Annotated in this window: 103 protein-coding genes and 2 riboswitches (2 of these 105 cut by a window edge); of the genes, 36 read left to right on the top strand and 67 right to left on the bottom strand. The window is 71.3% G+C overall.

Annotated features, from left to right (window positions below; translation table 11 throughout):
• On the top strand, positions 1 to 1322 hold the 3' portion of the coding sequence (locus ACYBSK_RS07915) for an alkaline phosphatase D family protein (protein WP_460245606.1). 322 nt of this gene lie to the left of the window's left edge; 1322 of the gene's 1644 nt are visible here — the last part of the coding sequence; its start codon lies beyond the left edge, outside the window; it ends in the stop codon at positions 1320 to 1322.
• Positions 1323 to 1327: 5 nt separating this feature from the next.
• Here ACYBSK_RS07915 and ACYBSK_RS07910 read toward each other — a convergent pair whose 3' ends face one another.
• Positions 1328 to 1897, bottom strand: a complete 570-nt coding sequence (locus ACYBSK_RS07910) for a dienelactone hydrolase family protein (protein WP_457476156.1) — start codon at positions 1895 to 1897, stop codon at positions 1328 to 1330.
• Positions 1898 to 1959: 62 nt separating this feature from the next.
• Here ACYBSK_RS07910 and ACYBSK_RS07905 point away from each other — a divergent pair, with 62 nt between their 5' ends.
• Entirely contained in the window at positions 1960 to 3066 is a 1107-nt protein-coding gene (locus ACYBSK_RS07905; RefSeq protein WP_457476155.1) for a mechanosensitive ion channel family protein, read from the top strand.
• Between the two features lie 6 nt (positions 3067 to 3072).
• On the opposite strand, the gene ACYBSK_RS07900 is transcribed toward ACYBSK_RS07905, so the two are convergent.
• The 6 genes from ACYBSK_RS07900 to ACYBSK_RS07875 form a co-directional block, all read right to left on the bottom strand.
• Positions 3073 to 3819 (bottom strand): SDR family NAD(P)-dependent oxidoreductase, encoded by a 747-nt coding sequence (locus tag ACYBSK_RS07900; protein ID WP_460245605.1) that lies wholly within the window; start codon positions 3817 to 3819, stop codon positions 3073 to 3075.
• A gap of 66 nt (positions 3820 to 3885) precedes the next feature.
• Positions 3886 to 5472, bottom strand: coding sequence for a Na+/H+ antiporter (locus tag ACYBSK_RS07895; protein WP_457476153.1), 1587 nt, complete (start codon positions 5470 to 5472; stop codon positions 3886 to 3888).
• A gap of 135 nt (positions 5473 to 5607) precedes the next feature.
• Positions 5608 to 6087 carry a GNAT family N-acetyltransferase gene (locus tag ACYBSK_RS07890; protein ID WP_457476152.1) on the bottom strand — a complete coding sequence of 160 codons (480 nt, stop codon included), beginning with the start codon at positions 6085 to 6087 and terminating at the stop codon, positions 5608 to 5610.
• Positions 6084 to 7025 (bottom strand): RluA family pseudouridine synthase, encoded by a 942-nt coding sequence (locus tag ACYBSK_RS07885; RefSeq protein WP_457476151.1) that lies wholly within the window; start codon positions 7023 to 7025, stop codon positions 6084 to 6086. The genes ACYBSK_RS07890 and ACYBSK_RS07885 overlap by 4 nt, the downstream gene beginning before the upstream one ends.
• Before the next feature lie 72 nt (positions 7026 to 7097).
• Positions 7098 to 7682 (bottom strand): signal peptidase II, encoded by a 585-nt coding sequence (lspA, locus tag ACYBSK_RS07880; protein ID WP_457476150.1) that lies wholly within the window; start codon positions 7680 to 7682, stop codon positions 7098 to 7100.
• Between the two features lie 109 nt (positions 7683 to 7791).
• Positions 7792 to 8580, bottom strand: coding sequence for a TraR/DksA family transcriptional regulator (locus ACYBSK_RS07875; RefSeq protein WP_460245604.1), 789 nt, complete (start codon positions 8578 to 8580; stop codon positions 7792 to 7794).
• 13 nt (positions 8581 to 8593) lie between these two features.
• Here ACYBSK_RS07875 and ACYBSK_RS07870 point away from each other — a divergent pair, with 13 nt between their 5' ends.
• Positions 8594 to 9154, top strand: coding sequence for a hypothetical protein (locus ACYBSK_RS07870; protein ID WP_460245603.1), 561 nt, complete (start codon positions 8594 to 8596; stop codon positions 9152 to 9154).
• Positions 9155 to 9804: 650 nt separating this feature from the next.
• A complete protein-coding gene (ileS, locus tag ACYBSK_RS07865; protein ID WP_460245602.1) occupies positions 9805 to 12951 on the top strand; it encodes an isoleucine--tRNA ligase in 3147 nt (1048 codons plus the stop codon).
• A 266-nt stretch (positions 12952 to 13217) separates the two neighbouring features.
• Here ileS and ACYBSK_RS07860 read toward each other — a convergent pair whose 3' ends face one another.
• The 16 genes from ACYBSK_RS07860 to rsmH form a co-directional block, all read right to left on the bottom strand.
• Positions 13218 to 14369 (bottom strand): DivIVA domain-containing protein, encoded by a 1152-nt coding sequence (locus ACYBSK_RS07860; RefSeq protein WP_457476146.1) that lies wholly within the window; start codon positions 14367 to 14369, stop codon positions 13218 to 13220.
• Positions 14370 to 14424: 55 nt separating this feature from the next.
• Positions 14425 to 14709 (bottom strand): YggT family protein, encoded by a 285-nt coding sequence (locus tag ACYBSK_RS07855; protein WP_385769862.1) that lies wholly within the window; start codon positions 14707 to 14709, stop codon positions 14425 to 14427.
• A 74-nt stretch (positions 14710 to 14783) separates the two neighbouring features.
• Complete coding sequence (locus tag ACYBSK_RS07850; protein ID WP_385769864.1) at positions 14784 to 15428, bottom strand: cell division protein SepF; 645 nt, start codon at positions 15426 to 15428, stop codon at positions 14784 to 14786.
• Between the two features lie 127 nt (positions 15429 to 15555).
• Positions 15556 to 16293 (bottom strand): YggS family pyridoxal phosphate-dependent enzyme, encoded by a 738-nt coding sequence (locus ACYBSK_RS07845; protein ID WP_457476145.1) that lies wholly within the window; start codon positions 16291 to 16293, stop codon positions 15556 to 15558.
• A gap of 6 nt (positions 16294 to 16299) precedes the next feature.
• Positions 16300 to 17040, bottom strand: a complete 741-nt coding sequence (gene pgeF, locus ACYBSK_RS07840) for a peptidoglycan editing factor PgeF (protein WP_460245601.1) — start codon at positions 17038 to 17040, stop codon at positions 16300 to 16302.
• Between the two features lie 51 nt (positions 17041 to 17091).
• Positions 17092 to 18336 carry a cell division protein FtsZ gene (gene ftsZ, locus ACYBSK_RS07835; RefSeq protein WP_457476143.1) on the bottom strand — a complete coding sequence of 415 codons (1245 nt, stop codon included), beginning with the start codon at positions 18334 to 18336 and terminating at the stop codon, positions 17092 to 17094.
• Between the two features lie 298 nt (positions 18337 to 18634).
• Positions 18635 to 19429 carry a cell division protein FtsQ/DivIB gene (locus ACYBSK_RS07830; RefSeq protein WP_460245600.1) on the bottom strand — a complete coding sequence of 265 codons (795 nt, stop codon included), beginning with the start codon at positions 19427 to 19429 and terminating at the stop codon, positions 18635 to 18637.
• Positions 19430 to 19459: 30 nt separating this feature from the next.
• Positions 19460 to 20548 carry an undecaprenyldiphospho-muramoylpentapeptide beta-N-acetylglucosaminyltransferase gene (gene murG / locus ACYBSK_RS07825; protein ID WP_457476141.1) on the bottom strand — a complete coding sequence of 363 codons (1089 nt, stop codon included), beginning with the start codon at positions 20546 to 20548 and terminating at the stop codon, positions 19460 to 19462.
• A gap of 6 nt (positions 20549 to 20554) precedes the next feature.
• A complete protein-coding gene (gene ftsW / locus ACYBSK_RS07820; protein ID WP_457476140.1) occupies positions 20555 to 21883 on the bottom strand; it encodes a putative lipid II flippase FtsW in 1329 nt (442 codons plus the stop codon).
• A 93-nt stretch (positions 21884 to 21976) separates the two neighbouring features.
• Positions 21977 to 23416 (bottom strand): UDP-N-acetylmuramoyl-L-alanine--D-glutamate ligase, encoded by a 1440-nt coding sequence (gene murD, locus ACYBSK_RS07815; RefSeq protein WP_460245599.1) that lies wholly within the window; start codon positions 23414 to 23416, stop codon positions 21977 to 21979.
• The gene (gene mraY, locus ACYBSK_RS07810; protein WP_385769881.1) at positions 23398 to 24471 is read right to left on the bottom strand and encodes a phospho-N-acetylmuramoyl-pentapeptide-transferase; all 1074 of its coding nucleotides are present in this window, start codon (positions 24469 to 24471) and stop codon (positions 23398 to 23400) included. Before mraY ends, murD begins: the two co-directional genes overlap by 19 nt.
• A complete protein-coding gene (locus tag ACYBSK_RS07805) occupies positions 24468 to 25871 on the bottom strand; it encodes a UDP-N-acetylmuramoyl-tripeptide--D-alanyl-D-alanine ligase (protein WP_460245598.1) in 1404 nt (467 codons plus the stop codon). The genes mraY and ACYBSK_RS07805 overlap by 4 nt, the downstream gene beginning before the upstream one ends.
• Positions 25872 to 25875: 4 nt before the next feature.
• Positions 25876 to 27423 (bottom strand): UDP-N-acetylmuramoyl-L-alanyl-D-glutamate--2,6-diaminopimelate ligase, encoded by a 1548-nt coding sequence (locus tag ACYBSK_RS07800; protein WP_460245597.1) that lies wholly within the window; start codon positions 27421 to 27423, stop codon positions 25876 to 25878.
• Between the two features lie 149 nt (positions 27424 to 27572).
• Entirely contained in the window at positions 27573 to 29591 is a 2019-nt protein-coding gene (locus tag ACYBSK_RS07795; RefSeq protein WP_460245596.1) for a peptidoglycan D,D-transpeptidase FtsI family protein, read from the bottom strand.
• A 4-nt stretch (positions 29592 to 29595) separates the two neighbouring features.
• A complete protein-coding gene (locus ACYBSK_RS07790) occupies positions 29596 to 30102 on the bottom strand; it encodes a septum formation initiator family protein (protein WP_460245595.1) in 507 nt (168 codons plus the stop codon).
• 36 nt (positions 30103 to 30138) lie between these two features.
• Entirely contained in the window at positions 30139 to 31071 is a 933-nt protein-coding gene (gene rsmH, locus ACYBSK_RS07785) for a 16S rRNA (cytosine(1402)-N(4))-methyltransferase RsmH (protein WP_460245594.1), read from the bottom strand.
• A gap of 592 nt (positions 31072 to 31663) precedes the next feature.
• Here rsmH and ACYBSK_RS07780 point away from each other — a divergent pair.
• From ACYBSK_RS07780 to ACYBSK_RS07770, 3 genes are read left to right on the top strand one after another with little or no spacing between them, the layout of a single operon-like run.
• Positions 31664 to 32707 carry an AAA family ATPase gene (locus tag ACYBSK_RS07780; protein WP_457476133.1) on the top strand — a complete coding sequence of 348 codons (1044 nt, stop codon included), beginning with the start codon at positions 31664 to 31666 and terminating at the stop codon, positions 32705 to 32707.
• The gene (locus ACYBSK_RS07775; RefSeq protein WP_457476132.1) at positions 32707 to 34122 is read left to right on the top strand and encodes a DUF58 domain-containing protein; all 1416 of its coding nucleotides are present in this window, start codon (positions 32707 to 32709) and stop codon (positions 34120 to 34122) included. The genes ACYBSK_RS07780 and ACYBSK_RS07775 overlap by 1 nt, the downstream gene beginning before the upstream one ends.
• Entirely contained in the window at positions 34119 to 36524 is a 2406-nt protein-coding gene (locus ACYBSK_RS07770) for a transglutaminase TgpA family protein (RefSeq protein WP_460245593.1), read from the top strand. Before ACYBSK_RS07775 ends, ACYBSK_RS07770 begins: the two co-directional genes overlap by 4 nt.
• A 128-nt stretch (positions 36525 to 36652) precedes the next feature.
• Here ACYBSK_RS07770 and ACYBSK_RS07765 read toward each other — a convergent pair whose 3' ends face one another.
• From ACYBSK_RS07765 to ACYBSK_RS07755, 3 genes are all read right to left on the bottom strand, one after another.
• Entirely contained in the window at positions 36653 to 37063 is a 411-nt protein-coding gene (locus ACYBSK_RS07765; RefSeq protein ID WP_457476130.1) for a DUF3040 domain-containing protein, read from the bottom strand.
• Positions 37064 to 37337: 274 nt separating this feature from the next.
• Positions 37338 to 38141 carry a methyltransferase gene (locus ACYBSK_RS07760; RefSeq protein WP_457476129.1) on the bottom strand — a complete coding sequence of 268 codons (804 nt, stop codon included), beginning with the start codon at positions 38139 to 38141 and terminating at the stop codon, positions 37338 to 37340.
• A gap of 141 nt (positions 38142 to 38282) precedes the next feature.
• Positions 38283 to 38846, bottom strand: coding sequence for an SAV_6107 family HEPN domain-containing protein (locus ACYBSK_RS07755; RefSeq protein WP_457476128.1), 564 nt, complete (start codon positions 38844 to 38846; stop codon positions 38283 to 38285).
• A gap of 162 nt (positions 38847 to 39008) precedes the next feature.
• Between ACYBSK_RS07755 and ACYBSK_RS07750 the strand changes: the two genes are divergently transcribed.
• From ACYBSK_RS07750 to ACYBSK_RS07735, 4 genes are all read left to right on the top strand, one after another.
• Positions 39009 to 39806 (top strand): ATP-binding cassette domain-containing protein, encoded by a 798-nt coding sequence (locus ACYBSK_RS07750; RefSeq protein ID WP_460245592.1) that lies wholly within the window; start codon positions 39009 to 39011, stop codon positions 39804 to 39806.
• Positions 39778 to 41862, top strand: a complete 2085-nt coding sequence (locus tag ACYBSK_RS07745) for a YhgE/Pip family protein (RefSeq protein WP_460245591.1) — start codon at positions 39778 to 39780, stop codon at positions 41860 to 41862. Before ACYBSK_RS07750 ends, ACYBSK_RS07745 begins: the two co-directional genes overlap by 29 nt.
• Positions 41863 to 41897: 35 nt before the next feature.
• Positions 41898 to 42524 (top strand): TetR/AcrR family transcriptional regulator, encoded by a 627-nt coding sequence (locus ACYBSK_RS07740; protein ID WP_460245590.1) that lies wholly within the window; start codon positions 41898 to 41900, stop codon positions 42522 to 42524.
• A gap of 425 nt (positions 42525 to 42949) precedes the next feature.
• A complete protein-coding gene (locus tag ACYBSK_RS07735; protein ID WP_460245589.1) occupies positions 42950 to 44446 on the top strand; it encodes a phytoene desaturase family protein in 1497 nt (498 codons plus the stop codon).
• A gap of 41 nt (positions 44447 to 44487) precedes the next feature.
• On the opposite strand, the gene ACYBSK_RS07730 is transcribed toward ACYBSK_RS07735, so the two are convergent.
• The 6 genes from ACYBSK_RS07730 to ACYBSK_RS07705 all read right to left on the bottom strand — a co-directional run bounded on the left by ACYBSK_RS07730 (position 44488) and on the right by ACYBSK_RS07705 (position 49288).
• Positions 44488 to 45351 (bottom strand): hypothetical protein, encoded by an 864-nt coding sequence (locus ACYBSK_RS07730; protein WP_457476123.1) that lies wholly within the window; start codon positions 45349 to 45351, stop codon positions 44488 to 44490.
• 45 nt (positions 45352 to 45396) lie between these two features.
• Positions 45397 to 46317 carry a methylenetetrahydrofolate reductase [NAD(P)H] gene (gene metF / locus ACYBSK_RS07725; protein WP_460245588.1) on the bottom strand — a complete coding sequence of 307 codons (921 nt, stop codon included), beginning with the start codon at positions 46315 to 46317 and terminating at the stop codon, positions 45397 to 45399.
• Positions 46318 to 46399: 82 nt separating this feature from the next.
• The gene (gene thiE, locus ACYBSK_RS07720; RefSeq protein ID WP_460245587.1) at positions 46400 to 47047 is read right to left on the bottom strand and encodes a thiamine phosphate synthase; all 648 of its coding nucleotides are present in this window, start codon (positions 47045 to 47047) and stop codon (positions 46400 to 46402) included.
• A gap of 81 nt (positions 47048 to 47128) precedes the next feature.
• Positions 47129 to 47494 (bottom strand): Rv2175c family DNA-binding protein, encoded by a 366-nt coding sequence (locus ACYBSK_RS07715; protein WP_457476120.1) that lies wholly within the window; start codon positions 47492 to 47494, stop codon positions 47129 to 47131.
• Positions 47495 to 47604: 110 nt separating this feature from the next.
• Positions 47605 to 48837 carry an NAD(P)/FAD-dependent oxidoreductase gene (locus ACYBSK_RS07710; RefSeq protein WP_457476119.1) on the bottom strand — a complete coding sequence of 411 codons (1233 nt, stop codon included), beginning with the start codon at positions 48835 to 48837 and terminating at the stop codon, positions 47605 to 47607.
• A 109-nt stretch (positions 48838 to 48946) separates the two neighbouring features.
• Positions 48947 to 49288: a hypothetical protein gene (locus ACYBSK_RS07705; protein ID WP_460245586.1), complete on the bottom strand. Its 342-nt coding sequence runs from the start codon at positions 49286 to 49288 to the stop codon at positions 48947 to 48949.
• Between the two features lie 52 nt (positions 49289 to 49340).
• A riboswitch (TPP riboswitch) is annotated at positions 49341 to 49454 on the top strand.
• On the opposite strand from ACYBSK_RS07705, the gene thiO reads away from it, so the two are divergent.
• The 5 genes from thiO to ACYBSK_RS07680 all read left to right on the top strand — a co-directional run bounded on the left by thiO (position 49452) and on the right by ACYBSK_RS07680 (position 54858).
• Positions 49452 to 50639 (top strand): glycine oxidase ThiO, encoded by a 1188-nt coding sequence (gene thiO, locus ACYBSK_RS07700; protein WP_460245585.1) that lies wholly within the window; start codon positions 49452 to 49454, stop codon positions 50637 to 50639. (Overlaps the previous riboswitch by 3 nt.)
• Entirely contained in the window at positions 50636 to 50836 is a 201-nt protein-coding gene (thiS, locus tag ACYBSK_RS07695) for a sulfur carrier protein ThiS (protein WP_457476116.1), read from the top strand. Before thiO ends, thiS begins: the two co-directional genes overlap by 4 nt.
• A gap of 6 nt (positions 50837 to 50842) precedes the next feature.
• Positions 50843 to 51640, top strand: a complete 798-nt coding sequence (locus ACYBSK_RS07690; protein WP_460245584.1) for a thiazole synthase — start codon at positions 50843 to 50845, stop codon at positions 51638 to 51640.
• 173 nt (positions 51641 to 51813) lie between these two features.
• The gene (gene pknB, locus ACYBSK_RS07685) at positions 51814 to 53772 is read left to right on the top strand and encodes a Stk1 family PASTA domain-containing Ser/Thr kinase (RefSeq protein WP_457476114.1); all 1959 of its coding nucleotides are present in this window, start codon (positions 51814 to 51816) and stop codon (positions 53770 to 53772) included.
• Positions 53773 to 54006: 234 nt separating this feature from the next.
• Complete coding sequence (locus ACYBSK_RS07680; protein WP_460246975.1) at positions 54007 to 54858, top strand: deoxyribonuclease IV; 852 nt, start codon at positions 54007 to 54009, stop codon at positions 54856 to 54858.
• 10 nt (positions 54859 to 54868) lie between these two features.
• Here ACYBSK_RS07680 and ACYBSK_RS07675 read toward each other — a convergent pair whose 3' ends face one another.
• A complete protein-coding gene (locus ACYBSK_RS07675) occupies positions 54869 to 55501 on the bottom strand; it encodes a sulfite oxidase-like oxidoreductase (RefSeq protein WP_457476113.1) in 633 nt (210 codons plus the stop codon).
• A gap of 175 nt (positions 55502 to 55676) precedes the next feature.
• On the opposite strand from ACYBSK_RS07675, the gene bfr reads away from it, so the two are divergent.
• Positions 55677 to 56156, top strand: a complete 480-nt coding sequence (gene bfr / locus ACYBSK_RS07670; RefSeq protein ID WP_457476112.1) for a bacterioferritin — start codon at positions 55677 to 55679, stop codon at positions 56154 to 56156.
• Here bfr and ACYBSK_RS07665 read toward each other — a convergent pair.
• Positions 56153 to 56407, bottom strand: a complete 255-nt coding sequence (locus ACYBSK_RS07665) for a (2Fe-2S)-binding protein (protein ID WP_457476111.1) — start codon at positions 56405 to 56407, stop codon at positions 56153 to 56155. The genes bfr and ACYBSK_RS07665 overlap by 4 nt on opposite strands.
• Positions 56408 to 56572: 165 nt before the next feature.
• Entirely contained in the window at positions 56573 to 57925 is a 1353-nt protein-coding gene (locus ACYBSK_RS07660) for a class II 3-deoxy-7-phosphoheptulonate synthase (RefSeq protein ID WP_457476110.1), read from the bottom strand.
• Positions 57926 to 58225: 300 nt separating this feature from the next.
• On the opposite strand from ACYBSK_RS07660, the gene ACYBSK_RS07655 reads away from it, so the two are divergent.
• Positions 58226 to 60118 (top strand): anthranilate synthase family protein, encoded by a 1893-nt coding sequence (locus tag ACYBSK_RS07655; protein WP_460245583.1) that lies wholly within the window; start codon positions 58226 to 58228, stop codon positions 60116 to 60118.
• Here the strand turns inward: ACYBSK_RS07655 and ACYBSK_RS07650 are convergent.
• From ACYBSK_RS07650 to ACYBSK_RS07630, 5 genes are all read right to left on the bottom strand, one after another.
• A complete protein-coding gene (locus tag ACYBSK_RS07650) occupies positions 60055 to 61065 on the bottom strand; it encodes a 2-hydroxyacid dehydrogenase (RefSeq protein WP_457476108.1) in 1011 nt (336 codons plus the stop codon). The two genes, ACYBSK_RS07655 and ACYBSK_RS07650, sit on opposite strands and share 64 nt — an antisense overlap.
• A gap of 71 nt (positions 61066 to 61136) precedes the next feature.
• On the bottom strand, positions 61137 to 62165 hold the full coding sequence (locus tag ACYBSK_RS07645; protein WP_457476107.1) for a 6-phosphofructokinase: 1029 nt from the start codon (positions 62163 to 62165) through the stop codon (positions 61137 to 61139).
• Positions 62166 to 62218: 53 nt separating this feature from the next.
• Complete coding sequence (locus ACYBSK_RS07640; protein WP_457476106.1) at positions 62219 to 62896, bottom strand: response regulator; 678 nt, start codon at positions 62894 to 62896, stop codon at positions 62219 to 62221.
• A gap of 44 nt (positions 62897 to 62940) precedes the next feature.
• The gene (macS, locus tag ACYBSK_RS07635) at positions 62941 to 64185 is read right to left on the bottom strand and encodes a MacS family sensor histidine kinase (protein ID WP_457476105.1); all 1245 of its coding nucleotides are present in this window, start codon (positions 64183 to 64185) and stop codon (positions 62941 to 62943) included.
• Positions 64186 to 64228: 43 nt separating this feature from the next.
• Positions 64229 to 65014 (bottom strand): lysophospholipid acyltransferase family protein, encoded by a 786-nt coding sequence (locus ACYBSK_RS07630; RefSeq protein WP_457476104.1) that lies wholly within the window; start codon positions 65012 to 65014, stop codon positions 64229 to 64231.
• Positions 65015 to 65279: 265 nt separating this feature from the next.
• On the opposite strand from ACYBSK_RS07630, the gene ACYBSK_RS07625 reads away from it, so the two are divergent.
• The 4 genes from ACYBSK_RS07625 to ACYBSK_RS07610 all read left to right on the top strand — a co-directional run bounded on the left by ACYBSK_RS07625 (position 65280) and on the right by ACYBSK_RS07610 (position 68567).
• The gene (locus tag ACYBSK_RS07625; RefSeq protein WP_457476103.1) at positions 65280 to 66098 is read left to right on the top strand and encodes an alpha/beta hydrolase; all 819 of its coding nucleotides are present in this window, start codon (positions 65280 to 65282) and stop codon (positions 66096 to 66098) included.
• Positions 66025 to 66804, top strand: coding sequence for a hypothetical protein (locus tag ACYBSK_RS07620; RefSeq protein WP_457476102.1), 780 nt, complete (start codon positions 66025 to 66027; stop codon positions 66802 to 66804). Before ACYBSK_RS07625 ends, ACYBSK_RS07620 begins: the two co-directional genes overlap by 74 nt.
• A gap of 154 nt (positions 66805 to 66958) precedes the next feature.
• Positions 66959 to 67573, top strand: coding sequence for an RNA polymerase sigma factor (locus ACYBSK_RS07615; protein ID WP_460245582.1), 615 nt, complete (start codon positions 66959 to 66961; stop codon positions 67571 to 67573).
• Complete coding sequence (locus tag ACYBSK_RS07610) at positions 67566 to 68567, top strand: CU044_5270 family protein (RefSeq protein WP_460245581.1); 1002 nt, start codon at positions 67566 to 67568, stop codon at positions 68565 to 68567. The genes ACYBSK_RS07615 and ACYBSK_RS07610 overlap by 8 nt, the downstream gene beginning before the upstream one ends.
• On the opposite strand, the gene ACYBSK_RS07605 is transcribed toward ACYBSK_RS07610, so the two are convergent.
• The 6 genes from ACYBSK_RS07605 to ACYBSK_RS07580 all read right to left on the bottom strand — a co-directional run bounded on the left by ACYBSK_RS07605 (position 68564) and on the right by ACYBSK_RS07580 (position 73675).
• On the bottom strand, positions 68564 to 69325 hold the full coding sequence (locus tag ACYBSK_RS07605) for an endonuclease/exonuclease/phosphatase family protein (protein ID WP_457476099.1): 762 nt from the start codon (positions 69323 to 69325) through the stop codon (positions 68564 to 68566). The two genes, ACYBSK_RS07610 and ACYBSK_RS07605, sit on opposite strands and share 4 nt — an antisense overlap.
• Positions 69326 to 69392: 67 nt before the next feature.
• Positions 69393 to 70346, bottom strand: coding sequence for an ROK family glucokinase (locus ACYBSK_RS07600; protein ID WP_457476098.1), 954 nt, complete (start codon positions 70344 to 70346; stop codon positions 69393 to 69395).
• Positions 70347 to 70571: 225 nt separating this feature from the next.
• Positions 70572 to 71027, bottom strand: a complete 456-nt coding sequence (locus ACYBSK_RS07595; protein WP_457476097.1) for a DUF5304 domain-containing protein — start codon at positions 71025 to 71027, stop codon at positions 70572 to 70574.
• Between the two features lie 68 nt (positions 71028 to 71095).
• Complete coding sequence (locus ACYBSK_RS07590) at positions 71096 to 72196, bottom strand: ArsA family ATPase (RefSeq protein ID WP_460245580.1); 1101 nt, start codon at positions 72194 to 72196, stop codon at positions 71096 to 71098.
• A gap of 187 nt (positions 72197 to 72383) precedes the next feature.
• Complete coding sequence (locus ACYBSK_RS07585) at positions 72384 to 72821, bottom strand: SRPBCC family protein (protein ID WP_457476095.1); 438 nt, start codon at positions 72819 to 72821, stop codon at positions 72384 to 72386.
• 92 nt (positions 72822 to 72913) lie between these two features.
• Entirely contained in the window at positions 72914 to 73675 is a 762-nt protein-coding gene (locus ACYBSK_RS07580; RefSeq protein ID WP_457476094.1) for a metallophosphoesterase family protein, read from the bottom strand.
• A 313-nt stretch (positions 73676 to 73988) separates the two neighbouring features.
• Here ACYBSK_RS07580 and ACYBSK_RS07575 point away from each other — a divergent pair, with 313 nt between their 5' ends.
• Entirely contained in the window at positions 73989 to 75785 is a 1797-nt protein-coding gene (locus tag ACYBSK_RS07575; protein ID WP_460245579.1) for an AMP-dependent synthetase/ligase, read from the top strand.
• Between the two features lie 146 nt (positions 75786 to 75931).
• On the opposite strand, the gene ACYBSK_RS07570 is transcribed toward ACYBSK_RS07575, so the two are convergent.
• Entirely contained in the window at positions 75932 to 77083 is a 1152-nt protein-coding gene (locus ACYBSK_RS07570) for a glycosyltransferase family 4 protein (protein ID WP_457476092.1), read from the bottom strand.
• A gap of 91 nt (positions 77084 to 77174) precedes the next feature.
• Here ACYBSK_RS07570 and ACYBSK_RS07565 point away from each other — a divergent pair, with 91 nt between their 5' ends.
• Complete coding sequence (locus ACYBSK_RS07565; RefSeq protein WP_460245578.1) at positions 77175 to 78416, top strand: glycosyltransferase 87 family protein; 1242 nt, start codon at positions 77175 to 77177, stop codon at positions 78414 to 78416.
• Positions 78417 to 78418: 2 nt separating this feature from the next.
• On the opposite strand, the gene ACYBSK_RS07560 is transcribed toward ACYBSK_RS07565, so the two are convergent.
• From ACYBSK_RS07560 to ACYBSK_RS07540, 5 genes are all read right to left on the bottom strand, one after another.
• Positions 78419 to 79624 carry a hypothetical protein gene (locus ACYBSK_RS07560; RefSeq protein ID WP_460245577.1) on the bottom strand — a complete coding sequence of 402 codons (1206 nt, stop codon included), beginning with the start codon at positions 79622 to 79624 and terminating at the stop codon, positions 78419 to 78421.
• Between the two features lie 35 nt (positions 79625 to 79659).
• Positions 79660 to 80685: a C40 family peptidase gene (locus tag ACYBSK_RS07555; RefSeq protein WP_460245576.1), complete on the bottom strand. Its 1026-nt coding sequence runs from the start codon at positions 80683 to 80685 to the stop codon at positions 79660 to 79662.
• A 244-nt stretch (positions 80686 to 80929) separates the two neighbouring features.
• Positions 80930 to 81955, bottom strand: coding sequence for a C40 family peptidase (locus tag ACYBSK_RS07550; protein ID WP_457476088.1), 1026 nt, complete (start codon positions 81953 to 81955; stop codon positions 80930 to 80932).
• A gap of 313 nt (positions 81956 to 82268) precedes the next feature.
• Complete coding sequence (locus tag ACYBSK_RS07545; protein ID WP_460245575.1) at positions 82269 to 83627, bottom strand: NYN domain-containing protein; 1359 nt, start codon at positions 83625 to 83627, stop codon at positions 82269 to 82271.
• Between the two features lie 33 nt (positions 83628 to 83660).
• Entirely contained in the window at positions 83661 to 83900 is a 240-nt protein-coding gene (locus ACYBSK_RS07540; protein WP_009309707.1) for a hypothetical protein, read from the bottom strand.
• A 118-nt stretch (positions 83901 to 84018) separates the two neighbouring features.
• On the opposite strand from ACYBSK_RS07540, the gene ACYBSK_RS07535 reads away from it, so the two are divergent.
• The 7 genes from ACYBSK_RS07535 to ACYBSK_RS07505 all read left to right on the top strand — a co-directional run bounded on the left by ACYBSK_RS07535 (position 84019) and on the right by ACYBSK_RS07505 (position 90300).
• Entirely contained in the window at positions 84019 to 84762 is a 744-nt protein-coding gene (locus tag ACYBSK_RS07535) for a rhomboid family intramembrane serine protease (protein ID WP_460245574.1), read from the top strand.
• On the top strand, positions 84759 to 85040 hold the full coding sequence (locus ACYBSK_RS07530) for an Lrp/AsnC family transcriptional regulator (protein WP_457476085.1): 282 nt from the start codon (positions 84759 to 84761) through the stop codon (positions 85038 to 85040). Before ACYBSK_RS07535 ends, ACYBSK_RS07530 begins: the two co-directional genes overlap by 4 nt.
• An 81-nt stretch (positions 85041 to 85121) precedes the next feature.
• Positions 85122 to 85427, top strand: coding sequence for a small secreted hydrophilic protein (locus tag ACYBSK_RS07525; protein WP_460245573.1), 306 nt, complete (start codon positions 85122 to 85124; stop codon positions 85425 to 85427).
• Positions 85330 to 86871, top strand: a complete 1542-nt coding sequence (locus tag ACYBSK_RS07520) for a sensor histidine kinase (RefSeq protein ID WP_460245572.1) — start codon at positions 85330 to 85332, stop codon at positions 86869 to 86871. Before ACYBSK_RS07525 ends, ACYBSK_RS07520 begins: the two co-directional genes overlap by 98 nt.
• Positions 86868 to 87530 (top strand): response regulator transcription factor, encoded by a 663-nt coding sequence (locus tag ACYBSK_RS07515; RefSeq protein WP_457476082.1) that lies wholly within the window; start codon positions 86868 to 86870, stop codon positions 87528 to 87530. Before ACYBSK_RS07520 ends, ACYBSK_RS07515 begins: the two co-directional genes overlap by 4 nt.
• A 125-nt stretch (positions 87531 to 87655) precedes the next feature.
• Positions 87656 to 89068 (top strand): SLC13 family permease, encoded by a 1413-nt coding sequence (locus ACYBSK_RS07510; RefSeq protein WP_460245571.1) that lies wholly within the window; start codon positions 87656 to 87658, stop codon positions 89066 to 89068.
• A 20-nt stretch (positions 89069 to 89088) separates the two neighbouring features.
• Positions 89089 to 90300 (top strand): glycerate kinase family protein, encoded by a 1212-nt coding sequence (locus ACYBSK_RS07505; protein WP_460245570.1) that lies wholly within the window; start codon positions 89089 to 89091, stop codon positions 90298 to 90300.
• Here ACYBSK_RS07505 and ACYBSK_RS07500 read toward each other — a convergent pair.
• The 6 genes from ACYBSK_RS07500 to ctaE all read right to left on the bottom strand — a co-directional run bounded on the left by ACYBSK_RS07500 (position 90252) and on the right by ctaE (position 97428).
• On the bottom strand, positions 90252 to 91625 hold the full coding sequence (locus ACYBSK_RS07500) for an aminotransferase class V-fold PLP-dependent enzyme (RefSeq protein WP_460245569.1): 1374 nt from the start codon (positions 91623 to 91625) through the stop codon (positions 90252 to 90254). The genes ACYBSK_RS07505 and ACYBSK_RS07500 overlap by 49 nt on opposite strands.
• A 176-nt stretch (positions 91626 to 91801) precedes the next feature.
• Positions 91802 to 91935, bottom strand: a riboswitch (SAM riboswitch).
• Positions 91936 to 92022: 87 nt separating this feature from the next.
• Positions 92023 to 93087: an anthranilate phosphoribosyltransferase gene (trpD, locus tag ACYBSK_RS07495; RefSeq protein ID WP_460245568.1), complete on the bottom strand. Its 1065-nt coding sequence runs from the start codon at positions 93085 to 93087 to the stop codon at positions 92023 to 92025.
• Between the two features lie 134 nt (positions 93088 to 93221).
• Positions 93222 to 94859, bottom strand: a complete 1638-nt coding sequence (gene qcrB / locus ACYBSK_RS07490; RefSeq protein WP_457476077.1) for a cytochrome bc1 complex cytochrome b subunit — start codon at positions 94857 to 94859, stop codon at positions 93222 to 93224.
• Positions 94856 to 95920 (bottom strand): cytochrome bc1 complex Rieske iron-sulfur subunit, encoded by a 1065-nt coding sequence (qcrA, locus tag ACYBSK_RS07485; RefSeq protein ID WP_457476076.1) that lies wholly within the window; start codon positions 95918 to 95920, stop codon positions 94856 to 94858. Before qcrA ends, qcrB begins: the two co-directional genes overlap by 4 nt.
• Positions 95917 to 96726 carry a cytochrome bc1 complex diheme cytochrome c subunit gene (gene qcrC / locus ACYBSK_RS07480; protein WP_457476075.1) on the bottom strand — a complete coding sequence of 270 codons (810 nt, stop codon included), beginning with the start codon at positions 96724 to 96726 and terminating at the stop codon, positions 95917 to 95919. The genes qcrA and qcrC overlap by 4 nt, the downstream gene beginning before the upstream one ends.
• Before the next feature lie 81 nt (positions 96727 to 96807).
• Entirely contained in the window at positions 96808 to 97428 is a 621-nt protein-coding gene (gene ctaE / locus ACYBSK_RS07475) for an aa3-type cytochrome oxidase subunit III (RefSeq protein ID WP_457476074.1), read from the bottom strand.
• Between the two features lie 196 nt (positions 97429 to 97624).
• Here ctaE and ACYBSK_RS07470 point away from each other — a divergent pair, with 196 nt between their 5' ends.
• A complete protein-coding gene (locus ACYBSK_RS07470; RefSeq protein ID WP_306321338.1) occupies positions 97625 to 98026 on the top strand; it encodes a DNA-binding transcriptional response regulator in 402 nt (133 codons plus the stop codon).
• An 82-nt stretch (positions 98027 to 98108) separates the two neighbouring features.
• Here the strand turns inward: ACYBSK_RS07470 and ACYBSK_RS07465 are convergent, their stop codons facing one another.
• The 4 genes from ACYBSK_RS07465 to ctaC form a co-directional block, all read right to left on the bottom strand.
• Complete coding sequence (locus ACYBSK_RS07465; RefSeq protein ID WP_457476073.1) at positions 98109 to 99365, bottom strand: L,D-transpeptidase; 1257 nt, start codon at positions 99363 to 99365, stop codon at positions 98109 to 98111.
• Between the two features lie 144 nt (positions 99366 to 99509).
• Complete coding sequence (locus ACYBSK_RS07460; protein ID WP_457476072.1) at positions 99510 to 99908, bottom strand: cytochrome c oxidase subunit 4; 399 nt, start codon at positions 99906 to 99908, stop codon at positions 99510 to 99512.
• Positions 99905 to 101635, bottom strand: coding sequence for an aa3-type cytochrome oxidase subunit I (gene ctaD, locus ACYBSK_RS07455; protein WP_457476071.1), 1731 nt, complete (start codon positions 101633 to 101635; stop codon positions 99905 to 99907). Before ctaD ends, ACYBSK_RS07460 begins: the two co-directional genes overlap by 4 nt.
• Complete coding sequence (gene ctaC, locus ACYBSK_RS07450) at positions 101632 to 102591, bottom strand: aa3-type cytochrome oxidase subunit II (protein WP_457476070.1); 960 nt, start codon at positions 102589 to 102591, stop codon at positions 101632 to 101634. The genes ctaD and ctaC overlap by 4 nt, the downstream gene beginning before the upstream one ends.
• Before the next feature lie 396 nt (positions 102592 to 102987).
• On the opposite strand from ctaC, the gene ACYBSK_RS07445 reads away from it, so the two are divergent.
• Positions 102988 to 104367, top strand: coding sequence for an aminotransferase class V-fold PLP-dependent enzyme (locus ACYBSK_RS07445; RefSeq protein ID WP_460245567.1), 1380 nt, complete (start codon positions 102988 to 102990; stop codon positions 104365 to 104367).
• Positions 104368 to 104465: 98 nt separating this feature from the next.
• Here ACYBSK_RS07445 and ACYBSK_RS07440 read toward each other — a convergent pair whose 3' ends face one another.
• Entirely contained in the window at positions 104466 to 105440 is a 975-nt protein-coding gene (locus ACYBSK_RS07440) for a carbohydrate kinase family protein (protein ID WP_460245566.1), read from the bottom strand.
• A gap of 134 nt (positions 105441 to 105574) precedes the next feature.
• On the opposite strand from ACYBSK_RS07440, the gene ACYBSK_RS07435 reads away from it, so the two are divergent.
• Both ACYBSK_RS07435 and ACYBSK_RS07430 read left to right on the top strand, forming a co-directional pair.
• Positions 105575 to 105784: a hypothetical protein gene (locus tag ACYBSK_RS07435; RefSeq protein WP_457476067.1), complete on the top strand. Its 210-nt coding sequence runs from the start codon at positions 105575 to 105577 to the stop codon at positions 105782 to 105784.
• Positions 105785 to 105868: 84 nt separating this feature from the next.
• Positions 105869 to 107365: a hypothetical protein gene (locus ACYBSK_RS07430; RefSeq protein ID WP_460245565.1), complete on the top strand. Its 1497-nt coding sequence runs from the start codon at positions 105869 to 105871 to the stop codon at positions 107363 to 107365.
• A 70-nt stretch (positions 107366 to 107435) separates the two neighbouring features.
• Here ACYBSK_RS07430 and ACYBSK_RS07425 read toward each other — a convergent pair whose 3' ends face one another.
• Positions 107436 to 107792 carry a HesB/IscA family protein gene (locus ACYBSK_RS07425; protein ID WP_306321347.1) on the bottom strand — a complete coding sequence of 119 codons (357 nt, stop codon included), beginning with the start codon at positions 107790 to 107792 and terminating at the stop codon, positions 107436 to 107438.
• A gap of 239 nt (positions 107793 to 108031) precedes the next feature.
• Between ACYBSK_RS07425 and nadA the strand changes: the two genes are divergently transcribed.
• On the top strand, positions 108032 to 109237 hold the full coding sequence (gene nadA / locus ACYBSK_RS07420; protein WP_457476065.1) for a quinolinate synthase NadA: 1206 nt from the start codon (positions 108032 to 108034) through the stop codon (positions 109235 to 109237).
• A gap of 199 nt (positions 109238 to 109436) precedes the next feature.
• Here the strand turns inward: nadA and ACYBSK_RS07415 are convergent, their stop codons facing one another.
• The 3 genes from ACYBSK_RS07415 to ACYBSK_RS07405 all read right to left on the bottom strand — a co-directional run.
• Positions 109437 to 112565, bottom strand: a complete 3129-nt coding sequence (locus ACYBSK_RS07415; protein WP_460245564.1) for an efflux RND transporter permease subunit — start codon at positions 112563 to 112565, stop codon at positions 109437 to 109439.
• Positions 112566 to 112757: 192 nt separating this feature from the next.
• Complete coding sequence (locus ACYBSK_RS07410) at positions 112758 to 113459, bottom strand: response regulator (protein WP_457476063.1); 702 nt, start codon at positions 113457 to 113459, stop codon at positions 112758 to 112760.
• On the bottom strand, positions 113456 to 113750 hold the 3' portion of the coding sequence (locus ACYBSK_RS07405; protein ID WP_460245563.1) for a sensor histidine kinase. 983 nt of this gene lie beyond the right edge of the window; only the last 295 of its 1278 coding nucleotides appear in the window; its start codon lies off the right edge, out of view — the gene reads right to left on this strand; the stop codon is at positions 113456 to 113458. Before ACYBSK_RS07405 ends, ACYBSK_RS07410 begins: the two co-directional genes overlap by 4 nt.

Raw genomic sequence — 113750 nt, 5'->3', positions numbered from 1 at the left:
ACACCGTCAAGGCCGACGTAAGGGGCCTGCGCCAAGAGACCACCTATTACTTCCGCTTCTCCGTGGGCGTCACCCACTCCCCCGTGGGCCGCACCCGCACGACCCCGGCCGCCGACGCCTCCCCCGCGGGTCTGCGCTTCGGCGTCGTCTCCTGCTCCAACTGGGAGGCCGGCTACTTCTCCGCGTACCGGCACCTGGCGGCCCGCGGCGACCTGGACGCGGTCCTGCACCTCGGCGACTACCTCTACGAGTACGGGACCGGCGAGTACCCGACCGCCGAGTACACGGTCCGGCAGCACCGGCCGGCCCACGAGATCGTCTCGCTCGCCGACTACCGCACCCGGCACGGCCAGACCAAGACCGACGCCGACGTGCAGGCGATGCAGGCCGCGCACCCGCTCATCGCCATCTGGGACGACCACGAGTTCGCCAACGACGCCTGGTCGGGCGGTGCCGAGAACCACACGCCGGGCACCGAGGGCGACTGGGCGGCGCGCCGGCAGGCCGCGAAGCAGGCGTACTTCGAATGGATGCCGGTCCGTCCGTCCACCGCGGGCACCGTCTTCCGCCGCCTGCGCTTCGGCGCGCTGGCCGACCTGCACCTGCTCGACCTGCGCTCGTTCCGCTCCGAGCAGTCGAGCATCGGCAACGGGGCCGTCGACTCCCCGGACCGCACGATCACGGGCCGCGCCCAGCTGGACTGGCTGAAGGCGGGCCTCGCCGGTTCCGACGCGCGCTGGAAGCTGGTCGGCACCTCGGTGATGATCTCGCCGGTCGCCTTCGGTTCGCTGCCCGCACATCTCCTCGGCCCGCTCGCCGAGTTGCTCGGGCTGCCCAAGGAGGGCCTGGCGATCAACGTCGACCAGTGGGACGGCTACACGCACGACCGCGCCGAGCTGATCTCCCACCTGCGCGAGCACGCCGTGCGCGACACCGTCTTCCTGACCGGCGACATCCACATGGCGTGGGCCAACGACGTACCGGTCAAGGCCGCGACGTACCCGCTGTCGCCCTCCGCCGCGACGGAGTTCGTGGTCACGTCGGTGACCTCCGACAACCTGGACGACATCCTGCACGTCGCCCCGGACACGCTCTCCACGGTCGCCGAGGGCGCCGTCAAGGCGGCCAACCGGCACGTGCGCTGGCTGGACATGGACCACCACGGGTACGGCGTCCTCGACGTCACCGCCGAGCGGGCGCAGATGGACTTCTACGTGATCTCCGACCGGACGGACGCGCGCGCCACGTCCGCCTGGAAGCGCTCGTACCGCACGCGCACCGGCACCCAGAAGGTCGAGCGGGTGGACGCCCCCGTCGCGTAGGACGCCTACAGGGTTTCGAGGAAGCCGAGCGCCACCCGCCAGGTGGCCTCGGCGGCCTCCTCGTCGTAGTCCGGCAGGTCGGGGTCGGTGTACAGGTGGCCCGCCCCGGCGTACCGGTAGACCTCCACGTCGGCCCCCGCGCGGCCCATCTGGAGGTACCAGGCGGTCAGCCAGTCGTCGGTCTCGAACGGGTCGGGCTCGGCGACGTGCAGCTGCACCGGGAGCTCGTCCACGGCGACGCCCTCCGCGATGTCGGACGTGCCGTGCAGGAGCAGCAGCCCCTTCGCCTTGTCGTCGCCGAGCGCGAGGGTCTGCGCGGTCGCGGCGCCGAACGAGAACCCGGCGTAGACGAGACCGCGGTCCGAGTACGGGGCGGCCGCCAGGACGGCGCGCTTGAGCAGCTCGTCCTTGCCGAGCTCGTCCTTGAAGGCCATGCCTTCCTCGACGCTGTCGAAGGTGCGCCCGTCGAAGAGATCGGGGGCCCACACCTCGTGCCCGGCGGCGCGCAGCCGGTCGGCGGCGGCCACCACGGCGGGCCGCAATCCGAACGCCGAATGGAAAAGCATGATGTTCATGCGCTCCATGGTGCCAGGAACCCCGCAGGTTAGACGTGCCCGATCCCGGTTACCGTCGTGGCATGGAGAACGTACTGCGTCCGCTGATCGTCATTGGCGGCTCGGTCGTGCTCACGCTGCTCGTGGGGTGGGCCGTCGACCGATTGCTGCAACGCACCGATCAGCGCCACCACGAGACCCCGCTGTGGGGGCTGCTGCGCCGCTGCCGGCTGCCTCTCCAGCTCGTCCTGTGCGCGGCCATGCTGCGCGGCTCGTACGACCAGACAGGGGTCGTCCAGGACCACTACCGCGGGCTGGGAGAAACGCTCAGCCTGGTCCTGATCGGCGCCACCGCCTGGCTCGCCGTGCGGATCTCGTCCGCCATAGTCGAGTCGTCCTACGCCCGCTACGCCACCGCCCAGCGCGACCCGGCCCGGGTCCGCCGCGTGCGCACCCAGGTCACCCTGATCCAGCGCGTCGTCATCGCGATCGTCGGTGTGGTCGCGGTGGCCGCGATGCTCCTGACGTTCCCGGCCTTCAGGGCGGCCGGGGCCTCGCTGCTCGCCTCGGCCGGCATCCTGGGCATCGTCGCCGGTGTCGCCGCCCAGTCCACGCTCGGAAACCTTTTCGCGGGCCTTCAGATCGCGTTCGGCGACATGGTGCGGATCGGCGACACCGTCGTCGTGGACGGCGAGTGGGGCACGGTCGAGGAGATCACCCTGACCTTCCTCGCCGTGCGCACCTGGGACGAGCGCCGCATCACGATGCCCGTGTCGTACTTCACGTCGAAGCCGTTCGAGAACTGGTCGCGCGGCGGCTCCCAGATGACCGGCACCGTCTTCTTCCACCTCGACCACAGCGCGCCCGTGCCGGAGATGCGCGAGAAGCTGCACGACGTGCTGCGCGAGTGCGCCGCCTGGGACGGCCGCGACTGGGGCCTGGCCGTGACCGACACCACGCCCAGCACCCTTCAGGTCCGCGCCCTGGTCACGGCCAAGGACGCGGACGACATCTGGACGGTGCGCGTCACGGTCCGCGAGCAGCTGGTGCGCTGGCTGACCGACTTCCACCCGTACGCGCTGCCGCGGATCAACACGGCGACGGCGCTGCTCGCCCCGGACGAGCTGGACTCCCTTCCGGAGCACGTGCTCAGCCGGGACGGCCGCGCTCCCCGTACGGGCCGGGGCTGAGGCGGCTCAACGCCCCGGCAGCTCCCCGCCGTTGACCTGGATGATCTGGCCGGTGACATGGCTGCCGCCGGGCGAGGCCAGCCACAGCACGGTGGCCGCGATGTCCTCGGGCGTCCCGGCCCGGCCGGTCGGGATGGCGTCGACCCGGCGCCGGTACTGCTCCTCGGGCATCGACGGCCCGAAGAACTCGGTGTCCTCGATGTAGCCGGGCGCCACCGTGTTCACGGTGATGCCCCGCGGACCGAGCGCCTTGGCGAGGTCGTACGTGTACGGGTGCAGGGCCGCCTTCGACGCGCCGTAGGAGCCCTGGCCCGAGCCGCGCAGGGCGGCGATGGATGACAGGAACACGACCCGGCCGCCCGGCGAGGCGAGGTGCTCGCGCAGCGCCTCGGTCAGCAGGACCGACGTGAGCGTGTTGGTGCGGAAGTCGGCGTTCCAGGTGTGGGCGACGGCCTCCAGCGGATCGTCCGCCTCCGGCGCCGGGTGCAGCCGGGCGCCGAGCCCGCCGGCGCTGTGCACCATCACGTCGACCGTGCCCTCGAACGCCTCGAGCGCGAAGTCGGCGGCGCCGCGCGCGCCTTCGACGGTGCTGAGGTCGGCCGGGTACTTCAGGGCTCCGGGCACATCGGCCTTCTCCAGGACCTCGATGCGCCGCCCGACCAGCAGCACCCGGTCCCCTTCCTCGACGAAGGCCTTGGCCGCCGCGAGCCCGATTCCCGTACCGCCTCCGGTGATCATCACATTGCGTGCCATGCACACGAGCCTAGGACGTCGAGTGCGCTCCAGGCACGGGCGCCACGGAGGCCCGGCCGTCCGCTCTCAGCGCAGACTGCGCACGTCCAGTTTCCTGAGCACCCGGTCGACGACCTCGGGGTCCGACCCGGGTTCGCTGCGGGCCGAGAGGACCTCGTGGCGGGCCGCCGACATCATCTCCGACTGGATCCGGCGGATCCGCTTGATCCGGGCGACCCGCTTGGCCTGCTTCTCGCGCCGCTCGTCCGCGCCCATCTCCGGGTTGATGCGCAGACCGATGTCGTAGGCGCGGCGCAGCATCTGCTCCTGCACCTCCTCCGGCAGCTCCTCGACCTCCTCGATCTCCTTGAGCCGCCGCTTGGCCGCCTTCGCGGCGCGCAGCGCGAGCTGCTTCTCGTACTCCCGCTCGACGACGTTGTCGCTGCGCACGCCGAGCTTCTTCACCAGCCACGGCAGGCTGAGGCCCTGGAGCACGAGGGTCGCCATGATCACCCCGAACGCGAGGAAGACGATCTCGTCCCGGTCCGGGAAGGGCGAACCGTCGTCCATGGTCAGCGGGATGGCGAGGGCCAGCGCCACCGAGGCCACACCGCGCATTCCGGCCCACCACATGACGACCGTCTCGCGCCAGCTCACCGGGATGTCCTCGTCGACGTCGCGCCGCAGATGCATCCGCCGGGTCACCCATGTCATCGGCAGCAGCCACAACAGCCGTACGACGATGACGACGGCGACGACCGCGCCCGCCCAGCCCAGCATCTCGCCCCAGCGGCCCTGCGCGGTGCGCACGACGTTGTGCACCTCCAGGCCGATGAGACCGAACGCGACGCCCGTGACGAGGGTGTCCACGACGTCCCAGAAGGCCCGCCCGGTGAGCCGGGTCAGCACGTCGTCGGCGTCGAAGGCGTGCTCGGCCAGGAACATCGCCGTGGTCAGGACCGCGAGCACACCCGAGCCCTTGAGCTCCTCGGCGAGGACGTACGAGGCGTAGGGGATCAGGAGCGTGAGGCCGATCTGGAGGGTGGCGTCGCCGAGATAGCCGATGAGCTTGTTGGCGATCCAGCCGAGCGCCCAGCCGACCGCGACGGCGACGACCGCGGACAGGACGAGTTCCAGCGCGGCGTGCGGCAGCGAGAAGGTGCCGCTGACGGCGGCGGCGATGGCGACATGGTAGAGCACGATGGCGGTCACGTCGTTGAACAGGCCCTCGCCCTCCAGGATCGACACCATGCGCCGGGGCAGGCCGAGTTGGCCCGCGACGGCGGTCGCGGCGACCGGGTCGGGCGGCGCCACCAGCGCGCCGAGCGCGACGGCCGCGGCGACCGGCAGGCCCGGCACGATGGCGTCGGCGACGAAGGCGACGGCGGCCGTGGTGACGAAGACCAGGGCGACGGCGAGCAGGAAGATCGGCCGTTTGTTGGCCGCGAACTGGCGCCAGGACGTGCGGTGCACGGCCGCGTAGAGCAGCGGTGGCAGCACCAGCGGCAGGATCAGGTCCGGATTGATGTCGACGTTCGGCACCGCCTGGATCAGCGCCAGGGCGATGCCGAGCAGCGTCATCAGGACGGGGGACGGCAGGCCGAGCCGGTCTCCGAGCGGGACGGTGAGCACGGCCCCGAGCAACAGCACGAACAGCAGGGCCAATTGATCCACCGGGGACTCCGACCAGACTCGACGATCATGTACGTTCCGGCCTCAAGGGTGCCACGCACGTCAGATCAAATCGCCTTATTCGGAGCCGAACCGGGCGCGACGGGACTCTTCGGCCGAAGACGCCCGCCGGAACGCTCAGCCGAGCGGCTTGCGCATCGCGCGGTGGTCGATGCCCGCGTCGAGGAACTCCGGACCGTACGCGACGTAGCCGAGCCGCTCGTAGAAGCCCAGCGCGTGCGTCTGCGCGTGCAGGTCCACGGCGGCGAGTCCGCGCGCGCGGGCCGCGTCCTCGATGGCCCGCACCAGCGCGGCGCCGACACCGAGACCGCGCGCCGCCTTCGTGACGGCGAGCCGCCCGAGAGCGCCGACGTCCGCCGCCCCGCCGTTCTTGGCCGCGGCGGCCTCGCCCGTGAGCAGCCGCCCGGTGCCGAGCGGCTCGCCGTCCGCGCGGACGGCGAGGACGTGCACGGCTCCGGCGTCGTACGCGTCGTACTCCAGGTCCTCGGGGACGCCCTGCTCGGCGACGAAGACCTCCTTGCGGACGGCGAAACAGGCCTGCCGGTCCAGGTCCGACTCGGCCACACGGGTCACGTACGCGGGTTCGGCGGCGGTCATGAGCTCTCCGCCCGGACCCGGTCGAGCGCCGTCTGGAGGTCCTCGGGGTACGCGCTCTCGAACTCGACCCACCGGCCGTCCGCCGGGTGCTCGAAGCCGAGCCGCACCGCGTGCAGCCACTGCCGGGTGAGCCCGAGCCGCTTCGCGAGCGTGGGGTCCGCGCCGTACGTCAGGTCGCCCACGCACGGGTGCCGGTGCGCGGACATGTGGACGCGGATCTGGTGGGTGCGGCCCGTCTCCAGCTTGATGTCGAGGAGCGAGGCGGCACGGAAGGCCTCGATGAGGTCGTAGTGCGTGACGGAGGGCTTGCCCTCGGCGGTCACGGCCCACTTGTAGTCGTGGTTCGGGTGGCGCCCGATCGGGGCGTCGATGGTGCCGCTCATCGGGTCGGGGTGGCCCTGCACCAGCGCGTTGTACCGCTTGTCCGGGACGCGCTCCTTGAACTGGCGCTTCAGCGACGTGTACGCCCGCTCCGACTTGGCGACGACCATGAGGCCGGACGTGCCCACGTCGAGCCGGTGCACGATGCCCTGGCGCTCGGCCGCACCGGACGTGGAGATCCGGTACCCGGCGGCGGCGAGGCCACCGATCACCGTGGTGCCGGTCCAGCCGGGGCTGGGGTGGGCGGCGACCCCCACGGGCTTCATGATCACGACGATGTCGTCGTCGTCGTGCACGATCTCCATGCCCTCGACGGGCTCGGCGACGATCTGCACGGGAGCGGGCGCCTGCGGCATCTCCACTTCCATCCAGGCGCCGCCGTGCACCCGCTCGGACTTGCCCACGACCGAGCCGTCGACCGAGACCTTCCCGGCGGCGGCGAGCTCGGCGGCCTTGGTGCGGGAGAAGCCGAACATGCGGGAGATGGCGGCGTCGACGCGCTCGCCCTCCAGGCCGTCGGGAACGGGCAGGGTGCGGATCTCGGGAATCGTGCTCACCCGTCGAGTATGCAGGAGCCCACCGACACTCCCGCACCCCAGGCCCCGGCGGCCCGCCCCTGCCGGGGTCCGTCAGTCCTTGTGGACGGTCCCGTCCGGGTCGATGCCGCGGAAGGACAGCAGCACGATCAGGATGCCGCCGCACACGATCGCCGAGTCGGCGAGGTTGAAGACCGGGTAGTGCTTCGGCGCGATGAAGTCCACCACGGCGCCCTCGAAGACGCCCGGCGCCCGGAAGATCCGGTCCGTGAGGTTGCCGAGCGCTCCGCCGAGCAGCAGGCCGAGGGCGATGGCCCAGGGCGTGCTGTAGAGCTTCCTGGCGAGGCGCGCGATCACGACGATCACGCCGACCGCGATCAGGGTGAAGATGATCGTGAAGGCCTCGCCGATGCCCCAGGCGGCGCCTGGGTTCCTGATCACTTCGAGCTGGAGCCAGTCACCGATGATGTGGATCGAGTCCCGGTGCTCCAGCTTCGCCACCACGATCAGCTTGCTGACCAGGTCCAGGGCGTACGCGAGTGCCGCCACGGCGAACAGGGCGGCGATCCGCCGCCTGCCCTTGGGCCGCTCCTGGACCTGCTCGTCGGCCTGCTCCGGCTGGGCTGCCCCCGCATCCGGGGAATCCGGCGTACCGATGATGCGCTCCGCCTCTGCCACGTGAGTCCCTCAACCTAGTACCTGACTGAGGACGAGAGTACGGCACGCGCGCGTGGCGCCCCATGGGCCGGTGCCGGGCGCCGCCGCCGGGCGCGGGATCGGCGCCCGCTCAGTAACGGCGCTCCTGCTTCTGCTTGCACTCCACACAGAGCGTCGCCCGCGGGAACGCCTGCATGCGCGCCTTCCCGATCGGGTTCCCGCAGTTCTCGCAGAGCCCGTACGTGCCGGCGTCGAGCCGCTCCAGGGCGCGCTCGGTCTGGAGCAGCATCTCGCGCGCGTTGGCGGCCAGCGCCATCTCGTGCTCGCGCGTGATGTTCTTGGTGCCCGTGTCGGCGTCGTCGTCACCGGCTCCGTCCCCGGAGTCCCGCATCAGGCCCGCGAGGCCCTCCTCGGCGGCGGAGATCTCGCTCCCGAGCCGCAGCACCTCGCTCTGCAGCTCGGCGCGCGCCTCCTCGGCCTCCTCCGGGGTCCATGGATCCTCGCCCGGACGGACGGCCAGCTCACCGGGCTCGGCGGTGCCGCGCGCCTTGGGGACCGCGCCCGGCTTCTTGGTCGCCGTGGCCGTGCCCTGAGTCTTCTTCGCAACCACTGTCGTGGCTCCCGTCGTCTTCGCGGCCTCGGCCGCGCCGTCGGCCGCGGAGGCGACCGTCTTCTTCGCACCCTTGCGCCCGCCCGTCCGGCCGACGCCGTCCCCCTCCTCGTACACCCCGTCCCCGCCGGCCCCACGCGCACCGGCCTTCTCCTTGCCCCCGGCCGCCTCCGAGACCACGCCTCCCCCGGCCGCCGCCTTGCCCGCAGCCGCCTTGCTCCCGGCCGCCTTCTTGGTGGCGCTCTTCGTAGAGGCCGCCTTCTTGGCGGCACGCTTAGCGGGCGCCGCTTCGGTGCCAGCACCCTTCACCGGCGCCGCTTCGGTGCCAGCACTCTTCGCCGGCGCCGCTTCGGTGGCGGCTTCCTTCGAAGCCGCCGCCCCGGAGTCGGCGTTTTTCGCAGACGCCGTCCCGGTGGCAGCCCTCTTCGAAGCCGCACTCTTCGAAGCCGCACTCTTCGCAGCCGCGCGCTTCGTGCCCGCGCTCTTCGTAGCCGCGCTCTTGGAAGCCGCGCTTCCGGAAGCCCCGGCCTTCTCCGGAGCCGCACCCGCAGACGCGGACGCCGCACCCGCGGACGCCGCCCCACCCGCGCCCTTCGCAGCCGCACTCTTGGAAGCCCCCGCCGAACCGCTCGTCTCCTTGCGGGCCGACGCGTGCGACCCGGCGGCCGACTTCTTCTTGCCGGTGGGCGTCTCCTTCGACGCCGACGCGTGCCCCGGCTTCGCCGAAGCCGAAGCCGACGCGGAAGCCGACGCGGAAGCCGACGCGGAGGCGGACGCGGAGGCCGACCCCGACTTCGACGCGGACGCCTTCGCTCCGGCCGCGCCCTCACCGGCACCGCCGGAGGCCGCCGCGCCCGTGGATCTGCTGGACGCCGACTGCTGAACGGCGGTCTTTTTCGCCACCATGGCCGCGGCCCCTTCACAATTTGTGATCTTGCTCGCGAATCGTGCTGGGACGATAAATCGACTCCAGGCCCGCGGCAACGGGGCACACCACCGGATCGGACCCCTCACGAAGACCGCGCGACCGCCACGCGACGAACCTGCAAGCGTTGTGCCCAGCTCCCCGCCCGGTAATCCGCCGGTCGCCCGTCCGGCCCCGACCCCCGCCACGACCGGCCGGGATCGGACACCCGGCGTATGGCCATTCGGGTCACCCGGCGCACCCGCACCGCGCCCTCCCCGGCCCCCGCGAAAACCGGTCGGCCGCGCCTTCCCCGGCGCCGTACACTGGGCGGAGCGAAAAGCGTGGATGGGGCCGAGTAGCGACGTACGCAGCCAAGAGCGAACCGGGGACGGTGGAAGCCCGGCGGCGAGCGCGACGCGAAGATCACCCCGGAGCCGCCGGAAGAACACCGCAGCGCACAGCCCGCGGCCAGTAGACCCGGCATCGCGACCCCAATGAGGGGGCTCACCGGAGCGCACCACGCCCCGGCGGGCCAAGGAGGGTGGTACCGCGGGAGCGCGCCGCACACGGCGCGAAAGCCTCTCGTCCCTCCGACGGAAGAAGGCAGATCCGCCGGAGGAAGACTGATGACGCAGTACCGCCAGGTGCCCGCCCAGGTCGACCTGCCCGCCCTCGAGCACGCGGTGCTCGACTTCTGGGACGAGCAGAAGATCTTCGCCAAGACCCTGGAGCAGTCCGAGGGGCGCCCCGAGTGGGTGTTCTACGAGGGCCCGCCCACGGCCAACGGCATGCCGGGCGCCCACCACATCGAGGCCCGCGTCTTCAAGGACGTGTTCCCCCGCTTCCGCACCATGCGCGGCTACCACGTGGCCCGCAAGGCCGGCTGGGACTGCCACGGCCTCCCGGTGGAGCTGGCGGTCGAGAAGGAGCTCGGCTTCAGCGGCAAGAAGGACATCGAGGCGTACGGCATCGCCGAGTTCAACGCCAAGTGCCGCGAGTCCGTGACCCGGCACACCGACGCCTTCTCCGACCTGACGACCCGCATGGGCTACTGGGTCGACCTCGACGACGCGTACCGGACGATGAACCCGGAGTACGTCGACTCGGTCTGGTGGTCGCTGAAGGAGATCTTCAACAAGGGCCTCCTGGTCCAGGACCACCGCGTCGCCCCCTGGTGCCCGCGCTGCGGCACGGGCCTGTCGGACCACGAGCTGGCGCAGGGCTACGAGACGGTCGTGGACCCCTCGGTCTATGTCCGTTTCCCCCTCACCTCCGGTCCGCTGGCGGGCCAGGCGTCGCTCCTGATCTGGACGACGACCCCGTGGACCCTGGTGTCGAACACGGCGGTCGCCGCGCACCCGGACGTGACCTACGTCGTCGCGACGAACGGCGAGGAGAAGCTCGTCGTCGCCGAGCCGCTCGTCGAGAAGGCGCTCGGCGAGGGCTGGGAGACGACCGGCGAGTCCTTCACCGGCGCCGAGATGGAGCGTTGGAAGTACCAACGTCCGTTCGAGCTCGTGGAGTTCCCGGCCGACGCGGCCGAGGCGCACTACGTCGTCAACGCCGAGTACGTGACGACCGAGGACGGTACGGGTCTGGTCCACCAGTCCCCCGCCTTCGGTGAGGACGACCTCAAGGTCTGCCGTTCGTACGGCATGCCGGTCGTGAACCCGGTGCTGCCCGACGGCACGTTCGGCCCCGAGGTCCCGATGGTCGGCGGCGTCTTCTTCAAGAAGGCGGACGAACAGCTCACCGAGGACCTCCAGAACCGCGGTCTGCTCTTCAAGCACATCCCGTACGAGCACAGCTACCCGCACTGCTGGCGCTGCCACACCGCGCTGCTCTACTACGCGCAGCCGTCCTGGTACATCCGCACCACGGCCGTCAAGGACCGCCTCCTCCAGGAGAACGAGAAGACCAACTGGTTCCCGGAGACCGTCAAGCACGGCCGCTTCGGCGACTGGCTGAGCAACAACATCGACTGGGCGCTGTCCCGCAACCGCTACTGGGGCACCCCGCTGCCGATCTGGCGCTGTGAGGAGAACCACCTCACCTGCGTCGGCTCCCGCGCGGAGCTGGGCGAGCTGACCGGCTCCGACCAGTCGTCCCTGGACCCGCACCGCCCGTACATCGACGACGTCACGTTCACCTGCACCCACGAGGGCTGCTCCCTCGAAGCGGTGCGCGTGCCGGAGGTCATCGACGCCTGGTACGACTCGGGCTCGATGCCGTTCGCGCAGTGGGGCTACCCGTACAAGAACAAGGAACTGTTCGAGTCCCGCTACCCGGCGCAGTTCATCTCCGAGGCCATCGACCAGACGCGCGGCTGGTTCTACACGCTGATGGCGGTCGGCACGCTGGTCTTCGACAAGTCGTCGTACGAGAACGTGGTCTGCCTCGGCCACATCCTCGCCGAGGACGGCCGCAAGATGTCCAAGCACCTGGGCAACACGCTGGACCCGATCCCGCTCATGGACCGGCACGGCGCGGACGCGGTGCGCTGGTTCATGGCGGCCGGCGGCTCCCCGTGGGCGGCCCGCCGCGTCGGCCACGGCACCATCCAGGAGGTCGTCCGCAAGACGCTCCTCACGTACTGGAACACGGTCGCCTTCCAGGCCCTGTACGCCCGTACGTCCGGGTGGGCGCCGAGCGAGGCGGACCCGGCCCCGGCCGACCGCACGGTCCTGGACCGCTGGCTGCTGTCCGAGCTGCACCAGCTCACGGCCGAGGTCACCCAGGCCCTTGAGGCGTACGACACCCAGCGCGCCGGCAAGCTCCTCTCGGCCTTCGTCGACGACCTGTCGAACTGGTACGTGCGCCGCTCGCGCCGCCGCTTCTGGCAGGGCGACAAGGCCGCGCTGCGCACCCTGCACGACGTGGTGGTGACCGTCACGCAGCTGATGGCGCCGCTCACGCCGTTCATCACGGAGCGTGTCTGGCAGGACCTGGTCGTCCCGGTCACCGCGGACGTCCCCGAGTCGGTCCACCTGTCGTCGTGGCCCGAGGCCGACACCTCGGCGATCGACCCGGAGCTGTCGACGCAGATGGCGCTGGTGCGCCGCCTCGTCGAGCTGGGCCGCGCCACGCGCGCGGAGTCGGGCGTCAAGACCCGCCAGCCGCTCTCGCGCGCGCTGGTCGCGGCGACGGGCTTCGCCGGTCTCTCCCCCGAGCTCCAGGCCCAGATCACGGAGGAGCTGAACGTCTCCTCCCTGGCCTCGCTCTCGGAGGTCGGCGGCAACCTGGTGGACACCACCGCCAAGGCGAACTTCCGGGCGCTCGGCAAGCGGTTCGGCAAGCGGGTCCAGGACGTGGCGAAGGCGGTCGCGAACGCGGACGCCGCGGCGCTCTCCCTGGCCCTGCGCGAGGGCACCGCGTTCGTGGAGGTCGACGGCGAGAAGATCGACCTCGCCCCGGACGAGGTCATCATCACGGAGACCCCGCGCGAGGGCTGGTCCGTCGCCTCGGACTCCGGTGCGACGGTCGCCCTCGACCTGGAGCTCACGGAGGAGCTGCGGCAGGCGGGCCTGGCCCGTGACGCGATCCGCCTGATCCAGGAGGCCCGCAAGAACAGCGGCCTGGACGTGGCGGACCGGATCGCGCTGCGGTGGACGTCCACGGATCCGGCGGTGATCTCGGCGCTGACCGAGCACGCGGGGCTGATCTCGGACGAGGTCCTGGCGACGGACTTCGCCCAGGGCGAGCCGGAGCCCGGCTACGGCTCCGCCTTCACAGACGAGGGCCTGAACCTCACGTTCAGCCTCCGCAAGGTGTAACGCCTCACGGGGTTGCGCCCCGGGGGCTCCGCCCCCGGACCCCCTTGCCCTCAATCGCCGGGCGGGCTTGATTGATCAAGCCCGCCCGGCGCACATCCAGCCCCTCCGGCGATTGAGGAGCGGGGTCCGGGGCGGAGCCCCGCGACCGACGGGGAACGGCCGACCGCAACGGAAAAGGCCTTGGCCCGGATCGCAGAAACGATCCGGGCCAAGGCCTGAATGAATGCCGACGCCCAGTCCTACCGGGCGCTACACACGCGCGCCGCTCAGTTGTCGTCCTCGTCGATGAGGAACCCACGCATCGGCGACGGCGCCTGCCCCATCGGGGACGGACCCTGCGGCCGCACCGGAGCCATCGGCTGCGTCATCGCGGGCGACATCTGCTGCTGGCCACCGCCGTAGGACGGTCCACCGCTCTGCGGGTTGCCACCCATCGACTGGTTGCCACCGTAGGACGGCGCACCCGCACCGGCCGGAGCCATCGACGGCGCCGGGGACGGCGGCAGCGAGGCGGTCGCCGGCGTACGCGGCGGGGCCAGCGAGTCGTCGGCCTGGGTCTCCAGCTGGCGCAGCTGCGACTCCAGGTAGGACTTCAGACGCGTGCGGTACTCGCGCTCGAAGCCGCGCAGGTCCTCGACCTTGCGCTCCAGCGTGGCGCGGGCGGACTCCAGGGAGCCCATCGCGACGCGGTGCTTCTCCTGCGCGTCCCGCTCCAGGGCGTCGGCCTTGGCACGGGCGTCACGCTCAAGACCCTCGGCACGGCTGCGCGCCTCGCCGACGATCTTGTTCGCCTCGGAGCGGGCCTCGGCGATCGCCTGGTCGGCGGTCTGCTGGGCCAGCGAGAGGACACGGGCGGCGCTGTCGCCACCGGGACCCTGACCGGGCTGCGGCAGCTGCGGGCCGCCGTGGCCGCCCATGGGGCCGCCCATCGGGCCACCCAGCTGCGGCTGCTGGCCCATCGGACCCTGACCCATCGGGCCGGGACCCTGCGGTCCACCCTGCGGGCCGTGTCCACCAGGACCGGCCGGCAGCTGCGGGGCACCGCTCGGCAGCTGGGGCGGACCGCCCATGGGGCCGCCCATCTGCTGCTGCGGCGGGCCCGATATACCGGCGGGCACCGGGGCGCCGGGGCCTCGCATGCCCTGCGGGGGACCCTGCTGGTCCTGGGGGCCCTCGGGCCCGCCGGGCCCACCCGGGCCGCCGGGGCCCTTGCGCATGCCGCCCTGCTGCTGGTTCTGAGCAGCGGCGCGGGTGGCTGCGGCGAGTTTCGCGCGCAGGTCCTCGTTCTCTCGAAGAAGACGAGTCAGTTCGGCTTCGACCTCATCGAGGAAGGCATCGACCTCGTCCTCGTCATAGCCTTCTCGGAGGCGGACGGTCGTGAACTGCTTGTTCCGCACGTCCTCGGGGGTCAACGGCATCTCTTCACCTCAACGTTGTCGTCGGCATTCGGCAAGACCGTAGTTGACATCGTGCTCACAGCCGGCTCACGACGGAGATCAGGATGTAGACGATGATCATCAGTACGAAGAAGGACAGGTCGAGCGCCACGCCCCCGAGACGCAGCGGCGGAATGAACCGCCGCAGAAGCTTGAGCGGTGGATCAGTGACAGTGTAGGTGGCCTCAAGGACCACCACCATCGCCTTGCCGGGTTGCCACGAGCGGGCGAACTGGAAGACGTAGTCCATGACCAGCCGGAAGATCAGCACGATGAGGAAGCACATCAGCGCGATGTAGACCACATCAAAAAACACGCCCATGTCGGCGGTTCCCTCTCCCCTGTGTCTCGTGCCTCGTGACTAGTTGGTTGCTAGCCGTCGAACTTTGCTGCGTCTCAGCTCTGGTTGAAGAACCCGCCCTCTGCGATACGGGCCTTGTCCTCCGCCGTGACATCGACGTTAGCAGGCGACAACAGGAACACCTTCTGTGTCACCCGCTCGATGCTTCCGTGAAGACCGAACACAAGACCGGCGGCAAAGTCGACAAGTCGCTTCGCGTCGGTGTCGTCCATCTCCGTCAGATTCATGATCACCGGAGTGCCCTCACGGAAGTGTTCCCCGATGGTACGGGCCTCGTTGTAGGTCCGGGGGTGCAAAGTGGTGATGCGGTAGGGCTCCCGCTCGGACACGACCTTGGGCATGATCACCGGTGCGTTCTTCTCCAGGCTCTGACGTTCAGGTGTGATGGATGCCACGGGGGCGATTCGTGCCGGACGTCCGGATTCAGCGGCGAGCGAAGCAGGTTGGCGCACCGGTTCACGCTGCGCCGGGGGCTGCACTACTCTGACCGATTCCTCCACATCCGTGGCGGCATGGGAGCTGTGTGACTGATGCGACGGCTCGTGCCGTCGACGGTCACGCTCGGGCTCCGGGTCGAGTTCGGGCTCGAAGTCGTCATCGGGGTCGAATCCCCGGCCGTCGTACCCATCGTCCTCCACGAGGCCGAGGTAGACCGCCATCTTGCGCATCGCGCCGGCCATTCTCTGAGTCCTCCGCTCTGTGGTGGATCGGCTGACGTCAACCAAAGGTGCCCGCGATCCACGTGGCCTCCTCGCCCATCAGCGAGAATGACCATATTTTCTGCTGTGGTCCGACTTCTTCGCGACGTTACCCGAGCCGGGGTCGGACTCCGAGGACCGCGGTACCGACGCGCACATGTGTCGCTCCGGCCGCCACGGCCTGCTCAAGGTCCGAACTCATCCCTGCCGAGACCATGTTCGCAGCCGGATGGGCCGCGCGCAGGGCAGTCGACAAATCCATGAGCCGTTCGAACGCCGCCTGTTGCCGCCCCGCGTAGTCCCCGGTGAGCGGCGCTACGGTCATCAGACCGTCGAGCCGCAAGCCCGGAGCCTCGGCCACCCGCGCGGCCAACTCCTCCACTCCGCCGGGGCCGACACCCCCGCGCTCTCCCCGGCCGTCGCCTGCTCGGCTGTCCGCGTCGAGCGCGACCTGGATCAGACAACCCAGTTCGCGTTCGGCCCGCACGGCTTCCTTGGAGAGCGCCGTGACGAGCCTGCCCCGGTCCACGGACTGGACCAGATCGGCGTAACCCGCCACGGAACGGACCTTGTTGGTCTGCAACTGACCGACAAAGTGCCAGGTGAGCGGCAGATCCGAGCATTCCGCGGCCTTGGGCGCCGCGTCCTGGTCCCGGTTCTCCGCCACGTGCCGTACCCCGAGCCCGGACAGGATCCGTACGTCGCTGGCGGGGTAGGTCTTGGTGACCACGATGAGCGTCACGTCGTCCCGCTTGCGCCCGGCCGCCGCACAGGCCGCGGCGATACGTTCCTCCACCGCGGCCAGGTTCGCGGCGAGCTCCGCCGCACGGTCCTGAAGGTTCGTCATGTCGTCTCAGTCCAGCCAGACATAGCCGGCGAGTCGGCCCGTGGCCTTGTCGCGGCGGTACGAGAAGTGATCGTGGGATTCGAGGGTGCACACCGGCGACTGCTCCCGGTCACGCACCCCGAGCCGGTCCAGCTGCGCGTGCACACCGGCGGTCACATCGACGGCCGGGGTGCCCCAGCTGGTCTCGGCGTACGCGGCCGGCTCCACCGCCGCGACCTCGGCCCGCATCCGCTCCGGCACCTCGTAACAGCGCCCGCAGACCGCGGGCCCCGTGCGGGCGATGATCCGGGACGGCTCCGCCCCGCGCGCCACCATCGCCTCGACCGCGGCCGGCACCACCCCGGCGACCATGCCGGGGCGCCCCGCGTGCGCGGCGGCGACGACCCCGGCGACCGGGTCGGCGAGGAGGACAGGGGTGCAGTCGGCGGTCAGCACGGCGAGGGCGAGCCCGCGCCGGGCGGTGACGAGGGCGTCGACGCACGGAATGTCGGCTTCGGCGGGCCAGGGCCCGTCCACCACCGCCACGTCGGGGCCGTGCACCTGGTTCATCCACACGACACGGGAGGCGTCGAGGCCGAGAGCCGCCGCCGCCAGTTCCCGATTGCGCAGAACGGCTTCGGGGTCGTCACCGACCGCGCCGCCGAGGTTGAGCTCCTCGTACGGAGCGGCGCTCACTCCGCCCCACCGGTCGGTGAAGGCGAAATGCGCGCCACTCGTAGAAGACACAGTGTGCTGTTGTCCTGTCACTTCGGTGATCCGACCTGCTCCACGATCACGATCACGCCCGGGTTCCCGTGATCACTTCAGGAAGTCCGGCACGTCCAGCTCCTCGGCCTGGCTGTCCGGGTAGGACGGCCGGGGAACCTGCGGCGGGCTGGCCGGGGCCGCGGGGGCCTCGTTCACCGGAGTGGGCGCCTCGGCCGGCGGGACCGGGGTCGTCTGCGGCTGGGAGTCCTCGCGCTGGGTGACGCTGCCGAGGTTGCCGAAGGACGGACGCGCGGGCTCGGGGGCCGGCGTCGAGGGCCGCGCGGGAGTCGCCGGCTCCTCCCTCTTGACCGTCGACGAACCGACCACGTTGTCCCGCTTGTTCGGCGGCTGCCCGCCGTCGAAGCCGGCCGCGATGACGGTGACGCGCACCTCGTCGCCGAGCGCGTCGTCGATGACGGCGCCGAAGATGATGTTCGCCTCGGGGTGGGCCGCCTCACTGACCAGCTGCGCGGCCTCGTTGATCTCGAAGAGACCGAGGTCTGAGCCACCGGAGATGGAGAGCAGCACGCCACGGGCGCCGTCGATGGACGCCTCCAGGAGCGGCGAGGAGATCGCCATCTCGGCGGCGGCCACCGCGCGGTCGTCGCCGCGGGCGGAGCCGATGCCCATGAGGGCCGAACCCGCCTCGGACATCACGGACTTCACGTCCGCGAAGTCGAGGTTGATGAGACCCGGGGTGGTGATGAGGTCGGTGATGCCCTGGACACCGGAGAGCAGGACCTGGTCCGCCGACTTGAACGCGTCGAGGACGGAGACCTGCCGGTCCGAGATGGACAGGAGCCGGTCGTTCGGGATGACGATGAGGGTGTCGACCTCTTCGCGGAGTTCGGCGATGCCGTCCTCCGCCTGGTTGGCCCGGCGTCGACCCTCGAAGGTGAACGGCCGGGTGACCACACCGATCGTGAGGGCGCCGAGCGAGCGCGCGATGTTGGCCACGACGGGTGCGCCGCCGGTGCCGGTGCCGCCACCTTCACCGGCGGTGACGAAGACCATGTCGGCCCCCTTGAGGACCTCCTCGATCTCCTCGCGGTGGTCCTCGGCCGCCTTGCGTCCGACGCCCGGATTGGCTCCGGCGCCGAGTCCGCGGGTGAGTTCACGGCCGACGTCGAGCTTGACGTCCGCGTCGCTCATCAACAGGGCTTGCGCATCGGTGTTGATGGCGATGAACTCGACGCCCTTGAGACCGACCTCGATCATCCGGTTGATGGCATTGACACCACCGCCGCCGACACCGATGACTTTGATGACTGCGAGGTAGTTCTGCGGTGCTGCCACGTCGAAGGCCTCTCGCCTCGAGTTACGTGTCGCCGCCTCGCGTTCTACGGTGCGACGACTGATGCCGAATTGGGGCGGTCCGGACTACTAGTTGACTACTAGTCGACTGCCGACCCGAACCCTAACGCTGAAGTTTAGGGTTACCAGTGTGTCTGTTTCCTGGACTCTTCCGAACCTGACACTAAGTCGACAAGTGGCGCACGTTCAACGAACACGCCGAACCTCCCGTTTTTCTTTTCACCCTATGTGATCAGCCGTGTCGTTGCCCAACCAGGGTGCTGGCCTGCATCGATACGCGTCAACTCCCGGACGCGGCAGGGGCCGTGGGAACGCTCACGTCCAAGTGCCTGGCCTCGGGGGCGGCTTTCATGAGAGCCGTGAGAGTTCGCGCCTTCGTGTCACCCTGCTCGCCGCTCCCCCACGAGACGGTCCGCCCGCCGGTCAGCTCCAGCGAGATGTCGTCGTAGGAACGGACCTTGACGATCCGGGCGTCCCGCGCGACCGGCTTCGGCAGTTGCCCCGCGACCCGCACCGCTTCCCGGACGAGCCGGTCGGGGGCGAAGCGCCGCAGGCTCGCCTCGGCACCCTTCTGATCCGGCGTCAATTCGAGGCGGGGAACGCCCTTGAGGGGCTTGTCGACCGTGGCGAAACGGACGCCTTCCCGGTCGACTTCGACGAACTTGTCTGAATTTCTGCCGTCTTCGACAATCAGGACCGGCTTGCGTTCCGTGACTTTCAACCCGATTCCGTGCGGCCATGAACGGACCACATCAACCACGTCAATTCGGGGCAATTTCCGGCGCAGCCGGTCCTCAATGGCGTCCGTGTCCACGGAAATGAGCGGGGCGCCGACCGGGACGGCGGCGGCGTCCCGCACCTGAGCAGGCGTCAGGACCCGGGTTCCCGAGGGTTTGACGCGCTCGACGCGCAGCCACGGCGAGCCGTAGAGCAGCCAGGTGCCGCCGGCGCCGAGCAGGACGAGCAGCACCCCGCTCACGACAAGGGTGCGCATGCTCGGCATGCGCACCCAGCGTGGGGCGGGGGGCGGCTCGGACGTCTCTTGTTCGCGATCCTCTGCGGTGAGTCCGGCCACGATCCCCTGCCCTTGCATTTCGTCGACTCGCTAACGACGCGAGTTGATCGCCTCGTACACCATCCCGACGAGCAGGTCGTCGGCGTCCCTGCGGCCGAACTCGGAGGCCGCGCGGGACATCTCGTACAACCGGTGCGGATCGGCGAGCACGGGCAGCACGTTGGCCTGGACCCACTCGGGGGTCAGTTCCGCGTCGTCGACCAGCAGGCCGCCGCCGGCCTTGACCACCGGCTGGGCGTTCAGCCGCTGTTCGCCGTTGCCGATGGGCAGCGGGACGTACGCGGCCGGAAGCCCGACGGCGGAGAGTTCGGCGACGGTCATCGCGCCCGCGCGGCAGAGCATCATGTCGGCCGCGGCGTACGCGAGGTCCATCCGGTCCACGTACGGTACCGGGATGTACGGGGGCATCCCCGGCATCTGCTGGACCTGCGGCAGTTCGTTCTTCGGGCCGACCACGTGCAGCACCTGAATGCCGGACTGCTGGAGCAGGGGGGCGACCCGGGTGACGACCTCGTTCAGGTGGCGCGCGCCCTGGGAGCCGCCGGAGACGAGCAGCGTCGGCAGGTTCGGGTCGAGCCCGAACGCGGCGCGCGCCTCGGGCCGGGTCTGCGCCCGGTCGAGCATCGCGATGGTGCGGCGCAGCGGGATGCCGATGTAGCGGGAGCCGCGCAGCTTGCTGTCGGGCGAGGAGACCGCGACCTGCGCCGCGTACCGCGAACCGATCTTGTTGGCGAGGCCGGGCCGCGCGTTGGCCTCGTGCACCACGATCGGCACGCCGAGCCGCTTGGCCGCGAGGTAGCCGGGCAGCGCCACGTATCCGCCGAAACCGACGACCGCGTCCGCCTTGGTGCGCTCCAGGATCTGCTCGGCCGCCTTGATGGTGCCGCGCAGCCGGCCGGGAACGGTGATCAGCTCGGGCGTGGGCTTGCGCGGCAGCGGTACGGCGGGGATCAGCGCCAGGTCGTAGCCGCGCTCCGGTACGAGACGGGTCTCAAGGCCGCGTTCCGTGCCCAGGGCCGTGATGCCCACGGTCGGGTCCTGCCTGCGCAGGGCGTCCGCGAGGGCGAGCGCCGGCTCGATGTGGCCGGCGGTCCCCCCACCGGCGAGTACGACATGCACCGAAATTCACCGCTCTCTGGACGTACGCGCCGCGGCGCGCCGTCGCATCGTGTTCCATCTCATCCCCCGGCCACCCGTACTCTGCCGCATGGCGAGGGCCGCCCGAGCCGCCGGTTCGTCCCGCGCGAACGCGATCAGCAACCCCACGGCGAACATGGTCGGAAGCAGCGCGGACCCCCCGTACGAGAACAGCGGGAGCGGGACTCCGGCGATCGGCAGCAGACCGAGCACCGCACCGATGTTGACCACGGCCTGGGCCGTGATCCACGTCGTCACGCCTCCCGCGGCGTATCTCACGAAGGGGTCCTCCGTGCGTCCGGCCACGCGAATACCCGCATAGCCTAGAGCCGCGAACAGCGCGAGCACCGACAGCGTCCCCGCCAGGCCCAGTTCCTCACCGGTGATGGCAAAGATGAAGTCGGTGTGCGCTTCGGGAAGTTGACCCCATTTTTCCACACTCGCCCCGAGACCGGAACCGAAGAGTCCGCCGGAGGCCAGCGCGTAGATCCCGTGCAGTCCCTGCCAGCACATGTCGCCGGGTCCCGCGTCGGAGCTGCCCAGGCAGGCGAGGCGCGCCATCCGGTTCGGGCTGGTCTTGATGAGGAGCAGACCGATCGCGGCGGCCACCGACAGCACCCCGACGAACAGCCGCGTCGGCGCTCCGGCCGTCCACAGCAGGCCGAAGAGGATGGCCGTCAGCAGGATCGCGGTGCCCATGTCGCCGCCGAGCATGATCAGCCCGAGCAGCATGAAGGCCACCGGAACGAGCGGCACCAGCATGTGCTTCCACTGGGTCAGCAGCCGCTTGTCGTGTTTGCGCGCCAGCAGGTCGGCGCCCCACAGGATCAGCGCCAGCTTCCCGAACTCGCTGGGCTGGAGCATGAAGGGGCCGCCGAGCGAGATCCAGTTCTGGTTGCCGTTGATCGACACTCCTATGCCGGGCACCTGCACCAGCACCATCAGGAAGACGCTGCCCGCGAGTATCGGGTAGGCGAGCGCCCGGTGCAGTTTCACCGGCATCCGCGTGGCGATCAGCAGCAGGATGCCGCCGAGCACGGCCGCGACGAACTGCTTCTTGAAGAAGTACGAGCTGGACAGGCCCATCTGGAGGGCCGTGATCATCGACGCCGAGTAGACCATGATCAGGCCGAGCACCGTGATGAGCAGCGCGGCCCCGATGATCAGGTAGTACGCGGTGAGCGGCCGGTCCCAGGCGCGCTTGGCCTGCGCGTACAGGGTGCGCAGGGGGTTGACGCGGGCCCGGTAGACCCTGCTGGTCCTCCGGGGCGGTGCGGTGGGGCGCCTGGTCGTGCGGGGAGGACTGCTACCGGCCATGACCGTCCCCCACCGATGAGCCGTACGTCTGCGCTGCCACGTTCCCCTCCCGAAGGGTGCCCGGCGCGTCGCCCGGCACCCTGTCGAGCCCCGTCAGACGCTGGTGGCGCCGAGTTCGCGGACCGCTTCCGCGAACGCCTCGCCACGCTTGTTGTAGTTGGTGAACATGTCCATCGACGCGCAGGCCGGGGCCATCAGCACGGTGTCCCCTTCGCGGGCGAGCCGCGCGGCCTCCCGGACCGCCGCCGACATCGCCCCAGTGTCGGTCCGGTCGAGGTCGACGACCGGGACTTCCGGGGCGTGTCGCTCCAGGGCTTCGCGGATCAGCGCGCGGTCGGCGCCGATCAGGACGACGCCGCGCAGCCGCTCGGCCGCGCCGGCCACCAGCTCGTCGAAGGTCGCGCCCTTGGCGAGGCCGCCGGCGATCCACACGATGGACTCGTACGCGGCCAACGACGCCTGTGTGGCGTGGGTGTTGGTCGCCTTGGAGTCGTCCACGTACGCGACACCGGCCACGTCGGCGACGTGTTCGATGCGGTGGGCGTCGGGGCGGAAGTTGCGCAGGCCGTCGCGGACGGCCTGCGGCTCGACGCCGTAGGCGCGGGCGAGGGCGGCCGCGGCGAGGGCGTTGGCGATGTTGTGCGGGGCCGGCGGGTTGACGTCGGTGACCTCGGCGAGCTCCTGCGCGTTCTTCTGCCGGTTCTCGACGAAGGCGCGGTCGACCAGGATGCCGTCCACGACGCCGAGTTCGGAGGGGCCCGGGGTGCCGAGGGTGAAGCCGATGGCGCGGCAGCCCTCCTCGACGTCGGCCTCGACGACCAGGTCCTCGGTCGCCTTGTCGGCGACGTTGTAGACGCACGCGACCTGGTTGCCCTCGTAGATGCGGCCCTTGTCGGCGGCGTACGCCTTCATGGAGCCGTGCCAGTCGAGGTGGTCGGGCGCGAGGTTCAGGACGGCGCCGGAGTGGGCGCGCAGCGAGGGCGCCCAGTGCAGCTGGTACGAGGACAGCTCGACGGCGAACACGTCGTAGGCGTCGTCGCCTTCGAGGACGACGTCGATGATCGGCGTACCGATGTTGCCGACGGCGGCCGTGCGCAGGCCCGCCGCCTCCAGGATCGACGCGAGCATCTGCGTCGTCGTGGTCTTGCCGTTGGTGCCGGTGATCGCGAGCCAGGGCGCGGCGTTCGGGCCGCGCAGCCGCCAGGCGATCTCGACGTCGCCGACGACGTCGACACCGGCGGCCGCGGCCTCCGCGAAGAGCGGCGAGGAGGGCTTCCAGCCGGGCGAGGTGACGACGAGTTCGGTGCCTTCGGGCAGCGTGGAGGAGTCACCGAGCTGGACGGAGATCCCCTCTTCTTTAAGAGGAGCCGCTTTTTCGCGGTGCGCCTCGCTGTCGCCGCCGTCCACGACGGTCACCGACGCGCCGAAGCCGGCCAGGGCGCGGGCGGCACTGATGCCGCTCACGCCGAGACCGGCGACGGTGATGTTCATGCCCTGCCACAGGGAAGGGGTCGTCACTTCTTGGCTGCCCATCCTGCGTAGAAGAGGCCGAGTCCGACGATCACGCACATGCCCTGGATGATCCAGAACCGGACCACCACAAGGACTTCGGACCACCCCTTGAGTTCGAAGTGGTGCTGCAGTGGCGCCATGCGGAAGACGCGCTTGCCGGTCATGCGGAACGAGCCGACCTGGATGACGACGGACATCGTGATGAGCACGAACAGGCCGCCGAGCAGGGCCAGCAGGAGCTCGGTGCGGGAGCAGATCGCGAGACCGGCGAGGGCGCCACCGAGGGCCAGCGAGCCGGTGTCACCCATGAAGATCTTGGCGGGCGAGGTGTTCCACCACAGGAAGCCGAAACAGGCGCCCATGAGGGCCGATGCGACGACCGCCAGGTCGAGTGGGTCTCTGACCTCGAAACAGGCGCCCGGGTTGGTGAGCGTCTGCGCGTTGGCGCAGGACTCCTGGAACTGCCAGACACCGATGAACGTGTACGCGCCGAAGACCATCACGGAGGCGCCGGTGGCGAGGCCGTCGAGGCCGTCCGTCAGGTTCACGCCGTTCGACATCGCCAGAATCATGAACAGCGCCCAGACCACGAACAGGACCGGGCCGATCGACCACCCGAAGTCCTCCACGAAGGAGAGCTTGGTGGACGCCGGAGTGTTGCCTCTGACGTCGGCGAACTGGAGGGAGATCACCGCGAAGGCGATACCGACGATCAGCTGCCCGGCCATTTTCGCCTTGGCCCGCAGACCCAGGGAACGCCGCTTGACGATCTTGATGTAGTCGTCGAGGAAGCCGACCAGGCCCATGCCCGCCATCAGGCCGAGCACCAGCAGACCCGAAAGGGTGGGCGCGGCACCGGTGATGAGCTTGCTCAGGAAGTACGCGATGAGGGTCGCCAGAATGAAGGCGATACCACCCATGGTCGGCGTACCGCGCTTGCTGTGGTGCTCGCGCGGGCCGTCGTCACGGATGAACTGGCCGTAGCCCTTGCGCGCAAGGAGCTTGATCAGCAGTGGCGTTCCGGCAAGCGTCAGGAAGAGACCGATGACGCCCGCGAACAGGATCTGCTTCATCATCGGGCATCAACTCCGCCCCGCACGTCCGCGAGCAGCGCCTGTGCCACGCTCTCCAGGCCCACCGACCTGGATGCCTTCACGAGCACGACGTCTCCCGGGCGCAGCTCGCTGCGCAGCAGGTCGATCGCCGCCTGTGCGTCGGACACGTGCACCGACTCCTCACCCCACGAACCCTCGTTATAGGCGCCCAGCTGCAACCAGGACGCTTCCCTGCCCCCGACTGCAACGAGCTTGCTGACGTTGAGCCGGACGGCGAGCCGTCCGACGGCGTCGTGCTCGGTCAGCACCTCGTCGCCCAGCTCGGCCATCTGCCCGAGCACCGCCCACGTGCGACGTCCCTTGCCCATGGCCACCAAGGCGCGGAGAGCCGCGCGCATGGACTCGGGGTTCGCGTTGTAGGCGTCGTTGACGATCGTGACGCCGTCCGGGCGCTCGGTGACCTCCATGCGCCAGCGGGACAGGTTGCCCGCCTCGGAGAGCGCGAGGGCGATCTCCTCCACGGACATGCCAAGGTCATGGGCGACGGCGGCCGCGGCGAGCGCGTTCGACACGTGGTGCTCACCGTACAGGCGCAAGGTCACTTCGCTGCACCCGGAGGGTGTGTGCAGGCTGAAGGAGGGCTGTCCGTTCTCCGTGAGCCGGACATTCGCGGCACGTACGTCGGCGGATTCGGCCTCTCCGAAGAAGAGCACCTTCGCCTGCGTACGGGAGGCCATGGCGCGCACCAGGGGGTCGTCCGCGTTGAGGATCGCGGTGCCGTCGGCGGGCAGCGCCTCCACCAACTCGCCCTTGGCCTGGGCGATCTGCTCGCGGCCGCCGAACTCGCCGATGTGCGCGGAGCCGACGTTCAGCACGACGCCGATCCGCGGGGGCGTCAGGCCCGTCAGGTACTTGATGTGGCCGATGCCGCGGGCGCCCATCTCCAGGACGAGGAACTGCGTCTCGTCGGTGGCGGTGAGCGCGGTCAGCGGCAGGCCGATCTCGTTGTTGAGCGAGCCGGGCGTGAAGACCGTGTCGGCCTTGCGGCGCAGGACCTGGGCGATCAGGTCCTTGGTGCTGGTCTTGCCGGCCGAACCGGTGAGACCCACCAGCGTCGCGCCGAGCCGTGCCACCACGTGCCGGGCGAGTGCGCCGAGCGCGGCCTGGACGTCGTCGACGACGATCGCGGGGACGCCGACCGGGCGCGCCGCCAGGACGGCGACGGCTCCCTTGTCGACGACCTCGCGCGCGTAGTCGTGTCCGTCGACCCGCTCGCCCACGAAGGCGGCGAACAGGCTGCCGGACTCGACCTTGCGCGAGTCGATGACGACCGGCCCGGTGACCTGGACCTGCGGATCCGGTATGTCGTACGTCTGCCCGCCGACGACTGAGGCGATCTCGGCGAGGGAGAGGGCGATCACAACTTCATCCCTGGGTTTTCTGGTGGTCGACGGTGGCTGCGGAGGCCTCGATGGCCGCGCGGAGCACCTGGCGGTCGTCGAACGGACGGACCACACCGGCGATGTCCTGGCCCTGCTCGTGGCCCTTGCCCGCGACGAGCACCGTGTCGCCGGGCTCGGCGCGCGCCACGGCGGCGGAGATGGCCGCGGCGCGGTCCTCGAACACGGCGACGTCGCCCCGCTCGTGGGCCGGCACGTCGGCGGCTCCGGTGAGCATCGTGGCGAGGATCGCGAGGGGGTCCTCGGAGCGGGGGTTGTCGGAGGTGAGGATGGCCGTGTCGGCGAACCGCGCGGCGGCGGCGCCCATCGGCATCCGCTTGGTCTTGTCGCGGTCGCCGCCGCAGCCGAGCACGATGTGCAGCTTGTTCTCGGTGACCTTGCGCAGGGCCCGCAGCACGGACTCCACGGCGTCGGTCTTGTGCGCGTAGTCGACGACGGCGAGGTACTTCTGGCCGGCCTCGACGCGCTCCAGGCGGCCGGGCACGCCGGGCACGGCGGCGACGCCGTCGGCCGCGGTCTGCGGGTCGATCCCGGCGACGGCGAGGGTGACGATCGCGGCGAGGGTGTTCGCGACGTTGAAGGGGCCCGGCAGCGGCGCCTCGGCGGTGATCCGCTCGCCCTTGGGGCCGACGACGGTCAACGTCGAGCCCAGCTGGCCGACTTCGACGTCCTCGGCGCGCCAGTCGGCGTCGGGGTGGCCCTCGGCGGAGAAGGTGACGACGGGGACCTCGGACTCGTCGATGAGCCGACGCCCGTACTCGTCGTCGTAGTTCACGACGCCCTGCTTGCTGCGGGCCCGCGTGAACAGCTGCGCCTTCGCCTGGAAGTAGTCCTCCATGTCCCGGTGGAACTCCATGTGCTCCGGGCTCAGGTTGTTGAAGACCGCGACGTCGAAGACGCAGCCGTCGACCCGGCCGAGCACGAGGGCATGGCTGGAGACCTCCATGGCGACGGCGTCGGTGCCGCGCTCGCGCATGACGGCGAACAGCGCCTGGAGATCGGTGGCTTCGGGGGTGGTCCGCTCGGACTTGATCCGCTCGTCGCCGATCCGCATCTCGACGGTGCCGATGAGACCGGTGCTGCGCACGGTCTTCAGCCCGCCCTCGATGAGGTACGCGGTGGTGGTCTTGCCCGAGGTACCGGTGATGCCGATCTGGAGCAGGTCCTTGCCGGGGTGGCCGTAGATCGTGGCGGCCAGCTCGCCCATGCGGCTGCGCGGGTTCTCCACGACGAGCGGCACGAGACCGGCCTCGGTGACGCGCTCGGCGCCCGCCGGGTCGGTGAGCGCCGCGACGGCGCCGAGCGAGGCGGCCTGCGCGGCGAAGTCGGCGCCGTGGGCGCGGGCTCCGGGCAGTGCCGCGTACAGGTCGCCGGGGCGCACCGCACGGGAGTCGTGGGTGATTCCGGTGACCTCTGCTGCGGCCTGGGGCGCGGTCACTCCCAGTTGATCGGCGAGTTCCGCGAGGGGGGTGGCGGAGACCTCGACCGGTCGCGGCGGCCCGGGGTATGTCACGGGTGCGCCCTTCTGGGTGGTTTGGGACTGATCAGCGTGTGGCACGGCGTGAGCGTACCGGGCCCACCCCCCGGCGGGCGAAGCGAGGGGCGTGGCGTGGGGCGGTTCCCTGGATCGGGGGTGATGGCTGTCACGGAGATCACCGCCGGTTATGGCTGGAACGTGACGGGCAGCCGGGCCGGCTTCTCGCCCGTGGGCGGGGTCTGGAGGGTCTTCAGCGCGAACTCCATGACCTGCTTGTAGATCGGGCCACAGATCTGGCCGCCGAAATAGCTGCCTTTCGTGGCGTTCTGGATGGCGCAGTAGACGGTGACGCGCGGCTTGTCGGCGGGCGCGAACCCGGCGAACGACGACGTATACCCCTTGTAGCGGCCGGTGGCCGGATCCACGCGGTTGGCCGTACCCGTCTTACCGGCGACGCGGTAGCCGGGGATGCGGGCCTTCGTACCGGTGCCCTCTTCGTCGTCGACCACGGACTCCAGCATCTGCGCGACCGTCCGGGCGGTCTTCTTGCTGACGACGCGGGTCTCCTTGGGCTTCGGCGCGGGCGTGAACCGGCCGTCGGGGCCCTTGGTGCCGCGGACGAGGGTCGGCTCGACGCGGACGCCGTCGTTGGCGATGGTCGAGTACACGGAGGCGGCCTGCATCGCGTTGATCGAGAAGCCCTGGCCGAACGGGATCGTGTACTGCTGCGAGGTGGACCACTTGTCGGAGGCCGCGAGGATGCCGGACGTCTCACCGGGGAAGCCGAGGCCGCTCTCCTTGCCGATGCCGAACTTGCGCAGGTACGAGTAGAGCGAGGTGTTGGCCTCCTGCTGCGTTTTGCCGAGCTGGCCCGTCGCGAGGATGGTGCCGATGTTGCTGGACTTGGCGAGCACGCCGTTGAGCGTGAGGTGCCAGGTCGGGTGGTCGACGTCGTCCTGGAAGAGCCGGTCGCCGCGGTGCAGCCGGTTGGGCACGGTGACGTGGGTACCGGGCGTGGCCGCGTTCTCCTCCAGTACGGCCGCCATCGACATCACCTTGGCGGTGGAGCCGGGCTCGTACGCGTCCTGGAGCGCGGCGTTGCCGAGGGCCTCCGCCTTGGCGTCGGAGAGGTCGTTGGGGTCGAAGCCGGGCGCGTTGGCCATGGCCAGGACCTCGCCGGTCTTCGTGTCCTGCACTATCACGTAGCCGCGGTCGGCCTGCGACTTCTTGACCTGCTCGTCGATGGCGTTCTGCGCCGCCCACTGGATGTCGCGGTCGATGGTCAGCTCGACGTCCGAGCCGGGGACCGCGGGCTGCTCGGTGCTGCCGGCGGTCGGCACCTGGCGGCCGCCGGACTGGGCGTAGCGGATCTTGCCGGCCTTGCCCGCGAGTTCCTTGTTGAGCTGCTGCTCGACGCCGCCGCCGCCCTTGCCGTCGGCGTTGACCCAGCCGAGGACGCCCGCGGCGAGGTCGCCGTTGGGGTAGACGCGCTTGCTGCTGGGGTCGGCGACCACGCCGGAGAGCACGCTCGCCTCGCGGCCCTGTTCGTTCGCCTTCTCGTTCAGCGTGGTCCTGAGGTCCTTGATCTGCTTCCAGACCTGCGGCGTCTGTCGCGGGGCGAGCCGCACGTACCGGGTGTTCTTCGTCTTCAGCTTCTTGGTCAGCTCCGCCGCGTCGACCTCCAGGATCGGCGACAGCAGCGCCGCGGCCTGTTCGGGCGCGTCATTGACCTTGGTGGCCTTCTTGGTGAACAGCGTCGGGTCGGCGGTGATGTCGTACGCGTCCACGCTCGCGGCGAGTTCGACGCCGCCGCGGTCCGTGATGCCGCCGCGCTCGGCGGCGATGGAGTGGCTGACGTATCGGTTCAGCTCGGCCTTCGCGGCATACGCGCTGGCGTCGACGCCCTGCACCTGGAGGAGGCGCACGACGAAGATCAGCAGGACCATCGTGAGGCCCAGGCTGACCATGCGCAGGCGCGGCCGGGGGCTGCCGAGGCGCAGCGGAGTGGAGGCCTTCGGCTTCGGCCGGGGCCTGGGCGCCGCCGGGCGGCGGGTGGCCTGACGCGGGGCCTGGCGGCCCTTGGCGGCCTGCTTCGGCGCGGGCCGGCCGGCGGACTTGGCGGCGGGCTTGGGGCCCGGCCGACCGGAGCGCGCGGGGCGCGCGGGTCCGGGCACCCGTCGGCGCGGGGGCTCCCTGTCGGTCATGGCGTCACCTGCCGGAGCTCGAAGGGGAGGGCTGCGCCGGGGAGTTCGAAGGCGCGGCCCCGGACGGATCGGCGGAGGGCGTCGCTCCGGTGGGCGTCGGCTCCGCGGGCGGGGCGGCGGGCGGCGCGGCGGCCGGGCTCGGCATGCCCTTGACGGTGCCGTCGGGGTCGAGGAAGACCGGGTCGCCGCCGGGCACCATGCCCAGCTCGCGGGCGCGGCGCAGGAGGGCGTCGGGCGCCGAGTAGGCGTCGACTTCGCGCTGGAGCTGCTGCTCGTCGTCGGTCAGCTCGGTGGTCTGCTTCTTGAGCTTGGTGAGCTGGAACGAGCCCTCGTTGAGCGAGGAGTTCAGCATCAGGAGCGTGATGAGCCCGCCGCCGAGGAGCAGCACGACGAGGAGGACGAACGGAGTGCGTGCGGCCTGTGTGCCGCCGGACGGACCGAGCGGAAGGAACCGCGCGAGGCGGGCGACCCCGCCGCGCAGCGCACCTTTCGAGCCACTGCTGGCGCTCACGACCACCCCTCCACGCGCGCGTACGTCACTGGGTCCTCATCCCTCGACATCCTCGCGGATGCGCTGCGCACCCCGCAGCCGTGCCGGGGCGGCCCGGCGGTTCTCGGCTACCTCTTCCTCGGTGGGAAGTTCGGCACCGCGCGTGAGCAGCTTGAGCCGGGGCTGGTACTGCTCGGGGACGATCGGCAGACCGGGCGGCGCCGTGTTGCTGGCTCCGGCCGCGAACACCTGCTTGACCAGGCGGTCTTCGAGCGAGTGGTACGACAGGACCGCGATCCGGCCGCCGACCGCGAGCGACTTCACCGCTCCCGGAACGGCCCGCTCCAGCACGCTCAGCTCGCCGTTGACCTCGATGCGCAGGGCCTGGAAGGTGCGCTTGGCCGGGTTGCCGCCGGTGCGCTTGGCGGCCTGCGGCAGGGAGTCCCGGATCAGCTCGACGAGCCGGGCGCTGTTGCTGAACGGCTCCTTCTCGCGCTCGCGCACGATGGCCGAAACAATGCGCTTGGCCTGCTTCTCCTCGCCGTACTGGCGAAGGATCCGCACCAGTTCGCCCGGCGGGTACGTGTTGAGCACCTCGGCGGCGCTCATCCCGGTCGTCTGGTCCATGCGCATGTCGAGCGGCGCGTCCTGCGCGTACGCGAAGCCGCGGTCGGCCTCGTCGAGCTGCATGGAGGAGACGCCGAGGTCGAAGAGGACGCCCTGCACCTTGGGGATGCCCAACCGGTCGAGGACCTCGGGCAGTTCGTCGTAGACGGCGTGCACCAGGGTGGCCCGATCGCCGAAGGGCTCCAGGCGCTCACCGGAGAGGCGCAGCGCCTCCTTGTCGCGGTCGAGCGCCACGAGGCGGCACGAGGGGAACGTGGAGAGCAGCGCCTCGCTGTGCCCGCCGAGGCCGAGCGTGCAGTCGACGACGACCGCACCCGGCTGGGCCAGCGCCGGAGCCAACATGTCCAAGCATCGCTGGAGCATGACCGGAACGTGTCGCTGGCTCAAGGGTCCCTCTCAGGTCCGGCGTGCGGGGCGTACGCACCACCGGGTCCCCGCCCGCTCGTGAAGGGGAAGGTCCGTCGGCGCCGGGGAAGTGACGCCGGCCGACCGGAGCGGGAGGAGGCCGAGCCGTACGTACGCGCCGCGCACGCGGGGAGCGTTCCGACGGCGCCCTGGGGCGGTGCCGGGATCTCCGTGTTGCATCGTTGCGTGGTTGTCTGGGGTCGGCGTCACTTTAGTCCACCGTGCCCCCCGGTCAATCAACCGGTCGATCAACGCGGGGGCGCGTCGCGCCGCGGCGTGGTCCTCGTCCACCACTGCGGCTGCGGGAGGTCGTCCCCGCCCGACCGCCGGCGGTCGGCCCCGGTCGGCCTTTCTCCCAAAAGCCCGTAAGACCTGACATATCGCTGCCAGTTGTCCACAGGCGAGTGACACGAACCGGTAACGCCAACAAGAATGCGTGTGTGACAACCGCACGAGCGGCGAACATCTCGTGCGCGTCGTCCGTGTATCGGGGTGGGCCGGTTCGCGCTGTGGAGCGTCGGCCCGGCAAGTACGGGCCGAGGAGGGCTGGGTGACGACCTATGACGATCGAGCGAGCCTCACAGATCTGACCACCACCGCAGAACGCGTGCGCGGGTCGGTGGAGGGCGTGATCGAGGGCAAGCCGGAGGTCGTACGGCTCTCGCTGACCGTACTGCTCGCCGAGGGGCACCTGCTCATCGAGGACGTGCCGGGCGTCGGCAAGACGATGCTGGCGAAGGCGCTCGCGCGGTCCATCGACTGCTCGGTGCGCCGCATCCAGTTCACGCCCGACCTGCTGCCCTCGGACATCACCGGGGTGTCCATCTGGGACCAGCAGCGGCGGGACTTCGAGTTCAAGCCGGGCGCGATCTTCGCGCAGATCGTGATCGGGGACGAGATCAACCGCGCGTCCCCGAAGACACAGTCCGCGCTCCTGGAGTCCCTGGAGGAGCGCCAGGTCACCATCGACGGCAAGACCTACGAGCTGCCCAGCCCGTTCATGGTGGTGGCCACCCAGAACCCGGTCGAGATGGAGGGCACCTACCCGCTGCCCGAGGCCCAGCGCGACCGCTTCATGGCCCGCGTCTCCATCGGCTATCCGAGCCCGGAGGCCGAGTTGCAGATGCTGGACGTGCACGGCGGCGTGAGCCCCCTGGACGACCTCCAGCCGGTGGCGCACGCGCACGAGATCGTGAAGCTCATCGACGCCGTGCGCACGGTCCACGTCGCCGACGCCGTACGGCGCTACGCGGTGGACCTGGTCGCCGCCACGCGCAGCCACCCCGACCTCAGACTCGGCGCCTCACCGCGCGCGACGCTGCACCTGCTGCGCGCGGCCAAGGCGTCGGCGGCCCTCAGCGGCCGCGAGTACGCGCTGCCCGACGACGTGCAGGCGCTGGCCGTGGCCGTCCTGGCGCACCGTCTGCTGCCCACCGCGCAGGCCCAGCTGAACCGGCGCACCGCCGAGCAGGTCGTCGTCGACATCCTCCAGCGCACCCCGGTCCCGGCCGCCGAGCCCCGCGCCGCGCAGCCCTTCGACTCGACGACGCCCCCGCTGTACGGCCAGCAGCCGCCCGGTCCGCGGAGGCTGTGATGGCGGCGGGGGGACAGGCAGGGGCGTACGTGCGGGATTCCGGGTTCCCGGAGGGCGACGCGGGCAAGAACGTCGGCGACAAGAGCGGCGTGCGCACCGCCCTCGCGGGACTCACCACGCGGGGCCGCTCGTTCCTGGCCGCCGGCATCGCGGCGGGCATCTGCGCGTACGTCCTGGGGCAGAGCGATCTGCTGCGGGTCGGGCTGCTGCTCGCGGTGCTGCCGCTGGTGTGCGCGGGCGTGCTGTACCGCACCCGGTACCGGGTCGCGGGCAGCCGCCGACTCTCCCCCGCGCGCGTGCCCGCGGGTTCCGAGGCCCGCGTGCATCTGCGCATGGACAACATCTCCCGCCTCCCGACCGGCCTGCTGATGCTCCAGGACCGGGTGCCGTACGTGCTCGGGCCGCGGCCCCGGTTCGTGCTCGACCGGGTCGAGGCGGGCGGCCGCCGCGAGGTGTCCTACCGGGTCCGCTCCGACCTGCGCGGCCGCTATCCGCTGGGCCCGCTGCAACTGCGCCTGACGGACCCCTTCGGCATGTGCGAACTGACCCGGTCCTTCTCCACGTACGACAGCCTGACGGTGATCCCGCGCGTGACGGCGCTGCCGCCGGTGCGGCTCACGGGTGAGGCCAAGGGGTACGGGGACGGGCGGCAGCGCTCGCTGGCGCTGGCCGGCGAGGACGACGTGATCCCGCGCGGCTACCGGTACGGGGACGATCTGCGCCGCGTGCACTGGCGCTCCACCGCCCGCTACGGCGAGCTGATGGTGCGCCGCGAGGAGCAGCCGCAGCGCTCCCGCTGCACGGTCCTGCTCGACACCCGGGCTCCCGCCTTCCAGGGCGCGGGCCCCGACTCGGCCTTCGAGTGGGCGGTGTCCGGCACCGCCTCCGTCCTGGTCCACATGCTCGAACGCGGCTTCTCGGTGCGGCTGTTGACGGACACGGGCAACGCGGTGCCGGGCGAGGGCACCGACGGCTTCGCGGGCGCGAGCCAGGAGTCGGCGGACGCGGCGGGCCTGATGATGGACACGCTCGCCGTCGTCGACCACTCCGACAGCGGAACGCTCTCGTCCGCGTACGACGTGCTGCGCGGCGGCAACGAGGGGCTGCTGGTCGCCTTCCTCGGCGACCTGGACGAGGAACAGGCCTCCGTCGTCGCCAAGATGCGCCGCCGCAGCGGTGGCGCGCTCGCCTTCCTGCTGGACAGCGGCTCCTGGACCGAGGGCCCCGGGGCGCCGGTCTCGGAGCGCTGCGCCGAGCGGCTGCACATGCTCCAGGAGGCCGGGTGGACGGCGGTGGCCGTGCCGCACGGCGCGTCCCTGGAGGAGCTGTGGCGGCAGGCGGACCGGGAGCGCACGGGGCTGTCCGCGCCGGGCGGGGCCCCGCATTCTCCGCACACCTCAGGGGGTTGGTCATGAGCGGCGGTGCCCGCCTGTCGATCAGCGCGACGCTGGCCACGTTCCTGGCCGGCTGCTCGCTGCTGCCGCTGGTCGACCGGTCCACCTGGCTGATCCAGGCCGCGATCCTGCTGGTCGTGCAGGCGGCGGTGGGCGCGCTCGCCCGCCGGATACCGCTCGCCCGGCCGCTGACGATCGCGGCGCAGGCCCTGGTGTCGCTGCTGCTGCTCACCCTCGTCTTCGCGCGCGAGCAGGCGATCGTCGCGGTCCTGCCGGGCCCCGACGTCTTCCAGCACTTCGGCGCGCTGCTCCAGGCGGGTGGCGAGGACGTCGGCCGGTACGCGATTCCGGCACCGCTGTCCGACGGCATCCGGCTGATGCTGGTCGGCGGGGCGCTGGTGATCGGGCTGATGGTGGACGCGCTCGCGGTGACGTTCCGCAGCGCGGCCCCCGCCGGTCTGCCGCTGCTCGCCCTGTACTCGGTCGCCGCCGGGCTCTCCCGGGGCGGCACGGACTGGCTGTGGTTCCTGCTCGCGGCCGGCGGCTACCTGCTGTTGCTGCTCGCCGAGGGCCGTGACCGGCTCTCCCAGTGGGGCCGGGTGTTCGGGGGCGCCGGGCCCGTGCCCGGTGGGGCCACGCCCGTGCGGGAGAGCGGGCAGGGGGCCCTCGCCCCGGTGCGCACCGGCCGCCGCATCGGCGTCGTCGCCCTGGGGATCGCCGTGGTGGTGCCGCTCGCCCTGCCCGCCCTGGACGGCGGGATCCTCGGCCCCTCCGGCAGCGGTGTGGGCACGGGGTCCGGGGGCGGCGGCACGATCTCCGCGGTCAACCCGCTGGTCTCGCTGCAGAACAGCCTGAACCAGCCGGAGGACCGGGAGGTCATGTCGTACCGGACGAACACGGACCAGACGTCCGACATGTATCTGCGGATCGTGTCGCTCGACGAGTTCGACGGCACGACCTGGCGGCCCTCGGTGCGCAGCATCAGCGACGTGCCGTCCACGCTGCCGGACCCGCCGGGCCTGCGCGCCGACGTGCGCAGGAGCGAGGTGCGCACGACGATCTCGGCGGCCGACTGGTACGCGCAGGACTGGCTGCCCATGCCCTACCCGGCGACGAAGGTGGGGATCGACGGGCGCTGGCGGTTCGAGCAGGTCGGCCGGACGCTGGTCGGCGACCACGGGCAGACCACGCGCGGCAAGACGTACACCGTCGACAGCCTGGTGGTGGAGCCGACGCCGCAGCAGCTCGCCGCCGCGGGGGCCCCGCCGAGCGATCTGCTCCGCGAGTTCACCAAGGTGCCCGCCTCGCTGCCGGACGTGGTGCGCACGACCGCGCTGGAGGTCACCGACGGCGCGTCGAACGACTACGAGCGCGCGGTGAAGCTCCAGGACTACTTCGCGGTCAACGGCGGCTTCACGTACAACACGGAGGTGCGGGCGGGGAGCGGTTCGGCGGCCATCGCCCGGTTCCTGAAGCAGAAGGAGGGCTTCTGCGTCCACTTCTCCTTCTCGATGGCCGCCATGGCGCGCACGCTCGGCATCCCGGCCCGGGTCGCGGTCGGCTTCACGCCGGGCGTGCCCGCGGGTGAGGGGACGTACTCGGTGGGCCTGCGCGACGCGCACGCGTGGCCGGAGCTGTACTTCGAGGGCGTCGGCTGGACCCGCTTCGAGCCCACGCCGAACCGCGGCACGGCCCCCGACTACACGGTGGAGAACAGCCCCGACGGCAGCACCAGCAACCCGGTGGCGCCCAGCGAGTCGGCCTCGGCGACGCCCTCGGCCCCCGAGCCCTCGACGTCGGAGAGCTGCTCGGTGGCCCAGCGCAAGGAGGGCGCCTGCGGCAACACCGCGCCGGCGACCGTCGGGGCCTCGCCGGACGACGGGCCGCCGTTCGGCACGATCGCCCTGGTGTCACTGATCGCCCTGCTGGTCGTCGTGGTGCCGCTGCTGCCGATGCTGTGGCGCAGGCGGGTACGGGCGCTGAGGCTCGGTTCGGCGGGCCGGACGGATGAGGCCGCCGCCGACCGGACGCTCGCCGCGTGGCGCGAGGTCACGGACACGGCGTGGGACCACGGGATCGCGCCGGACGACTCGCAGACCCCGCGGAAGGCGGCGGCCCGCATCGTCCGGATCGGCGAGCTCGAACCGGAGGCGGCCGACGGCGTGCACCGGGTGGCGGCGGCGGTGGAGCAGGTCCTGTACGCGCCGCGGCCCCGGCCGGCCTCGGGTCTGGGCGAGGACGTCCGGCGCCTGTACGACGGGCTGCACGCGACGTCGAGCCGGTCGACGCGGCTGCGGGCGACGTTCGCGCCCCGCTCGGCCGTCCGGGTGGCGTGGGCGGCGTCGCGGCGCTGGGAGTCGTTCACGCTGGGGCTGCGCGGCAGGTTCGTCCGGCTGACGCGGCCGACCCGGCAGGAAGGCTAGCGGGCGGGCCGCACGGGAAAGCCGTTCAGGGAAGCCGCACGGGAAACGCTGCCGATTACGCACAAAGGGTGACCGCACGACGCGGTCACCCTTTGTGCATGTCTGTTGGCGGCGGGGCTGCCTGCGGCTCAGCGGCCGCCCTGCTCGTCCCGGCGACGCTGCCAGCGCTGCTCGATGCGGTCCATCATGGAGCGCTTCTGCTTGCCCTGCCGTTTCGCCGCTGGGGCGCCTCCTGGTACGGCTCCGGCGGCAGGCTGCTCCCCTGGCTTGGGAGCCTTGCGCCATCCGGTGACCGCGAGCACCGCACATCCCAGCATGACGAGGAATCCCACCACGCTGATCCAGATCTGCTGCGCGACCATTCCTGCCATGAGGAGCGCGATACCCACCAGGAAGCCCACGACTGCCTGGTAGACCCGACGTCGGGTGTATGTACGCAGCCCGCTTCCCTCAAGCGCTGTCGCGAACTTGGGATCTTCGGCGTACAGCGCTCGCTCCATCTGCTCGAGCATGCGCTGCTCGTGCTCCGAGAGCGGCACGGAGTCCTCCTCATCGTGCGGTCGCCGGGGCGACCGGGGGTCCCCTTCAGGATAGGCAGGGAATCGCCCCCGTGAAACCCGCCCCTCTACGCCAACTTCGCCATTGCCGACCGTGACACGGCGCTTCGACTCATGGAGCGTCATGCCCCAGCGGCCGACCCGTCATGCCGGACGGTCACCTCAGATCATACGGCGCCGAGCGTCCGATCGGGGGGCCTGTGGCGTACTCCATCCCTCGCTGCGCCGCTGATCAGCGGCAGCGGCCGGCCACCGGTCAGGCCACTTCCGTCACTCGCTTCTCTCCGAGCACGTGCAGCTGCGTGGCCACGGAGTGGAACGCGGGCAGTTCCGCGGCGGCCGCCTCCAGCTTCAGCAGCTCCTGGAGCGCGCTCGGTTCGGTGTCCACGAGGACGCCGGGGACCAGGTCCGCGAAGACCCGCACACCGTGCACGGCGCCGACGTCCACCCCGGCCCCGGAGAGCAGTTCGGTGAGCTGCTCGGCGGTGAAGCGGCGCGGCACCGGGTCGCCCTCGCCCCAGCGGCCCGCCGGGTCGTCCAGCGCCTGCCGGGCCTCCTTGAAGTGGCCGGCGAGGGCCCGCGCGATGACGGCGCCGCCCAGGCCCGCGGCGAGCAGGCTGAGCACGCCGCCGGAGCGCAGCGCGCCCACCACGTTGCGCACGCCTTCCGTCGGCTCCTCCACGTACTCGAGGACGCCGTGGCACAGAACCGCGTCGTAGCCGTCGCGCTCGACGACGTCGAACAGGCCGGAGACGTCGCCCTGGACGCCGCGCACCCGGTCGGCGACGCCGGCCTCGGCGGCCCTGCGCTCCAGCGCGAACAGCGCGTTGGGGCTCGGGTCGACGACGGTGACGCGGTGGCCCAGCTGGGCGACCGGCACCGCGAAGTTGCCACTGCCGCCCCCGGTGTCGAGGACGTCCAGGACCTCGCCGCCCGCCGTCTTGGCCCGCTGGTCGAGCGCGGCCTTGAGGACGTCCCAGACCACGGCGGTACGGAGGGAGGCGCGGGGCCGCGAGGAGTCGGAGCGCGGTGACGAGGTTCGAGGCTGGTGGTCCGACACGGCAGGTGACTCCTCGGGGCGGCTCCGACCGGCGGCGGAGCATGTACTGGTTCGGGCGCCTCCACCCTAATGGGCGCGGCCCGGAGCCCACGCCAACCGTGCGCGCCGCCCCTTGCCTGCCCGGCCCCCTCGGTCACGCGGCTACCCGGCGTCGGGGACGCCCGGTGGCGCCGCGCGCTCGTCGCCCTCGTGCCGGGGCTGCGGCAGCACCGGCTGGAGCACGAGCATGCGCTCGACGAGGCGCAGGAACATCGCCACGTCCCGCACCAGGTCGTCGGCGTCTCGGGCGGTGGCCGCGCCGCGGATGCCCGCTTCCGCGCGGGCGCGCTTGGTGGCGCCGGAGGCGAAGAGGGCGCCCCACTCCGTCAGTTCGGGGGCTATCTCGGGGAGCACTTCCCAGGCGCTTCGGATCTTGGCGCGGCGCTTGGGTGTGGACTCGGGCCGGCCTCGGGCCGCGAGCACCGCGGCGGCGGTGCGCAGGGCGGCGAGGTGGGCCGTGGCGTACCGCTCGTTGGCCGTTTCGAGCACGGACGCCTCGTCGAGTCCGGCGCGGGCCTGGGCGAGCAGGTCGAGGGCGGCGGGCGGGGCGCCGGTCCGGCGGAGCACCGGGTGGACGTCGCTCGCCGGTCCGGTCGATGAGGGGGCAGGGCCGGTGGCGGCACGGCGGCGTGCGGCAGCTGCGGTGGATGCCTTGTGTCCAGCCATGACGAACCTCCTGTCGTCTGTGTGACGGCGCTGTGGCCGTATGTGCCCATCGTGGGGTACGCCACTGACAATCGGCTCTGACCAGGCATTTTGCTTCGACAGGGAGTTCGGGCTAGCTTTTGCACTGACCAGTCAGTTCAAATAGGTGCCCAGGGGGGACCCATGGACGGCCCGGACCACGGGACGACGCATGCGGCGGAGCACGAGGCGCACGGCGGTGCCTCCATCGCCGCCACGGACTTCGGCCTCAAGGGCCCCAGGGGCTGGGCCTTCCGCGGTGTCGGCCTCGACGCGGCGGCCGGTTCGCTCGTCGCCGTCGAGGGCCCGTCCGGCAGCGGTCGCACCTGCCTGCTGCTCGCCCTGACCGGGCGGATGCGGCCGAGCGAGGGGACGGCGCGGGTCGGCGGCATGCGGCTGCCGAAGCAGATGACCGCCGTACGCAGGACGAGCGCGCTCGCGCACGTGCCCGGCGTGACGGAGCTGGACCCCGCCCTGACCGTGGCCGAGCACCTGCGGGAGCACGCGCTGCTGCAACGGCGGTTCGACGGAACGCTGCGCGGTCTGCTGCGCACCCCCGCCGAGCGGCGGGCCGAGGCGAGCCTGCGCATCGACGCCGCGCTCGCCGGCGCCGGACTCGACACCGAGACGCTGCCGAAGGGCTCGCGCACCTCCGTGCGCGACCTCGAACGGCTGGAGGCGCTGCGCCTGTCCCTGGCGCTCGCCCTCATCGGCCGCCCGCGCCTGATCGGCGTCGACGACACCGACCTGAAGCTCGCGGACGCCGAACGGGCGGAGATCTGGGACCAGTTGCGGTCCGTCGCCGACGCGGGCACCACGGTCGTCGCCGTGTGCAGCGAGGCCCCCGAAGGAGCGGTCGTCGTGTCGACCGCCCCGGACAAGACCACGAACGACACCGCGAAGGAGACGGCCGATGCGCTCGCCGAAGCTCGCCGCGCTTGAACTCAGGCGCTTCGGCAGGGGAAAGCTGCCGCGCGCGGCACTCGTCGCGCTCCTGCTGCTGCCGCTGCTCTACGGGGCGCTGTACCTGTGGTCCTTCTGGGACCCGTACGGAAAGCTCGACAAGATCCCGGTGGCGCTCGTCAACGAGGACAAGGGCGCGAAGGCCGCGGGCCAGAAGATCACCGCGGGCGACGACATCACCGAGGGCCTGTACGACAGCGACACCTTCCAGTGGCACGAGGTCAGCTCCGCGCAGGCGAAGCAGGGCGTGGAGGACGGCACGTACTACCTGTCGCTGACCATGCCGAAGGACTTCAGCGAGCGCATCGCGTCCAGTTCGGGCGACTCCCCCGAGACCGGCGCCCTTCAGGTGCGCACGAACGACGCCAACAACTACATCGTCGGGCAGATCTCCCGGACGGTGTTCTCCGAGGTGCGCTCCGCGGCGTCCAGCAACGCGTCGCGCTCGTTCCTCGACAAGATCTTCGTGTCGTTCTCCGACATCCACGACGCGACCAAGAAGGCCGCCAGGGGCGCCGACGATCTCGAAGGCGGCATCGGGAAGGCCAAGCAGGGCTCCAAGGATCTGGCCGACGGCCTGAAGGACGCCAAGAAGGGCAGCGGCGACCTGGAGAGCGGGCTGACGAAGCTCACCACCGGGGCGGGCGACCTGGAGTCCGGTTCCCGGCAGGTCGCCGACGGCACGCAGGTGCTCGCCGACAAGGTCAACGGCGCGGCCGACAAGGTGCGCCCCTTCCTGAAGGGCAACAAGAAGGCGATCGCCGACACGGCGCGGCTCGTCGCCGACTCCGCCCGGGGCGTGCGGCACAACCTGGACGACCTCGTGAAGATCGCCCCTGCCGCGCGCACGGGCGCGCACGCGGGATCGGACGCCCTGGACGCGATCTACGAAAGGCGCTGCGCGAACGCGGTCCTCGACGACCCGGCCTGCCCCGACCTGAAGAAGGCGAGGACCGCGGCGCACGACGTCGCCACGATCTCCGACGACCTGAACACGCTCATCCAGGACGAGCACGGGAACCTGGCACGGATGGACAGCCACCTGGCGACGCTCCAGGAGCAGTCCGAGGCCCTCGCCAAGAACGCCCCGACGCTCGACCAGGACCTCGACAGCGCGGTCGCCCGCATCAACCAGCTGAACGACGGGGCCGGCCGGGTCGCCGCGGGCGCCGCGCAGCTGCACACGGGCCTCGGCACGGCGCACACCGGCTCGGTCGAACTCGACAGCGGCGTCGGCAGGCTGGAGACCGGCGCCGTCGACCTGAACGGCGGCATGTTCAAGCTCGCCGACGGCTCGGGCGAGCTCGCCGGCGGTCTGCACGACGGCGTGCGGAAGATCCCCGACTACGACAAGAAGGACCGCGACCAGCGCACCGAGGTCATGGCCGACCCGGTCCAGCTGGCCTCCCAGTCGCTGCACAAGGCGCCCAACTACGGCACGGGTTTCGCCCCGTACTTCATCCCGCTCTCCCTGTGGGTGGGCGCGATGGTCGCCTACATGCTGATCCAGCCGCTGAACCGGCGCGCCCTCGCGGTCGGCTCCTCCGCCTGGCGGGTCGCGTTCGCGGGCTGGCTGCCCGTGGCGGCACTGGGCCTGCTCCAGGTGGCGGCCCTGATGTCCGTACTGCACTGGGCCCTCGGTCTGGAGATGCTGCGCGCGGCGGGCACGGTCGGCTTCCTGTGCCTGGTCACGGCGTGCTTCGCGGCCATCGTGCAGTGGCTGAACGCGCGCTTCGGGGCGGCGGGCCGCATCCTGGTGCTCGCCTTCCTGATGCTTCAGCTGACGTCGGCGGGCGGCACGTATCCCGTGCAGACGAGTCCGGGCTTCTTCAACGCGCTGCACCCGTTCCTGCCGATGAGCTACGTCGTGGAGGCCCTGCGGCGGCTGATCTCCGGCGGTGGACTCGGCCCCGTGTGGCAGGCGTGCGTGGTGCTCACCGCGTTCACCGTCGGCGCGCTCGCCCTGACCGCGTGGACGGCCCGGCGCAAGCAGGTGTGGACGCTGGACCGGCTGCACCCCGAGCTGAGCCTGTGAGCGCGCCCACGGCGGCTCCTGTGAGAATCAGGGGCATGGAAAGCAGCACACGGCGTCAGGCCACGCGGCAGAAGCTCTACGAAGCCGCGGTCACGCTCATCGCGGAGCAGGGCTTCTCGGCCACGACGGTCGACGAGATCGCCGAGCGGGCCGGGGTCGCGAAGGGCACGGTCTACTACAACTTCGCCAGCAAGTCGGTCCTCTTCGAGGAGCTGCTGCGGCACGGCGTCGGGCTCCTCACCGCCTCCCTTCGGGAGGCGGCACAGAAAGCGGACGAGAACGGCGGCAGCAAGGTCGACGCCCTGGACGCGATGATCCGCGCGGGTCTCGTGTTCATCGACGAGTACCCGGCCTTCACCCAGCTGTACGTCGCCGAACTGTGGCGCACGAACCGCGCCTGGCAGTCCACGCTCGCCGTGGTGCGCCAGGAGGCGGTGGCGGTGGTCGAGGGCGTGCTGCGGGCGGCCGTGGCCAGCGGTGAGCTGAGCGAGGAGATCGACGTGCCGCTCACGGCCGCGGCGCTCGTGGGCATGGTCCTGGTGGCCGCTCTGGACTGGCAGGCGTTCCAGCCGGAGCGCTCCCTGGACGACGTGCACGGCGCGCTGTCGCTGCTGCTCCAGGGGCGGGTGGGCGGCGGGCAGCCGCTGACCGGCACGGCCTGAGGGGCGCGGCACCGGCACGAACGGAGCGCCGGTCCGGCAGGGCCTGTGGTCGAACTCAGGCCTCACCGGACCGGCGCATCCCCCGTGGATCCCCCGTTTTCCCCCGTTGGACCCCCGTGCGGTCGCCCCCAGGGTCCCCCGTGCTCACTCCCGCCCTGGCGGGCGAGAGGAGCGGCAAGAGGCACTCGATCCGTTCCGCCGCCCCGTGTCGGCGGTGCCGCATCCGTGCCCCTCTCCGTGGTCTCCACTCTCCCGTCCGCGCAGGTCGGACCCCATCCGCGTACCTACTCATCTCGCTGACTAGGTACGGATACTCAGACGTGCGCGCTCAGACCCAGGGCGACTCGGTGCCCGCACTCAGCGGCCCGCCGCTCCCCCGCGACCTGGCGGCGGTGTTGTCAGTGGTGGCGGATAAGGTCCCTGGCATGGCACGAATTGCGGTGATCGGCGCGGGGATGGGCGCCATGGCGGCCGCCGCTCGGCTGGCCGTCGCGGGCCACCGACCGGTGGTCTTCGAGCGCGCGTCGACCTACGGCGGGGCAGTGGGCAGCATCGAGCGCGACGGCTTCGCGTTCGACTCGGGCCCGGGGCTGCTCCATCTGCCCGCGGTCTACCGGGACTTGTTCGTCAAGACGGGCAAGGAGCAGCTGGAGGACCTCGTCGGCCTCACCCAGGTCGAGCCCGCCGTGCGGCACGTCTTCGCGGACGGCACGACGGTGGATCTGCCGAACGCACGGCGGGGCGGCGTCGCCGAGGCCCTGGACGCGGCGGTCGGCGCGGGTGCGGGCGAGCGCTGGTCGGCGTTCATGAACCGCGCGCGGGAGGCCTGGGACCGCTCGCGGCGCCCCCTGCTGGAAGAGCCGCTGTGGCCGAACTGGCAGGTGCTGGCCGACCGCGAGCCCTACCCCGCGGTCGTGCACAAGCGCATCCTGCGCAAGGACCGCGCGGCGACGACGCTCGCCGCGATCGGCGCACTCGAACTGGGCGCGGAGCCGCGCCTGGTGGCGCTCCTCGAGCAGTACGCGCTGGCGTACGGGCTCGATCCCCGGACGGCTCCGGCGAGTGCGGCCGTGCTGCCCTACATGGAGCAGACCTTCGGTACCTGGGCGGTGACCGGCGGGATGCGGGCGCTCGCGGACGCCGTGCACGCGCGCTGCCTGAAGCGGAAGGTCGAGTTCAGATTCGGCTCGGCCGTCACGCGGATCGTCGAGAAGGACGGCCGCGCGGCGGGCGTCGAGCTGGCCGACGGCCACGTGGAGGACGCCGAGTTCGTGGTGGCCGGCGTCGCCCCGGGCGTCCTCGGCGCACTGCTGCCGGGCCGGGCCGTGCGCGACGGCGGGCCGGGCCAGCGCGAGTCGGCGTGGCCCAGCCGGCTGACCGTGCACCTCGCGCTGCGCGGGGCCCGGCCCGAGGGCACCCCGCACCGGGCGGTCGTGCACGCGGCGGACCGGGACGCCGAGTTGGCGTGGATCTTCGACGGCGGCGCGGCGCCGCGCAGGCCGACGGTGGCGGTGCTGCGCACCGGAGACCCGGCCGGGGTGCCGGACGCCGGGCACGAGGCGGTGACCCTCACGGTGACGGTGCCGGCCCACGCGCGCGGGGACGAGGCCGACGTGGAGCGGATCCTCGCGGCGGCCGAACCGGCCGTGCCGGGGCTGCGCGAGCGGCTGCTGTGGCACGAGGCGCGCACGGCCCAGGACATCGCCGAGGCCACCGGGGCGGAGGGCGGCGCCGTGCCCGCGCCCGCGCTGGCGGCGGCCCGGGGCGAGCTGCTGCACGCGGCGAACACGACGTCCCTGCCGGGCCTTTCGACCGTGGGCGGCTGGTCCCACCCGGGCGGCGGGCTGCCGCACGCGGGCATGTCGGGCGCGCTGGTGGCGGGCCTGATCGTGGAGGGCCCGGAGTTCCGCGGCTCGCAGTGAACCGCGGACGGGCGCCCGCGGGCGCCCGTCGGCTCATCTGCTCAGTAGCGGTACTGCTGCTCGTTGTACCCGGTGTCGTACCCGGTGTTCGGGTCGTGCTGCGGGTACGCCGGGTACGCCTGCTCCGGCGGCAGTTCACCGCCGTACGTCTGCTGCTGCTCGTCGCCGTTGCGCTGCTGCGGCACCCAGACGCCGCCGGGAGGCGTCTCCCCGCCGTAGCCCTGCCCCGTCGCGTACGGGTCGGCGTAACCCTGTCCCGTGGCGTACGGGTCGCCGTACTGGGGCTGCTCCGGGTAGGTCTGCGCCCCGATGTACGGGTCCGAGTACGGGGCGGCGTACGGCTGCTGAGCCGGGTCGTAGCCGTAGCTCTGCTGGTCGTAGCCGTAGGACCCGGTGTCGTAGGAGGCGTACTCCTGCGTCCCGTGCGCCCCCTGGGCGTACGCCGAGTCCTGGTAGACGCCGTACTGGTTGGTGTCGTCGGGCATCGGCTGCGGCGCGTAGACCGCGGTCGACTCGGCCGCCGGCTCCGGAACCGGCGCGTACTCCTGCTGGACCGGCTCGTACTCCAGGTCCGAGACCTGGAGCGTCGGGTCCTGGTGGAGTTCTTCCTCGGGGCGCCGCTTGCCGCCCCCGACACCGGGGACGCTCGGCATGCCCTTCAGCGCCCAGCCCGCGGCGAACCCGCGGCGGAACGACAGCGTGACGTACGTCTGGCCGATCGCGAAGGCGATGGCGCCGGCCCCGATGACGTACACCGAGGGGAGCAGGACACCGATGACGACTCCGAGGAAGCCGCCGAAGGCGAGCAGCCGCCAGCGCAGCCGTGCCTTGTACTGCAGCAGGACCTCACCGAGGAGCCACAGTGCCACCAGTCCGAACGCGACATAGAGGACCGCCCAGCCCATGTACGCCCCTCTCGTACGGCCGTAGCCCTTCTGGGTACGGCGAAGTCAGCCCCGCTCGTCGTGCAGGCCCAGGTTCTCGTAGATCTCCAGCGTCGCAGTGGAGTTGTTGAGCGTAATGAAGTGCAGACCCGGCACTCCCTCGTCAAGCAGCTTGGCGCAAAACTCCGTAGCGAACTCGATGCCAATGGAGCGTACAGCGGCTGGATCGTCTTTTGCTGTGAGGATTCGCTCTTTCAACGCCGGAGGGAAGTCGGCATTGCTCAACTTGGGCAGGCGTTCGAGCATGCGCACGCTCGTCACCGGCATGCACTCGGGGATGATCGGCGTCTCGCAGCCAGCCGCGGCGACCTTGTCGCGCAGCCGCAGGTACTCCTCCGGGTAGAAGAACATCTGCGTGATCGCGTAGTCGGCGCCCGCGCGGCACTTGTCGACGAAATGCCGCACGTCGGAGTCCCAGTCGGGCGAGCGCGGATGCATCGCGGGGAACGCCGCGACGCCGACGCAGAAGTCCCCCGACTCCTTGATCAGTTCCACGAGTTCGGCCGCGTACGTGAGGCCCTCGGGGTGCGAGATCCAGTCGCCCATGGGGTCGCCGGGCGGGTCGCCGCGCACCGCGAGCATGTTCCGGATCCCGGCGTCGGCGTACTGGCCGATGATGTTGCGCAGTTCGGCGACCGAGTGCTCGACGGCGGTGATGTGCGCCACGGGCGTCAGCGTCGTGTCGGCGACGATCTGCTGCGTCTCCTTGACGGTGCCCGCGCGCGTGGAGCCGCCCGCGCCGTACGTCACGGAGACGAAGTCGGGCGAGACGGCCTCGACCCTGCGCAGCGCGTTCCACAGGTTGCGCTCGCCCTTCGCCGTCTTCGGCGCGGAGAACTCGAACGAGTACGTCGCCTTGCCGGGCGCGAGCATGTCACGCACGGTGCGGGCGCGATCAGTCCTGGTGGAAGCGGTACCTAGGGCCATACGGGCAGGTTACTGACGGATATCGAAAGGCCCTAATCCCCGTCCACCCTGCGGACAGGCCCGCCAAAGGCCCTGTGGGAGGTCAGGCGGAGCGCAGGCGCTTCGCGAACTCGGCCGCCGCGGCGCCCGGATCGTCGGCCTCCGTGATGGCGCGCACGACGACGGCTCTGCGGGCGCCGGCCTCCAGGACCTCGTCCAGGTTCGTGAGGTCGATGCCGCCGATCGCGAACCACGGCCGGTCCGTGTTCAGGCCCGCCGTGTGACGCACCAGGTCGAGGCCCGGGGCGTGCCGGCCGGGCTTGGTCGGCGTCGGCCAGCACGGGCCCGTGCAGAAGTAGTCCACGCCCTCCTGGACGGCGGCCGCGGCGGCCTCCTCCTCGGCGTGCGTGGAGCGGCCGATGAGCACGTCCTCGCCGAGGATCGCGCGGGCCGCGGGGACCGGCAGGTCGCCCTGGCCCAGGTGCAGCACGTCGGAGCGGATCGCGTGGGCGACGTCCGCCCGGTCGTTCACCGCGAACAGCTTGCCGTGGCGGCGGGCCGCCTCGGCGAACACCTCCAGGTGCTCCAGCTCCCCGCCGGCCTCCATGCCCTTGTCGCGCAGCTGCACGATGTCGACACCGCCGGCGAGCACCGCGTCGAGGAACTCCGGCAGGTCGCCCTGGCGTCTGCGCGCGTCGGTGCACAGGTACAGCCGGGCATCGGCGAGCAGCGCACGCGTGGATCGCGCCATGAAGGTCCCCCCGTGGGTGGTGCGGTGTCGGTGGCGTGCGCACCGCGAGGATCGCGGTGCGCACGCCGGACGGTTGTCAGGTCAGACGGCGAGCGCCTGGGCGCGGCGCTTCACCTCCGTGCCGCGATTCTCGCTCAGTGCCTGCGCGGGCGTGCCCGGCAGGCTCGGGTCGGGGGTGAAGAGCCACTCGAGCATCTCTTCGTCGGTGAAGCCGTCGTCCCGCAGGACCGTCAGGAGGCCGACGAGCCCCTTGACGATCTTGTCGCCGTCGATGAAGGCGGCGGGCACGTGCAGTGCCCTGTTCTCACCGCGACGCACGGCGATCAGCTGGCCTTCCTTGACCAGCTGGCGCACACGCGTCACCTCGACATCGAGCTTTTCGGCGATGTCGGGGAGGTTGAGCCAGGCGGGGACAAGAGCATCGATCTTTGCGTCAATCTCGGTCACGGGACAAGCGTGCCATCCCGGACTGACAGTCGGAAGCCGAGCCGGTACGTACGGGGCACACTCCTCCCGTTTCGCCCCCTTCTGTCACGGCCCGCGGCCGCCGCCCCGCGTCAGGCGACGGCGGACTTCAGCGGGCGGGCCGGGTCCGCGAGGAGCTCCGGGTCGAGGCGGGCCCCCGAGATGATGAGCTTGCGGCCCTGCGCCAGGTCACGCGGCTTGCCGACGGCGAGGACGGCCACCAGGGCCCCCTCGCGCAGCCAGCACACCGACCAGGCGGCCCCGGCGGGGTCGCCCCGCCACACGGCCGCGTCGGCGCCCTCGTGGTGCCCCGCGTACTGCACGAAGCGGCCGAACTGCTCGGACCAGAAGTAGGGCACCGGGTCGTACGTCGTGGGGGTGAGGCCCACGATGTTCGCCGCCACCGTGCGCGGCCCCTGGAGCGCGTTGTCCCAGTGGTGGACCATCAGGCGCTCCCCGTAGCGCGCCGAGGGGAACGAGGAGCAGTCCCCCACCGCGTACACGTCGGGGTCGGACGTGCGCAGCCCCGCGTCCGCCAGCACCTCGCGGTGGGCGCCCAGCTCGATGCCGGAGCCGGCCAGCCAGCGGGTGGCGGGGCGGGCGCCGATGCCGACGACGACGGCGCCCGCGGGCAGCCGCGTGCCGTCGTCGAGGACCACGACGCCCGGCTCGACGCGCTCCACGCGCGCGTGCGTGCGCAGGGTCGCTCCGGCGTCCGCGTACCAGGACGCCATGGGCGCGGCGATCTCCGCGGGCAGCGCCCCGGCCAGCGGCCGCCCGGCCGCCTCCACGACGGTGACGCGGCACCCGGCCTCACGGGCCGCGGTGGCGAACTCGGCGCCGATCCACCCGGCTCCCACGACCACCACGTCGTGCTGCTCGGCGAGGACGGGCCGCAGCCGCTCGGCGTCGTCGAGGGTGCGCAGCAGGTGCACCCCGGGCAGGTCCTGGGTGCCCGGCAGCCGGACCGGCTCGGCGCCGGTCGCGACGACCAGTACGTCGTACGGGACGGGGCCCTCGGCGGTGTCCAGCTCGTGGTCGCCGGGGCGCAGCCCGGTCACCTCGCGGCCCAGCTCCAGGGAGACGCCGAGCGCCTCGAAGTCCACGTCGAAGGCCGAGCCCTCGGCCTTGCCGAGCAGCACTGCCTTGGAGAGCGGCGGCCGGTCGTACGGCTGGTGGGGTTCGGCGCCGAGCAGCGTCACCGAGCCGGTGAACCCGTGTTCGCGCAGCGCCACGGCGGTCTGCACACCGGCCATCCCCGCGCCCACGATGACGACGTTCCGCTGCCCCGAAGGCGTTCCGCTCCCGCTCCGCTGCTCACTCACGGGATCACCTTAGGCACCTGATCTTGTGTCGGTCAGCGGTGCGGGCCACTCCGGCGCCGTGACGTCCTGCACACGTCCCGGCGGTTTAGCGGGCACACGTCCCGGCGGTTTAGCGAGCGAGCTCCTCGACCACGCTGGTGCCGCTGCCCTCCTGCGACTCCCACTCCCAGGTCTCGTCGAGGCGCACCCGGCCGTCCGGGAGCTCGGACACGGTCGAGACGCAGTGCCCCGACGACGTGGTTCCGTCGGTCTTCAACTGGACGTAGCGGAAGTCGAGGCGGTCGCCGGAGCGCGTCCCCACGAGGTGCCCCTCCACGACGTCGCCGCCCTCGTAGGCGGCGGAGACACGGCCGTCCTCCTCCCGGTACGCGAAGCAGGTGCGCACACCCACCTGGCCCGGGGCCTGGTCGGCGACGGGCGACAGGACGAGTCCGTCGAGGGAACGTGCCACGGTCTGGGACTCCCTTACTGGAGGTGCTGGTGAACGGCTAGGGTGGCCAACGTAGAGCACTCGCGGGAGCCCGTACGCAGCGGGCTGAGAGGGAGGCTGGAGCGGCCTTCGACCGTACGAACCTGATCCGGGTCATACCGGCGAAGGGAGGGGCTTGACGCCCATGTCGTCGACGCCATCCGTTCATTCGCACACCTGCGACGTCCTCGTCGTCGGGGGCGGCATCATCGGTCTGGTCACCGCCTGGCGGGCCGCGCAGCGCGGCCTGACCGTCGCGGTCGCGGACCCCGAGCCGGGCGGCGGGGCCGCCCAGGTGGCGGCCGGAATGCTGGCCGCCGTCACCGAACTCCACCACGGCGAGCAGACGTTGCTCGGCCTGAACCTCGCGTCCGCGCGGCGCTATCCGGACTTCGCGGCCGAGCTGTCCGAGGCCACGGGGCAGGACCTCGGCTACCGCGCGTGCGGCACGCTCGCGGTCGCGCTCGACGCGGACGACCGGGCGCACCTGCGTGAACTGCACGCGCTGCAAACGAAGTCGGGGCTCGACTCCGAGTGGCTGTCGGGCCGCGACTGCCGCCGCCTGGAGCCGATACTCGCTCCGGGCGTACGCGGGGGCCTGCGGGTCGACGGGGACCACCAGATCGACCCGAGAAGGCTCGCGAGCGCCCTCGTGACGGCCTGCGAGCGCGCCGACGTGACCTTCCACCGTTCGTGGGCCGAACGCCTGCGTGTCGTACGCGAACGGGCGCGCGGCGCGGTCCTCGGCGACGGCACCGAGGTCGCGGCCGGCCAGGTCGTGCTCGCGGCGGGCAGCCGCAGCGGGCAGCTCAGCGGCGTGCCCGACGCGGTGCTGCCGCCGGTGCGCCCCGTCAAGGGCCAGGTGCTGCGGCTGACGGTGCCCAAGCGGTACGCGCCGTTCCTCAGCCGCACGGTCCGCGCGGTCGTCCGCGGCGGCAACCTCTACCTGGTGCCGCGGGTCAACGGCGAACTCGTCGTGGGCGCGACCAGCGAGGAGTTGGGCTGGGACACCACGGTCACCGCGGGAGGCGTCTACGAACTCCTGCGGGACGCCCACGAACTCGTCCCCGGCATCACGGAACTCCCGCTGACCGAGACCCGCGCGGGGCTGCGCCCCGGTTCCCCCGACAACGCGCCGCTCCTCGGCCCGACGGCGCTGCCCGGCCTCCTCCTGGCGACCGGCCACTACCGCAACGGCGTACTGCTGACGCCGGTCACCGGCGACGCCATGGCGCACGTCCTGACCACCGGTGAACTCCCCGAAGAGGCGCGCCCGTTCACACCGAAACGGTTCAGCGCCGCCGGCACCGTCCCCGTGGAGCAGCCCGCATGAACGTCTACGTCAACGGCGAGCCGCGCACCGTGGCCACGGGCACCACGCTCGACCTCCTGGTCACCACGCTCACGACGGCCCCCAGGGGCGTCGCCGCCGCCCTCAACGAGACCGTCGTCCCCCGCACCCAATGGCCCGCCACGGCGCTCTCCGACGGAGACCGCGTCGAGGTGCTCACGGCCGTCCAAGGAGGCTGAACCGCCATGGCCGACGACACTTTCGTCCTCGGGGGCGACGCGTACTCCTCCCGCCTGATCATGGGCACGGGAGGGGCGCCGAGCCTCGACGTGCTGGAGCGCGCCCTGGTGGCCTCCGGCACCGAACTGACCACGGTGGCGATGCGCCGCGTGGACGCGAGCGTGCACGGCTCGGTGCTCACCGTCCTGGAGAAGCTGAACATCCGTGTGCTGCCGAACACGGCCGGCTGCTTCACCGCGGGAGAGGCCGTCCTGACGGCCCGCCTCGCGCGCGAGGCGCTCGGTACGGACCTCGTGAAGCTGGAGGTGATCGCCGACGAGCGCACCCTGCTGCCCGATCCCATCGAGCTGCTCGACGCGGCGGAGACCCTGGTGGACGACGGTTTCACCGTCCTGCCGTACACGAACGACGACCCGGTCCTGGCACGCAAGCTGGAGGACGTGGGCTGTGCGGCGATCATGCCGCTCGGCTCCCCCATCGGTTCCGGGCTCGGCATCCGCAACCCGCACAACTTCCAGCTGATCACCGAGCACGCGCGCGTGCCGGTGATCCTGGACGCGGGCGCGGGCACGGCCTCCGATGTGACGCTCGCCATGGAACTCGGCTGCGCGGGTGTGATGCTCGCCTCGGCGGTGACCCGCGCGCAGGAGCCGGTGCTGATGGCGGAGGGGATGCGGCACGCGGTGGAGGCGGGGCGGCTCGCGCACCGCGCCGGGCGCATCCCCAAGCGGCATTTCGCGGAGGCGTCCTCGCCCACGCAGGGGCGGGCCCGCCTGGATCCGGAGCGGCCCGCGTTCCGGTGAGCCGCGCCCGGTGACGGTTGCGGGGCTCCGCCCCGGACCCCGCGCCTCAATCGCCGGCGAGGCTTGAGGGAGACCGCCGGCGAGGCTTGAGGGCGTCACAGCTCTGCTGCAGTACGGCTGCGACCTCGCCGCACCGGAACTCGCTGTCAGTCACTCCTCGTAGACTCACCTGCGTGGACACGACGCTTCAGGACCCGCTGCTCGGGCACGTGCTCGACGGCCGGTACCGCATCGACGCACGCATCGCGGTCGGTGGGATGGCCACGGTCTACCGGGCCGTGGACACCCGCCTCGACCGCGTGCTCGCGCTCAAGGTGATGCATCCGTCGCTGGCCGCGGACGCCTCGTTCGTGGACCGTTTCATCCGCGAGGCCAAGTCCGTGGCCCGCCTCTCGCATCCCAACGTGGTCGGCGTCTTCGACCAGGGCACCGACGGCGCGTACGTGTACCTGGCGATGGAGTACGTCGCCGGCTGCACGCTGCGTGACGTGCTGCGCGACCGGGGCGCGCTCCAGCCGCGCGCGGCCCTCGACATCCTGGAGCCGGTCCTCGCCGCCCTCGGCGCCGCCCACCGCGCGGGCTTCGTGCACCGCGACATGAAGCCGGAGAACGTCCTGATAGGGGACGACGGCCGGGTCAAGGTGGCGGACTTCGGCCTGGTCCGCGCGGTGGACACGGTCACGAACACCACGGGTGCGGTCCTCGGCACGGTCTCGTACCTGGCCCCCGAGCAGATCGAGAACGGTACGGCGACACCGAGCGTGGACGTCTACGCGTGCGGGGTCGTGCTCTACGAGATGCTCACCGGGAGCAAGCCGCACGCGGGCGAGTCCCCGGCCCAGATCCTCTACAAGCACCTCCACGAGGACGTGCCCCCGCCCTCCGCGCAGGTCCCCGGGCTCCCCTTCGAGCTCGACGAACTGGTCGCGTCGGCGACGGCGCGCACCCCTCAGGTCCGCCCGTACGACGCGGTGGCGCTGCTCGCGCAGGCCAGGGACGCCCGGTCGACGCTCACCGACGCGCAGCTGGACGCGGTGCCGCCGCAGGCGCACGAGGCGTCGTACGTGGGGGCGGACGACCGTACGAGCGTGATCCCGCGTGCGCTGGGCACGGCCGTGCAGCTGCCGCTGCCCACGGACGCCGCGGAGCAGGCGCAGCTCAACCGCACCAGCCGGCTGGAGATGCCGCCGCCGATGCCGCCCACCGCGCCCGGCGCCGGTCCCCGGCCGGAGCGCGGGCCGCGCGGCCCGCAGCGTCGCACCGTCGCGATCGTCGCGGCGGTCCTGCTCGTCCTCGGTCTCGGGACGGGCGTCTGGTACATCAACTCGGGGCAGTTCACGAACGTCCCGTCCGTCCTCAACCAGACGCGGACGCAGGCCGAGAAGCGGCTGGACGCGGCGGGCCTGGAGACCGGCAAGGTCAGCGGCGAGTTCAGCGACACGTACAAGCGCGGCACCGTCATGGCCAGTGGCCCCAAGTCGGGCGAGCGGATCCGCAACGGCGGGTCGGTGGACCTGACCGTGTCCAAGGGGCCGCAGATCGTGAAGGTCCCGGACCTCAAGGGCACCCCGCTCGACGCGGCGAAGAGCGAGCTCAAGAAGCGGGGGCTCGAACCGGGCATGACCACCAAGGAGTTCAGCGAGGAGGTCACCAAGGGCTCGGTGATCAGTACCGACCCCGGCGCGGGGGCCTCCCGCAAGGGCGGGTCCGCCGTCGCTCTGGTCGTCTCCAAGGGGGCGCCCGTCGACGTGCCCGACGTCACGGGCGAGTCCGAGCAGGATGCCGTCGCCGAGCTGGAGGAGGCGGGGCTGAAGGCCGAGATCGCCACGGAGCGGGTGCACTCGGACGAGGACAAGGGCGATGTCGCGCGGCAGTCCCCCGAAGAAGGCAAGCAGGTCGCCGAGGGCGGGACGGTGACGCTGACGATCTCCAAGGGGCCGGTGATGGTCGAGGTCCCCGATGTGACGGGGATGAAGGTCGACGAGGCGAAGGCGCGGCTCAGCGGGGCGGGGTTCGAGGTGCGGGAGAGCCGGGGGTTGCTGGGGTTGTTCGGGGACACCGTGAAGGAGCAGTCGGTGGAGGGCGGTGACGAGGCGCCCAAGGGGTCGGCCGTCACGATCACCATTCGGTGAGGTGCGGGATGCGTGTCCCCGGCGCCGGGGTTGCGGCCACGGGGCTCCGCCCCGGACCCCGCTCCTCAATCGCCGGAGGGGCTGATGTGGGCCCGGTCCACCTCTCCCGGACGACGGAGGGGCTGATGTGGGCCCGGTCCACGCTGTCCGGGCGGCGGAAGGGCTGGAGGGGGCGGCGTACCCGGCGGCTGTGGGAGCTTGGGTGCGTGGCACGCTTGGGCCGTGAACAGCGGTATGCGTAATCCGATCGGCGGGCACGTGCCCGTGGCCGGGGGCCTTGCCTCCGTGGGGCTGGGGTATGCCCGTGAGCTGGAGGCCGAGGCCGTGCAGGTCTTCGTGGCCAATCCCCGCGGCTGGGCCACTCCGGCCGGAAACCCCCAGCAGGACGAGGACTTCCGCGCGCAGTGCGCCGCCGCGGGCATCCCGGCGTACGTGCACGCCCCGTACCTGATCAACTTCGGTTCGCGCACCGAGGCGACCGTCGACAAGTCCGTGGACTCCCTGCGCCACTCGCTGCGCCGGGCCCGCGCGATCGGCGCACTCGGCGTCGTCGTGCACACCGGTTCCGCGACCGGCGGGCGCCCGCGCGAGGTCGCCCTCGCGCAGGTCCGGGAGCGGATGCTGCCGCTGCTCGACGAGCTGACCCACGACGACGACCCGTTCCTGCTGCTGGAGTCGACCGCGGGCCAGGGCGCCTCGCTGTGCTCGCGCACCTGGGACTTCGGCCCGTACTTCGACGCCCTGGACCGCCACCCCAAGCTCGGCGTCTGCCTCGACACCTGCCACATCTTCGCGGCGGGCCACGACCTCACGGGCCCGGCCGGCATGAAGCAGACCCTCGACCTGCTCGTCGACACGGTCGGCGAGGGCCGCCTCAAGCTGATCCACGCCAACGACTCCAAGGACGTCGTCGGCGCCCACAAGGACCGGCACGAGAACATCGGCTCCGGTCACATCGGCGAGGACCCGTTCCGCGAGCTGATGTCCCACCCCGCGACCGAGAACGTGCCCCTCGTCATCGAGACGCCCGGCGGCAAGGAGGGGCACGCGGCGGACGTGGCACGCCTCAAGGAACTGCGCCCCTGAAGGACCCGCTTCAGAGCTCGGGGCCCTCGCCGGGCTCCTCCTGGTACGAGTACCGCTGCTCGCGCCACGGGTCGCCCACGTTGTGGTACCCGCGCTCCTCCCAGAAGCCGCGCCGGTCCGCCGTCATGTACTCCACGCCGCGCACCCACTTCGGGCCCTTCCAGGCGTACAGGTGCGGCACGACGAGACGCAGCGGGAAACCGTGCTCCGCGGTGAGCAGTTCGCCGTCCTTGTGCGTGGCGAAGATGGTCCGCTCGGAGGCGAAGTCGGCCAGCCGGAGGTTGGACGAGAATCCGTACTCGGCCCACACCATCACATGGGTGACGTCGGGGGCCGGCGGGGCCAGCTCCAGGACCGTGGTGGCGCGCACACCGCCCCACTCGGCGCCGAGCATGCTGAACTTCGTGACGCAGTGCAGGTCACCGGCGACGGTCCCGTACGGCAGCGCCGAGAACTCCTCGTGGTTCCAGCAGTGCTTCTCGCCGTCGGCGGTCGCGCCGAAGACCCTGAACTCCCAGCGTTCGGGCCGGAACTTGGGCACCGGGCCGTAGTGTGTGACGGGCCAGCCGCGCTGAAGGCGCTGCCCGGGTGGAAGCTCCGGCTGCACTGCTCCCTCAGACTCGCGACCCACCGGATGACCCATGCCTCCATCCTGACAGACCAGGAGCAGTGGACGTGACCACGCCCACCCCGGCCGGAGCCGGCGCATGCGCCGATTGGGGCAACTCCTACTAAGCATGCACTTACTGGACGCACTCACTGGCCGGTGCAAGGATGCGCGAAACCTGCCCAGTAACCGCTTGGAAGGAGCCTCTGCGATGCAGGGCGACCCCGAGGTCATCGAGTTTCTCAATGAGCAGCTGACTGCCGAGCTCACGGCGATCAACCAGTACTTCCTGCACGCGAAGATGCAGGAGAACTTCGGTTGGACGAAGCTCGCGAAGTACACGCGCTCCGAGTCGTTCGACGAGATGAAGCACGCGGAGGTGCTGACCGACCGGATCCTGTTCCTGGATGGACTGCCCAATTACCAGCGGCTCTTCCATGTACGGGTCGGCCAGACGGTCACCGAGATGTTCCAGGCGGACCGCCAGGTCGAGGTCGAGGCGATCGACCGGCTGAGGCGGGGTATCGAGGTGATGCGCGCGAAGGGCGACATCACGTCCGCGAACATTTTTGAGTCGATCCTCGAGGACGAGGAGCACCACATCGACTACCTGGACACGCAGCTGGAGCTGGTGGAGAAGCTGGGTGAGGCGCTCTACATCGCGCAGCTCATCGAGCAGCCGGAGAGTTAGGCCGCGTTCGGGAGGTCCGCTGCCGGGACGTCCGGCTGCGGCGCGAGGGCCGCGACCGACTCGGCCTGGTCAGCCGACGCCGGGCGGGGGCACGCGCCCCGGCCGAGCAGTGCCTGGATGCGACGGACGCACGAACCGCAGTCCGTGCCCGCCTTGCAGGCCGAGGCTATCTGCCGCGGCGTGCAGGCACCGTCGTCCGCGTGCTTCTTGACCTGCGCCTCGGTGACACCGAAGCAGTTGCAGACGTACACGCGGTCACCTCCCCGGCAAGCGTGAATCGGGATCCATCAGTGGCGCCGTCCCGATTTATCGGTGAGGCTAACCTAACCTTACCCGCCGTACCGGATGCACAAAAGTGCCGTGGGGCGCGGATCCTGTGATCCGCGCCCCACGGCGTTACGTACGGTGAGCCGGGCTCACTGGTCGCGGTACATCTCCGCCACCAGGAACGCCAGGTCGAGCGACTGGCTGCGGTTCAGCCGCGGGTCGCAGGCCGTCTCGTAGCGCTGGTGCAGATCGTCGACGAAGATCTCGTCGCCGCCGCCCACGCACTCGGTGACGTCGTCACCGGTGAGCTCCACGTGGATGCCGCCCGGGTGCGTGCCGAGCGCCTTGTGGACCTCGAAGAAGCCCTTGACCTCGTCGAGCACGTCGTCGAAGCGGCGCGTCTTGTGGCCGGAGGCCGCCTCGTAGGTGTTGCCGTGCATCGGGTCGGTGATCCAGGCGACCTGCGCGCCGGACGCCGTGACCTTCTCCACCAGCTCGGGCAGCTTGTCGCGGACCTTGTCCGCGCCCATGCGGACGATGAAGGTCAGCCGGCCGGGCTCGCGGTCGGGGTCGAGACGCTCGATGTACTGGAGCGCGTCCTCGGCCGTCGTCGTCGGGCCGAGCTTGATCCCGATGGGGTTGCGGATCTTCGAGGCGAACTCGACGTGCGCGTGGTCGAGCTGACGCGTGCGCTCGCCGATCCAGACCATGTGGCCCGAGACGTCGTACAGGTTGCCCGTACGCGAGTCCACGCGGGTCAGCGCCGACTCGTAGTCGAGGAGCAGCGCCTCGTGGGAGGCGTAGAACTCGACCGTCTGGAACTCGGCCGGGTCGGTGCCGCAGGCGCGCATGAAGTTCAGCGCGTTGTCGATCTCGCGGGCGAGCTTCTCGTAGCGCTGGCCCGACGGGGACGACTTCACGAAGTCCTGGTTCCAGGCGTGCACCTGGCGCAGGTCCGCGTAGCCGCCCGTGGTGAAGGCGCGCACGAGGTTCAGCGTCGAAGCGGACGCGTGGTACATCTGCTTCAGCCGCTGCGGGTCCGGGATCCGGGCCTTCTCGGTGAACTCGAAGCCGTTCACGGAGTCGCCGCGGTAGGTCGGCAGCGTGACGCCGTCGCGGGTCTCGGTCGGCTTGGAGCGCGGCTTGGAGTACTGACCGGCGATCCGGCCGACCTTCACGACCGGCACCGAGGCGGCGTACGTGAGTACGGCACCCATCTGGAGCAGGGTCTTCAGCTTGTTCCGGATGTGATCTGCGGAAACGGCGTCGAAGGCCTCCGCGCAGTCGCCGCCCTGGAGCAGGAACGCCTCTCCCTTGGCGACGGCCGCCAGGCGGTTACGCAGCTGGTCGCACTCGCCTGCGAAGACGAGCGGCGGATACGACTCGAGGTCCGCGATCACATCGCGCAGAGCCTCGGCATCGGGGTACTCGGGCTGCTGCGCCGCGGGCAGGTTTCGCCAGGTGTTGCCAGCGCTCGCGCTGGTCTTAGCGTTCACGGTCACCCGGTAAACACTACGGGGTCACGGAGACCGTCCATTCCCCCGCTCATCTTTTGAGACGGACGTGACACGTCTGAGCCACCCCGCCCGGCATCGGGTACGGTGTCGCCCATGTTCGCGCAACTTCTGCACCGCACCTGGTGGTGGACCGCACATCCGGCGGCCCACTGACTGCGCGTACCTGAAACCGCGAAGGCCGCCCGAGGGGCGGCCTTCAGTGTTTTCACGGACACACCGGCTGTTCCTCCCGAACGACTCCCCGAAGTCGACGACTGCTGTCAGTCACTGGAAGGAACCCCGCTGATGCTGGACGCACTGCTCTCCGACGACCGTCCCTTCGCCCTCCTGCGCCGCCGCACCCCCGGCCGCGAGCACGACACGGTCGAGGTCCTGACCGGCCCGGTCGCGGAGTACGAACGGCTCGCCGACATCCCCGAGGGGCTCGCCCTCGTCCCGTTCCGGCAGATCCGCGAGCGCGGCTTCGACGTCCGCGACGACGGCACCCCGCTCGCCGTGCTCACCCCGGAGGAGCGCTCTGAACTCCCCCTCGCCGAGGCCCTGGAACAGCTGCCGCGGCACGACGTGCGGGTCCGCGACGGCGGCTTCGACGTCGACGACGCCACGTACGCCGGCATCGTCGACCGGGTGCTGCGCGAGGAGATCGGGCGGGGCGAGGGCGCGAACTTCGTGATCCGCAGGACGTACGAGGGTGAGATCGCGGGATTCTCGCGGGCGGACGCCCTCGCCCTGTTCCGGCGGCTGCTCGACGGGGAGCGGGGCGCGTACTGGACGTTCGTCGTGCACACCGGGGACCGGACGCTGGTGGGCGCGAGTCCCGAGGTGCATGTGCGGATGTCCGGCGGCACCGTCGTCATGAACCCGATCAGCGGCACGTACCGCTATCCGGCGGCCGGGCCCACGCCGGACGACCTGCTCGCGTTCCTCGCCGACGGCAAGGAGATCGAGGAGCTGTCGATGGTCGTCGACGAGGAGCTCAAGATGATGTGCACCGTCGGCGACATGGGCGGCGTCGTGGTCGGTCCGCGGCTCAAGGAGATGGCGCATCTCGCGCACACCGAGTACGAACTGCGCGGCAGGTCGACGCTCGACGTGCGCGAGGTGCTGAAGGAGACGATGTTCGCGGCGACCGTCACCGGCTCGCCCGTGCAGAACGCCTGCCGGGTCATCGAGCGGCACGAGGTCGGCGGCCGCGGCTACTACGCGGGCGCGCTGGCGCTCGTCGGGCGGGACGCCGGCGGGGCGCAGACGCTCGACTCCCCCATTCTGATCCGCACCGCCGACATCGACGCCTCCGGGCGGCTGCGCGTCCCGGTCGGCGCGACGCTCGTGCGCGGCTCCGACCCGGCGAGCGAGGTCGCCGAGACGCACGCCAAGGCCGCCGGTGTGCTGGCCGCGCTCGGGGTGCGGCCGGCCCGCCCGCGCGAGGAGAGCGCGCGGCCCGCGCTGGCCGACGACCCGCGGGTGCGCGCCGCGCTCGACGGGCGGCGCGCGGCGCTCGCGCCGTTCTGGCTGCGGATGCAGGAGACGACCGGCGAGCTGTCCGGGCACGCGCTCGTCGTCGACGGCGAGGACACCTTCACCGCGATGCTGGCGCACGTGCTGCGTTCGACCGGGCTCGACGTGACGGTGCGGCGCTACGACGAGGAGGGGCTGCGCGAGGCGGTACTGGCGCACGCGGGCCCGGTCGTCCTCGGCCCCGGTCCGGGCGACCCGTCCGACGTCACCGATCCGAAGATGCGTTTCCTGCGCTCCCTGACCGCCGACGTGATCCGCACCCACCGGCACGGCGTGCTCGGCGTCTGCCTCGGGCACGAGCTGATCGCGGCGGAGCTGGGCCTGGACATCGTCCGCAAGGAGGTGCCGTACCAGGGCGCGCAGAGCGACGTCGAGGTGTTCGGGCGGACCGAGAAGGTCGGCTTCTACAACAGCTACGTGGCGTCCTGCGACGACGCGGCGGCCACCGAGCTGGCGGCGCACGACGTCGAGATCAGCCGGGACCGGGCGACGGGCGAGGTGCACGCGCTGCGCGGGCCCTCGTTCGCGGGCGTGCAGTTCCACCCCGAGTCGGTGCTGTCGCTGCGCGGCACCGGGATCGTCCGGGAGCTGATGGGTCAGCTGCTGGCCGGGGCCGCCGCGGGGACCAGCACGTTCTCGGAGCGGCGGCCCGCCAGGTAGTCCAGGACGTTGCGCACCGTGGTGTCGATGATCTGTCCGACGGCGTCCACGGTGTAGTACGCCTGGTGCGAGGTGACCAGGACGTTCGGGAACGTGACGAGGCGGGCCAGGGTGTCGTCCTCGACGATGTCGAGGGACTTGTCGAGGAAGAACAGGCCCGCCTCGGCCTCGTACACGTCGAGGCCGACCCCGGCGAAGCGGCCCTCGCGCAACTCGCTGACAAGGGCCTTGGTGTCGACGAGGCCGCCGCGGCTGGAGTTGATCAGGATCGCGTCGTCCTTCATGGCGCGCAGCGCGGCGGCGTCCACGATGTGCTCGGTGCTGGGCAGCAGCGGTACGTGCAGGCTGATCACGTCGGCCTCGGCGAACAGCTGCTCCTTGTCGACGTACTTCATGCCGAGGGCGACGCAGTCCGGGTTCTCCGCGACGTCCCAGCCCAGCAGATTCATCCCGAAGCCGTGCGCGATCCGGGTGAAGGCCTCGCCGATCTTGCCGGTGCCGAGCACGCCGACGGTGCGGCCCCGCATGTCGCGGCCCATCAGCCCGTCGAGGCGGAAGTCGAAGTCGCGGGTGCGGGTGCTGGCGCGCACGACGCGGCGGTTGACGGCCATCGCGAGGGTCCAGGCGAACTCGGCGACCGAGTACGGCGAGTAGTACGACACGCGGGACACGGTCAGGCCGAGCCGCTCGGCGACCTGGAGGTCGATGTTGTTGAAGCCGGTGGAGCGCTGGGCGATCATCTGCGTGCCGCCGGCCGCGAGGGTCTGGAGCACGCGGTTGTTCAGGGTGGCGTTGACGCTGGTGGAGATGATCTCGTAGCCGGCGGCGATCGGGGCGGTGTCCTCATTGAGGAAGACATCGAGACACCGCACGTCGTGGTGGCCCTCGAAGGCCTTCTCGATCAGGGGCTTTTCGTCGGATTGCACACCAAAAGCGAGAATCTCCATGAGGGTGAGCGTAAGCCAATCAAGCCCCTCCGGCGATTGAGGAGCGGGGTCCGGGGCAGAGCCCCGCGGCCTCAGCCGAAGAAGACGCCCACCTCTTCGTAGAGGGCCGGGTCCACCGTCTTCAGCCGAGACGTGGCGTCAGCGATGGGCACGCGCACGATGTCCGTCCCCCGCAGCGCCACCATCTTCCCGAAGTCCCCGTCCCGCACCGCCTCGATCGCGTGCAGCCCAAAACGAGTGGCCAGCCACCGGTCGAACGCCGACGGCGTACCGCCCCGCTGGACGTGCCCGAGGACGGTGGTCCGCGCCTCCTTCCCCGTACGCTTCTCGATCTGCTTCGCGAGCCACTCCCCCACGCCGGACAGCCGCACGTGCCCGAAGGAGTCCAGGGACTCGTCCTTGAGCACCATGTCGCCGTCGCGCGGCATCGCCCCCTCGGCGACGACCACGATCGGCGCGTACGAGGCGCGGAAGCGGGAGGTGACCCAGGCGCAGACCTGGTCGACGTCGAAGCGCTGCTCGGGGATGAGGATGACGTTGGCCCCGCCGGCCAGGCCCGAGTGCAGCGCGATCCAGCCCGCGTGCCGCCCCATGACCTCGACGACGAGGACCCGCATGTGGGACTCGGCGGTGGTGTGCAGCCGGTCGATGGCCTCGGTGGCGATGCCGACGGCGGTGTCGAACCCGAAGGTGTAGTCCGTGGCCGAGAGGTCGTTGTCGATGGTCTTCGGTACGCCGACGACCTTGATCCCGTACTCGTCCGCGAGCCGGGCCGCGACACCGAGGGTGTCCTCGCCGCCGATCACGATGAGCGCCTCGACCTCCTGCTTGGCGAGGTTCTCCTTGACGCGGCGGATCCCGTTCTCCGCCTGGAGGGGGTTGGTGCGGGAGGAGCCGATCACGGTGCCGCCGCGGGGCAGGATGCCGCGCACCGCCGGGATGTCGAGGGGAACCGCGTCGTTCTCCAGGGGGCCGCGCCAGCCGTCGCGGAACCCGACGAACTCGTAGTCGTACTCCTGAACGCCCTTGCGCACGATGCCCCGGATGACCGCGTTCAGTCCGGGGCAGTCACCGCCTCCGGTCAGCACTCCGACCCTCATGGCGTAACTCCCTTGTCACGGCGAGTGGTTGGGGGCCACTCTCCCGCGCGGGGTCAGTCGTCGTCCAGACCTCGCTCGATGGCGTACCGGACGAGCTCGACGCGGTTGTGGAGCTGGAGTTTGCCGAGGGTGTTCTGCACGTGGTTCTGCACCGTGCGGTGCGAGATGACCAGGCGTTCGGCGATCTGCTTGTAGCTCAGGCCCTTGGCGACCAGGCGCAGCACCTCGGTCTCCCGGTCGGTGAGCTGCGGGGCGCTCGCCGCCCCGGTGTCGCCGGCGGGGGCCGGGTCGGAGGCGAGACGCCGGTACTCGCCGAGGACGAGGCCGGCGAGGCCCGGGGTGAACACGGGGTCGCCGACGGCGGTGCGCCCGACCGCGTCGATCAGCTCGTCCGTGGAGGCGGACTTGAGCAGATAGCCGGTGGCGCCGGACTTCACCGCTTCCAGCACGTCGGCGTGCTCACCGCTCGCGGACAGCACGAGGACCCGCAGCCGGGGGTCGGCCCCGACGAGTTCCTTGCAGACCTGGACGCCCGGCTTGGCCGGCAGGTTCAGGTCCAGGACGAGGACGTCGGGTCCCGCGGCCTGCGCGCGACGCACCGCCTGCTCGCCGTCCCCGGCGGTGGCGACGACGTCGAAGCCGGCCGCGGCCAGGTCGCGGGCGACGGCGTCGCGCCACATCGGGTGGTCGTCGACCACCATGACCTTGATGGATCCGTTCGGTGCGCTCATCTCTCCAGTCCAGCCTTCCCCCGTGACCCTCGCGGGTCCACCCACTACTTCTTCGGTACGCGCAGTTCGACCTCGGTGCCCTGGCCGGGGACCGAGATCAGCTCCGCGGTGCCGCCCAGGTCGCGCAGCCGGCCGCGGATCGACAGGGCGACGCCCATCCGCCCCTCGCCCTCGGCCTGCGCGAGGCGGCCCTCCGGGATGCCCGGCCCGTCGTCGCGCACGGTCACGAGCACCGCGTCCGGCTCGTCCTCGACGAGGATCCACGCGTGCGCGTCCGCGCCCGCGTGCCGACGCACATTGTCCAGGGCGGCACTGACAGCCGCGGCCAGTTCGCGCGCGGCGGCGGGAGCCATCGGGACCGGGGCGCCCGGCTCCGAGAAAGTGACGCGCGCACCGGCGTGCCCGGCGAGCAGGGGGCGCAGGTCGCGGGGGCCCGCGCCGTCCGCCGGGTCGTCGTCCGCCCCGTGGAGCGCGGCGAGTCCGGCGAGTTCCGCGGCGGTGCGGACGACCGCGGGCCCGTCGCCCGCCGCTGCGTCGGCCGCGCGCGAGTCCGGTGCGAGGCCGCCCGCCACCAGCGTGCGCAGCGCGACCTCCTGCTCCCCGGCCATGCGGCCCAGCTCGGCCGCCTCGCCGCCCAGGGCGGTGCCCCGGCGCTGCACCATCGCGAGGACCTGGAGCACGCTGTCGTGGATGTCGCGGGCGAGGCGCTCCCGCTCCCGCGTCGCCGCCTCGATCTCCAGGGCGCGGGCGAGGGTGCGCTCGGAGGCGCGGGCCACCTCGACGACGTAGCCGATCGCGATGGAGGCGATGCAGACCAGGAGCACGCTGTGGATCAGGCCGCGGGTGATGTCGCCGCGCTGCACCACGTTGGCGACACCGACGAGCAGCGACGCTCCGGCCGCCCACCGCCAGCCGCCCTTGAGCGCCCAGGCGAGCACCGCGCCCGCCGTCCAGATCGACGGCAGCGTGGAACCCCCGGTGAGGGCCCGCTCGTGCCCGGCGACCGGCGAGAGCACGATGCCGACGACGGCGACGGCCAGGTCGGCGGTGAGGAACCTCTTGGTGCAGCGCCGGGCGCCCGACACCTGCGGCAGCGTCGCCAGCGTCCACCCGGCGAGGACCACGAAGTAGGCGACGCCGATCCACGGCCGCTCGTACACCTCGTACGAGGAGGCGAACAGCCCGGCCGCGTAGACGAGCGTCAGCACGCGGTATCCGGCGAGGGCGCGCCACAGCGGCTGCTCGACCGACATTCTCACGACCCGATCGCGCCCGACCGTGTTCCCCATGTCCCCTGTCCCCCGCCTCGGCACACCTGTGGGAACGACGCGGCTACGAGCCGCCCCGTTCCTTCTCCAGCGCCTTCTCCGACGCCTTCTTCGCCGCTTCCCGCTCGGCCTTCTCGGCCTTGGCCGCCTTCTCCGCCGCCTTCTCCGCGTCCGCGATCTGCCGCTTCGCGGCGGTCGCGTAGATGTCGACGTACTCCTGGCCGGAAAGCTTCATGATCTCGTACATCACCTCGTCGGTGACAGCCCTCAGTACGAAGCGGTCGCTCTCCATGCCGTGGTAGCGGCTGAAGTCGAGGGGCTTGCCGATGCGGATGCCGGGGCGCATCAGCTTCGGCATCACCTTGCCGGGCGGCTGGATCTTCTCCGTGTCGATCATGGCGACGGGGATGACGGGGGCGCCGGTGGAGAGCGCCACGCGCGCGAGGCCGCCCGGCTTGCCGCGGTAGAGGCGGCCGTCGGGAGAGCGCGTGCCCTCCGGGTAGATGCCGAACAGCTCGCCGCGCTCCAGGACCTCGATGCCGCTCTTGATGGCGGCCTCGCCCGCGCCCCGCGAGCCGGAGCGGTCCACGGGCAGCTGGCCGACGCCCTTGAAGAACGCGGCCGTCAACTTGCCCTTGACCCCGGGGGTGGTGAAGTACTCGGCCTTCGCGATGAAGGTGACCTTGCGGTCGAGGACGGCGGGGAGGAAGAACGAGTCGGAGAAGGAGAGGTGGTTGCTGGCGAGGATCGCGGGCCCTTCCTCGGGGATGTTCTCGAGGCCCTCCACCCACGGCCGGAAACCGAGCTTCAGCGGCCCTCCGATGGCCACCTTCATTGCGCCGTAGATCAACCCTCTGCCTTCCCTAGTGCCCGGACCTCGTACCCGGACCAGTCCGAGGATCCGACCTTAACCCGCTTTGCCTCGTGGGGTCCGTCCCGGCCGCCCTCGTCGGCCTGCCCCTCCTGCCGGGGGTCCGGGGGTCGTCCCCCGGGAGAGCACAGCACCCGCGGGGCCCTCCCGGGGCCCGACGACCCTGGTCGGTGTCAGTGCGGTCGCGTACCGTGAGGTCCACGTTCCTGAGCCCCCTCCGCATCTGATGAACAGGAGACCGAAGGTGCCGGTCCTTCCTGGAGCCGAGCCGTACCGCCACGACGGCGGCGAGGTCGGCGTCCTCCTCTGTCACGGATTCACCGGATCACCCCAGTCGCTGCGGCCCTGGGCCGAGTACCTCGCCGCGCGCGGCCTGACGGTGTCGCTCCCGCTGCTGCCGGGCCACGGCACGCGCTGGGAGGACCTGTCCGTCACCGCCTGGCAGGACTGGTACGCGGAGGTGGACCTCGCGCTGCGCGAGCTCACGGAGCGCTGCTCGCAGGTGTTCGTGTGCGGCCTGTCGATGGGCGGCGCGCTCGCCCTGCGTCTCGCGGCGAAGCACGGGGACGACATCGCGGGCGTCGTCGTGGTCAACCCGGGCAACAAGGTGCACGGCCTGTCCGCGTACGCGCTGCCGGTCGCCCGGCACGTCGTGCGGACGGTCAAAGGCATCACCAGCGACATCGCCAAGCCCGGCGGGATCGAGATCGGCTACGACCGGGTGCCGCTGCACGCGGCGCACCAGCTGCGCATGTTCTTCCGGATCGTGGACCGGGAACTGCCGCAGGTGACCCAGCCGTTGATGGTGCTGCACAGCGTGAACGACCATGTGGTGCCGCCCGCCGACTCGGCCCGCGTGCTCGGCCGCGTCTCGTCCACGGACGTCACGGAGATCCTGCTGGAACAGAGCTACCACGTGGCGACGTTGGACCATGACGCGGACCGGATCTTCGAGGAGAGCCACGCGTTCTTCGGCCGGCTCGCCCCCCATGTCGGCAAGATCCCCAGCGAGGGCGTGTCGGGCCCCGGTGAGGGCGCGGAAGGGACGGCCAGCGGTGACTGAGCAGGAGCGGGGCGGATCCGAGCGACCGGACAGCTCGGAGCCGCACGGCGAGGACGGCAGCGGCGGGCAGCCGCGCGATCCCTTCCTGCCGCGCGACGAGGACGCGGCATGGGCGGCGATCGTCGCGGGTTACGGGGAGGAGCCGCCGGACCCGCCGGGCGCCAAGCCGTTCAAGTCGGTCGAGGACCTGGCGCTGCTCGAACCGGAGACGAACGACGAGCCGAAGCGGCCCGCCGCGGCACGGGACGGCGCCGCGACGAAGGACGATCCGGCCCCGAAGGCGGACCCCGAGCCGAAGCGGGACTCGGACGAGGGGACCGACCAGGGGCCCGACCGGAGGGAGCAGCTCCCCCTCGGCTCCTCGGTCTCCTTCGCGCCGGGCGTCGCCGCCATGCCCGGCCCGCGCGACCACACCCCGGCCGAGCCCTCGGACGACGACTTCGACGCGAGCGACGAGGGCCACTTCGTGCCCCCGGAGCCGCCCCCGCTGCCGGAGGGCGACGTCACGTCCCGGTTCGCCTGGCTCGCGGTGGTCGGCGGCCCGGTCCTGCTGCTCCTCGCGGTGCTGCTGGGCTGGGACATGACGTGGTGGCTGGCGACCCTGTGCATCGGCGGCTTCCTCGGCGGCTTCGGCACGCTGGTCGCCCGGATGTCCCCGGACGACGAGGACGGGGACGACGACCCCGGGCGCGGTGCGGTGGTCTGACACCGCTGGACGCCCACGGGGCCCGGCCGGAGAACTCCGGCCGGGCCCCGTCGTCGTACCGGGGCGCCGGAGGGAACTCGTTCGCGGCGAGCGGCGAAGTACCGGTGAACCAGCCCAAGCCTTCAAGGCGTTCACACGGACGAAAGGAGCCCCGATGACCGTCAGACCCCAGGGGCGGCGCGAAGAGAGCGACGCCGGGGCGATCGAGCGGTCGCGGGAGGAGCCCGAACGGTTCGCCGCCCTCTTCGACCGGTACGCCGACGCCGTGCACCACTACGCGGCGCGGCGACTGGGCGGCGAGGCGGCCGAGGACCTGACGGCCGAGACCTTCACCACCGCGTTCAAGCAGCGGCACCGCTACGACCTGGACCGGGCCGATGCCCGCCCCTGGCTCTTCGGGATCGCCACCAACCTCATCGGCCGGCACCGCAGGTCGGAGGCGCGCCGCTTCAAGGCGCTGTCCCGGCTGCCGGAGCCGGTCGAGCACGAGGAGCCGGTGGCCGACCGGGCGGTGGCCAGGGCCGGGGCGCGCGGACTGCGCCGGGACCTGGCGGCGGCGCTCGCCGCGCTGCCCGCCCGGCAGCGGGACGTACTGCTGCTCGTGGCCTGGACCGACCTCAGTTACGAGGAGACGGCCGAGGCCCTGGGGATACCGGTCGGCACGGTCAGGTCACGGCTCAGCCGGGCTCGCAGCGCATTGCGTGAAGCACTGGGTGGTACCGATCCGACCGCTCCGACCGCCCTCCGGGAGGCACACGCCCATGACTGACCGCACACTCGACGAACGCGAACTCGACCCCGTGGTGCGGGAGTTGCGCGCCTGGGACGGGGACGCCCCGCCCCTGTCCGCCGCCGCGCGCCACCGTGCCCGTACCCGCCTGCTCGCCGTGGCGGACGGCCGCCGCTCGCCGTGGCGCAGCCCCGGCCTGCGGATCGCCGCGTCCGCGCTGGTGACGGCGGTGGTCGCGGCGACCGCGGTGGTCGCGATCCGTGACGACGGCTCCGGCAGGACCCAGCAGACCGTGCGGCCGGTGTCCGCGCGCACCGTGCTGGCGGGCGCCGCCGCGTACGAGCGCGAGCACCCGACGACGGTCACGTCGCCGCCGCGCGACGACCAGTTCATCTACACCAAGGAGATCATCAAGGAGACCGACCGGAAGACGGGCGAGACCAGGACCCACGTCGACGAGAACTGGCGCTCCGTGGACGGCTCCCAGCGGTCCTGGATCATGGAGGTCGGCAAGGGCTGGTGGGCGCCGCCCCTGAAGAAGAACGAGTCGTCGTGGCCCCCGCAGGACTGGACGACCCTGGAGAAGCTGCCCACCGACCCGGAGAAGCTGATCCTGTCGCTGCTGCACAAGTCGGGCCCGAACGACAAGAACGACTCGCTCGACCAGATCACCGACGAGGAGTGGTGGGACATCCACTTCAGTCTCGCCGGACTGCTCAAGCTGGTCCCCGTGATGCCGGAAGGACTGCGTCCGGCGGCGTACGAGGCGCTCGGCATGGTGCCGGGCGTGACGTCGGTGCCGAACCAGAAGGACGCGAAGGGCCGCACGGGCGTGGCGATCACCTACGAGGACCCGACCCGCCCCGAGCGCGCCGGTTTCGGCAGCTACTTCGTCTTCGACCCGAAGACCTACGAGTTCCTGGGCTTCCGGGACGGTCGCACCTCCGGTGACGGGGCGAAGCGGAAGGCGTACACCCAGCTCTCCTACCTGGACAGCTGGGCGATCACCGACAGGGCGAAGCAGCGCCCCTAGGCGGCGGGCACCCGCAGGGCGGCCAGGACCGGGAGGTGGTCCGTGGCCGCCCTCAGCTCGTCCGGGTCCAGGAAGTCCGGGACTCCGCAGCCGAGCACCTCGATGCCCTTGGTGGCGAGGATCGCGTCGATGCGCTGGTGGGGGTCGGCCGGGGTCGAGGTGTACTCGCCGCCCCAGGGCCGGGTCGCCCACGCGTCGTTGAGGGCCGCCGCGAGGCGGCGGAAGGTGCGGCCGCCGGGCCGCTCGTTGAGGTCGCCGCCGACCACCGCGTGCTCGACGTCCATCGCCTCGATCCGGTCGAGCAGCATCCCTCCCTGTGCGTACCGCTCGTCCTTCTGGAGGCTCAGGTGGCAGCTGATCACCCCGAGCCGCGCGCCCCCGAACCGGACGACGGCGGTAGCGAAGCCGCGCCGGTGCAGGCCGGGGGTGAGCGGGAGCAGGACGTCCTCGGTGCGCTCGACGGTGGCCCGCAGGGAGCAGAGCAGCGCGGGCCCGGCGGCGCTGCCGCCCCCGGAGAGGATCACCAGGTCGGCGGCGCGGGCGAGGCGGGCGAGCTGCTTGCGCCAGCGGAAGAACCGGGGCGCCTCCTGGATCAGTACGAGGTCCGGGGCGCAGGCCTTCATCACGCGGGCGAGGGCGACGGGGCTGTCGCGCATCGAGCGGATGTTGTAGCTGAGGACGCGGATGACGGCCGAACCGTCGGATGCGGTGCGCGAGCCGGGGAGTTCGCGGAGTTCGGGGTGCGAGCCGGAGTCCATGACGATCAAGATACGCCGGTGCCCGCCGCCCCCACGGGGAACGACGGGCACCGGGCGTACATGTACGTCACATGACGGGGTCGGGCTCCCGGGCGAGGTCGGCGGCGCCGACCATGCCCGCCTTGTTGCCCAGCTGGGCCGCGATCACGTCCGCGACCGGCCGCCAGTTCCCGCCGACGAGCCACCGCTTGTACGACTTGCGGATGGGGTCGAGGACCAGCTCGCCCTCGTCCGAGAGGCCGCCGCCGACGATGAACGCCGACGGGTCGAACAGCGAGGCCAGGTCGGCGAGGCCCGCGCCGGCCCAGCGGGCCAGCTCGCGGTACGAGTCGACGGCCACCGGGTCGCCCTCGCGGGCGGCGGTGGAGATGTGCTTGCCCTCGATGCCCTCGGGGGTGCCGTCGCCGAGCGAGAGCAGGTACGAGGCGTTCTCCGGCGTGGCGTTCGCGCGCTGCTTCGCGTAGCGGACGAGCGCGCGGCCCGAGGCGTACTGCTCCCAGCAGCCCTGCGAGCCGCAGCCGCACAGCAGGCCGTCCGGCACCATGCGGATGTGGCCGAACTCGGCGGCCACGCCGAAGTGGCCGCGGCGCAGCTTGTTGCCGATGATGACGCCGCCGCCGAGGCCGGTGCCGAGGGTGATGCAGATGACGTTGCGGTGGCCCTTGCCGGCGCCGAACTTGTACTCGCCCCAGGCCGCCGCGTTCGCGTCGTTCTCGACGACGACCGGCAGTCCGACGCGCTGCTCGACCTTCTCCTTCAGCGGTTCCTGGCGCCAGTCGATGTTCGGCGCGAAGTACACGGTGGAGCGCTGGCGGTTGACGTAACCGGCGGCACCGATCCCCACGCCCACGATCTCGTGTCCGGCCCTGGCACCCTCCACGGCCGAGGCGATCGCGTCGACGATCCCGTCAGGCGTGGAAGGCGTCGGCACCTTGAACGTGGAGAGGATGCTGCCTTCCTCGTCGACCACGCCGGCCGCGATCTTCGTGCCGCCGATATCGACGCCGATGGTGAGTCCCATGAATCCCTCAGTTCGGTCGAGCCCCGCTACGGCCCACCTTAACCGAGCGGGGGCCTGCCGCCGGATTCCCGTCGTTCGCCCGGAGGGCGGCCGGGCGGGGCCCGGGGTGTGCAGCTGCAAGGCGGAGGAGGAAGTCGACGCGGAGCGTCGGCGACCGACGACAACGCAGCAGATGCGCGTCCCGGGCCCCGCCCGGCAGACGGGAATCCGGCGGCAGGCCCCGGTTCAGTCCAGGTCGATGTGCTCCCCGCCAGGGCCTTCGTCCTTGGGCTTGGTCGGGGGCTGCGGGTCCTGGGTGCGCTGGGTCCAGCGGCGCTCTTGGCCCTCGACCGCGGAGCGGTAGGCGGCGAGCAGTTCGTTGCCCGCGGCGGCCAGGTGGTCGAAGACGTCCGCATTGCGGTCGATGACCGGCTCGACGACGGAGCGGACCTGGCGCACGGCCTGCTTGGCGACCTGTTCGGCGGTGCCCTGGGCGACCGAGCCGAGGAACGGGGCCTGCACGGAGGAGAGCTTGTCGGTGACGGCGTCGACGAGCTTCCTCAGCTCCTCGGCGGCGGATCCCGGCGGCGGCCCGGACTCGGCCCTGCGGCGGGCCCGCTCGGCCTGGAGATCCTCGGCGCACGCCTTCTCCCAGGCGTCTGCGTCGACCTGGTGGGCGGACTGCTCGGTGGCGTCGCTCATGACGGCTGACTCCTGCGGAGAGCTGGACCGGTTTCCCCTTCGACGTTACCCGAACGGGTGGGCACCCTTCACCGGGTCTGCGGCCACAGATCCGGGTCGGGGGCGAAGCGGACGCGCAGTTCGCCGTCGACGAGGCCCGCCCCGGCGACGGTGCAGCGGCGGGGCGCGGAGGGCAGCGGCACGATGCGCCGGAACGTCCCCGCCCCCACGACCAGTTCGTCGCCGCGCCGCACCAGGCTGAGCTCCTCCCGTACGGCGCCGGGCAGCGGTATCCGCCAGACCAGGACGCCGTCCTCGGCGAGCCGGTCCTCCACCGGCCACGGGGCCCGGGGGCCGGGCACCGCCGCCGGCAGCGGCACGTCCAGTTCGGCGGGGTCCGGGTCGCGGCCCAGGTGCGGCAGCTCGTACGCGCCCGGCCACTCGGCGACGACCTTGCGCTGGCGGGCGGCGGCGTCGGCGAGCCACGGGTCGGTGGAGCCGTCGGGCAGCAGACGGTTGGCGATCACGGACTCGACCGGGAGGTTGTGCAGGGCGAGGCCGGTGCGGGTGGTGCGCAACGTCTCGACGGCGGCCTTCGTGGGCTCCGCGACCAGCCGTACGCGGGTGCTGTCGGCCTCGATCACGGCCTGCGCGGCGGCGAGTTCGGCGTCCCAGCGGGCGGCGGACTCGTACAGCCACTGCGCGGGCATCGGCACCCCGGCGAGCCGGCCGAGCACGGGGCGCAGGGCGCGGGCGGCCTGGCGCTCGGCGGGGAGCAGTCGGCGCAGGTAGCGGCGGAGCTGTTCCGGCAGGGCGAGCACGGCGAGGGCGCGGGGCGCGTCCGGCAGGTCGACGACGACCAGGTCGTGGGGGCCCTCGGCGCTGTCGCGCAGGGCGCGGAGCAGGGCGAGTTCCGCGCTGCCGGGCAGGGGGGTGACCTCGTCGGCGTCGAGGCGGGCGGCGCCGAGGAGTTCGAGGCCGGAGGCGGCACGGTCCTGGAGGGCGAGGAGGTCGCGCCGGAACGCGTCGTCCGGGGTGAGCCGGTCGACGTCGACGCCGTCGGCCTCGGCCACGGGGTCCGCGGTGATCAGTTTCGCGCGCAGCCCTTGGCGGGCGGCCTTCCGGGCGGTGGCGACGGCGACGCTGGTCTTACCGGAGCCACCGGGGCCCGTGACGAGAAGGGTGCGCATGGTGTGTGAGGTTACCCGTGGCGGGCGCCCCCGTGATCGGCGCGCGTCACCGGCGGCTCGGGGCTCCGCCCCGGACCCCGCGCCTCAATCGCCGGCGGGGCTCCAGGGCCCTTCTGACGGATCTTGCTGGAGTCGCGGGGTCGAACGAAGCAGCCTCCCGGGCCCAGCCTGATCCGTCAGAAGGGCCCTAGTCGCCCGCCTCGACCCGCTTCTTCAGACCCGCGAGGGCCCGGTCGATGATGACCTTCTCCGCCTTGCGCTTGATCATGCCGAGCATGGGGATCTTCACGTCGACGGTGAGGGAGTACGTGACCTCGGTGCCCTGACCCGCGGGCCGCAAGACGTACGACCCGTCCAGCGACCGCAGCATCTGGGACTTCACGAGGCTCCAGGACACCTCGTTCTCCCCGGTCCAGGTGTACTTGAGCGTCTGGTCGTCCTTGATCGCCCCGGCGTCCATGACGAGCCGGACCTGCTCGGCGCGGCCGGCCGCGTCGGAGGCGATGACCTCCGCCTCCTTCACCTCGCCCGTCCAGTCCGGGTACCGGGCGAAGTCGGCGATCACCGCCATGACGTCGGCAGGGGCCGCATCGATCGTGATGCTCGAGCTGGTGTGTTCCGCCATCGCCGTGGCTCCTCCGGATACCGGTCAGGGGTGCGCCGTGCCTGCCTGCGTGTGTGTCGCATGAAGGCTATCGCGCGTGTGCGGTCCCGCTGTCACCACTCCAGGGCCCACGGCCTGCCCGAGCCCGCGAAATGGCCGACGTTCACGCACTCGGTGGCCCCGATCCGCATCCGCCGCGCCAGCGGCTGGTGGACGTGTCCGAAGAGCGAGTACCGGGGCCTGGTCCGCCGAATCGCGTCGAGCAGCGCCCGGCTGCCCCGCTCGAACCGCCGCGCCACCGTGTCGTACACGAGGTCGGGCACCTCCGGCGGGATGTGCGTGCAGAGCACGTCCACCTCGCCCACGGCCTCGATCTTCGCGGCGTACTCCTCGTCGTCGATCTCGTACGGCGTGCGCATCGGGGTGCGCAGTCCGCCGCCGACGAAGCCGAAGACCCAGCCGCCGATCTCGACGCGCTCCCCGTCGAGCACGGTCGTGCCCGGTCCCGCGTACTCCTGCCAGAGCTTCGGCATATCGACATTGCCGTAGGTGGCGTACGTCGGCGTGGGGAACGCCGCGAACAGCTCCGAGTACTGCTTGCGCACCGCTTTTTCGATGGCGGGCACCCGGTCTATGCCCGCCCAGAGCTCCGCTCCGAAGGCGCGTGCCTCCTCGAAACGGCGGGCGGTGCGGAGTTCGACGATCCGGTCCGCGTTCTCCACACCGAACAGATCGGGAAAAATGCCGCGCGCGTGATTCGCGTAATCAAGGAACAACACCAGGTCACCGAGGCAGACGAGGGCATCGGCGCCGTCTCCGGCTCGTGCGAGGTCGGTGGAGTTTCCGTGCACATCGCTGACCACATGTACGCGCATGGCGATCACCCTAGGACGATGGGCCGCAGAATGGGTAGAGGCCGCCGGACCTGCGGTTACTTCCGAGTCAGGAGCCTTCTCGACTAGGGTGCGAGAAGAGTCGCGGCGACGTGTGACGCAGCGTACATCTGGTCCGACCCCCCTACCGAAGAAGCAGTACCGGTGGGTAACGTCCGGGCAGTCCAGTCGTGTTCAGTTCAAGCAACGGGTACGTGGAACAGCATCGTTGCCGCACTGAGCACCTGCCCGATCTTGGACCGCACCGAGCATCACAGCCAGTCGTGACGCCGGCGCCCTATGAGGAGCAGCAGTCTTGCGCGAGTTCAGCCTTCCCGCTTTGTACGAGGTCCCCGCGGACGGCAATCTGACCGACATCGTCCGCAGAAACGCCGCGCAGCACCCGGACGTCGCCGTGATCGGCCGCAAGGTCGACGGTGCCTGGCAGGACATCACGTCCGTGGAGTTCCTCGCCGAGGTGCGCGCCGCCGCCAAGGGCCTGATCGCCTCCGGTGTGCAGCCGGGCGACCGCATCGGGCTCATGTCGCGCACGCGCTACGAGTGGACGCTGCTCGACTTCGCGATCTGGAGCGCGGGCGCGATCACCGTTCCCGTCTACGAGACGAGCTCGCCCGAGCAGATCCAGTGGATCCTCGGCGACTCGGGGGCGGTCGGGATCCTCGTCGAGCTGGACACGCACGCCGCGGCCGTCACCTCCGTGCGCGACCGGCTGCCGGAGCTGCGGCACATGTGGCAGATCGAGGCAGGCGGCCTCGACGAGCTGCGCGCCGCCGGCGCCGAGCTGTCCGACGGGATGGTCGACGACCGCAGCGCCATCGCCAAGGCCGACGACCCGGCGACCATCGTCTACACGTCCGGCACCACGGGCCGCCCCAAGGGCTGTGTGCTCACGCACCGCAGCTTCTTCGCGGAGTGCGGCAACATCGTGGCGCGGCTCGGCCCGCTGTTCCGCACCGGCGACTGCTCGGTCCTCCTCTTCCTCCCCGTGGCGCACGTCTTCGGCCGCCTGGTCGAGGTCGCCTCGCTGATGGCCCCGATCAAGCTCGGCCACGCGCCCGACATCAAGCAGCTCACCGATGAGCTGGCCGCGTTCCGGCCGACGTTGATCCTGGGTGTGCCGCGCGTCTTCGAGAAGGTCTACAACTCGGCGCGGGCCAAGGCGCAGGCCGAGGGCAAGGGCAAGATCTTCGACAAGGCGGCGGACACGGCGATCGAGTACAGCCGCGCCCTGGACACCGACAAGGGCCCCTCGTTCTCGCTGAAGCTGAAGTACAAGACGTTCGACAAGCTCGTCTACAGCAAGCTGCGGGCCGTGCTCGGCGGGCGCGGCGAGTACGCGATCTCGGGCGGCGCGCCGCTCGGCGAGCGGCTCGGCCACTTCTTCCGCGGGATCGGCTTCACGGTCCTGGAGGGCTACGGGCTCACCGAGTCCTGCGCGGCCACGGCCTTCAACCCGTGGGACCGGCAGAAGATCGGCACGGTCGGGCAGCCGCTGCCGGGGTCCGTGGTCCGGATCGCCGACGACGGCGAGGTCCTGCTCCACGGCGAGCACCTCTTCACCGGTTACTGGAACAACGCCGGTGCCACCGAGGAGGCGCTGGCTGACGGCTGGTTCCACACCGGGGACATCGGCACGCTGGACGAGGACGGGTACCTCCGGATCACCGGGCGCAAGAAGGAGATCATCGTCACGGCGGGCGGCAAGAACGTCGCTCCGGCCGTCATCGAGGACCGGATCCGCGCGCACGCGCTCGTCGCCGAGTGCATGGTCGTCGGGGACGGGCGGCCGTTCGTCGGCGCGCTCGTCACGATCGACGAGGAGTTCCTGGAGAAGTGGGCCGCGGACCACGACAAGCCGGTGGGGTCGACGGTGGCGTCCCTGCGGGACGACGCGGACCTGTTGGCCACGATCCAGGCGGCCGTGGACGACGGGAACGCGGCGGTGTCCAAGGCGGAGTCGGTCCGGAAGTTCCGTATTCTGGGCGCGCAGTTCACCGAGGAGTCGGGGCACCTGACGCCTTCGCTGAAGCTGAAGCGGAATGTGGTGGCGAAGGACTACGCGGACGAGGTCGAGGCGATCTACCGCGGGTAGCGGTACCGGTCCCATCCGCCGCGGCGCGTTTCCTGCGCGCCGCGGCGGTTTTCGTGGTGCGACGGTTGTTCGCCCACGTCACGGGGCTCCGCCCCGGACCCCGCGCCTCAATCGCCGGCGGGGCTCAATGTCGCCCCGCCGCCCCGCTACAGCAGCCCCCGCAAGCGCTCCGCCAGCAGGTCCCAGCGCCACTTCTCCTCGACCCACTCCCGCCCCCGCTCCCCCATCCGGCGGCGCAGTTCCGGGTCCTGAAGGAGCGTCACGATGCGGTCCGCGGACTCCGACTCCGAACCGCCCCGGACGACCCACCCCGTCTCGCCGTCGAGCACCGCGTCCGGCGCCCCGCCGGAGTCCCCCGCGACCACCGGCAGCCCCGTCGCGGAGGCCTCCAGGTAGACGATGCCGAGGCCCTCGACGTCCAGCCCGCCCCGCCGCGTACGGCACGGCATCGCGAAGACGTCCCCCGCCCCGTAGTGCGCGGGCAGTTCCTCCCACGGCACGGATCCCGTGAAGCGCACGGAGTCCGCGACCCCGGTCTCCCGCGCCAGCCTGCGCAGGTCCTTCTCATACGGCCCGCCGCCGACGATCAGCAGCACCGCGTCCGGCACGGCCGCCAGGATCTTGGGCATGGCGAGGATCAGCGTGTCCTGGCCCTTGCGCGGGACCAGCCGCGAGACGCACACGACCACCGGACGCTCGCTCAGGCCCAGCCGCGCCCGCACCGCGTCCCCGCCCGACCCCGGGTGGAACGTCTTCTCGTCGACCCCCGGCGGGAGCTGTTCCATCCGCCCCGCCGCCGCGGGCGTGAGCGCCGCCGCGATCCGCGAGCGCGTGTATTCGCCGAGGTACGTGATGGTGTCCGTGCCCTCGCCGATCCGCCGCAGCAGCTGCCGGGAGGCGGGGAGTTGCGCCCAGCCCGCCTCGTGCCCGTGCGTCGTCGCGACGATCCGCTCCGCGCCCGCCCTGCGCAGCGCGGGCGCCATGAGGCCGAGCGGCGCGGCCGCCCCGAACCACACCGACGTACAGCCGTGCGCACGCAGCAGACCGGCCGCGCGCCGGGTCACGCCGGGCGTCGGCAGCAGCATCGTCGTGCTGTCCCGTACGACGGTGAAGGGCTGCTCGGCGTCGAAGGCGGCCGTGGCCTCGATGCCCTCCCGGCTGCGCTTCCACGTGGAGGCGTAGACGACGAGCCGCTCCGGGTCCAGGCGCAGCGCCATGTTGTGCAGGAATGCCTGGATTCCCCCCGGGCGCGGCGGAAAGTCGTTCGTCACGAGCAGTGTCTTCGGTGTCTGGCGCATCACCGCCGACAGTACCGAACCGGTCCCGCGCGGGCCGCCGCGCCGCGGGGTGCATGGCCAGGCCACAGGGATTCCCGGCATCATGTCTCGAATGAAGTCGCGAAATCCCGCCGGACTCCTGATCGTCTGGGTACTGACCCGGGCGCTGCTCCTGCTGTGCGTCTTCAAGGTGATCGTGGTCCCGGGACCCGACGTCACCAGCGACGTCTCCGTGATCTACCACGGCTGGTTCGAGATCCTGCGCACCGGAACGTTTCCTCTGGACGACGTGACGTGGCAGTACCCACCGGCCGCCGCGATGGCGATCCTCTCCCCCGCGCTGCTGCCCTTCCTCGGTTACGCCTCGGCGTTCTTCCTGCTCGCGTTCCTGGCGGACGCCGTCGTCCTGCTGATGCTCCTGCACGCGTCCGAACGGCGGGGCGGGGCCCGGCGCGGCACCTGGGTGTGGGTCGTCGGTCTGCCCCTGCTCGGCCAGACCGTCTACGCGCGCTACGACGTGATGGTGACGGCCGTCGCGATCGCCGCGCTGCTCGCGGCGGCCCGGCACCCGAAGGCCGCGGGCGTCTTCGCGGCGATCGGCGCGATGGTGAAGGTGTGGCCCGCGCTGCTGCTGCTCGGTACCCGGCGCGGGCGCGCGACCCGCCAGACGTGGGGCACCGCCGCGCTGACGGCGGGCGGGCTGCTCGTCGTCTTCTCGGCCGCGATGCCCGGCGCGCTCGCCTTCCTCACGTTCCAGCGGGACCGCGGCACGGAGGTCGAATCGCTCGGCTCGCTGGTCTTCCACGTGGCGCGCCAGTTCGGCTGGAACGGCACGGTGCAGCTGAATTACGGCTCGGTGGAGTTCCTCGGCCCGTACGTGAACGTGGTCAGCGCCCTCGCCCAGGTGCTCACGGCGCTCGCCTTCGGCTGGCTGGTGCTGTGGCGGTGCAGGGCGCGCGCGTGGCAGTCCTCGACGCTCGCCGACGCGGGCCTGACGGCGGTGCTGCTGTTCACGACGACGAGCCGGGTGATCAGCCCGCAGTACATGGTGTGGCTGGTGGGTGTGGCGGCCGTGTGTCTGCTGTACCGGGAGAGCCGGATGACGCTGCCGGTGTGGCTGGTGCTCGCGGCGACGGCCCTGACGTTCCTGGAGTTCCCGCTCTACTTCGGCAACGTGGTGGCCAGCGACCCGCTCGGCGTCACGCTCCTGGTCCTGCGCAACGGCCTGCTGGTCGTCGCCTCCCTCAGCGCCTGCCGCCGCCTGTGGCGCGCCACGGTCACCGAGCCCCGCCGCACCGAATCCGGCCCGCTCACCGCCCCCGCCTCGCGCGACGACACGGTCGCCGCGTCCTGACGTCAGCCCAGCTCGGCCCGTACGTACTGGCGCCACCGCGCCACGAAGTCCCGCTCGTCGATGCCGAGCACCTGCTGCAACGCCCCGTCGACGGCCCCGGCCCGCTTGTCCCGCCCGCCCACCTCCGCGTAGAAGGCGTTGAGCTTGGCCGCGCCCCACCGGTCGACGATCATCCGGCAGGCCAGCCAGCCGCTCTCGTACGCACGGGCGAGCTTGGCGGAGTCGCCGGCGAAGCCGAAGTCCGCGTCCTCGGGGAGTTCGGCGGGGGCCTTGCCCTGGAGGACCGCGCGGCGCAGTTCCGGCGCGGCCTGCCGCGGGGTGCGGTCGCTCTCCCGGTAGCCCGCCCAGTCCGCGTACCCCTCGGAGAGCCACAGGGGGGTGGCGGCGGAGGTCGCGCGGCGCGTGGCGACGTGCGCCGTCTCGTGGGTGAGGACGACCTGCTTGCCGACCTCGCCGAGCACGCCGTACGCCTCGGGGTTGAGGATCACCCGGTCCGCGGGCGCCGTCCGCGGTCCGCCCGCCTCGCCGGTCGTGACGGCGGCGATCCCCTGGTAGCCGGCGGCGGGCGCGCCCAGCAGCTCGCCCATCTCGTCGAGGGACTCGGGGACGAGGACGACGACCCGGCGCGCCCAGTCGTCGCCCCACGCGCGCCGCACCGCGGGCACGGCGTCGTCGGCGAGGTCCGCGTAGGAGCGCAGTTCGGAGCGGGGTTTGCCGACGCCGAGCACCAGGCTGTGGGCGCCTCGCACCGCGACCACCGGGCCCTGTTCCCACAGCTGCTCGCCGGACTTCGCGGCGGGCCGGTCCCCGGTGACGTACCAGCCCTTGTCGCCGTGGCCGAGGGTCAGCGCCCGGCGGGCGACGACGGGGGCCTTGTCGTAGCCGTCGACGCGGTAGCGCAGTTCGGCGGTGGCGGTGGCCCGGTTCCCGGCTCGCTCGACGTGGGTGAGCCGGTACTGCCAGGAGTCGAGCGGCACCTCGGCGAGGTCGTCGAGCAGGTCCGGCTCCGCGCTGCCGGTGGCCCGGTAGGCGGGCCCGTCGCGGGTGAGGACGGCGTCGGCCCTGCGGTCGAGGACCCGCTGCACGGCGGACGCGTCGGCGCCGAGCGGCTCGTCGGCCGCGCCGCAGCCGGAGAGCAGCCCGCCGAGCAGGGCGGTCAGTGCCACCGCACCCCCGGCCCTGCCCAGCACACCCCGTCGACCAGCCATCTTTCCGATCGTACGGTGAACCGGCGTCCGTGGCGTCAGACGCGGGTCACGGAGGAGACGGGCATCATGCCGACCGGGTCGTAGCGCACCGGGGCGCCCGGGTACGGGGCGTGGATCACCTGGCCGTTTCCGGCGTAGATGCCGATGTGGTGCGCGTCGGAGCCGTACGCGACGAGGTCGCCGGGCCGCGCGGCGGACAGCGGCACGCGCTGGCCCGCGCCCGCCTGCGCCTGCGAGGTGCGCGGCAGTCCGACGCCCGCCTGCCTGTACGACCACTGCATGAGGCCGGAGCAGTCGAAGCCGGAGGGGCCCGTGGCACCCCAGACGTAGGGCTTGCCGAGCGCCGACTGGGCGGCGGCGAGCGCGGCGGCCGCCCGGTCGGAGGAGGCGGGTCCCGAACCCGACAGGTCGGGGCGGGACTCGGCGCGCGAGGCCCGGTCGTACTCGGAGCGCTCCTCGGCGGTCAGCGTGTTGAGCAGCTTGCGGGCCTTGGCCAGCTTCTTCTCGACGGTGTGCTTGTGCCGCTGGACGGCCTTGCGGTTGGCGTCGAGCTGGACGAGCTTGCCGCGCGCCTCGGCGCGCCGCTGGTCCAGGTCGCGCTGGGCGCCCCGCAGTTCGGCCAGCTCGCCCGCGTGCCGGGCGCTGATCCGGTCGAGGGTGCCGGCCCGGTCGAGGTAGCCGTCCGGGTCGGAGGAGAGCATCAGGGCGAGCGAGGGATCCACGCCGCCGGAGCGGTACTGGGCGCCGGCCAGGGTGCCGAGCGCCTGCCGCATCGCGTTGATCCGCTGCTGGCCGCGGGCCACCTGGTCCTGGGTGTCGGCGAGTTGCTCACGGAGCTGGTCCGCGCGCTCGTCCGCCCGGTTGAACGCCTCGGTGGCCTGCTCCGCCTGCTCGTACAGGCGGTCCACCTCGGCCTTGGTGTCGGCCGGCCTGTCCTGTGGCGCGGCGCTCGCGGGGACGGCGCCGAGGGCGGCCGCCGCGGATGCCACGGCCACGGTCAGAACAGTTGCGCGCGTACTCCGGTCGGAACCGGAGTGCGCGGTACGGCGATGGGAACCCACGGGTAGCCGCTCTCCCTTGCGCTGACGGACCCCCTTGATCGGGGGAATGCGCGCCGACAGTAGTCGGGCGACCACCCCCTCACCAACGAAGGTTCAGGGGGCACGCAGCGCGGCGCCCCGCCTACGACGCAGGTCATGGGCGGGGCGCGGGGGTCAGCGCGAGACGCGGGAATTCGCCCGAACGGGCGCGTTTCCAGGGCGCGTTGAGAGGCGGCCGAGCGGGCCCTCCGGTGCGGCCGGAGGGTCAGATGCGGCGGGCGGTCTGGTACGGACCGACCGTGTCCATCGACTCGTAGCGCACGTTGGCACCCGGCTTCGGGGCGTGCAGCACCTGGTTGTTGCCCGCGTAGAGGCCCACGTGCGCGGTGTTGTTGAAGAACACCAGGTCGCCGGGCTTGAGCTGGCTCCTGGCCACCGCGGTGCCCTCGTTGATCTGCGTGTACGTGGTCCGGGTTATGGAGACACCGGCCTGCGCGTACGCCCACTGCGTCAGGCCCGAGCAGTCGTAGGAGTTGGGGCCCGAGCCGCCGGAGACGTAGGGCTTGCCTATCTGGGTGGCGGCGGCGCTGAGGGCGGCGGAGGCGCGGCCCGAGGCGGGCACGTCGTTGCCGAGGTCGACCCGGCCGGCGGCGTCGCGGCTGGCGCGCTGCTCCTCGGCGGCCATCTTGGCCCGCTCCTCGGCGGTCAGCGTGTTGAGCAGCTTGCGGGCCTCGGCGAGCTTGTCCTGGACCTCGGACTTCTTCTTGCCGAGCTCGGTGCGGGTGTCGGCGAGGTCCTTGAGCTTCTGGGAGGCCTCTGCGCGCTCCTGGGCGAGCGTGCGCTGCTTCTCCTGGACCTTCTTCAGCGACTCCAGCTGCTGGGCGCTGAGCGCGTCCAGCGTGGAGGCCTTGTCGAGGTAGCTGTCCGGGTCGGACGAGAGGAAGAGCTGGACCGAGGGGTCGATGCCACCGCTGCGGTACTGCTGACCGGCGAGCGAACCGAGGCCGGAGCGCAGCTCGTTGAGGTCCTCCTGGCCGCGGGCGACCTTGTCCTGGAGGTCGCCGATCTCCGTCTCGAGCTTCTTCTGCTTCTCCTTGGCCCCGTTGTAGTGGTCGGTGGCGACACCGGCCTCTTCGTAGAGCTTGTCGACCTTGGCCTTGACTTCGCTCTTGCTGGGGTTGGGTGCGGCGTTGGCAGCCTGAGAGGTGAGGGCCACGGCAGCGGCGGCGGTCGCGGTGAGCACGGTCACGCGCGTGCGGTTCGGCTGCTTGGGTCGACGGTGGGACGCCACGAAGGCGAGCTCCTTCTTCCTCCAGCCGCCTACCGATACGCCGGCGGGCGGTGACCCTCCACCGTCACCCCTTGTAGGTGATCACCCGAGCGGAGGTTCGAGCGTGACCCTAGTGACCTCTTCGTGATCAGTTCAAATCCCTCAGAGAAAAAACTGAGCCACTCGCTGCATTCTTTGCACTCAACTCACATGCAGTGATGCCAGCTTGACGCTACGTTGCGTGAAGGTTTCGCCAATTCGGGCATACGACACGGATGTTGCGGGTGTGACATAGGTAACTCGAAGCCGTTTAGTGGGCTCATCGGAGGAACCGTCAGCCGCGTGAGAGCCTCTTCAACAACACGACGGAGGCGACCGGCCGCGCCCCCGCCTTCGCGATGCCGTCCGCGACCTCCCGGTCGGTCGACACGACGATGACGGGCCGCCCGGACGGCTCGGCGCGCACCAGCTGACGGATCAGCTCGTCCGCCGTGATCCCCGGCTTGGAGAACAGCACCCGCACCCCGCGCGGCGGCGCGAGCAGCACCGGCGCGGCGAGCTCCGCCCCGTCGAAGACACAGGTCACCTCGGCGCCGGTCTGCGCGGCGAGCTGCGACAGGGAGCCGAGCAGCCGCAGCCGCTGCTTCTCCAGCGGCATCTGCGGATACCCGGTCTTCGTGACGTTGTAGCCGTCGACCACGAGGTGGGCCTGCGGCAGCGCCAGCAACTGGTCGAGGATCGCCGGGTCGTGCTCGTGCAGGGCGCGCGCCGCGATGTCCTTCGGCGTCATCTTCCCCGGCTCCACGGCGTCCACGGAGTCGGCGGGCCGGGTGGACACGGGCGGCAGCGCCAGCTCCCTGCGCAGCCCCTGGGCCGCGTCCAGGACCGTGTCGAGCAGCAGGCGCACCCGCATGTCCTCGATGCTGCGCCCTTCGCGGGCGGCGCGGCGGGAGGTCTCCAGGGCCGCCTCCGCCTCGCCGAGCCGGGACTTGAGCCGCCGGGTCTCGCTCTCCGCGGCGGACACCTGGGCCTGTCCCTCGGCGCGCACCGCGTCGGTCTCGGCCTTCGCCTTGCGCACGGCGGCCTCGCCGCGCTTGACGTCGCTGAGCGCGGCCCGCAGCTTGCGCTCCGCGGCGGCGGCCTCGCGCTTGGCGGTGTCCAGTTCGGCGCGCAACCGTTCCGTCTCGGTCTTCGTATGGGTCCTGGCCTCGGCCAGCTCCTCGCGCAGCCGCGCCAGTTCGGCGCGGGCCTCGTCGTCGGCGCGCTCGGCGTCGGCCCGCTCGGCGTCCTCGCCCGCCGCGGCGACGAGTTTCACCCAGCCGACGGGCCGCAGCACGTACGCGGCCGCGGCCACGTCGAGCGGGTCGGCCGCGGGCGGCGGGGAACCGGCCTCCAGGGCGCCCGACAGCTCGGGCTGCGCGTCCCGCAGGCGCTCGCCGATCCGCTGCCGGAACAGCGTGTCGCTCTCCAGCGCGGCCGCCATGGCGTTGCCGGCGAACTTCATCCGGCGGGTCGGGGTGAACCGGGCATACTGCCGCAACTGGGCCGGGAGTTCGCCCACGGTCAGACCGCCGAAGCCGTCCGACGCGATCTGCACGACCCGGCGCCGTACGCCCTCGGGCAGCGGACGGTCGAGCACCTCGGCGGCGGCCTCGTCGGGGGACCCGGCCTCTGCGCCTGTGCTCTCCACCATCCGTTCACCCCAAAGTCGATGTGGGGCCGCTCCTCAGGAGTCGGCGCCCGGCCTGTCCACGAGTTCCACCTGGTCCACCGCGTTGCACCAGCGGCAGCGCACCGACTCGATGGTCTCACTGACCACCTCGCGCTCCTCGACCTTCGGCTCGCCGGCCAGGTCCAGGTGGACGTACTCCACGACCTTCGAGGACCGCGTGACGTCGAAGCGCGTGAGATTGCCGCACAGGGTGCAGCGCCAGCGGGTGGTGGCGGTCGGCAGGGGAACCGTCATCGGGCAGTGCCTTCTTCCAGATGCATGCGGGTTGCGTGGTGCTCGGCTTGCTTTATTGCCCGTAACCCTACGGCCTGCCGTACGCCGCCCGCTCCCCGCCTTGCGTCATGCTCTGTCCATGATCGGCAATGGGCGCTCCGCGATCGACAGACTGACCGCATTCCTCAGAGGACACCCCGCTCCGGTCACGTACGGCATCATCGCGGTCTGTTGCGGGATCTTCCTGCTGTCCCCCGCCTCGGGTCTGAACCCCGGCTACGGCACCGGCGACCGGCTGCTGGCCGCGCAGAGCGCCTACTTCGAACGCTGGGGCGTGGTACCCGACGAACTGCTGAACGGGTCGCCGCGGGCCCTGCTCACCCCCCTCACGGCCCTGTTCGTGCACGGCAGCTGGCTGCACCTGCTCGGCAACATGCTCTTCCTCTACGTCTTCGGGGCCATGGTCGAGGAACGCATGGGCCGCCTCCCGTACGCCCTCTTCTATGTGGTCAGCGGCTACCTGGCGCTCCTCGGGTACGCGCTCGCGCACGCCGACTCCGACCAGAGCCTGGTCGGCGCCTCGGGGGCGATCTCCGCGATCCTCGGGGCGTTCCTCTACTTGTTCCCCGAAGCGCGTGTGACGAGCGTCTTCCCCTTCCTCTTCTTTCTGCCGCTGCGCTTCCCCGCCTGGGTGGTGCTGCCGTTCTGGGTGGCGTTGCAGTGGGTGGCGGCGGGGCAGGACAGCCAGGGGCCCGGGGTGGCGTATCTGGCGCACCTCGTGGGGTTCTCGGTCGGCTTCCTGTACGCGTGGGCCCGCTATCGGAGCCGGGCTAAGGTTGAGGCGAACCCAGCCACGGCCACCGAGGGAGACAGCCAGCCGTGATCACCGCGATCGTGCTCATCAAGACCAGCGTGGACCGGATCCCCGAGATCGCCGAGTCGATCGCGGCCCTGGACAACGTGAGCGAGGTCTTCTCCGTCACCGGTACCTACGACCTGATCGCCATGGTCCGGGTCGCCCGCCACGACGATCTGGCGGACGTCATCCCCGGGAGGATCAGCAAGATCCAGGGCGTCGAGGGCACGGACACGCACGTCGCGTTCCGCACGTACTCGCAGCACGACCTGGAGGCGGCGTTCGCGATCGGCCTCGACGCGTAGCACCCTCCGCGGCGGCTGTATGAAGGTTTCTTCATCCGCGGCTCATGAAGACGACCGGGTACGCCGCCGAGCCTGGCTGCCATGGCCTTCTCCCACCGCATGGCGGCCCTCGCCGCGGTCGTCGCGATCCCGCTCGGCATCGCGGCGACCAGTTACGCCCTGACCGACAGCCCCGATCCCCCGAAGTCGCCGCCGAAGGTGGAGCTGGAGAGCGGCTCGCCGTCGCCGCGCCCGACGCCCAGTGACGAGACGGTGTCCCCGCCACCGGTGAGCGAGAGCCCTTCTGCCGATGACAGCACGGCCGGCGCAGACGACTCGGACGACGACGGCAACGACGGAGCCGACGACCGCGGCGCGGACGACGACGGGCCGGGCGACGACGGCTGAGCCGGCGCCCCGGTGGGTGTCCGCCCGGGTCCGCATCCTGCTGTGGCTGCTCGTCGTGATGACGGCGGCGCTCACCGCGGTCGCCGCCACCACCCGCTCGGTGCTGCTGCGCGACGTGGACCACCGCGTCGACCGGCTGCTCGCGCAGGAGACCGGCGAGTTCGCCAACTTCGTGCGCAAGGGCGTCGACCCGCGCACCGGCAAGCGGTTCACCGACGCGGAGCCGCTGCTCAACCTGCACCTGGAGCGGCAGTACGCCGACCCGGACGAGGAGCTGCTCGGCCTCGTCGACCGCGGCGCGGACCGGACCCCCGCCCGCAAGCAGCAGTCCCGCGAGGTACGCGTCGACCACCCGCTCGCCCGGGACCCCGCGGGCCTGCGCGCCGTCTTCGGCTCCGCCGACGCCACCGGCACCCTGCACCGGCCCGAGGGCGTGGTCCGCTGGTCGAAGGTGGAGATCGGGGCGGGCGCGGGGCGGCCCGCCGCGGCGTTCGTCGTGGCCTTCCACCCGGAGCGCGAGCGGGACAAGGCGGAGGGCGTCTTCCACATGCTCCTCGCGATCTCCGGGGTGGCGCTGCTGATGACGACCGGCATCGGCTGGGCGGTCGCGGGCCGGATCCTGCGGCCCGTCCGCCTGGTGCGCACGACCGCGGCCCAGCTCACCGAGCAGGACCTCACCCGGCGCATCCCGGTACAGGGCCGGGACGACATCGCCGCGCTCGCCGAGACGTTCAACGGGATGCTGGACCGCCTGGAGCGGGCGTTCGCGGCGCAGCGCGAGTTCGTCGACGACGCGGGCCATGAGCTGCGTACGCCCATCACGATCGTCCGCGGCCATCTGGAGCTGATGGGCGACGATCCGGGCGAGCGCGAGGAGACCGTGCGGATCGTGATGGAGGAGCTGGACCGGATGAGCCGCATCGTCGAGGACCTGCTGCTCCTCGCGAAGGCGGAGCGCCCGGACTTCGTGACGCCGGAGCCGGTGCAGCTCGCCGAGCTGACCGCCGACGTCTTCGTCAAGGCGCGGGCGCTCGGCGAGCGGGACTGGCGGCTGACCGAGGTCGCCGACGCCGAGGCGGAGCTCGACCCGCAGCGGATCACGCAGGCGATGGTCCAGCTCGCGCAGAACGCCGTGCAGCACACGGTCCCCGGGCAGCGCATAGGGATCGGCTCGCGGGTCGTCGGCGACCGGCCCGAGCGCGAGCGCGTCGAGCTGTACGTGGCCGATGCCGGGCCCGGGGTCACCGAGCAGGACGCCGCGGTGATCTTCGAGCGGTTCCGGCGCGGCACCGCGCGGCGCGGCTCGCGCGGTACGGGCGCGGGGCTCGGCCTCGCGATCGTCCAGGCCATCGCCCAGGGCCATGGCGGACGGGCCGAACTGAGCCGCACCGACGGCGGTGGCGCCACCTTCACCCTCGTACTCGACCGGACGGAGCCGGGATGAACCGCATCCTGATCGTGGAGGACGAGGAGCGCATCGCCTCCTTCGTGGAGAAGGGGCTGCGCGCGGGCGGCTTCACGACGACGGTCGTCGGGGACGGCGACACGGCCCACGACTACGCGCTGACCGGCGGCTTCGACCTGATCGTGCTGGACATCGGGCTGCCGGGGCGGGACGGTTTCACGGTGCTGCGGCAGCTGCGCGAGGCGCGGGTGACGACGCCGGTGATCGTGCTGACCGCGCGGGACTCGGTGCGGGACACGGTGGCCGGCCTGGAGGGCGGCGCCGACGACTGGATGACCAAGCCCTTCCGCTTCGAGGAACTCCTCGCGCGGGTCCGGCTGCGGCTGCGGACCGCCTCCGGCACGCCTGAGGTGACGATGCTGGGGAACGGGGATCTCACGCTCGACCTGCGGACGCGGCGGGCGCGGGCGGAGGGGCGGACGGTGGACCTGACGGCCCGTGAGTTCGTGCTGCTGGAGCTCTTCCTGCGGCACCCCGGGCAGGTGCTCTCGCGTGAGCAGATCCTGTCCCACGTGTGGGGGTACGACTTCGATCCCGGGTCGAACATCGTGGACGTGTATGTGCGGGCGCTGAGGAAGAAGTTGGGTGCGCGGCATGTGGAGACGGTGCGGGGGGTGGGGTACCGGTTGCGGGAGTGAGGGGTGCGGTCGCGGGGCTCTGCCCCGGGCCCCGCGCCTCAATCGCCGGCGGGGCTTGAACTGGGTGAAGTTCCTTTCATTTGCAGCTCATTGAGGGCTCACGGCGGCGCACCACGCTGAACGGCGTGACCCTGAGACTCCGTGACGGCGTGACGCTGTGCATCGCCCTCAGCATCTGCGCGCTGCTCGTGGTTCCCGGCAACTTCCCCGCCCTGACCGGCGACGCCCGGCTCACCCTCGCCGTGTTCGCGCTCGCCACCTGCGCGTGGATCGGCACGTCGATCGACGACACGTACATCGCGCTCGGCGCGGGCCTCGCGCTCACGGCGACGGGCGTGATCAGCAGCGACACGCTGTTCAGCACCCTCGGCGACGAGACGGTGTGGCTGCTGATCTGCGCGTTCGTGCTCGCCGCCGCCGTGGCCCGCACCGGCCTCGCGGGCCGGGCCGCCGCGTTCCTGGTCAGCGGGGCGCGCAGCGTACGGCAGTTGACGCATCTGACGACGGCGGCGCTCGTCGTCACCGCGTTCGCGGTCCCGGCCACCTCGGGCCGCGCGGCGCTCGCGCTGCCCGTCTTCCTGGCCCTGGCGAAGGTACTGGCCGACCGGCGCCGGCTGGTGGTGATGCTGGCCCTGCTCTTCCCCACGGTCATCCTGCTGTCGGCCGTCGCCACGCTGATCGGCGCGGGCGCGCACCTCATCACGGTGTCCGTGCTGTGGGAGGCCACGGGCGAGCGGATCGGCTTCACCCAGTGGCTGCTGCTCGGGCTGCCGCTGGCCGTCGCCTCGTCCCACCTCGCGGCGGAGGCCGTGCTGCTGACGACGACGCGGCGCGCCGACCGCGCGGGCCCGGTGCGGATCACGATGGAGGACCTCCAGGAGCACAGCGAGAAGCCGGTGACCGGGCCGTGGGAGCCGGCCGAGACCCGCTGCGCCCTGCTGCTCGCCACGGTCGTCGCCCTGTGGTGCAGTGAGCCGCTGCACCAAGTGCCGCCCGCCGTCGTCGCGTTGATCGGCGCCGTGGTCGCGGCCTCCCCCGCGCTCGGCACCGTACGCCTGAAGGACGCGCTCGGTACGGTCCCGTGGTCGCTGCTGCTGTTCATGGCGGCGACGATGGCGATGGGCGTCGCGCTCGCCGAGTCCGGCGCGGCGAAGTGGCTGGTGGGCGGGGTGCCGCTCGATGTGCCGCCGTGGCTGTTCCTCGCCGTGGTGATCGCGGTGAGCACGGCCGCCCACCTGATCCTGCAATCGCGGTCGGCCCGCTCCTCGGTGCTCGTGCCGCTGGTCGTGGCGGCGGCCGTCGGCGCGGGCGTCAACCCGGTCGCCGCCGCCCTCGCCTCCACCGCCGCCGCGGGCTTCTGCCACACGCTGCCCGCGTCCGCGAAGCCGGTGACGTTGTTCGCCGACATACCCGGCACCCCGACCTACACCCCGCGCGACCTGCTGCGGCTCTCCGCCGTGCTGGCCCCGCTGACGGCCGCCGCCGTCCTGCTGTGCGCACTCACCCTGTGGCCGCTGCTCGGCGTGCCCGTCCGCTGAACCCACTTCTGGAGACACTGATGCTGACCCGTTTCGCCATCGCCCCCAGCGGCTTCAAGGAGTCCCTGTCCGCGGGCGCCGCCGCCGAGGCCATCGCCGCCGGTGTCCGCCGCGTGGTGCCGGACGCCGAGACCGACCTCATCCCCCTGGTGGACGGCGGCGAGGGCACGGCCCGCGCGCTGGCCGCCGAGGGCGGCGGGCGCCTGGTCGCGCTGCCGGCCACGGGCCCCGTCGGACAGCGCGTCGGCACCCACTTCGCGCTGCTCCCGGACGGCACCGCGGTCGTCGAGATGGCGGCCGTGGCCGGGCTCTCCCTCGTTCCGCGCGAGCTGCGCGACCCGGGCGCCACGACGACGTACGGCGTCGGCGAGCTGATCCGCGCGGCCCTCGACGCGGGCGCCCGCCGGATCCTCGTGGGCTGCGGCGACTCCGGCACCTCGGACGGCGGCGCGGGTGCGCTGCAAGCCCTCGGCGCCCGGCTGCTCGACGCCTACGGCATGCAACTGCCTTTGGGCGGCCGGGAGCTGCTGCACCTGGACCGCATCGACCCGAGCGGCCTCGACCCGCGCCTGAAGGACACCGAGATCCGGGTGGCGTGCAATCCGTTCAACGTGCTGTGCGGGGACCGCGGCGTCGCCCGCGTCTTCGGCCCGCAGAAGGGGGCGACGCCCACCCAGGTCGAGCAGTTGGCGGCGGCCCTGGAGCACTGGGCGCACGTCCTGACGCGGGACCTGGACGTGCGGACCGACCTCTTCTCCGGGCCCGGCACCGGCGCCTCCGGCGGGCTCGGCGCGGGCCTCGCCGCGCTCGGCGCCCGGCTCCTCCCCCGCTTCGACGTCCTCCTCGACCACCTCGACCTGGACGCCCGCCTCGCCCGCGCCGACCTCGTCGTCACCGCCGAGGGCGCCCTCGACCACCAGACGCCGCGCGGCAAGGTCCCCGCCGAAGTGGCCCGCCGCGCCAAACGGTTCGGCCGCCCGGTGCTCGCCCTCGCGGGCACCATCGGCGACGGCGCGCACACGGTGACGGCGACCGGCGTCGACGCCTACAGCTCGATCCTGCCCGCGCCGGTGACGCTCGCGGAGGCGCTGGGCCGGGGCGGCGAGTTCCTCACGGACGCCACCGAGCGGGCCCTGCGCATGATCCTGCTGGGCAGCCGTCTGCCCGGGGTACGGCAGCCGATTCAGGCGCTCGCGGTGTCCGGCACGCAGCGCCCGTCCTCGGTGCGGTAGTTCCACCGGGCGCCGTCCCGCACGAGCTCCTTCACGGCCGCCACGAACCGCTCCACGTGCTCGTCCGGCGTCCCGGCGCCGAAGCTGACGCGGATGGCGTTGAGCGACTTCTCGCCCGGCGCGGCCTCCGGCGCCCCGCACTCGCCCTGCTGCTGCGGGTCGGAGCCGAGCAGCGTGCGCACCAGCGGGTGGGCGCAGAACAGGCCGTCGCGGACCCCGATGCCGTACTCGGCGGAGAGCGCGGCGGCGAAGTGCGAGGAGTTCCAGCCCTCGACGACGAACGACAGGACACCGACGCGCGGCGCCTCGTCCCCGAACAGGGACAGCACCTTCACCTCGGGCACCTGAGCGAGCCCTTCCTGGACCGTGCGGATCAGGTACTGCTCGCGGGCGACGAGGGTGTCGAACCCGGCCTCGGTGAGCGCCTTGCAGGCGGAGGCGATGGAGTACACGCCGATGACGTTCGGCGAACCGGCCTCGTGGCGGGCGGCGGTGGTCTGCCACTCGACGTCCACGCCGCCGTCCGGGCGCCGGGCGACCTTCTTGGAGGCGCCGCCACCGGCGAGGTACGGCTCGGCGGCCGTCAGCCAGTCGGAGCGGCCCGCGAGCACACCGGAGCCGAACGGGGCGTACAGCTTGTGCCCGGAGAAGGCGACCCAGTCGACGTCCAGGTCCTGGACGGAGACCGGGTGGTGGGGCGCGAGCTGCGCGGCGTCGAGCACGATGCGGGCACCGTGCGCGTGAGCGGCCGCCGCGAGCTCGCGCACCGGCCAGAGTTCACCGGTGACGTTGGAGGCACCGGTGACGCAGACGAGGGCGGGCCCGTACGGCTCGCGGTCGGCGAGCGCCCGCTCCAGGGTGGCGACGGCCTCGTCGGGCGTGCGGGGGGCGTTGAGGTAGCTGACCCGCGCGTCGCGCCACGGCAGCAGCGAGGCGTGGTGCTCGGTCTCGAAGACGAACACCTCGCAGTCGGCGGGCAGCGCGGCGGCGAGCAGGTTGAGCGAGTCGGTGGTGGAGCGGGTGAAGACGACCTGGTCGTCCGCGCGGCAGCCAAGGAACTCCGCGACGGCGGCCCGGGAGTTCTCGAACAGGTCGGTGGACAGCTGCGACAGGTAGCCGGCGCCGCGGTGCACGCTGCCGTAGTACGGCGCGTAGGCGGCCACGTCGTCCCACACGCGCTGGAGGGCGGGCGCGCTGGCGGCGTAGTCGAGGGCGGCGTAGGTGACCTCGCCCCCGGTGACGAGCGGGACGGTGACGTCCCGGCCGAGGACGGGGAGCGGGGCGACGGTCTCGGTGCGGGCGGCGGCGTCGACGGACACGGACATGGGTGAACTCCCTGGCGAGGTAAGCGAATTGACCATGCCGGAGCGCGTGCGGAGACGGCTCGACGGCATGGAAAGAAGGGTGAAGAGGGTGCGCGGAGGCGGGGCCGTAACGCCCTATCGCATTCGCTTGCTCACGAGACTGCTCCCTTGAGGACCAGGACCCCAGGGTGGTGAGGGGTCCGCGCTTGCCATACGCCTTGCTGCGTACGGCCTGGTCTTCACCCAGGGCACCCCGCCACGGACGGAGGGTTGCCGGACAGCGGGCTGGGGCCTTCTGCAGTGAATACTCACAGCGCTGTCACTCATGACCTTGGAAAGCATCTTGCCATACGTCTCGGATACGGCAAGGGCGCAGTCCGCATCGCGGACTGCGCCCTGGGTCACACCACCGGCGCGCTCAGCGGTTGCTGGCCGCCACCCACCGCTCCAGGGCGCCCTTCGCGGCGCCGGAGTCGATGGACTCGGCGGCCCGGTCCATGCCGGCCCGGATCTGCTCCACGAGCGTGCCCTCGCCGGGCCGCACGGCCACCAGGGCCGCCGCCGAGTTCAGCAGCACCGCGTCGCGCACGGGCCCCCGCTCGCCGTCGAGGAGGCGCCGGGCGACCTCCGCGTTGTACGAGGGGTCGCCGCCGCGCAGCGCCTCGATGGGCACGACGTCGATGCCGACGTCGCGCGGGTCGAAGGACTCCTCGCGCACGGCGCCGTCCCGTACGACCCACACCCGGGAGGTGCCCGTGGTGGTCAGCTCGTCGAGCCCGTCGTCGCCGCGGAACACCAGGGACGAGTTGCCGCGCTCGGCGAAGACGCCCGCCACGATGGGCGCCATCCGGGCATCGGCGACGCCGACGGCCTGGGCCTGCACCTTGGCCGGGTTGGTCAGCGGGCCGAGGAGGTTGAACACGGTGCGGATGCCGAGCTGTCCACGCGCGGCGCCCGCGTAGCGCAGCGCGGGGTGGAACTTGATGGCGAAGCAGAACGTGATGCCCGCTTCCTCGGCGACCTCGGGCACCCGCTTCGGCGCCAGGTCGAGGTTGACGCCCAGCTTCTCCAGGACGTCGGAGGAGCCGGAGGCCGAGGACGCCGCGCGGTTGCCGTGCTTGACGACCTTGGCGCCGGCGCCCGCGACGACGATCGCGGACATGGTGGAGATGTTGACCGTCTTGGCGCCGTCGCCACCGGTGCCGACGATGTCGACGGTCTCGCCGGGCACCTCGATCACGTTGGCGTGCTCGTACATGCCGCGCACCAGACCGGAGATCTCCTGCACGGTCTCGCCCTTGGCGCGCAGCGCGACGGCGAACCCGGCGATCTGCGCGTCGGTGGCCTCGCCCCGCATGATCCGGTCCATCGCCCACGCGGTGTCGTCGGCGCTCTGGTCGCGGCCTTCGAGGAGGCCGTTGAGGACGGCGGGCCAGGAGCGGCCCGCCGCGGTGTCGCCTCCAGCGGGGTGCAAAGCGCTCATGGCCGCTCCTGTGTGCATGTGTGGGGTCGGGAGAAGGTGCAGCCCCACCTTATCCAGGTCTCGGGACGGCAAAGAGCCCCCGTCCAGGCACTGGACGAGGGCTCCCGCTGTGGCGTGCAGCGACGATTCAGGGATCAGTGGTGGCCGTGGCCGCTGGTGATCTCCTTGTACTCCTCGGCGGTCGGCTTGGGGATCTGGTTGTTCTCCCCGTAGTAACCGCGCGAGAGCTTGGCACGCAGCTTCTGGGACCGCGTGGCCTTGCGCTCGACACCGTTCTCGTCGGTGGTCGCACCGATCTCGGCCGGCTGGTACTGCTCGTGCGCCGTGAGCGTGTGCAGCGCCTCCTGGTCGAGCGGCTCGTGCACCTCGATGAACTCACCGTGCGGCAGGCGCTTGATGATGCCGGACTCGCGTCCGTGCAGCACCTTGTCCTTGTCGCGGCGCTGGAGGCCGAGGCAGATCCGCTTGGTGACGATGAAGGCGATGACCGGTCCGACGAAGAAGGCGATCCGGACGAACCAGGTGATCGCGTTGATCGACAGGTGGAAGTGCGTGGCCCAGAGGTCGTTTCCACCACCCACGAGCAGCACCATGTACCAGGTGATCCACGCCACGCCGAAGGCCGTACGGGTCGGGACGTTGCGCGGGCGGTCCAGGATGTGGTGCTCGCGCTTGTCGCCGGTGACCCAGGACTCGATGAACGGGTAGACGGCGATGGCCGCGAGGACCAGCGGGAAGATCACCAGCGGGACGAACACACCCAGGACGAGCGTGTGACCCCAGAGGTTGATCTCCCAGCCCGGCATGACACGGATCAGGCCTTCGGAGAAGCCCATGTACCAGTCGGGCTGGGCGCCGGTGGACACCTGGTCCGGGCGGTACGGACCGATGGCCCAGATCGGGTTGATCGTGGCGATGGCCGCGACGGCCGCGATCACACCGAAGACCAGGAAGAAGAAGCCTCCGGCCTTGGCCATGTAGACCGGCAGCAGCGGCATGCCGACGACGTTCTTGTTGGTCTTTCCGGGACCCGCGAACTGCGTGTGCTTGTGGTAGAAGACCAGGATCAGGTGCGCCACCATCAGGCCGAGCATGATGCCCGGCAGCAGCAGGATGTGGATCGAGTAGAACCGCGCGACGAAGTCGCCGCCCGGGAACTCCCCGCCGAACAGGAAGAACGAGATGTACGTACCGATGACCGGTACGGACAGGATCGCGCCCTCCATGAAGCGGACACCGGTGCCGGAGAGCAGGTCGTCCGGGAGCGAGTAACCGGTGAAACCGGTGAACATGCCGAGGACGAACAGCAGGAAGCCGAACAGCCAGTTGACCTCACGCGGCTTGCGGAACGCACCCGTGAAGAACACGCGCATCATGTGCACGAACATGGCGGCGAGGAAGATCAGCGCGGCCCAGTGGTGGATCTGCCGGATCAGCAGGCCACCGCGCACATCGAAGGAGATGTGCATGGTCGAGTTGAACGCCTCGGACATCAGCTGTCCCTGCAGCGGGACGTAGCTGCCGTGGTACTCCACCTCGTTCATCGACGGGTGGAAGAACAGCGTCAGGTACACACCCGTGAGGATGATGATGATGAAGCTGTACATGCAGATCTCGCCGAGCATGAAGGACCAGTGGTCCGGAAAGATCTTGCGCATGTTGGACTTGGCCAGGGAGTAGATCCCCAGGCGGCCGTCCGCCCAGTCGGCGACTCGCTCGCCGGCCGGCGCCTTCTCGCGTGAAGGCGCCTCGTTGGTGGTCGTAGTACTCATCCGCGCTCCCAGAAGGCAGGACCGACGGGCTCAGCGAAGTCGCTCAGCGCCTCGAGGTAACCCTCTTCGTTGACGCCGATGCGCAGCTGCGGCAGCGCGTGACCGGCAGGACCGAAGATCACCCGGGCGCCGTCGGAGAGGTCGAAGGTGGACTGGTGGCACGGGCACAGAGCGTGGTGCGTCTGCTGCTCGTACAGGGAGATCGGGCAACCGACGTGGGTGCAGATCTTCGAGTACGCCACGATGCCCTCGTGGGACCACTCGAGTTCCTGCTTGTCCTTGATGTTGTCCGGCTGGATCCGGACGAGCATCAGGGCGTCCTTGGCGATGTTCTTCTGGAAGTCCTCGTCGTGCTCCTCCAGGCCCTCGGGCTTGGCGAAGGTGAGCGAGCCGACCGCGATGTCGGAGGGACGCAGCGGCTCGTTCGTGTTCATGTTGACGAGCTGCAGACCCTTCTTCCACGAGGTGCTGCGCAGCTTCTTCTCGGGCAGCGGCCCGAGGTCACGAAGCAGGACGACACCGGAGAGGGGCACCAGGGCCAGCGCACCGAACATCGTGTTGCGGATCAGCTTGCGACGGCCGAACTGCGACTCGCGGGCGCCGTCGGCGAAGTCCGACAGGACCTTCGCCTTGACCTCGGGCTCCGCCTCGATCGGGTGGCGCTCCTGGATGACCTCGACGTCGGACATCAGGGTGCGGGCCCAGTGGACCGCGCCCGCGCCGATGCAGAAGAGCGCGACACCGAGGGTCATGCCCAGCGCGAAGTTCAGCGCGCTGATGTGACCCAGCGGGAAGATGTAGACGTTGGTGTCGACGTCGATGGTGACGTACGAGGCGATGAAGCCGATGGTGGCCAGCATCGAGACCGTGAACAGCAGGGCCACCGCGCGCTCGGACCGCTTGGCGGCCCGCTCGTCGATGTCCTGGATCCGGTGCTCGTGGGGCGGCAGACCCGGGTCGGCGAAGGGCTCGTCCTTCACCGCGACCGAGCCGTGCTCCGCGCCCTCGTCGGTGGCCCGCTCGGCGGGCAGGTTCTCTTCTGGAATGTCTTGGCTACTCATGACTTCTTGGCCTTTGCGGTCCGAGCGGCAACCCAGATGGCGACGGCGATGAGACCGCCAAGACCGAAGATCCAGGCGAACAGGCCCTCACTGACCGGGCCGAGCCCGCCCAGCTTGAGGCCACCGGGGCTCTCGGTCTCATCACCGTTGACCGCGTCGAGGTACGCGATGATGTCCTTCTTGTTCTGCTTGGTCATCGTCGTGTCCGGGAACGACGGCATGTTCTGCGGGCCGGTCTGCATGGCCTCGTAGATGTGCTTCGGGCTGACGCCCTCGAGGCTCGGGGCGAACTTGCCGTGCGTCAGCGCGCCGCCCTCACCGGTGAAGTTGTGGCACTGGGCGCAGTTGGTGCGGAACAGCTCGCCGCCCTTGGCGATGTCCGCGCCGGAGGCGCTGTAGTCCTTCTCGGTCGGCGTGACCGGACCGGCGCCGAGCGAAGCGATGTACGCCGCGAGCTGGTCGATCTCGGCCTGCGAGTAGATGTTCTTCTTCTTCGGGACCTGAGCGCCCGGCTGCTGGGCCGGCATACGACCGGTGCCCACCTGGAAGTCCACGGCGGCGGAGCCGACGCCCACCAGGCTCGGACCGTCGGAGGTGCCCTGACCGCCGGTTCCGTGGCAGCTCGCGCAGCCTACGGAGTAGAGCTTCTTGCCCTCGTCAATGGCGAGGGACTGGGAGGTTGCATCGGCCTGCGCCTTGTCCGCCGGCGCGAACGCGGCGTACAGCCCCCCGGTGGCCGCCAGCGCGAGGAGTAGGACGACGACCGCCGCCAGCGGATGGCGTCGTCGTGCGGAGAGCTTTTTCACGGATTACCCCGGTGTCAGGATCTTCTGCGTCGGTGCTGCGGGAATGTGTCGGGTTCTACGCCCGATGCTGTGATCTTCGAACTACTTGATCAGGTAGATCGTGGCGAAGAGGCCGATCCAGACGACGTCGACGAAGTGCCAGTAATAGGACACGACGATGGCGGCCGTCGCCTGCTCGTGGGTGAACCTCCGGGCCGCGTACGTCCTACCGAGGACGAACAGGAAGGCGATGAGGCCACCTGTCACGTGCATGCCGTGGAAGCCGGTGGTCAGGTAGAACACCGAGCCGTACGGGTCGGAGGAGAGCGAGAGCCCATCCTTCTTGACCAGCTCGGTGTACTCGTAGACCTGACCGCCGATGAAGATCGCACCCATGATGAAGGTGACGATGAACCACATCCGGAGCTTCTTCACGTCACCGCGCTCGGCGGCGAACACGCCGAGCTGACAGGTGAGTGAGGAGAGCACCAGGATCGTGGTGTTCGTCGCGGAGAACGGAAGATTCAGCGCATGCGCCATTTCCTTCCAGTGATCCGGTCCGGTCACCGATCGCAGGGTGAAGTACATCGCGAAGAGGGCCGCGAAGAACATCAGCTCGGAACTCAGCCAGATGATGGTTCCGACGCTGGTGAGGTTCGGTCGATTGACCGACGGGTGCGCGTGCCCGGTTTCTACTGTCGTTGCTGTCGCCACGACCGACATTATGTCGGTCGCTTATCTCGCCCTCACTCCGGGGGGTGCCGTTCGGAGTGTCTGGGTGGTGTGTCCAGCCCATATGGCCCATCGGAGCCGCGTGCGAACCGGTGTTGACGGGGTGTCGGGAGGAGTAGGCTCCGCGGCACGGATCACCGTACGACGGCTTAAGAAGCCCCCCGACCAACGATGCTTCGGAGGAACGATGCAGTCGACCGCGACGGTTCTGGTCTACAGCGACGACGCCAACACCCGCGAGCAGGTGCGCCTCGCGACCGGCCGGAGGCCCGCGTCCGACGTCCCCGAGGTGCAGTTCGTCGAATGCGCCACGCTCCCGGCCGTTCTGAAGGAGCTGGACCGGGGCGGGATCGACGTCTGCGTCCTGGACGGCGAGGCCGTTCCCGCGGGCGGCATGGGCGTCTGCCGGCAGATCAAGGACGAGATCTTCCGCTGCCCGCCGGTGCTGCTCCTGATCGGCCGCCCGCAGGACGCCTGGCTCGCCACCTGGAGCCGCGCCGAGGCGGCTGTGACGCTCCCTGTGGAGCCCGTGGAGTTCGCCGAGGCCCTCGCCTCCCTGCTGCGCTCCCGGCTCGCTGTGGGCGCCTGAGGCGCCTCGCACACGCCGACTCCCGCACGCCTCGGGCGTACGGGAGTCGGAAGTGTCACACCGCGGGCCGTGCCCGGCGGCCTCAGACCTCGGGGCTGAGTCTCGCCTGGAGGGCCGGGTCGGGCGTGTCGGCCTTCTTCGTCAAGGCGCTGCCCGCCTTCCACTTCTTCCAGCTGACGTTCCAGTCGCCGAACCCGTTGCCGAACGGGTCCATGTCCGCGCCGTAGCTGTTGACGACCTTCACGATGTCGCCCTGGCGCACGGTGTCGAAGAACCAGGCGGCGTTTCCGGTGCTCATGCCGGTGCAGCCGTGGCTGACGTTCGCGGAGCCCTGCGAGCCGACGGACCAGGGCGCGGCGTGCACGTACTCGCCGCTCCAGGTGACGCGGGTCGCGTAGTAGACCGGCAGGTCGTAGGAGTCGGACGAGCCCTCGGCGATGCCGATCGTCTCCCCGCGCATCCGTACGAAGTACTCCTTGCCGAGCACCACCTTGACGCCGTTGCGGGTCTCGAAGCCGGCCTTGCCGGTGGTGACCGGGATGGAGTTGATCTCCTCGCCGTTGCGGTAGACCGTCATGGAGTGCGAGGAGGCGTCGGTGACGGCGACGATGCGGTCGCCCGTGCTGATGGTCAGCGGCTTGGACCTGCCGCCCCACAGCCCGTCGCGGATCTTCACGCCCTCCAGCCTGCTGGTGGCCGTGATCTTCGCGTGGGTGGGCCAGTAGCCCTTGGGCCGGTAGTGCAGCTCGGTGCTGTCCACCCAGTACCAGGAGCCCTTCACCGCGGGCTTGGAGTCGACCTGGAGGGAGCGCTCCACGAGGGCCCGCGACTTCTCGTCCTTGATGGGCTTGTTGAGCTCGGCGGTGAGCGGCTGCCCCACCCCGTACGTGCCCTTCTGCGGGCCGAACGTGACCTTGAGGGGCTTCTTCCCGGAAGGGCTGCCCGTGTCGAAGGTGAGGACCTTGCGGCCGGGTCCCCCGTCCTCGTCCTCGGTGCTCACCCGGACCGTGTAGCGGGTGTCTGCGGTCAGCGGGGCGGTGGTGTGCCACCTGGTGCCGTCGGCGGAGAGTTCGCCCGCGACGAACCGGCCCAGGGCGTCCTGGGCGGTGACGTCGGTGATGCGGGCCTCTTCGCCCTGCGCGGTGATCTCCAGCGGCTTGTCGGGGTCGGCCTTCTTGCTGCTGCCCACGGGCCCGTTGAAGGAGATCTGGCCCGCCGCGTCGTACGGCGCGGCGGAGAGCGGGTGGCCGGACGTGCCGCACGCCACCGTGCCCGCACCGAGTGCGGCCACCAGCAGGGTGCAGCCCAGAACCGTACGGATACGCGGTGAGTGGTTCATGGACTCACCGTATGAAGGAACGTCACGTCCAGCGCGGCGAGTGAGCCGCACGGGGCAACCCCCGGCACGCCGAAGGGCCCGGACGCTCCGTCAGGAGTGTCCGGGCCCTTCGGTCACGGGATCCGGGAACCGGTCAGCCGGGGCTCACTGGTTCTGGTTCTCACCGCGGTAGTACTCGAAGACCCAGCCCCACAGGCCGAACAGGATGATCGGGGCCGAGAAGTACAGCAGCCACCAGCCGACCGCCACGGCGAGGAACGCGAGCGCGCCACCGACCGCCAGCGAGAGCGGCTGCCAGGAGTGCGGGCTGAAGAAGCCCACCTCGCCGGCGTCGTCCGCGACGTCGGCCTCCTTGTTGTCCTGCGCACCGGTGTCGAGCCGCCGGGCCGTGAAGGCCAGGTAGTAGCCGACCATGATGCACAGGCCGAACGCCAGGAAGAGCGCCGTGGTACCGGCCGGCTCCTTCGACCAGACGCCGTAGACGGCGGCCATGATCAGGATGAAGAGGCTCAGCCAGATGAACATCTTGCCTTGGACCTTCACTTGCCGGCCTCCTTAGCAAGCGCCTTGTCGCCGTGACCGGCGTTCTCCAGCTGGTCCAGTGCGGCGATCTCCGGGTGGTGCAGGTCGAACGCCGGGGATTCCGAGCGCACGCGCGGCAGCGTGATGAAGTTGTGCCGCGGCGGCGGGCAGGACGTCGCCCACTCCAGGGAGCGGCCGTAACCCCACGGGTCGTCGACCTCGACCTTCTTGCCGTACTTCGCCGTCTTCCACACGTTGTAGAGGAACGGCAGGATCGACAGGCCCAGCAGGAACGAGCTGATCGTCGAGATCGTGTTCAGCGCGGTGAAGCCGTCGGCCGCGAGGTAGTCCGCGTAACGACGCGGCATGCCCTCGACGCCCAGCCAGTGCTGCACCAGGAACGTGCCGTGGAAGCCGATGAACAGCGTCCAGAAGGTGATCTTGCCGAGGCGCTCGTCGAGCATCTTGCCGGTCATCTTCGGCCACCAGAAGTGGAAGCCGGCGAACATCGCGAAGACGACGGTGCCGAACACCACGTAGTGGAAGTGCGCCACCACGAAGTACGAGTCCGAGATGTGGAAGTCCAGCGGCGGCGCCGCCAGGATCACACCGGTCAGACCACCGAAGGTGAAGGTGATCAGGAAGCCGATCGCCCAGAGCATCGGTGTCTCGAAGGACAACGAGCCCTTCCACATCGTTCCGATCCAGTTGAAGAACTTCACGCCGGTTGGCACGGCGATCAGGAACGTCATGAAGGAGAAGAACGGCAGCAGCACACCACCGGTCACGTACATGTGGTGCGCCCACACGGTCACGGACAGACCGGCAATGGCGATCGTCGCGCCGATCAGACCCGAGTAACCGAACATCGGCTTGCGGGAGAAGACCGGGATCACTTCGGAAATGATTCCGAAGAATGGCAGCGCGATGATGTACACCTCTGGGTGTCCGAAGAACCAGAAGAGGTGTTGCCAGAGCAATGCGCCGCCATTGGCCGCGTCGAATACATGGGCACCGAACTTGCGGTCCGCCTCCAGGGCGAACAGCGCGGCGGCGAGCACCGGGAAGGCGAGCAGGACCAGGACACCGGTCAGCAGCACGTTCCACGTGAAGATCGGCATGCGGAACATCGTCATGCCGGGCATGCGCATGCAGATGATCGTGGTGATGAAGTTGACCGAGCCGAGGATCGTGCCGAAGCCGGAGAAGGCCAGACCCATGATCCACATGTCGGCGCCGATGCCCGGCGAGCGGACCGCGTCCGACAGCGGGCTGTAGGCGAACCAGCCGAAGTCGGCGGCGCCCTGCGGGGTGAGGAAGCCACCCACCGCGATGAGCGAGCCGAACAGGTACAGCCAGTAGGCGAACATGTTCAGCCGCGGGAACGCGACGTCCGGCGCACCGATCTGGAGCGGCATGATCCAGTTCGCGAAGCCGGAGAACAGCGGCGTCGCGAACATCAGCAGCATGATCGTGCCGTGCATCGTGAACGCCTGGTTGAACTGCTCGTTCGACATGATCTGCGTGCCGGGGCGAGCGAGTTCGGCGCGCATGAAGAGCGCCATGACGCCGCCGATGCAGAAGAACGCGAACGACGTGACCAGATAGAGCGTGCCGATGGTCTTGTGGTCAGTGGTGGTGAGCCACTTGATCACCGTCGAGCCTGGGCTCTTGGGTCGGGCCGGCAGCTCGTTCTCGTACGAGTCGCTTGCTGCCGCGGCACCCTGGGGTTCGTTGAGGATGCTCACAGGTTCTTCGTCTCCCGGTCCTTCTCGTGGTCCGTCTGGGCGATGCCAGCCGGGACGTAACCGGTCTGCCCCTTCTTCGCGAGGTCCTTGAGGTGCTGCTGGTAGCGCTCAGGAGAGACGACCTTCACGTTGAACAGCATCCGGGAGTGGTCGACGCCGCAGAGCTCGGCGCACTTGCCCAGGAAGGTCCCCTCCTTGTTGGGGGTCACCTCGAAGGAGTTGGTGTGGCCCGGGATGACGTCCTGCTTCATGAGGAACGGCACCACCCAGAAGGAGTGGATGACGTCACGCGAAGTCAGCACGAAGCGGACCTTCTCGCCCTTGGGGAGCCAGAGGGTCGGACCGGGGTTGTTGGTCTGCGGGTTCCGCTCGCCAGGAGTACCGACCTCGTAGACACCGCCGGCGTTCGCCGGGAAGTCCTCCTTGAAGCGCTTCGGGATAGCCGAGAGCTCCTTGGAGGTCTTGGCGTCACCGTCGACACCCGGCACGTCCTCGACGTAGTTGAAGCCCCAGCTCCACTGGTAGCCGACCACGTTGACGGTGTGCGCGGGCTTGTCGTCGAGCTTCAGAAGCTTCGACTCGTCGCGCGCGGTGAAGTAGAAGAGGACCGACACGATGATCAGCGGAACAACCGTGTACAGCGCCTCGAGCGGCATGTTGTACCGCGTCTGAGTTGGAACCTCGATCTTGGTGCGGCTGCGCCGGTGGAAGATGACACTCCACAGGATCAGCCCCCACACCAGCACGCCCGTGGCGAGCGCTGCCGCCCACGAGCCCTGCCAGAGGGAGAGGATCCGAGGGGCCTCCTCCGTCACCGGGGTGGGCATACCAAGACGAGGGAAGTCCTTGTATGTGCAACCGGTAGCGGTTACCAGGATCAGGCCCGCAGTCAGCACCTGCGGCAGCTTCCGCCGCATCGGGCGCCGCGACGAGCGGTCGGAGCCGTTGGGACTCACGTAGCGCCTTCCCGAGAGTCTCGCCCGCGCTCTTTGGTTGGCTACGGCCGCCATCTCGCTGGTCGCTCGCCGCCCTGGCACACGGGCAGGGGTTTGGATGTTTATGCGGACCAAACCCTACTGGACGCTATTTGGGGTCGCGCGGGGAGGGTGCCTAACGCGCCGCGGGTCACTCCGAAGGGTGGGATCGGGCCGCGTTCGAGGGTTTCTGACGGGGGGTCGGGGGGCGCCTTTGAGGGGAGGCGGGGTGCGGTCACCTGCGGGTGGCGGTCGGGCGTGGTCGGTGTGCGCGGTTCCTCGCGCCCCTGGGGAGGCGGGGTCGGGGCGCCTCGGCGTGTGCGTGGTTCCTCGCGACCCTGGCGGTGCCGCTCCCCCGGCGCCCCGTAGCGTTGCGGCGTGTCGTACTTCGATGTGGCGTCGTCCGCTCCCCTCCACCCCGTCGCCCGGCAGGCGTTGCAGGCCTCGCTCGATGAGGGGTGGGCCGATCCGTCACGTTTGTACCGGGAAGGGCGACGGGCGCGGTTGCTGCTTGACGCCGCGCGGGAGGCGGCCGCCGAGGCGGTGGGGTGCCGGGTCGACGAGCTCGTGTTCACGTCGTCCGGGACGCGCGCCGTGCACGACGGGATCGCGGGGGCGCTCGCGGGGCGGCGGCGCGCCGGACGTCACCTGGTCGTGTCCGCAGTCGAACACTCGGCCGTGCTCCATTCGGCGGCGGCGCTCGAAGCGCTCGGCGGGTCGGTGACGCGGGTCGGGGTGGGGCGCGAGGGCCGCGTTCCAGCCGAGGCGTTCCGCGACGCCCTGCGGGAGGACACCGCGCTCGCGTGTCTTCAGTCCGCCAACCACGAGGTGGGCACCGAGCAGCCCGCCGCCGAGGCCGCCGAGGCGTGCCGGGCCGCCGGGGTGCCGTTGTTCGTGGACGCCGCGCAGTCCCTGGCCTGGGGGCCGGTGACCGGTGACTGGTCGCTGCTGGCCGGGAGCGCCCACAAGTGGGGAGGCCCGGCCGGCGTCGGGCTGCTCGTCGTACGGAAGGGGACGCGGTTCGCGCCTCAAGGGCCCGCCGACGAGCGGGAGTCGGGTCGGGCCGCCGGGTTCGAGAACATTCCGGGCATCGTGGCCGCGGCCGCGTCGCTGCGGGCCGTGCGGGCGGAGGCCGCCGGGGAGGCGGCGCGGCTGCGCGAGTTGACGGAGCGGATCCGGGTACGGGTGCCGGAGCTGCTGCCGGACGTGGAGGTCGTCGGCGATCCGGTGCGGCGGCTGCCGCACCTGGTGACGTTCTCCTGTCTGTACGTCGACGGGGAGAGCCTGCTGCACGGCCTGGACCGTGCCGGTTTCTCCGTTTCGTCCGGGTCGTCCTGCACGAGCAGCACCCTGACGCCCAGCCATGTGCTGCGCGCGATGGGCGTGGTGAGCGAGGGGAACGTACGGGTGTCGCTGCCGCTGGGCACCGGGGCCGACGAGGTCGACCGCTTCCTCGACGTACTGCCGGGCGTGGTGGGTGAGGTGCGGGAGAAGCTGGGCGCGCCGGTGGCCGGGGCGCCGGGCACCGCCGAGACCGTGACCGTGGACGCGCTGGGCATGACCTGCCCGCAACCGGTCATCGAACTGGGCCGCGCGATCGGGCGGGTGCGGGTGGGCGGCGAGGTGACCGTCCTCGCCGACGACGAGGTGGCGGCCGTCGACATCCCCGCATGGTGCTTCACCCAGGGCCACGAGTACGTGGGAGCGGAGCCACGCCCCGCTGGGGGCGCGACATATGTGGTGCGCAGGAGCGTCTGACCCAGGGGCGCGGGGACCGCGCAAACCGGACCACACACGAAACCGCGGCCGCGCTGCTCGACGGAAGAACAGCAACGGCCGCGGCCCCGCCGAGGGCGTCAGCCCAGGTGCGCCTCGACCTCGACCGCGGCAGTGTCCCCGTAGGCCTTGCGGAACCGGTCCATGAACGGCGCCCGCCGCAACTCGTACTCCTGCGTGCCGAGCGTCTCGATGACCAGCGTCGCGAGCATGCACCCGATCTGCGCCGCACGCTCGTGCGAAACGCCCCACACCAGACCGGACAGGAAACCCGCCCGGAACGCGTCGCCGACACCCGTCGGGTCGACCTTGGCGTCCTCCTCCGGCACGCCGACCTCGACCGGGTCCTGGCCGGCCTTCTCGATGCGCACGCCGCGCGAGCCGAGCGTGGTGACGCGGTGGCCGACCTTCGCGAGGATCTCGGCGTCGGTCCAGCCCGTCTTGGACTCGATGAGGCCCTTCTCGTACTCGTTGGAGAAGAGGAACGTGGCGCCGTCCAGGAGCAGGCGGATCTCGTCGCCGTCCATCCGCGCGATCTGCTGCGAGAAGTCCGCGGCGAACGGGATCGAGCGCGAGCGGCACTCCTCCGTGTGACGGAGCATCGCCTCCGGGTCGTCCGCGCCGATGAGGACCAGGTCGAGGCCGCCGACACGGTCCGCGACGGTCTTCAGCTCGATGAGCCGCGCCTCGCTCATGGCGCCCGTGTAGAAGGAGCCGATCTGGTTGTGGTCGGCGTCCGTGGTGCACACGAAGCGGGCCGTGTGCAGCGTCTCGGAGATCCGGACCGACTCCGTGTCCACGCCGTGGCGGTCGAGCCAGGCGCGGTACTCGTCGAAGTCCGAACCGGCGGCGCCCACCAGGATCGGGCCCGTGCCGAGCTGGCCCATGCCGAAGGCGATGTTGGCGCCGACTCCGCCGCGGCGTACGTCGAGGTTGTCGACGAGGAAGGAGAGGGAGACCGTGTGCAGCTGGTCCGCGACGAGCTGGTCGGCGAAACGGCCGGGGAAGGTCATCAGGTGGTCGGTGGCGATGGAGCCGGTGACTGCGATTCGCACGGCGTGAGCACGCTTCCTGAAAAGGGGAGGGGTTGACGCTTCACGCTACCCGGTCCCACCCGGCGGGCTGAAGTATGGGAAATGCCTGATAGTGGGGCTTTCTTCGGATGTCACCTCAGGGCTACCGTGCCGTCATGACCTACGACGTGTCAGGCACGACCGAGGACGGGCTCGCGGCGCTGCGCGGCGACTGCGTCCGGATGCTTCCGCACTGGGTGACGCAGCGGGCGCCGTGGGAGGTGGAGCGCCCCGCGAGCGCGACCCGGCCGGCCGGGATCCACGGGGTGGTGGTACCGGAGTCGTCGGCGCGGCTGATCGACTCGATGGCGGGTTTCGGCGACTGACGGCTCCGCTCGCGGCGGGCCGGGGGAACCGCGCGCCCGCCCGTCTCGTCACACCGGTGTCCCCCGGTGCGAAGGAGCGATGCGGTGAGCGACGAAGAGCGGACGCGGGACCGGCGGCCCCGGCGGCGCACGGCGGCTGTCGTGTCGGTCGCGGCGGCCGTCCTGCTCGCCGGTGGCGGCGGCGCGTATCTGGCGACGAACGCGGCGGGCGGTTCCGCGGACGGGCCGTCGGCGGCGCCCGGCGGCAGCGGCACGGGCACTCCCCCGCCGCTCGCCCTCGACGGCTACTCCGAGGATTCCGCCTCGTCCGGTACGGCGCCGGGCTCCCCCGGCATCGCGCCCGGTGAGCCCGACCCGAACGGCACGCGGTACAAGGCGGTGGGCGATCTCCCGAAGGGACCGGGCGAGGCGCCCGTCTACCGGGCGGGCGGCGAGGTGACGGCGGCCGACGTGTCCGCGCTGGCCGAGACCCTCGACGTACCGGGCACGCCCCGGCGGGACGGCGACGCCTGGAAGGTGGGGCCGACGAAGGACGGGTCCGGGCCCTCGTTGCAGGTGGGGCGGCAGGCGCCGGGCACCTGGACGTACGCGCGGTACGCGCCGTCGGCCGGCGCCAAGTGCGGCGACGGGACGAAGTGCGCCGACCCGGCGGGCGGGGGCGGGGAGCGGGACGCGGTGAGCGAGGCCGCCGCGAAGCGCGCCGCCGCGCCGGTCCTGAAGGCCCTCGGGCAGGACGACGCCGCGCTGGACGCGGAGCAGCTCATGGGCGCCACCCGGGTCGTGAACGCCGATCCGACGGTCGGCGGGCTGCCGACGTACGGCTGGTCGACGGGAATCCAGGTCGGCTCGGACGGTCGGGTGGTGGGCGGCAGCGGGCAGTTGAAGGCGCCGGTGAAGGGCGCCACGTATCCGACGATCGGGGCGGAGCGGGCCCTTGAGCGGATGAACGGGGCGGCGGCCGGGGGCCGGGTGTCGGTCGGCGGATGTGCCAGCGCGGTGCCGCTGGGCGAGGACGCGACGTGTGCGCAGGATCCGCCGAAGCCGTCGACGGTGGCCGTGCGCGATGCGACGTTCGGGCTCGCCGCGCACACCGTCGGCGGACGGCAGGCGCTGGTGCCGGCGTGGCTGTTCGAGGTGCGGCCGGGCGGGGCGGAGGCCGCGTTCACGGTGACGTATCCGGCGGTGGACCCGAAGTTCCTCACGGGGAACGGGAGTTCACAGGGGAGCGCACCGGCGAGCCCGGAGCCCGCGCCCTCGGGCACGGCGGGCGGCGACGAGACGCGGGCCGTGCGCGTGCAGGGCTACAGCGCCAAGGGCGAGACCCTGACCGTGCACTTCACGGGCGGGGTGTGCGCGACGTACGCCGCGTCGGCGAAGGAGTCCGGGGGCCGGGTGAGCGTGCGCGTCACGGAGACGCAGAAGAAGGGGAGCGTCTGCATCGAGCTGGCGAAGTTCTACACGCTGCCGGTGAAGCTGGACGCGCCGCTGGGTGAGCGCGAGGTGGTGACGGCGGGCGGGGACGCCGTGCCGCACGCGTCGAAGAACGCGCCCGGCGGGGCCGAGCCCGCGCCGCGCGGCTGAGTCCGCTTACCGCACGCCGAAGGGGCGGCCCCGAGCGGGGCCGCCCCTTCGCGCTGTGCAGCTGTACGACTTAGCTGAACGAGTCGCCGCAGGCGCAGGAACCCGTCGCGTTGGGGTTGTCGATCGTGAAGCCCTGCTTCTCGATGGTGTCGACGAAGTCGATGGAGGCGCCACCCAGGTACGGGGCCGACATGCGGTCGGTGACGACCTTCACGCCGCCGAAGTCCTTCACGACGTCGCCGTCGAGCGAACGCTCGTCGAAGAAGAGCTGGTAGCGCAGGCCGGAGCAGCCACCGGGCTGAACAGCCACGCGCAGCGCCAGATCGTCACGGCCTTCCTGGTCGAGCAGAGCCTTGACCTTGGCCGCGGCTTCGTCGCTGAGGATGATGCCGTCGCTGACGGTGCTGGTCTCGTCCGATACGGACATCTACATCTCTCCCGGGTTGTACGGAGACTGCTTGCCGACCATTGCTAACCGGCAAAGGCCCGGATCCATTCCGGGTTTCGCACTTCTTCTCTTCATGCTCGCACACCGTCGGCGGACGGGGCACGGGGTGGCGGCGGCGGATTGCGTCACATCGACGACATCACCATCGTCAAACTGACGTGAAGCACGTATGATAGATAGCGTCATTTCGACGAAAAGTCGAGCAGAGCTAAGAAAGGGTGCGTGACGTGACCACGGCCCAGTCCCCCCAGGCGCCCGTCGACCTGGACGTTTCCCCCACGCCGCTGGCGCTCCTGCTGCTCGGCCGCGAGGCCGACCCCCAGAGCGAGCGCGGCGTGGAGTGCCCCGGCGACCTGCCCTCGCCGTCCGACCCGGACCTGGTCGAGCGGGCGCGCGCGGCCAAGGAGAAGCTCGGAGACAAGGTGTTCGTGCTCGGACACCACTACCAGCGCGACGAGGTCATCCAGTTCGCCGACGTCACCGGGGACTCCTTCAAGCTGGCGCGGGACGCGGCGGCGCGGCCCGAGGCCGAGTACATCGTGTTCTGCGGTGTGCACTTCATGGCCGAGTCGGCCGACATCCTGACCGGGGACGACCAGAAGGTGGTCCTTCCGGACCTCGCCGCCGGCTGCTCGATGGCCGACATGGCGACGGCCGAGCAGGTCGCCGAGTGCTGGGACGTGCTGACGGAGGCCGGCGTCGCCGAGTCCGTGGTGCCCGTCTCGTACATGAACTCCTCCGCGGACATCAAGGCGTTCACGGGCAAGCACGGCGGCACGATCTGTACGTCCAGCAACGCCGAGCGCGCGCTGAACTGGGCGTTCGAGCAGGGCGAGAAGGTGCTCTTCCTGCCGGACCAGCACCTGGGCCGCAACACGGCCGTCCGTGATCTCGGCATGTCGCTCGACGACTGCGTGGTCTACAACCCGCACAAGCCGAACGGCGGGCTGACCGTCGAGCAGCTGCGGGACGCGAAGATGATCCTGTGGCGCGGGCACTGCTCCGTGCACGGGCGCTTCTCGCTGGAGTCGGTGGAGGACGTGCGGGCGCGCATCCCCGGCGTCAACGTCCTGGTGCACCCCGAGTGCAAGCACGAGGTCGTCGCGGCGGCGGACTACGTCGGGTCGACGGAGTACATCATCAAGGCGCTGGAGGCGGCGCCCGCCGGGTCGAAGTGGGCGATCGGCACGGAGCTGAACCTGGTGCGGCGGCTGGCGAACCGGTTCGCGTCCGAGGGCAAGGAGATCGTCTTCCTCGACAAGACGGTGTGCTTCTGCTCGACCATGAACCGGATCGACCTTCCGCATCTGGTCTGGACGCTGGAGTCCTTGGCGGACGGCCAGTTGGTCAACCGCATCGAGGTCGACCGCGAGACGGAACGCTTCGCCAAGCTCGCCCTCGAGCGCATGCTGGCGCTGCCGTAACCCACCCCAGCCTCGCCGGCGTTTGAGGCGCGGGGTCCGGGGCGGAGCCCTGGGAGCGGGAGCGGGGCGAGCGCCTGATGAAGCGCTCGCCCCGCTTGCGGCCTCGGGGCTCTGCCCCGGACCCCGCTGCTCAATCGCCGCAGGGGCTTGAACGTGCCGCACTCAGCCGTTCACCTGCGGCAGGGGCTCAATCGTCGGGTTACGCGTTGACCGGGTCCGGGGTCGTGGTCGGGGACTGGGGCGGGACGCCGTCGCCGCGCTTGGCCGCCCGCTTCGCCGCCCGCCGCTCCTTGCGGAGCTCCAGCATCGCGTAGAGCGTCGGCACGAGCAGCAGCGTCAGCAGGGTCGACGTGATCAGACCGCCGATCACCACCACGGCCAGCGGCTGCGCGATGAAGCCGCCCTCGCCGGTGACGCCGAGCGCCATCGGGAGCAGGGCGAAGATCGTCGCCAGGGCCGTCATGAGGATCGGGCGCAGACGGTGCCGGCCGCCCTCGACGACCGCTTCCACCACACCGAGCCCCTGGGACCGGTACTGGTTGATCAGGTCGATCAGCACGATCGCGTTCGTCACCACGATGCCGATGAGCATCAGCATGCCGATCATCGCCGGCACCCCCATCGGCGTCCCCGTGGCGATCAGCAGCCCGAGCGCGCCCGTCGCCGCGAACGGGATGGAGACCAGCAGGATCAGCGGCTGGGCCAGCGAGCGGAACGTCGCCACCAGCAGCATGAAGACGATCGCGATGGCCGCGAGCATCGCCAGGCCGAGGTTCTTGAACGCGTCGTCCTGGTCCTCGCTGACCCCGCCGATGGTCGCCGTGGCGCCCTTGGGCAGGTCGAGCGAGGCGAGCTTCGACTGGAGGTCGGCGCTGACCGCGCCCGTGTTGTCGCCGTCCGGCTTCGCCGTGACCGTCGCCGCGCGGGCGCCGTCGATCCGGGTCATGGAGACCGGGCCGTCGACCGTCTTCACCGTCGCGATGTCGCCGAGCGTGAGCCCGCCCGGTCCCATCGGCAGCTTCTTCAGCTCGGCCATCGTGGTGGCCGGCTTCGCCGACTTCACGACGATGTCGCGCTCGGTGTCGTCGAGGGTCGCCTTGCCGCTGGTGGTGCCTCGCACCGCCTGGCCGACGGCCGCGCCGAGCGTGGTGTCGTTGAATCCGGCGGCGGCCGCCTTGGCGTTGGCCTTGACCGAGATCCGCGGCACGGACTGCGACAGGTCGCTGGTGACGTCGGTGACGTCGTCGAGCGAGGCGACCGCGTCGCGGACCTGACCGGCGGCCTTCTCCAGTACGTCGCCGTCGGCGGCCTTCACGACCACGGACAGGTCCTGGTTGCCGAAGCCGTCACCGGACGCGATCGTCGTCGTACCGATGCCGGAGAGCTGTCCGAGCTCGCGGTCGATGCGCTTCTGCGTGGCCTCGAAGGTGTGGCTGTCCTTCAGCTTCACCTGGTACGACGCCTGGTTGGTGTCGGTGCCGCCGCCGAAGGCCGCCATGAAGCCGGAGGAGCCGATGGTGACCTGGTAGTCCTCGATCTCGTCGATGCCCGCGAGCACCTTCTCGATCTTCTTCGCGGAGGCGTCGGTCGCCGACAGGCTGGTGCCGGGCGCCAACTCCTGCTTGATGGAGAGGACTTCCTGCTCGCCCTGGTCGAAGAAGTTGGTCTTGAGCAGCGGCGCCATGCCGAACGTGCCGACGAGCACGACCACCGCGATCAGCAGCGAGGTGAAGCGGCGACGCGTCGCGAAGCGCAGCACGGGCACGTAGGCCCGCTGGAGCCAGGAGTTCGCCTCCTTCTCCTCGGCCAGGCGGCGGGCCTCCTCCGGGTCGACGCCGCGGGCCGCCTTCGGCGGGCGCAGGAACCAGTAGGACAGGACCGGGACGACCGTCAGCGACACCAGCAGGGAGGCCAGCAGCGCCGCCGTCACGGTGATGGAGAAGGAGCCGAACAGCTCGCCCACCATGCCGCCGACCAGGCCGATCGGCAGGAAGACGGCGACGGTCGTCAGCGTCGAGGACGTGACGGCCCCGGCCACCTCGCGCACGGCCGTGAGGATCGCTTCCCTGCGTTCCTCGCCGTAGCCGAGATGGCGCTTGATGTTCTCCAGGACGACGATCGAGTCGTCGACGACGCGGCCGATCGCGATGGTCAGCGCGCCGAGCGTGAGCATGTTGAGCGACAGGTCGCCCGTCCACAGGACGATCAGCGCGAGGACGACCGACAGCGGGATGGAGACCGCGGTCACGAGCGTCGAGCGCAGCGACGCCAGGAAGATCAGGATGATGACGACCGCGAAGAGCAGGCCGAGCGCGCCCTCCGTGGTCAGGCCCGAGATGGACTTCGAGACGGCCGGGCCCTGGTCGCTGACGACCGTGACCTCGGCGCCGGAGCCGAGGTCGTCGCGCAGCTGCGGCAGCTTGTCCTTGACGGCCTTGGAGATGGAGACGGCCGAGCCGTCCTGGTCCATGGTGACCGCGAGGGACAGGCTGGGCCTGCCGTCGGTGCGGGTGATCGAGTCGGCCGTGGACGGCTGCTGCTTGACGGTGGCGATGTCACCGAGGCGTACGGGCTTCTTGACGCCCTCCCCCGTGATCATCAGGTCCTGGATCTGCTTCAGGGAGGTGAATCCGCCGCCGACCTGGACCGTGCGGTTCTTGCCCGCCTCGTCGAGGGAGCCCGCGGGCAGCGTGGCGCCGCCGGCCTGCAACGACTGGTTCAGTGCCTGCGGATTGACTCCGGCCGCGGCCATCTTCCGGTCGTTCGGCGTGACGTCGACCTGGAGGTCGCGCACACCGTCGACGGTGACCTGGGAGACGCCGTCGATGTCCTTCAGCGTCGGCACCGCGGACTTGTCGAGCTGCTCGGCGAGCGCCTGCTGGTCCTTGTCGGAGGTGACGGCGAGCACGACGGTCGGGATGTCGTCGGTGGATCCGGCGACGACCTGCGGGTCGACGTCGTCGGGCAGCTGGGCGCGGGCCCGGTTGACCGCCTGCTGGACGTCGGCGACGAGCTGCTTGGTGCCGTCCGTGCCGTAGTCGAACTGGGCCATCACCAGGGCGTTGCCCTCACTGGCCGTCGACGTGACGCCGGTGATGCCGTCGACCGCGTCGATGGAGTTCTCCAGCGGCTCGACGACCTGCTTCTCCACCACGTCCGGGGACGCGCCCTGGTAGGGGGCGATGACAGAGACCATGGGCAGTTCGATCGAGGGCAGCAGCTGCTGCTTGAGCTGAGGGATCGCGATCGCGCCGAAGGCGATCGCGATGATCGACATCAGCCCGATGAGGGCGCGTTGGGCGAGGCTGAATCTCGACAGCCAGGACATGGATCGGGTCTCCGTGGGACGTGAGCGGAAGATGAAGGCGCGTGGCATGACAACCGTCGCGGTGGGCTCCGCCGCGGTGGCAGGCGTGGGGCCCACGGTCCACCCTCGGTCATGCGTGCGAGCTGATTCGTCGCTCCCAGGTCCCGTTCTCGTCCGCCGCCTACTGCGCCCGTAGTACGCGGCCCGTAAGGGTCACTCCACCCTTGGGCGTACCAGGCCCGATTCGTACGCGATGACGACGAGTTGGGCGCGGTCGCGGGCGCCGAGCTTGGCCATGGCGCGGTTCACGTGGGTCTTCACGGTGAGCGGGCTGACTTCGAGGCGCTCGGCGATCTCGTCGTTGGAGTAGCCGCCCGCGACCTGGACGAGGACCTCGCGCTCGCGTCCGGTGAGCGCGGCGAGCCGCTCGGTGCCGCCGTCGGTGGGGCGCTCCCCCTCCTCGTAACCGTCCCCCTGTGCGAGGAACTGGGCGATCAGGCCCTTCGTCGCGACGGGCGAGAGGAGCGCATCGCCGGCGGCCGCGATCCGGACGGCGCCGAGGAGTTCGTCGGGTTCGGCGCCCTTGCCGAGGAAGCCGGAGGCACCGGCCCGCAGCGACTGCACCACGTACTCGTCGACCTCGAACGTCGTCAGCATCACGACGTGCACGTGGCACAGGTCGGGGTCGGCGCTGATCTCGCGGGTGGCGGCGAGGCCGTCGGTGCCGGGCATCCGGATGTCCATGAGGACGACGTCGGGCCGCTCGGAGCGGGTGAGCCGGACGGCCTCGGCCCCGTCCGAGGCCTCCCCCACCACCTCCATGTCGGGTTCGGAGTCGACGAGCACGCGGAAGGCGCTGCGCAACAGGGCCTGGTCGTCGGCCAGGAGGACCCTGATGGTTCCGCTGCTGGTCATGTGGTGGCGTCCTCGGGGGTGGTGTCGGGGCCGCCGGTGGAAGGGGTGCCGGCGGGGCGGGCCTTGGCCGGAAGGATGGCATGGATGCGGAAACCGCCGCCGTAGCGCGGTCCCGCGGTGAGGGTGCCGCTGAGCGCCGTGACGCGTTCGCGCATGCCGAGGAGTCCGTGGCCGCCGTTCGCGTCCGGCTCGTCGGGGTCGCTGGGGTGGTCGCCGTACGCGGCGGTGGCGCCGGGGCCGTTGTCGAGGACGGTGATCTCCACGTTCGGGCCCACGCGTACGACGCTGACC

Source organism: Streptomyces sp. BYX5S, from assembly GCF_054724165.1.
This window is presented reverse-complemented; position numbering and strand designations above follow the sequence as displayed.

Coding starts and splice junctions, on each gene's coding strand:
- ACYBSK_RS07910 (WP_457476156.1), bottom strand. CDS start 1,897: ATGAACATCATGCTTTTCCATTCGGCGTTCGGATTGCGGCCCGCCGTG.
- ACYBSK_RS07905 (WP_457476155.1), top strand. CDS start 1,960: ATGGAGAACGTACTGCGTCCGCTGATCGTCATTGGCGGCTCGGTCGTG.
- ACYBSK_RS07900 (WP_460245605.1), bottom strand. CDS start 3,819: ATGGCACGCAATGTGATGATCACCGGAGGCGGTACGGGAATCGGGCTC.
- ACYBSK_RS07890 (WP_457476152.1), bottom strand. CDS start 6,087: ATGACCGCCGCCGAACCCGCGTACGTGACCCGTGTGGCCGAGTCGGAC.
- ileS (WP_460245602.1), top strand. CDS start 9,805: ATGACGCAGTACCGCCAGGTGCCCGCCCAGGTCGACCTGCCCGCCCTC.
- ACYBSK_RS07860 (WP_457476146.1), bottom strand. CDS start 14,369: ATGCCGTTGACCCCCGAGGACGTGCGGAACAAGCAGTTCACGACCGTC.
- ACYBSK_RS07855 (WP_385769862.1), bottom strand. CDS start 14,709: ATGGGCGTGTTTTTTGATGTGGTCTACATCGCGCTGATGTGCTTCCTC.
- ACYBSK_RS07850 (WP_385769864.1), bottom strand. CDS start 15,428: ATGGCCGGCGCGATGCGCAAGATGGCGGTCTACCTCGGCCTCGTGGAG.
- ACYBSK_RS07845 (WP_457476145.1), bottom strand. CDS start 16,293: ATGACGAACCTTCAGGACCGTGCGGCGGAGCTCGCCGCGAACCTGGCC.
- ftsW (WP_457476140.1), bottom strand. CDS start 21,883: ATGGCCGGTAGCAGTCCTCCCCGCACGACCAGGCGCCCCACCGCACCG.
- murD (WP_460245599.1), bottom strand. CDS start 23,416: ATGGGCAGCCAAGAAGTGACGACCCCTTCCCTGTGGCAGGGCATGAAC.
- mraY (WP_385769881.1), bottom strand. CDS start 24,471: ATGATGAAGCAGATCCTGTTCGCGGGCGTCATCGGTCTCTTCCTGACG.
- ACYBSK_RS07795 (WP_460245596.1), bottom strand. CDS start 29,591: ATGACCGACAGGGAGCCCCCGCGCCGACGGGTGCCCGGACCCGCGCGC.
- rsmH (WP_460245594.1), bottom strand. CDS start 31,071: ATGCTCCAGCGATGCTTGGACATGTTGGCTCCGGCGCTGGCCCAGCCG.
- ACYBSK_RS07775 (WP_457476132.1), top strand. CDS start 32,707: ATGGCGGCGGGGGGACAGGCAGGGGCGTACGTGCGGGATTCCGGGTTC.
- ACYBSK_RS07770 (WP_460245593.1), top strand. CDS start 34,119: ATGAGCGGCGGTGCCCGCCTGTCGATCAGCGCGACGCTGGCCACGTTC.
- ACYBSK_RS07755 (WP_457476128.1), bottom strand. CDS start 38,846: ATGGCTGGACACAAGGCATCCACCGCAGCTGCCGCACGCCGCCGTGCC.
- ACYBSK_RS07750 (WP_460245592.1), top strand. CDS start 39,009: ATGGACGGCCCGGACCACGGGACGACGCATGCGGCGGAGCACGAGGCG.
- ACYBSK_RS07745 (WP_460245591.1), top strand. CDS start 39,778: ATGCGCTCGCCGAAGCTCGCCGCGCTTGAACTCAGGCGCTTCGGCAGG.
- ACYBSK_RS07740 (WP_460245590.1), top strand. CDS start 41,898: ATGGAAAGCAGCACACGGCGTCAGGCCACGCGGCAGAAGCTCTACGAA.
- ACYBSK_RS07735 (WP_460245589.1), top strand. CDS start 42,950: ATGGCACGAATTGCGGTGATCGGCGCGGGGATGGGCGCCATGGCGGCC.
- ACYBSK_RS07730 (WP_457476123.1), bottom strand. CDS start 45,351: ATGGGCTGGGCGGTCCTCTATGTCGCGTTCGGACTGGTGGCACTGTGG.
- metF (WP_460245588.1), bottom strand. CDS start 46,317: ATGGCCCTAGGTACCGCTTCCACCAGGACTGATCGCGCCCGCACCGTG.
- thiE (WP_460245587.1), bottom strand. CDS start 47,047: ATGGCGCGATCCACGCGTGCGCTGCTCGCCGATGCCCGGCTGTACCTG.
- thiO (WP_460245585.1), top strand. CDS start 49,452: ATGTCGTCGACGCCATCCGTTCATTCGCACACCTGCGACGTCCTCGTC.
- thiS (WP_457476116.1), top strand. CDS start 50,636: ATGAACGTCTACGTCAACGGCGAGCCGCGCACCGTGGCCACGGGCACC.
- ACYBSK_RS07690 (WP_460245584.1), top strand. CDS start 50,843: ATGGCCGACGACACTTTCGTCCTCGGGGGCGACGCGTACTCCTCCCGC.
- ACYBSK_RS07680 (WP_460246975.1), top strand. CDS start 54,007: ATGCGTAATCCGATCGGCGGGCACGTGCCCGTGGCCGGGGGCCTTGCC.
- ACYBSK_RS07675 (WP_457476113.1), bottom strand. CDS start 55,501: ATGGGTCATCCGGTGGGTCGCGAGTCTGAGGGAGCAGTGCAGCCGGAG.
- bfr (WP_457476112.1), top strand. CDS start 55,677: ATGCAGGGCGACCCCGAGGTCATCGAGTTTCTCAATGAGCAGCTGACT.
- ACYBSK_RS07655 (WP_460245583.1), top strand. CDS start 58,226: ATGCTGGACGCACTGCTCTCCGACGACCGTCCCTTCGCCCTCCTGCGC.
- ACYBSK_RS07650 (WP_457476108.1), bottom strand. CDS start 61,065: ATGGAGATTCTCGCTTTTGGTGTGCAATCCGACGAAAAGCCCCTGATC.
- ACYBSK_RS07645 (WP_457476107.1), bottom strand. CDS start 62,165: ATGAGGGTCGGAGTGCTGACCGGAGGCGGTGACTGCCCCGGACTGAAC.
- ACYBSK_RS07640 (WP_457476106.1), bottom strand. CDS start 62,896: ATGAGCGCACCGAACGGATCCATCAAGGTCATGGTGGTCGACGACCAC.
- macS (WP_457476105.1), bottom strand. CDS start 64,185: ATGGGGAACACGGTCGGGCGCGATCGGGTCGTGAGAATGTCGGTCGAG.
- ACYBSK_RS07620 (WP_457476102.1), top strand. CDS start 66,025: ATGTCGGCAAGATCCCCAGCGAGGGCGTGTCGGGCCCCGGTGAGGGCG.
- ACYBSK_RS07615 (WP_460245582.1), top strand. CDS start 66,959: ATGACCGTCAGACCCCAGGGGCGGCGCGAAGAGAGCGACGCCGGGGCG.
- ACYBSK_RS07610 (WP_460245581.1), top strand. CDS start 67,566: ATGACTGACCGCACACTCGACGAACGCGAACTCGACCCCGTGGTGCGG.
- ACYBSK_RS07605 (WP_457476099.1), bottom strand. CDS start 69,325: ATGGACTCCGGCTCGCACCCCGAACTCCGCGAACTCCCCGGCTCGCGC.
- ACYBSK_RS07600 (WP_457476098.1), bottom strand. CDS start 70,346: ATGGGACTCACCATCGGCGTCGATATCGGCGGCACGAAGATCGCGGCC.
- ACYBSK_RS07595 (WP_457476097.1), bottom strand. CDS start 71,027: ATGAGCGACGCCACCGAGCAGTCCGCCCACCAGGTCGACGCAGACGCC.
- ACYBSK_RS07590 (WP_460245580.1), bottom strand. CDS start 72,196: ATGCGCACCCTTCTCGTCACGGGCCCCGGTGGCTCCGGTAAGACCAGC.
- ACYBSK_RS07585 (WP_457476095.1), bottom strand. CDS start 72,821: ATGGCGGAACACACCAGCTCGAGCATCACGATCGATGCGGCCCCTGCC.
- ACYBSK_RS07580 (WP_457476094.1), bottom strand. CDS start 73,675: ATGCGCGTACATGTGGTCAGCGATGTGCACGGAAACTCCACCGACCTC.
- ACYBSK_RS07570 (WP_457476092.1), bottom strand. CDS start 77,083: ATGCGCCAGACACCGAAGACACTGCTCGTGACGAACGACTTTCCGCCG.
- ACYBSK_RS07565 (WP_460245578.1), top strand. CDS start 77,175: ATGAAGTCGCGAAATCCCGCCGGACTCCTGATCGTCTGGGTACTGACC.
- ACYBSK_RS07560 (WP_460245577.1), bottom strand. CDS start 79,624: ATGGCTGGTCGACGGGGTGTGCTGGGCAGGGCCGGGGGTGCGGTGGCA.
- ACYBSK_RS07545 (WP_460245575.1), bottom strand. CDS start 83,627: ATGGTGGAGAGCACAGGCGCAGAGGCCGGGTCCCCCGACGAGGCCGCC.
- ACYBSK_RS07540 (WP_009309707.1), bottom strand. CDS start 83,900: ATGACGGTTCCCCTGCCGACCGCCACCACCCGCTGGCGCTGCACCCTG.
- ACYBSK_RS07535 (WP_460245574.1), top strand. CDS start 84,019: ATGATCGGCAATGGGCGCTCCGCGATCGACAGACTGACCGCATTCCTC.
- ACYBSK_RS07525 (WP_460245573.1), top strand. CDS start 85,122: ATGGCCTTCTCCCACCGCATGGCGGCCCTCGCCGCGGTCGTCGCGATC.
- ACYBSK_RS07520 (WP_460245572.1), top strand. CDS start 85,330: ATGACAGCACGGCCGGCGCAGACGACTCGGACGACGACGGCAACGACG.
- ACYBSK_RS07515 (WP_457476082.1), top strand. CDS start 86,868: ATGAACCGCATCCTGATCGTGGAGGACGAGGAGCGCATCGCCTCCTTC.
- ACYBSK_RS07505 (WP_460245570.1), top strand. CDS start 89,089: ATGCTGACCCGTTTCGCCATCGCCCCCAGCGGCTTCAAGGAGTCCCTG.
- ACYBSK_RS07500 (WP_460245569.1), bottom strand. CDS start 91,625: ATGTCCGTGTCCGTCGACGCCGCCGCCCGCACCGAGACCGTCGCCCCG.
- trpD (WP_460245568.1), bottom strand. CDS start 93,087: ATGAGCGCTTTGCACCCCGCTGGAGGCGACACCGCGGCGGGCCGCTCC.
- qcrB (WP_457476077.1), bottom strand. CDS start 94,859: ATGAGTACTACGACCACCAACGAGGCGCCTTCACGCGAGAAGGCGCCG.
- qcrA (WP_457476076.1), bottom strand. CDS start 95,920: ATGAGTAGCCAAGACATTCCAGAAGAGAACCTGCCCGCCGAGCGGGCC.
- ctaE (WP_457476074.1), bottom strand. CDS start 97,428: ATGTCGGTCGTGGCGACAGCAACGACAGTAGAAACCGGGCACGCGCAC.
- ACYBSK_RS07470 (WP_306321338.1), top strand. CDS start 97,625: ATGCAGTCGACCGCGACGGTTCTGGTCTACAGCGACGACGCCAACACC.
- ACYBSK_RS07465 (WP_457476073.1), bottom strand. CDS start 99,365: ATGAACCACTCACCGCGTATCCGTACGGTTCTGGGCTGCACCCTGCTG.
- ACYBSK_RS07435 (WP_457476067.1), top strand. CDS start 105,575: ATGACCTACGACGTGTCAGGCACGACCGAGGACGGGCTCGCGGCGCTG.
- ACYBSK_RS07425 (WP_306321347.1), bottom strand. CDS start 107,792: ATGTCCGTATCGGACGAGACCAGCACCGTCAGCGACGGCATCATCCTC.
- ACYBSK_RS07415 (WP_460245564.1), bottom strand. CDS start 112,565: ATGTCCTGGCTGTCGAGATTCAGCCTCGCCCAACGCGCCCTCATCGGG.
- ACYBSK_RS07410 (WP_457476063.1), bottom strand. CDS start 113,459: ATGACCAGCAGCGGAACCATCAGGGTCCTCCTGGCCGACGACCAGGCC.